This window comes from Agrobacterium sp. SORGH_AS_0440, assembly GCF_031453135.1.
Taxonomy (GTDB): domain Bacteria; phylum Pseudomonadota; class Alphaproteobacteria; order Rhizobiales; family Rhizobiaceae; genus Agrobacterium; species Agrobacterium pusense.
Genome location: NZ_JAVIYR010000002.1, coordinates 345944 through 459165, shown reverse-complemented (window position 1 = coordinate 459165; position 113222 = coordinate 345944). Strand labels below are relative to the sequence as shown.

Annotated in this window: 109 protein-coding genes, 4 tRNA genes, 3 pseudogenes and 1 riboswitch (2 of these 117 running past the window's edge); of the genes and pseudogenes, 52 read left to right on the top strand and 64 right to left on the bottom strand. The window is 58.7% G+C overall.

Annotated features, from left to right (window positions below):
• On the top strand, window positions 1-2515 hold the 3' portion of the coding sequence (locus tag QE453_RS11515) for a hybrid sensor histidine kinase/response regulator (RefSeq protein ID WP_244405500.1). It extends 995 nt beyond the left edge of the window; the window shows 2515 of its 3510 coding nt (coding positions 996-3510); its start codon lies off the left edge, out of view; its stop codon occupies window positions 2513-2515.
• Window positions 2516-2569: 54 nt separating this feature from the next.
• Here the strand turns inward: QE453_RS11515 and QE453_RS11510 are convergent, their stop codons facing one another.
• The 13 genes from QE453_RS11510 to QE453_RS11450 form a co-directional block, all read right to left on the bottom strand.
• On the bottom strand, window positions 2570-4417 hold the full coding sequence (locus QE453_RS11510; RefSeq protein ID WP_004439890.1) for a methyl-accepting chemotaxis protein: 1848 nt from the start codon (window positions 4415-4417) through the stop codon (window positions 2570-2572).
• Window positions 4418-4514: 97 nt separating this feature from the next.
• Complete coding sequence (visR, locus tag QE453_RS11505) at window positions 4515-5216, bottom strand: transcriptional regulator VisR (protein ID WP_034496317.1); 702 nt, start codon at window positions 5214-5216, stop codon at window positions 4515-4517.
• 53 nt (window positions 5217-5269) lie between these two features.
• On the bottom strand, window positions 5270-6001 hold the full coding sequence (gene visN / locus QE453_RS11500; RefSeq protein ID WP_004439885.1) for a transcriptional regulator VisN: 732 nt from the start codon (window positions 5999-6001) through the stop codon (window positions 5270-5272).
• A 372-nt stretch (window positions 6002-6373) separates the two neighbouring features.
• Window positions 6374-8056 carry a flagellar basal-body MS-ring/collar protein FliF gene (gene fliF / locus QE453_RS11495; protein ID WP_004439882.1) on the bottom strand — a complete coding sequence of 561 codons (1683 nt, stop codon included), beginning with the start codon at window positions 8054-8056 and terminating at the stop codon, window positions 6374-6376.
• A gap of 128 nt (window positions 8057-8184) precedes the next feature.
• The gene (locus tag QE453_RS11490) at window positions 8185-8568 is read right to left on the bottom strand and encodes a hypothetical protein (RefSeq protein WP_004439880.1); all 384 of its coding nucleotides are present in this window, start codon (window positions 8566-8568) and stop codon (window positions 8185-8187) included.
• Between the two features lie 13 nt (window positions 8569-8581).
• On the bottom strand, window positions 8582-9127 hold the full coding sequence (gene cheD / locus QE453_RS11485; RefSeq protein ID WP_004439878.1) for a chemoreceptor glutamine deamidase CheD: 546 nt from the start codon (window positions 9125-9127) through the stop codon (window positions 8582-8584).
• Complete coding sequence (cheY2, locus tag QE453_RS11480) at window positions 9124-9513, bottom strand: chemotaxis response regulator CheY2 (RefSeq protein ID WP_003503467.1); 390 nt, start codon at window positions 9511-9513, stop codon at window positions 9124-9126. The genes cheD and cheY2 overlap by 4 nt, the downstream gene beginning before the upstream one ends.
• Window positions 9513-10568, bottom strand: a complete 1056-nt coding sequence (gene cheB, locus QE453_RS11475) for a protein-glutamate O-methylesterase CheB (protein WP_004439876.1) — start codon at window positions 10566-10568, stop codon at window positions 9513-9515. The genes cheY2 and cheB overlap by 1 nt, the downstream gene beginning before the upstream one ends.
• Window positions 10565-11473, bottom strand: coding sequence for a protein-glutamate O-methyltransferase CheR (gene cheR / locus QE453_RS11470; protein WP_045532841.1), 909 nt, complete (start codon window positions 11471-11473; stop codon window positions 10565-10567). Before cheR ends, cheB begins: the two co-directional genes overlap by 4 nt.
• Before the next feature lie 13 nt (window positions 11474-11486).
• A complete protein-coding gene (locus QE453_RS11465; RefSeq protein WP_035206775.1) occupies window positions 11487-13748 on the bottom strand; it encodes a chemotaxis protein CheA in 2262 nt (753 codons plus the stop codon).
• 16 nt (window positions 13749-13764) lie between these two features.
• On the bottom strand, window positions 13765-14130 hold the full coding sequence (gene cheY1, locus QE453_RS11460) for a chemotaxis response regulator CheY1 (protein ID WP_004439870.1): 366 nt from the start codon (window positions 14128-14130) through the stop codon (window positions 13765-13767).
• On the bottom strand, window positions 14127-14426 hold the full coding sequence (locus QE453_RS11455; RefSeq protein ID WP_004439868.1) for an STAS domain-containing protein: 300 nt from the start codon (window positions 14424-14426) through the stop codon (window positions 14127-14129). The genes cheY1 and QE453_RS11455 overlap by 4 nt, the downstream gene beginning before the upstream one ends.
• The gene (locus QE453_RS11450; RefSeq protein WP_223216931.1) at window positions 14426-16021 is read right to left on the bottom strand and encodes a globin-coupled sensor protein; all 1596 of its coding nucleotides are present in this window, start codon (window positions 16019-16021) and stop codon (window positions 14426-14428) included. Before QE453_RS11450 ends, QE453_RS11455 begins: the two co-directional genes overlap by 1 nt.
• A gap of 93 nt (window positions 16022-16114) precedes the next feature.
• Between QE453_RS11450 and QE453_RS11445 the strand changes: the two genes are divergently transcribed.
• From QE453_RS11445 to mnhG, 8 genes are all read left to right on the top strand, one after another.
• Window positions 16115-16456 carry a hypothetical protein gene (locus QE453_RS11445; protein WP_135856022.1) on the top strand — a complete coding sequence of 114 codons (342 nt, stop codon included), beginning with the start codon at window positions 16115-16117 and terminating at the stop codon, window positions 16454-16456.
• A 79-nt stretch (window positions 16457-16535) separates the two neighbouring features.
• The gene (locus tag QE453_RS11440; protein WP_035206773.1) at window positions 16536-16913 is read left to right on the top strand and encodes a hypothetical protein; all 378 of its coding nucleotides are present in this window, start codon (window positions 16536-16538) and stop codon (window positions 16911-16913) included.
• Between the two features lie 105 nt (window positions 16914-17018).
• Complete coding sequence (locus QE453_RS11435) at window positions 17019-19937, top strand: monovalent cation/H+ antiporter subunit A (RefSeq protein ID WP_309777101.1); 2919 nt, start codon at window positions 17019-17021, stop codon at window positions 19935-19937.
• Window positions 19937-20272: a Na+/H+ antiporter subunit C gene (locus QE453_RS11430; RefSeq protein WP_003514993.1), complete on the top strand. Its 336-nt coding sequence runs from the start codon at window positions 19937-19939 to the stop codon at window positions 20270-20272. The genes QE453_RS11435 and QE453_RS11430 overlap by 1 nt, the downstream gene beginning before the upstream one ends.
• Complete coding sequence (locus QE453_RS11425; protein ID WP_004439856.1) at window positions 20269-21915, top strand: monovalent cation/H+ antiporter subunit D; 1647 nt, start codon at window positions 20269-20271, stop codon at window positions 21913-21915. Before QE453_RS11430 ends, QE453_RS11425 begins: the two co-directional genes overlap by 4 nt.
• On the top strand, window positions 21912-22400 hold the full coding sequence (locus QE453_RS11420; RefSeq protein ID WP_004439853.1) for a Na+/H+ antiporter subunit E: 489 nt from the start codon (window positions 21912-21914) through the stop codon (window positions 22398-22400). The genes QE453_RS11425 and QE453_RS11420 overlap by 4 nt, the downstream gene beginning before the upstream one ends.
• Window positions 22397-22678 carry a K+/H+ antiporter subunit F gene (locus QE453_RS11415; protein WP_004439850.1) on the top strand — a complete coding sequence of 94 codons (282 nt, stop codon included), beginning with the start codon at window positions 22397-22399 and terminating at the stop codon, window positions 22676-22678. The genes QE453_RS11420 and QE453_RS11415 overlap by 4 nt, the downstream gene beginning before the upstream one ends.
• The gene (gene mnhG / locus QE453_RS11410; protein WP_004439848.1) at window positions 22675-23019 is read left to right on the top strand and encodes a monovalent cation/H(+) antiporter subunit G; all 345 of its coding nucleotides are present in this window, start codon (window positions 22675-22677) and stop codon (window positions 23017-23019) included. Before QE453_RS11415 ends, mnhG begins: the two co-directional genes overlap by 4 nt.
• 4 nt (window positions 23020-23023) lie before the next feature.
• Here mnhG and QE453_RS11405 read toward each other — a convergent pair whose 3' ends face one another.
• From QE453_RS11405 to QE453_RS11400, 3 genes are all read right to left on the bottom strand, one after another.
• Window positions 23024-23614 (bottom strand): alpha-ketoglutarate-dependent dioxygenase AlkB, encoded by a 591-nt coding sequence (locus tag QE453_RS11405; protein WP_112555890.1) that lies wholly within the window; start codon window positions 23612-23614, stop codon window positions 23024-23026.
• A 58-nt stretch (window positions 23615-23672) separates the two neighbouring features.
• Window positions 23673-23927, bottom strand: coding sequence for a Rossmann-like fold-containing protein (locus tag QE453_RS25250; protein ID WP_404977892.1), 255 nt, complete (start codon window positions 23925-23927; stop codon window positions 23673-23675).
• A 377-nt stretch (window positions 23928-24304) separates the two neighbouring features.
• Window positions 24305-25495, bottom strand: coding sequence for a site-specific integrase (locus tag QE453_RS11400; protein WP_309777099.1), 1191 nt, complete (start codon window positions 25493-25495; stop codon window positions 24305-24307).
• 173 nt (window positions 25496-25668) lie between these two features.
• Here QE453_RS11400 and QE453_RS11395 point away from each other — a divergent pair, with 173 nt between their 5' ends.
• The 9 genes from QE453_RS11395 to QE453_RS11355 all read left to right on the top strand — a co-directional run bounded on the left by QE453_RS11395 (window position 25669) and on the right by QE453_RS11355 (window position 32399).
• Window positions 25669-25875, top strand: a complete 207-nt coding sequence (locus QE453_RS11395) for a helix-turn-helix domain-containing protein (RefSeq protein WP_309777098.1) — start codon at window positions 25669-25671, stop codon at window positions 25873-25875.
• Window positions 25876-25958: 83 nt separating this feature from the next.
• Window positions 25959-26225: a hypothetical protein gene (locus QE453_RS11390; RefSeq protein ID WP_309777097.1), complete on the top strand. Its 267-nt coding sequence runs from the start codon at window positions 25959-25961 to the stop codon at window positions 26223-26225.
• The gene (locus QE453_RS11385) at window positions 26203-27870 is read left to right on the top strand and encodes an AAA family ATPase (protein WP_309777096.1); all 1668 of its coding nucleotides are present in this window, start codon (window positions 26203-26205) and stop codon (window positions 27868-27870) included. The genes QE453_RS11390 and QE453_RS11385 overlap by 23 nt, the downstream gene beginning before the upstream one ends.
• 700 nt (window positions 27871-28570) lie before the next feature.
• Window positions 28571-29614 carry a hypothetical protein gene (locus QE453_RS11380; protein ID WP_309777095.1) on the top strand — a complete coding sequence of 348 codons (1044 nt, stop codon included), beginning with the start codon at window positions 28571-28573 and terminating at the stop codon, window positions 29612-29614.
• 248 nt (window positions 29615-29862) lie between these two features.
• Complete coding sequence (locus tag QE453_RS11375) at window positions 29863-30357, top strand: hypothetical protein (protein WP_309777094.1); 495 nt, start codon at window positions 29863-29865, stop codon at window positions 30355-30357.
• Complete coding sequence (locus QE453_RS11370; protein ID WP_309777093.1) at window positions 30354-30641, top strand: hypothetical protein; 288 nt, start codon at window positions 30354-30356, stop codon at window positions 30639-30641. The genes QE453_RS11375 and QE453_RS11370 overlap by 4 nt, the downstream gene beginning before the upstream one ends.
• Complete coding sequence (locus QE453_RS11365; RefSeq protein ID WP_309777092.1) at window positions 30641-31738, top strand: phage major capsid protein; 1098 nt, start codon at window positions 30641-30643, stop codon at window positions 31736-31738. The genes QE453_RS11370 and QE453_RS11365 overlap by 1 nt, the downstream gene beginning before the upstream one ends.
• Window positions 31739-31841: 103 nt before the next feature.
• Entirely contained in the window at window positions 31842-32075 is a 234-nt protein-coding gene (locus tag QE453_RS11360; RefSeq protein ID WP_078054139.1) for a cold-shock protein, read from the top strand.
• Window positions 32076-32084: 9 nt separating this feature from the next.
• Window positions 32085-32399 carry an HNH endonuclease signature motif containing protein gene (locus tag QE453_RS11355; protein ID WP_309777091.1) on the top strand — a complete coding sequence of 105 codons (315 nt, stop codon included), beginning with the start codon at window positions 32085-32087 and terminating at the stop codon, window positions 32397-32399.
• A gap of 113 nt (window positions 32400-32512) precedes the next feature.
• Here the strand turns inward: QE453_RS11355 and QE453_RS11350 are convergent, their stop codons facing one another.
• Window positions 32513-32668: a hypothetical protein gene (locus tag QE453_RS11350; RefSeq protein ID WP_309777090.1), complete on the bottom strand. Its 156-nt coding sequence runs from the start codon at window positions 32666-32668 to the stop codon at window positions 32513-32515.
• Between the two features lie 67 nt (window positions 32669-32735).
• On the opposite strand from QE453_RS11350, the gene QE453_RS11345 reads away from it, so the two are divergent.
• The 5 genes from QE453_RS11345 to QE453_RS11325 all read left to right on the top strand — a co-directional run bounded on the left by QE453_RS11345 (window position 32736) and on the right by QE453_RS11325 (window position 36672).
• Entirely contained in the window at window positions 32736-33095 is a 360-nt protein-coding gene (locus QE453_RS11345) for a gene transfer agent family protein (protein WP_309777089.1), read from the top strand.
• Entirely contained in the window at window positions 33088-33555 is a 468-nt protein-coding gene (locus tag QE453_RS11340; RefSeq protein ID WP_309777088.1) for an HK97-gp10 family putative phage morphogenesis protein, read from the top strand. The genes QE453_RS11345 and QE453_RS11340 overlap by 8 nt, the downstream gene beginning before the upstream one ends.
• Window positions 33545-35719, top strand: coding sequence for a tape measure protein (locus tag QE453_RS11335; protein ID WP_309777087.1), 2175 nt, complete (start codon window positions 33545-33547; stop codon window positions 35717-35719). The genes QE453_RS11340 and QE453_RS11335 overlap by 11 nt, the downstream gene beginning before the upstream one ends.
• Entirely contained in the window at window positions 35716-36357 is a 642-nt protein-coding gene (locus QE453_RS11330) for a hypothetical protein (protein ID WP_309777086.1), read from the top strand. The genes QE453_RS11335 and QE453_RS11330 overlap by 4 nt, the downstream gene beginning before the upstream one ends.
• A gap of 81 nt (window positions 36358-36438) precedes the next feature.
• Window positions 36439-36672, top strand: a complete 234-nt coding sequence (locus tag QE453_RS11325; protein WP_309777085.1) for a hypothetical protein — start codon at window positions 36439-36441, stop codon at window positions 36670-36672.
• A gap of 88 nt (window positions 36673-36760) precedes the next feature.
• On the opposite strand, the gene QE453_RS11320 is transcribed toward QE453_RS11325, so the two are convergent.
• The gene (locus tag QE453_RS11320) at window positions 36761-37087 is read right to left on the bottom strand and encodes a GrlR family regulatory protein (RefSeq protein ID WP_309777084.1); all 327 of its coding nucleotides are present in this window, start codon (window positions 37085-37087) and stop codon (window positions 36761-36763) included.
• Between the two features lie 247 nt (window positions 37088-37334).
• On the opposite strand from QE453_RS11320, the gene QE453_RS11315 reads away from it, so the two are divergent.
• The 4 genes from QE453_RS11315 to QE453_RS11300 all read left to right on the top strand — a co-directional run bounded on the left by QE453_RS11315 (window position 37335) and on the right by QE453_RS11300 (window position 39711).
• Window positions 37335-38015, top strand: a complete 681-nt coding sequence (locus tag QE453_RS11315) for a hypothetical protein (RefSeq protein ID WP_309777083.1) — start codon at window positions 37335-37337, stop codon at window positions 38013-38015.
• Complete coding sequence (locus QE453_RS11310) at window positions 38015-38437, top strand: hypothetical protein (RefSeq protein WP_309777082.1); 423 nt, start codon at window positions 38015-38017, stop codon at window positions 38435-38437. The genes QE453_RS11315 and QE453_RS11310 overlap by 1 nt, the downstream gene beginning before the upstream one ends.
• A 403-nt stretch (window positions 38438-38840) precedes the next feature.
• The gene (locus QE453_RS11305) at window positions 38841-39071 is read left to right on the top strand and encodes a hypothetical protein (RefSeq protein WP_309777081.1); all 231 of its coding nucleotides are present in this window, start codon (window positions 38841-38843) and stop codon (window positions 39069-39071) included.
• A gap of 43 nt (window positions 39072-39114) precedes the next feature.
• Window positions 39115-39711 (top strand): hypothetical protein, encoded by a 597-nt coding sequence (locus tag QE453_RS11300; protein ID WP_309777080.1) that lies wholly within the window; start codon window positions 39115-39117, stop codon window positions 39709-39711.
• Window positions 39712-39838: 127 nt separating this feature from the next.
• Here QE453_RS11300 and QE453_RS11295 read toward each other — a convergent pair whose 3' ends face one another.
• The 3 genes from QE453_RS11295 to QE453_RS11285 form a co-directional block, all read right to left on the bottom strand.
• Window positions 39839-40342: a hypothetical protein gene (locus QE453_RS11295; protein ID WP_309777079.1), complete on the bottom strand. Its 504-nt coding sequence runs from the start codon at window positions 40340-40342 to the stop codon at window positions 39839-39841.
• Window positions 40335-40628, bottom strand: a complete 294-nt coding sequence (locus QE453_RS11290; RefSeq protein ID WP_309777078.1) for a helix-turn-helix domain-containing protein — start codon at window positions 40626-40628, stop codon at window positions 40335-40337. Before QE453_RS11290 ends, QE453_RS11295 begins: the two co-directional genes overlap by 8 nt.
• 127 nt (window positions 40629-40755) lie before the next feature.
• Entirely contained in the window at window positions 40756-41040 is a 285-nt protein-coding gene (locus tag QE453_RS11285) for a helix-turn-helix domain-containing protein (RefSeq protein WP_175421930.1), read from the bottom strand.
• A 104-nt stretch (window positions 41041-41144) separates the two neighbouring features.
• Here QE453_RS11285 and QE453_RS11280 point away from each other — a divergent pair, with 104 nt between their 5' ends.
• Entirely contained in the window at window positions 41145-41504 is a 360-nt protein-coding gene (locus QE453_RS11280) for a hypothetical protein (RefSeq protein WP_309777077.1), read from the top strand.
• A gap of 8 nt (window positions 41505-41512) precedes the next feature.
• Window positions 41513-41587 (top strand) — tRNA-Arg (locus tag QE453_RS11275).
• A 285-nt stretch (window positions 41588-41872) separates the two neighbouring features.
• Here the strand turns inward: QE453_RS11275 and QE453_RS11270 are convergent.
• From QE453_RS11270 to QE453_RS11245, 6 genes are all read right to left on the bottom strand, one after another.
• Window positions 41873-41948: transfer RNA gene (locus QE453_RS11270), tRNA-Phe, on the bottom strand.
• Window positions 41949-42232: 284 nt separating this feature from the next.
• Complete coding sequence (locus QE453_RS11265) at window positions 42233-42664, bottom strand: hypothetical protein (protein ID WP_244405285.1); 432 nt, start codon at window positions 42662-42664, stop codon at window positions 42233-42235.
• A 155-nt stretch (window positions 42665-42819) separates the two neighbouring features.
• Window positions 42820-45036: a 3-hydroxyacyl-CoA dehydrogenase NAD-binding domain-containing protein gene (locus QE453_RS11260; RefSeq protein WP_309777076.1), complete on the bottom strand. Its 2217-nt coding sequence runs from the start codon at window positions 45034-45036 to the stop codon at window positions 42820-42822.
• Between the two features lie 138 nt (window positions 45037-45174).
• Complete coding sequence (locus QE453_RS11255; protein ID WP_045532857.1) at window positions 45175-46383, bottom strand: acetyl-CoA C-acetyltransferase; 1209 nt, start codon at window positions 46381-46383, stop codon at window positions 45175-45177.
• A 39-nt stretch (window positions 46384-46422) separates the two neighbouring features.
• Entirely contained in the window at window positions 46423-46662 is a 240-nt protein-coding gene (locus QE453_RS11250) for a hypothetical protein (RefSeq protein ID WP_045532859.1), read from the bottom strand.
• A gap of 14 nt (window positions 46663-46676) precedes the next feature.
• A complete protein-coding gene (locus QE453_RS11245) occupies window positions 46677-48473 on the bottom strand; it encodes an acyl-CoA dehydrogenase C-terminal domain-containing protein (protein ID WP_045532861.1) in 1797 nt (598 codons plus the stop codon).
• A gap of 377 nt (window positions 48474-48850) precedes the next feature.
• Between QE453_RS11245 and podJ the strand changes: the two genes are divergently transcribed.
• The 4 genes from podJ to QE453_RS11225 all read left to right on the top strand — a co-directional run bounded on the left by podJ (window position 48851) and on the right by QE453_RS11225 (window position 55202).
• A complete protein-coding gene (gene podJ / locus QE453_RS11240) occupies window positions 48851-52594 on the top strand; it encodes a cell division protein PodJ (protein WP_309777075.1) in 3744 nt (1247 codons plus the stop codon).
• A gap of 262 nt (window positions 52595-52856) precedes the next feature.
• Window positions 52857-53783: a sulfite exporter TauE/SafE family protein gene (locus QE453_RS11235; RefSeq protein WP_004439829.1), complete on the top strand. Its 927-nt coding sequence runs from the start codon at window positions 52857-52859 to the stop codon at window positions 53781-53783.
• The gene (locus QE453_RS11230) at window positions 53780-54607 is read left to right on the top strand and encodes a TIGR02186 family protein (protein WP_004439826.1); all 828 of its coding nucleotides are present in this window, start codon (window positions 53780-53782) and stop codon (window positions 54605-54607) included. The genes QE453_RS11235 and QE453_RS11230 overlap by 4 nt, the downstream gene beginning before the upstream one ends.
• Before the next feature lie 157 nt (window positions 54608-54764).
• Window positions 54765-55202 (top strand): universal stress protein, encoded by a 438-nt coding sequence (locus tag QE453_RS11225; RefSeq protein ID WP_006697645.1) that lies wholly within the window; start codon window positions 54765-54767, stop codon window positions 55200-55202.
• 14 nt (window positions 55203-55216) lie between these two features.
• On the opposite strand, the gene pdeM is transcribed toward QE453_RS11225, so the two are convergent.
• Complete coding sequence (gene pdeM, locus QE453_RS11220; RefSeq protein WP_004439820.1) at window positions 55217-55945, bottom strand: ligase-associated DNA damage response endonuclease PdeM; 729 nt, start codon at window positions 55943-55945, stop codon at window positions 55217-55219.
• A gap of 46 nt (window positions 55946-55991) precedes the next feature.
• Window positions 55992-58583, bottom strand: coding sequence for a ligase-associated DNA damage response DEXH box helicase (locus tag QE453_RS11215; RefSeq protein WP_309777074.1), 2592 nt, complete (start codon window positions 58581-58583; stop codon window positions 55992-55994).
• 49 nt (window positions 58584-58632) lie between these two features.
• On the opposite strand from QE453_RS11215, the gene QE453_RS11210 reads away from it, so the two are divergent.
• Both QE453_RS11210 and QE453_RS11205 read left to right on the top strand, forming a co-directional pair.
• Window positions 58633-59136, top strand: a complete 504-nt coding sequence (locus QE453_RS11210; protein WP_004439813.1) for an Rrf2 family transcriptional regulator — start codon at window positions 58633-58635, stop codon at window positions 59134-59136.
• Window positions 59137-59244: 108 nt separating this feature from the next.
• Window positions 59245-59706, top strand: coding sequence for a carboxymuconolactone decarboxylase family protein (locus tag QE453_RS11205; protein WP_006698962.1), 462 nt, complete (start codon window positions 59245-59247; stop codon window positions 59704-59706).
• 26 nt (window positions 59707-59732) lie between these two features.
• On the opposite strand, the gene QE453_RS11200 is transcribed toward QE453_RS11205, so the two are convergent.
• From QE453_RS11200 to QE453_RS11190, 3 genes are all read right to left on the bottom strand, one after another.
• The gene (locus tag QE453_RS11200; RefSeq protein ID WP_309777073.1) at window positions 59733-60374 is read right to left on the bottom strand and encodes a YitT family protein; all 642 of its coding nucleotides are present in this window, start codon (window positions 60372-60374) and stop codon (window positions 59733-59735) included.
• Window positions 60375-60445: 71 nt separating this feature from the next.
• The gene (locus QE453_RS11195) at window positions 60446-61057 is read right to left on the bottom strand and encodes a YitT family protein (protein WP_006698960.1); all 612 of its coding nucleotides are present in this window, start codon (window positions 61055-61057) and stop codon (window positions 60446-60448) included.
• 130 nt (window positions 61058-61187) lie between these two features.
• On the bottom strand, window positions 61188-62129 hold the full coding sequence (locus QE453_RS11190) for a class I SAM-dependent methyltransferase (RefSeq protein WP_045532867.1): 942 nt from the start codon (window positions 62127-62129) through the stop codon (window positions 61188-61190).
• A 167-nt stretch (window positions 62130-62296) separates the two neighbouring features.
• Between QE453_RS11190 and QE453_RS11185 the strand changes: the two genes are divergently transcribed.
• Window positions 62297-62563, top strand: a complete 267-nt coding sequence (locus QE453_RS11185) for a DUF6460 domain-containing protein (RefSeq protein WP_004439806.1) — start codon at window positions 62297-62299, stop codon at window positions 62561-62563.
• Between the two features lies 1 nt (window position 62564).
• Window positions 62565-63062: a CAP domain-containing protein gene (locus QE453_RS11180; protein ID WP_004439804.1), complete on the top strand. Its 498-nt coding sequence runs from the start codon at window positions 62565-62567 to the stop codon at window positions 63060-63062.
• Between the two features lie 104 nt (window positions 63063-63166).
• Here the strand turns inward: QE453_RS11180 and QE453_RS11175 are convergent, their stop codons facing one another.
• Together QE453_RS11175 and QE453_RS11170 are read right to left on the bottom strand one after the other, a co-directional pair.
• Window positions 63167-64258, bottom strand: coding sequence for a quinone-dependent dihydroorotate dehydrogenase (locus QE453_RS11175; RefSeq protein ID WP_035206757.1), 1092 nt, complete (start codon window positions 64256-64258; stop codon window positions 63167-63169).
• A complete protein-coding gene (locus QE453_RS11170) occupies window positions 64258-64611 on the bottom strand; it encodes a DUF952 domain-containing protein (protein WP_309777072.1) in 354 nt (117 codons plus the stop codon). The genes QE453_RS11175 and QE453_RS11170 overlap by 1 nt, the downstream gene beginning before the upstream one ends.
• Window positions 64612-64852: 241 nt before the next feature.
• Here QE453_RS11170 and QE453_RS11165 point away from each other — a divergent pair, with 241 nt between their 5' ends.
• Together QE453_RS11165 and QE453_RS11160 are read left to right on the top strand one after the other, a co-directional pair.
• Complete coding sequence (locus QE453_RS11165; RefSeq protein ID WP_004439795.1) at window positions 64853-65503, top strand: response regulator transcription factor; 651 nt, start codon at window positions 64853-64855, stop codon at window positions 65501-65503.
• A 112-nt stretch (window positions 65504-65615) separates the two neighbouring features.
• A complete protein-coding gene (locus tag QE453_RS11160) occupies window positions 65616-66263 on the top strand; it encodes a helix-turn-helix transcriptional regulator (RefSeq protein WP_004439793.1) in 648 nt (215 codons plus the stop codon).
• A 68-nt stretch (window positions 66264-66331) separates the two neighbouring features.
• Here QE453_RS11160 and QE453_RS11155 read toward each other — a convergent pair whose 3' ends face one another.
• A complete protein-coding gene (locus QE453_RS11155; RefSeq protein ID WP_309777071.1) occupies window positions 66332-67084 on the bottom strand; it encodes a polysaccharide deacetylase family protein in 753 nt (250 codons plus the stop codon).
• Between the two features lie 26 nt (window positions 67085-67110).
• A complete protein-coding gene (gene uppY / locus QE453_RS11150) occupies window positions 67111-68409 on the bottom strand; it encodes a Wzy-type polysaccharide biosynthesis protein UppY (RefSeq protein ID WP_309777070.1) in 1299 nt (432 codons plus the stop codon).
• A gap of 268 nt (window positions 68410-68677) precedes the next feature.
• On the opposite strand from uppY, the gene uppX reads away from it, so the two are divergent.
• Window positions 68678-69982 (top strand): Wzx-type polysaccharide biosynthesis protein UppX, encoded by a 1305-nt coding sequence (uppX, locus tag QE453_RS11145; protein ID WP_309777069.1) that lies wholly within the window; start codon window positions 68678-68680, stop codon window positions 69980-69982.
• A gap of 42 nt (window positions 69983-70024) precedes the next feature.
• Here the strand turns inward: uppX and QE453_RS11140 are convergent, their stop codons facing one another.
• The gene (locus tag QE453_RS11140; protein ID WP_045533192.1) at window positions 70025-70786 is read right to left on the bottom strand and encodes a transporter substrate-binding domain-containing protein; all 762 of its coding nucleotides are present in this window, start codon (window positions 70784-70786) and stop codon (window positions 70025-70027) included.
• Window positions 70787-70956: 170 nt separating this feature from the next.
• On the opposite strand from QE453_RS11140, the gene QE453_RS11135 reads away from it, so the two are divergent.
• Window positions 70957-72894 carry a glycosyltransferase family 2 protein gene (locus tag QE453_RS11135; RefSeq protein WP_309777068.1) on the top strand — a complete coding sequence of 646 codons (1938 nt, stop codon included), beginning with the start codon at window positions 70957-70959 and terminating at the stop codon, window positions 72892-72894.
• A 182-nt stretch (window positions 72895-73076) separates the two neighbouring features.
• Here the strand turns inward: QE453_RS11135 and QE453_RS11130 are convergent, their stop codons facing one another.
• The 4 genes from QE453_RS11130 to QE453_RS11115 form a co-directional block, all read right to left on the bottom strand.
• The gene (locus QE453_RS11130) at window positions 73077-73370 is read right to left on the bottom strand and encodes a hypothetical protein (RefSeq protein WP_004439782.1); all 294 of its coding nucleotides are present in this window, start codon (window positions 73368-73370) and stop codon (window positions 73077-73079) included.
• Window positions 73371-73422: 52 nt separating this feature from the next.
• Complete coding sequence (gene aqpZ, locus QE453_RS11125) at window positions 73423-74148, bottom strand: aquaporin Z (protein ID WP_006698951.1); 726 nt, start codon at window positions 74146-74148, stop codon at window positions 73423-73425.
• Window positions 74149-74287: 139 nt separating this feature from the next.
• A tRNA-Gly gene (locus QE453_RS11120) sits at window positions 74288-74361 on the bottom strand.
• 58 nt (window positions 74362-74419) lie between these two features.
• Complete coding sequence (locus tag QE453_RS11115) at window positions 74420-75517, bottom strand: 2'-deoxycytidine 5'-triphosphate deaminase (protein WP_045533194.1); 1098 nt, start codon at window positions 75515-75517, stop codon at window positions 74420-74422.
• Window positions 75518-75590: 73 nt separating this feature from the next.
• Window positions 75591-75669, top strand: a riboswitch (SAM riboswitch).
• Window positions 75670-75712: 43 nt separating this feature from the next.
• Here QE453_RS11115 and QE453_RS11110 point away from each other — a divergent pair.
• The gene (locus QE453_RS11110) at window positions 75713-76897 is read left to right on the top strand and encodes an O-succinylhomoserine sulfhydrylase (RefSeq protein WP_006698949.1); all 1185 of its coding nucleotides are present in this window, start codon (window positions 75713-75715) and stop codon (window positions 76895-76897) included.
• Between the two features lie 233 nt (window positions 76898-77130).
• On the top strand, window positions 77131-77523 hold the full coding sequence (gene apaG, locus QE453_RS11105) for a Co2+/Mg2+ efflux protein ApaG (protein ID WP_006698948.1): 393 nt from the start codon (window positions 77131-77133) through the stop codon (window positions 77521-77523).
• 45 nt (window positions 77524-77568) lie between these two features.
• Here the strand turns inward: apaG and QE453_RS11100 are convergent, their stop codons facing one another.
• The 3 genes from QE453_RS11100 to QE453_RS11090 all read right to left on the bottom strand — a co-directional run bounded on the left by QE453_RS11100 (window position 77569) and on the right by QE453_RS11090 (window position 80970).
• Window positions 77569-78558 carry an Hsp33 family molecular chaperone gene (locus QE453_RS11100; RefSeq protein WP_022555566.1) on the bottom strand — a complete coding sequence of 330 codons (990 nt, stop codon included), beginning with the start codon at window positions 78556-78558 and terminating at the stop codon, window positions 77569-77571.
• 237 nt (window positions 78559-78795) lie between these two features.
• Window positions 78796-79713, bottom strand: a complete 918-nt coding sequence (gene argF, locus QE453_RS11095; protein ID WP_004439776.1) for an ornithine carbamoyltransferase — start codon at window positions 79711-79713, stop codon at window positions 78796-78798.
• 57 nt (window positions 79714-79770) lie between these two features.
• Window positions 79771-80970: an aspartate aminotransferase family protein gene (locus QE453_RS11090; protein WP_004439775.1), complete on the bottom strand. Its 1200-nt coding sequence runs from the start codon at window positions 80968-80970 to the stop codon at window positions 79771-79773.
• A gap of 430 nt (window positions 80971-81400) precedes the next feature.
• Between QE453_RS11090 and QE453_RS11085 the strand changes: the two genes are divergently transcribed.
• On the top strand, window positions 81401-81934 hold the full coding sequence (locus QE453_RS11085; RefSeq protein WP_004439774.1) for a GcrA family cell cycle regulator: 534 nt from the start codon (window positions 81401-81403) through the stop codon (window positions 81932-81934).
• A gap of 290 nt (window positions 81935-82224) precedes the next feature.
• On the opposite strand, the gene phoB is transcribed toward QE453_RS11085, so the two are convergent.
• The 7 genes and pseudogenes from phoB to phoR form a co-directional block, all read right to left on the bottom strand.
• The gene (gene phoB / locus QE453_RS11080) at window positions 82225-82908 is read right to left on the bottom strand and encodes a phosphate regulon transcriptional regulator PhoB (RefSeq protein ID WP_003493692.1); all 684 of its coding nucleotides are present in this window, start codon (window positions 82906-82908) and stop codon (window positions 82225-82227) included.
• 30 nt (window positions 82909-82938) lie between these two features.
• On the bottom strand, window positions 82939-83664 hold the full coding sequence (gene phoU, locus QE453_RS11075) for a phosphate signaling complex protein PhoU (RefSeq protein WP_004439770.1): 726 nt from the start codon (window positions 83662-83664) through the stop codon (window positions 82939-82941).
• A 95-nt stretch (window positions 83665-83759) separates the two neighbouring features.
• The gene (gene pstB, locus QE453_RS11070) at window positions 83760-84575 is read right to left on the bottom strand and encodes a phosphate ABC transporter ATP-binding protein PstB (protein ID WP_278067200.1); all 816 of its coding nucleotides are present in this window, start codon (window positions 84573-84575) and stop codon (window positions 83760-83762) included.
• A gap of 14 nt (window positions 84576-84589) precedes the next feature.
• On the bottom strand, window positions 84590-85909 hold the full coding sequence (gene pstA / locus QE453_RS11065; protein ID WP_006698947.1) for a phosphate ABC transporter permease PstA: 1320 nt from the start codon (window positions 85907-85909) through the stop codon (window positions 84590-84592).
• Window positions 85906-87391: pseudogene (gene pstC, locus QE453_RS11060) on the bottom strand (phosphate ABC transporter permease subunit PstC). Before pstC ends, pstA begins: the two are co-directional and overlap by 4 nt.
• Before the next feature lie 272 nt (window positions 87392-87663).
• A complete protein-coding gene (locus QE453_RS11055) occupies window positions 87664-88698 on the bottom strand; it encodes a substrate-binding domain-containing protein (RefSeq protein ID WP_004439763.1) in 1035 nt (344 codons plus the stop codon).
• Window positions 88699-88892: 194 nt separating this feature from the next.
• Window positions 88893-90161 carry a phosphate regulon sensor histidine kinase PhoR gene (gene phoR, locus QE453_RS11050; RefSeq protein WP_244405296.1) on the bottom strand — a complete coding sequence of 423 codons (1269 nt, stop codon included), beginning with the start codon at window positions 90159-90161 and terminating at the stop codon, window positions 88893-88895.
• Between the two features lie 230 nt (window positions 90162-90391).
• Between phoR and ppk2 the strand changes: the two genes are divergently transcribed.
• On the top strand, window positions 90392-91288 hold the full coding sequence (gene ppk2 / locus QE453_RS11045) for a polyphosphate kinase 2 (RefSeq protein WP_006698945.1): 897 nt from the start codon (window positions 90392-90394) through the stop codon (window positions 91286-91288).
• A gap of 33 nt (window positions 91289-91321) precedes the next feature.
• Here ppk2 and QE453_RS11040 read toward each other — a convergent pair whose 3' ends face one another.
• Window positions 91322-92467, bottom strand: coding sequence for a hypothetical protein (locus tag QE453_RS11040; protein ID WP_004439757.1), 1146 nt, complete (start codon window positions 92465-92467; stop codon window positions 91322-91324).
• Between the two features lie 253 nt (window positions 92468-92720).
• Here QE453_RS11040 and QE453_RS11035 point away from each other — a divergent pair, with 253 nt between their 5' ends.
• From QE453_RS11035 to QE453_RS11020, 4 genes are all read left to right on the top strand, one after another.
• Window positions 92721-93683 carry a nitronate monooxygenase family protein gene (locus QE453_RS11035; RefSeq protein WP_022555560.1) on the top strand — a complete coding sequence of 321 codons (963 nt, stop codon included), beginning with the start codon at window positions 92721-92723 and terminating at the stop codon, window positions 93681-93683.
• Between the two features lie 136 nt (window positions 93684-93819).
• Window positions 93820-93895, top strand: a tRNA-Thr gene (locus QE453_RS11030).
• A gap of 108 nt (window positions 93896-94003) precedes the next feature.
• Entirely contained in the window at window positions 94004-94162 is a 159-nt protein-coding gene (locus QE453_RS11025) for a YqaE/Pmp3 family membrane protein (protein WP_004439740.1), read from the top strand.
• Window positions 94163-94479: 317 nt separating this feature from the next.
• A complete protein-coding gene (locus QE453_RS11020; protein WP_006698942.1) occupies window positions 94480-94722 on the top strand; it encodes a DUF982 domain-containing protein in 243 nt (80 codons plus the stop codon).
• Window positions 94723-94821: 99 nt separating this feature from the next.
• Here QE453_RS11020 and QE453_RS11015 read toward each other — a convergent pair whose 3' ends face one another.
• The 6 genes from QE453_RS11015 to QE453_RS10990 form a co-directional block, all read right to left on the bottom strand.
• On the bottom strand, window positions 94822-95214 hold the full coding sequence (locus QE453_RS11015; protein WP_004439734.1) for a PRC-barrel domain-containing protein: 393 nt from the start codon (window positions 95212-95214) through the stop codon (window positions 94822-94824).
• Window positions 95215-95337: 123 nt separating this feature from the next.
• Window positions 95338-96219 (bottom strand): AraC family transcriptional regulator, encoded by an 882-nt coding sequence (locus QE453_RS11010; protein ID WP_022555559.1) that lies wholly within the window; start codon window positions 96217-96219, stop codon window positions 95338-95340.
• A 109-nt stretch (window positions 96220-96328) separates the two neighbouring features.
• On the bottom strand, window positions 96329-98536 hold the full coding sequence (locus QE453_RS11005; protein WP_272913822.1) for a TonB-dependent siderophore receptor: 2208 nt from the start codon (window positions 98534-98536) through the stop codon (window positions 96329-96331).
• A gap of 159 nt (window positions 98537-98695) precedes the next feature.
• Window positions 98696-100372 carry an iron ABC transporter permease gene (locus QE453_RS11000; protein WP_309777067.1) on the bottom strand — a complete coding sequence of 559 codons (1677 nt, stop codon included), beginning with the start codon at window positions 100370-100372 and terminating at the stop codon, window positions 98696-98698.
• Between the two features lie 72 nt (window positions 100373-100444).
• Window positions 100445-101461 carry a Fe(3+) ABC transporter substrate-binding protein gene (locus QE453_RS10995; protein ID WP_004439728.1) on the bottom strand — a complete coding sequence of 339 codons (1017 nt, stop codon included), beginning with the start codon at window positions 101459-101461 and terminating at the stop codon, window positions 100445-100447.
• Between the two features lie 152 nt (window positions 101462-101613).
• Entirely contained in the window at window positions 101614-102660 is a 1047-nt protein-coding gene (locus QE453_RS10990; protein ID WP_112766112.1) for an ABC transporter ATP-binding protein, read from the bottom strand.
• A 354-nt stretch (window positions 102661-103014) separates the two neighbouring features.
• Between QE453_RS10990 and QE453_RS10985 the strand changes: the two genes are divergently transcribed.
• The 3 genes and pseudogenes from QE453_RS10985 (at window position 103015) to QE453_RS10975 (ending at window position 107421) form a co-directional block, all read left to right on the top strand.
• Entirely contained in the window at window positions 103015-104727 is a 1713-nt protein-coding gene (locus QE453_RS10985) for a long-chain fatty acid--CoA ligase (protein ID WP_022555554.1), read from the top strand.
• A 110-nt stretch (window positions 104728-104837) separates the two neighbouring features.
• A complete protein-coding gene (gene pgi / locus QE453_RS10980) occupies window positions 104838-106463 on the top strand; it encodes a glucose-6-phosphate isomerase (protein ID WP_022555553.1) in 1626 nt (541 codons plus the stop codon).
• Window positions 106464-106550: 87 nt separating this feature from the next.
• Window positions 106551-107421 (top strand): annotated as a pseudogene (locus QE453_RS10975) (ornithine carbamoyltransferase).
• A gap of 15 nt (window positions 107422-107436) precedes the next feature.
• Here QE453_RS10975 and QE453_RS10970 read toward each other — a convergent pair.
• The 6 genes and pseudogenes from QE453_RS10970 to QE453_RS10945 all read right to left on the bottom strand — a co-directional run.
• Window positions 107437-108165: pseudogene (locus QE453_RS10970) on the bottom strand (esterase family protein).
• Window positions 108162-109127, bottom strand: coding sequence for an acetylxylan esterase (locus tag QE453_RS10965; RefSeq protein ID WP_309777066.1), 966 nt, complete (start codon window positions 109125-109127; stop codon window positions 108162-108164). The pseudogene QE453_RS10970 and the gene QE453_RS10965 overlap by 4 nt, the downstream one beginning before the upstream one ends.
• Before the next feature lie 125 nt (window positions 109128-109252).
• Window positions 109253-110179: a carbohydrate kinase gene (locus tag QE453_RS10960; RefSeq protein ID WP_309777065.1), complete on the bottom strand. Its 927-nt coding sequence runs from the start codon at window positions 110177-110179 to the stop codon at window positions 109253-109255.
• Between the two features lie 98 nt (window positions 110180-110277).
• On the bottom strand, window positions 110278-110976 hold the full coding sequence (locus tag QE453_RS10955) for an orotate phosphoribosyltransferase (protein WP_309777064.1): 699 nt from the start codon (window positions 110974-110976) through the stop codon (window positions 110278-110280).
• Between the two features lie 147 nt (window positions 110977-111123).
• The gene (pyrC, locus tag QE453_RS10950) at window positions 111124-112161 is read right to left on the bottom strand and encodes a dihydroorotase (protein ID WP_112766107.1); all 1038 of its coding nucleotides are present in this window, start codon (window positions 112159-112161) and stop codon (window positions 111124-111126) included.
• 112 nt (window positions 112162-112273) lie between these two features.
• Window positions 112274-113222, bottom strand: the 3' portion of a protein-coding gene (locus tag QE453_RS10945; protein WP_112766106.1) for a 4-hydroxyproline epimerase. Its footprint extends 89 nt past the window's final position; the window shows 949 of its 1038 coding nt (coding positions 90-1038); the start codon falls outside the window, past its right edge — the gene reads right to left on this strand; its stop codon occupies window positions 112274-112276.

The following is a 113222-nucleotide window of genomic DNA, read 5'->3' as shown; positions in this document are numbered from 1 at the left end:
GTCCCTGATCACCTTCATCGGCGGTTTTTCGGCCGCGACCGCGATGGTGATCGTCGCGTCGGTCGCGCTGTCGATCATGATTTCCAATGACATTGTCATGCCGATCTTCCTGCGACAGAAGCTGTTGAATCGCTCACCGCACCGGGACAACTTCGCCAAGACCCTGCTCAACATCCGCAGAACGGCGATCTTTGCCGTTATGCTGCTGGGTTATGGTTATTATCGCGCCGCCGACAGCGCCACGGGTCTCGCCTCCATCGGCCTGCTGGCCTTCGCTGCAATTGCCCAGATGGCCCCTGCCCTTTTCGGCGGCCTCTTCTGGCGGCGGGCCAATGCGCGCGGCGCAATCGCGGGGTTGAGTTCCGGCTTCTTCGTCTGGGCCTATCTGCTTTTCCTGCCGAGCTTCGGCGGGCCTGACAATTCCGAGGTTGCGGCGAATATTCTCGGTTTCCTGTTTTCCGGCAGCACCGTGTTCAACGGGCCTGAAGCCGATCCATTCGTGAATGCAGTCATTCTCAGTCTTCTCGTCAACAGCATGGCGTTTGTACTCGGCTCGCTTTCGCGCAATCCAAGACCGGTAGAACGCATTCAGTCCGGCATCTTCGTCAAGCGTCATTCAAAATCGCAATTCGCCACCCGCGGCTGGAAAACCCGTGTCAGCGTCGGCGATCTGAAAAGCGCGATCGCCCGCTATCTCGGCGAGGAGCGCATGCTCCGTTCATTGGCCACCTATGAAAAAACGGCCGGCAGAAAGCTGAATGACGACCAGCCGGCGGACATGGCGCTGATTCACTTCTCCGAACAGTTACTCGGCAGCGCCATCGGCTCTTCCTCCGCCCGCCTCGTGCTCTCGATCATTCTGCAGAAGGCGGAAGACACCAGCGCAGACACGGCGTGGCTGCTCGACCAGGCAAGCGAAGCGCTGCAGTATAATCAGGACATGTTGCAGACGGCGCTGGCGCAGATGGACCAGGGTATCGCCGTTTTCGATAGCTCCCAGCAGCTGACGATCTGGAACCGGCGCTTTCGCACTCTTCTGGACCTGCCCGAGCAGTTCGGCCAGGTGGGCGTACCACTAACCGATATCGTCTCCATGCTGCAGGAACGAGGCGACATGCCGGCCGGTGATACGGAACAGTTGATCACCAGCTTTCTGACCATGGACCTGCCATTCCCTCTGGTGCTGGCGGGCGGCGAACGCATCATCGAGGTGCGCTCCAACACGATGCCGGACAAGGGCATTGTCGCAACCTTCACCGACATTACCCAGAGGGTGGCAAGCGATCAGGCGCTGAAACAGGCGAATGAAACGCTGGAACAGCGTGTGGTGGAGCGGACCGCCGAACTGACCCGCGTCAACCGCGCGCTGGCTGAGGCGAGAGCGGCAGCCGACGAGGCGAACATCGGCAAGACGCGGTTTTTCGCCGCCGCCGGCCACGATATTCTCCAGCCACTGAATGCCGCCCGTCTCTATTCATCCTCGCTGGTCGAACGGCTCGGAGAATCGGGAGAAAGCGAACTCGTGCAGAATATCGACTCGGCGCTGGAATCGGTCGAGACCATCCTTGGCGCGGTGCTCGATATTTCCCGTCTGGACACCGGCTCGATGAAGGCGCGCATGACATCCGTTCCGCTGAACGACTTGCTGAAGCGGATCGAGACCGATTTTGCGCCGATGGCGCAGGAGAAGAACCTCAACCTCGTGGTCATGCCGACTTCGCTGACGGTACGGTCTGATCCCAACCTCCTGCGGCGTCTGATACAGAACCTGGTTTCCAACGCCATCAAATACACGTTGAAGGGCAAAGTGGTTGTCGGCGCGCGCCGCCGGGGCGGCGAAGTGGTCATTCAGGTGACGGACTCCGGCATCGGCATACCCGCCTCCAAGTTCCGCACGGTCTTCAAGGAATTCGCCCGGCTGGACGAAGGTGCAAAAACGGCCTCGGGGCTCGGCCTTGGTCTTTCCATCGTCGACCGGTTGTCGCGCATGCTGCACCATCCGGTTCAATTGATTTCCACGCCGGGCAAGGGCACGACCTTCCGTATTCACCTCACGCGTGAGGAAGATCGTGTCGCACCCGCGAAGTCGGGCGGCCCCATCGCCAATCCTGCTGCCAGCGATCGCCTCCAGGGCGTGCGGGTGCTGTGCATCGACAACGAGCCGAAAATCCTTGAGGGCATGACGCTGTTGCTGACGGGATGGGGCTGCGACGTTTTACCAGCGGGATCCGTGGCGGCGCTGGAAGAACCGTTTCTTTCTCTGACCGCAGCACCCGACGTCATCGTCGCTGATTATCATCTTGATGATGGCGATGGCATCAGCGCCATCCGCCTCATCAGGACATTTTATGGCAAAACGATCCCGGCTCTGCTGGTAACGGCGGATCGCAGCCCGGAAGTGCGCAGCGATGCCGAAAAATACGGAATTGCCGTCCAGCACAAACCGGTGAAACCGGCGGCGCTGCGCGCCTATATCAACCAGATATCCAGTACCGTGCGGGCAGCGGCCGAGTAAAAACTCCCGGACCTTGCGATCCGGGAGCGGTATCTATCTTCAAAAACCGGCGTATCAGGCCGCTTGATTGTACCGGTCTCGGCCTGTCGCCGAGCCCTGCTCCATCTGGAACCGCTGCACGAGTTCGAGAAGCGCCTTGACTTCACCGGACAGTATCATGCTGGCCGCGCTTGACTGTTCGGCAAGCGCCGCGTTCTGCTGGGTCATCTGGTCCATCTGGTTGACGGAACTGTTGACGTTGTGAAGTGCGGAAGACTGATCCTGCGTTGCCGTCGCAATGGTTTCGACATGCTGGCTGACGGTAACGATCTGCTGGCTGATGGCGGAAAGAACCGTGCCCGCCTCCTGCACCAGCTTCGACCCGGAACTGACCTCATGCGTCGATTGATTGATGAGCTGCTTGATCTCGCGGGCTGCGTCGGCGGAGCGCTGGGCAAGCTCGCGCACTTCCTGCGCCACGACGGCGAAGCCCTTGCCGGCCTCACCAGCACGTGCGGCCTCGATACCGGCATTGAGCGCCAGAAGATTGGTCTGGAAAGCAATGTCGTCGATGACCTCGATGATCTGTTCGATCTTGCGCGAGGCATCTTCGATGCGGCCCATGGCGTCGACGGCATTGCTGACGACCGAACCGGAGCTGTCGGCGCTCTGCTTGGTAATGCGAACGGCCTCATTGGCCTCGCGCGCCCTTTCAGCCGATGACTTGACGGTAGCGGTGATTTCCTCGACAGCGGCAGCGGTTTCCTCCAGCGAGGCGGCCTGGTTTTCGGTCCGCTTCGACAGATCGACCGAAGATTGCTCGATTTCGATACCGCTGTGCTGAATGACGAGCGTGCGCTCCCGGATCTGACCCAGCGCATCCCGCAGGTTGAGCAGGGAACTGTTGAAGTCCGTGCGCAGCCGGTCGAGGCGACCTGAGAAGGGCGTATCAATCGTACGGCTGAGATCGCCACGCGATAGCCTGCCGAGACCGGACGCAATCTCGTCGACCGCGAATTCGATCTGGCCGTCCAGCTCCCGTTTCTCGGCGTCATTGCGGTAACGTTCGGACTCGGCCGCAGCACGTTCCTCGGCGCTCTTGCCCTCAATCGCCAGTTTCTCAAGTGCATTTTCTCGGAAAATCACCAAAGCGCGGGCAATGTTGCCAAACTCATTGGTGTTGGTGGCATAGGGGATCGGTGTATCGAGATTGCCGTCCGAAAGGGACTTCACTGCATCGGTCAGCTTGCCCAGGGGCTGAAGCGTACGCTTGATGACGAAATAGGCGAGCAAGCCGACGCCAAGCATGGCGAGCCCGCCACAGATCAGCATCATGTCGCGCAGGCTGTATATCTGCGCATCGTAGACATCCATGGGAACACCCACGAACAGAATGCCGACGGTTGCGCCGGTCTTGTTCGTAACGGGCATATAACCCGTCATGTAGCTGGTGCCGAACAGCGTCGCGGTGCCAAAATAGGATTCACCCTTGGAGACTTTTTCGAAAGCGGGATGATCGGTCGCAAGCTTGGTTCCTGCTGCTCTCTCGCCCTTTTCGTTCTTCAGATTGGTGGTCATGCGAATGAATTCGCCGCCTCTGGCTTCAAAAACAGTGGAGATGCCACCGTTTCCGGCTGCGGTGCGGTCGACGAGATCATTATCGCGCATCGTTCCGATGCTGGCGCGGCCCACGCTCTTGAGGTCGCCATCCACCAATTCGAGGGCAACACCGCCAACTTTCAGTTCGTAAAGGATCGCCATGCTGCGCATTGCGCTGTGCGTATCACGCAGCGCGGTGGTGATGATATTGTCCTTCAAGCGAATGTAAGTCGAAAAACCAACCGCCGCCACGCTGAGCGCGATCAGACCGATCGTCAAAGCTACGACCTTGCCAGCAACGGACTTAAAGAGCCGGTTGTGCATGAAACAGTTCCCCAAAGCCAAACTTATAAAAGTTCTAATGGGCAACTGTTAAAAAAACGCGAAGTGCCGGCGAAGGGGGCGGTAGACCCGCCCGCCGTTAATGGATGTAGCCGAGCCGGATGGCTTTCGCGATCGCCTGGATACGGTTGACGGAATCAAGCTTGATCGTCGCCGAACCGAGATAGGCGTTGACGGTGTGGACCGACAGCCCGAGCTTGACCGCGATTTCTTCGCTGATACGGCCATCGCCCGCCAGTTGCAGGCAGGCGATTTCCCTCTCGCTCAACGCTTCCGAGGGCGCCGCCTTGCGCTCGTCCAGCGCCAGCATATCGACCATGATCTCGCAGCACTTGATGTGCTGTTCGATCACCACTTCATTGTCGAGAACGAGATTGGTGCCGCAGAAGACGATATAGCCGTTACCGATGGTGCCGAGGCGCACCGGTAGCGCCAGACCCGCATAGGGCAAAGTATCGTTCTCGATCCGGCGCAGAAGCGCAGGCACGTCGGGGAGATCGGCAAAACCGCCGGCATTCTTGTTGCGCCAGATGACCGGCAGAAGCGACGTCTCGATGTGATCGAGAAGAATATCGCCGACAGCGCGAATGAACTGCGTGCTCTGCTCCGCGGCATTCATGCCCCAGTTTTCCAGCTCGCAGGTCAGCTTCTTCTTGTTAGGGAAACCGGAAGCGGCCGCCTTCGTCACCACGAAATTGCGCGCGCCGACCAGCTTCTGCATGGCGACAAGCTTCGGAAACAGATCCGACCGGCTCGTCACGACAGGGCTGCGGTAAAACATGCCCGTTTGACCAGTACCCTCATTGTCTTTCGTCTGTACCATCCGTCCGACCATTATACGAGGTTGTTGCGCACGGCGTAGGCAATTGCCTCCGAGCGGGTTTTTGTCGCAGTTTTACGCATCACGCTTGTGATGTAATTATTGATCGTATTGCGTGAAATGCCAAGGATCATCGCAATTTCGTCACTCGTCTTGCCTTCCGCGATCCAGAAAAGGCACTCCAGCTCGCGCTCGGTAAGGTCGATATCGCGCACGGCTTTTGCCTCGCTGGCAATGCCGAAACTGACGCAATAGCCCGTCAGAAGCGCGATTTCACGCAGGCGTTCCGGCGACGGAACCGCTTCCTCGGGGAACAGCAGCAGGAGAGAAAGGCGAATGCGCCCCACGCAGAAAGAGAGCGCAGAATACTGCCGGTCTATGCCATAGGGAACCGAAACGTCCTCTGGAAGCAAGAGCAGCCGCGGCTGCAGAAGCGAAAGGCATTTTTCCATTTCGCTCGAACGGTTCTGGCTATTGGCAAGCTCGACGCCCAACCGGCGCACCAGATCGAAAGGCCAATCGGATGTAACGATGAATTTAAGCCCGGTTTCTTCGAGAAGGTCATCCCGCGCCAGCAGGTAATGCGAGGCGCCAGCGTAAGTCACGAGCAAATCAAGCGCGCCTGCAACGTTACCGGCAGCAGCCGTGGCTGCGACGTTCTTGGCAAGCTGATCACGCGGCAGGGGCTTACCCATGCCCTCCATAGGCTTGGCAGACAGCCTGCGGATATCAACATCGACTTTCAATCGCCTACGCCCTCTTGCTCCCAGTGGGAGATTATACCTCGGGATGGAATCATTCCATTCGAGAAGCTTACCAAAATGGGACGGCAAGCCCCCGGAGACCGAATCATTTCATTTTATGGAACGGACTGGGATTTGCCATTACCTGACACCAGCCTTTCCACGTATTTCACCGTTCGTCTATTGCTAAAAAAACATACTGAAAAGCTGTTCAATCCATAAACGGCATTCTCAGCCAATTCCCAGCAAACTGTATCGTTGCTGAATTTTTTGTAAACACTGTCCTAAAACGAGATTGCCACGATGCGTCCGCCAAGGATAGCGAAAAGCCCAAAAACGGAAAAAAGGCCGGGTAAAACTCCGGCCTTTTCGATATTACGCTGCTTTTTCCACTGCCCATTTGCGCAGAATCTTGGCGGCTCTTTCCTCGCTGATTTCCACCATGCGGGAAAGCCTGCGTTCGGGTCCTTCGCGTACCCGGCGGTTGAAGGTGCCTTCGCCATCGCCGCCCGCCAGAAGATCGTCGGTGCTGTCGAAGCCGAAATCCGCCCCGAACCCTTCCATGAGGCCGCCCGCGCCCGCATCCATGCCGGGAGAGAAGTCCGGCAGTTCGAGACCGGCGGCTTCCTGGCTGAGTTGGCCTGCGGCCGCGCCGTTGCCGGTAACCGTGCGGACCAGCGGGCGTACACCGAGCCAGACGACAAGGAAGGCGACCGCGACAAAGGCGAGGGAATTGATGATGCCGGCGGAATTGCGGCTCAGCACTTCCATGACACCCGGTCCGCTGGCGGCCTCGTCAAGCAATTGGGTTTCGAGGAAATCCATTGCAGTCAGGGTGACCATGTCGCCACGGTCGGACGAAATGCCGGCGGCGGAGGTGACGATCTTCTGCATTTCGGCGAGGTAGGCGTCGATCTTGGCCTGATCGGCGGGTTCACCGACCATCTTTGCGATACGCCCCTTGTTGACGACCACCGCGACGGAAATCTTTTCGACCGTATAGCCGTTCTTCACCGTGGCGACCGTCTTGGAGTTGATCTCGTAGTTGGTCTGTTCTTCTTTCTTCGCCGATTCGTCCGACGATTGCGGCGTGCTGCCGCCGCCCTGAGGTGCGGCCTGCGGAACATTCTGCTCCACGGTCGCGGCCGTGTCGGGCTGCGTTTCCTGCGACTTCTGGTCTTCTTTCACGGTCCGCACCGACCGTTCGACACGCGATTCCGGATCGTAGACGGTTTCCTGAATCTGGCGGCTGTCGGTATTGAGCTGCGCCGTCACGCTCGAGCGGAAATTGTCCATGCCGAGGAAGGGCGCCAGCGCCTTGTCGATATTGGTCTCGATTTCCTGCTGAACGTTCTGCGCCAGCGTCAGCGAACGGTTCATGGCGGCATTGGTGACGTCGTCACCGGACGCCAGAAGCTGACCCGTGGAATCGAGCAGGGTCACATCGTCGACTTCAAGGCCGGGAACGGCCGAGGCAACGAGGTGACGAATGGAAGCGGAAGCCTTGCGGCCGGCGGAGGCGCTCGCACGGATCATGACAGATGCGGTGGGCTTCTGTTCGCCGCGGCGGAAATTGCCGACGTCAGGCATGACGATATGCACGCGTGCGGCTGCGATGCCATCGATCTGCTGGATGGAGCGGCCGATCTCACCCTCAAGGGCGCGAACGCGCGTCACTTCCTGCATGAAGGAGGTCAGGCCGAGAGAACCGACATTGTCGAAAAGTTCATAACCGGCATTGGCGCTGTCGGGCAGGCCACGTTCAGCCAGAAGCAGCCGCGCCTTGCTGGTAAGCCCGACCGGGACCTGAAGGCTGGAACCATCGGTCCCCACCTGAAAGTCGAGACCCGACTCGGCGAGCGCAATGCTGATCTTGTTGAGGTCGCTCTTTTCAAGCCCCACATAAAGGGTCTCGTAAGCGGGACGGTTCACATAAAGCGCTGCAGCGAGGATAATGGCCATGGACACAACGCCCACGCCGCCCAACATCAGCAGCCGCGTCTGCCCCAGCGCCGCGACATTCTTCAAGACCTGAGGGATTTGATTTAACAGATTCATTCTGTTCCGCACCGTCATTCATAGAGTCCGAGACCTTTTGGCCCCGTGATGACAATAGGGTGCGAAGCTTGCGCGAGCGTTGCCTTTCTCCGCATTCTGCGAAGAGGCAGGCGCCGCTGGAAACAGCGCTAGAAGAGGTCGAAGTCGCCGGAGGCCTTGTCGAGCGGCTGGGAATGGCCGTGGCGGAAGGCCGCGCCGAGCGCCTTCTGCATTTCAGCAAGCTTGACGAGGCTGAGCGCGGTGGAGACATCCACGATCCAGTCGCCCGGGATGGAGCCGGTGATGGTGTCTATGAACTCGGCCAGGCCACGCGTCTTCTGGACCGCAAGGTCGATGCCCTGCAGCAGCTTGACGCCTTCGCTCGACAATTGGCCGCTGGTCACTTCAAGCAATTGCGGCTCGATGCGCTCGATGAGATAGGCGACATCGTGCAGTTCCGATACCACACGCATCAGAACATCCGGCAGGGCTTCTTCGAACGGAGTGGTGGCGGTGTGCTCTGCAAGCTGCATTGGAAACTCCGTACTAGAAAAATTCGATATCGTTGGCGACGGGTTTGGGCGCCGGCACCGGACGCGTTTCCATGGCCACCGTCTTCTGTGTTTCCGCGCCGCTGAGCGGATGCTGGCGGGCGCGGCCCGAGACCGGCCAGAATTCGATCTTGCGGCCATGTTCCCCGCCCGTGGAGGAGCTTATGACTGGAATGCCTTCATCCTTGAGAAACTTCATGGCGAATATGGCATTCTGCTCACCGACATTGGAGAAGCTGGCGATCGTCTTCGCGCCGCCGAAAATCTTGGCCTCCAGCCGGTCACGACGGGCGCCCTGCTTCAGCAGGCCGTTGATCAGAAGTTCCATGAGATGCACGCCATAACGCGTCGCATCTCCGCCGGTCACGCTACCGGTTCCCGGCAGCAGGAAGTGGTTCATTCCTCCAACGCCGGAAACGGGGTCTCTCAGACAGGCAGCCACGCACGAACCGAGTATCGTCGTCAGCACCACATCGGGATCGCTGACGACCTTATACTCGCCCTGAATGATATGTACGCGCTTGGCTGCAGCTTCAATCATTTCAGCGATCCGAAAACCGCTTCGATGGCAGCACGCATCTTGTCGATGGTGAAGGGCTTGGCCAGCACGTTGTTGGCGCCGAGCTGGGCAGCCTTCTGCACCAGCGCGCGGTCGCCCTGCGCGGTGAGAATGATGAAGGCGGCCTTCTTGGTGGTCGGGTTGGCCCGCACGGCGTGCAGGAAACCGAGGCCATCCATCTTCGGCATGTTGAAATCGGAGATGACGAGATGATGGGGCTGCTGCTCCATGATCTTCATTCCCTGCTCGCCGTCACCTGCGGCGGTGATCTGCTTGAAGCCGAGCTGTGTCAGCGCATCGCTGAGGAGCAGCCGGCTGGTCACCTGATCGTCAACGATCAGAACTTTGATCTTTTCTGCGAGAGACATTAGTCAGCACCTTCTTTGCGGGCAGTGGTTAGTTTGAGGATTTCTTCGCCGATGGAGCCCAGCGGCAATTGCTGTTCAACCGCGCCTAACTCATAGGCCACACGGGGCATGCCATAGACGACACAGGTTTTTTCGTTCTGGCCGACGGTACGCGCACCGGCATGGCGCATTTTCAGAAGTCCGGCGGCACCATCGCGCCCCATGCCGGTCAGGATGACGCCGACGGCGTTGCGTCCGGCAAGTTCGGCTACAGAGTCGAACAACACATCGACGGAGGGCCGATGGCCGTTGACGGGATCGCGCTCTACGAGCCGGCAGCAGGGTGCCGAACGATTGGCGATCTGCAGGTGACGCTCGCCGCCCGGCGCGAGATAGATCTTGCCGGTCTGCAGGCGGGCGCCATCCGTCGCCTCTTCCACCACAGGAGCGCAGATGCGGTTCAGCCGTTCTGCGAAGCTCTTCGTGAAGGTGGGCGGCATATGCTGGGTAATTACGGTCGGCGGGCAATTGGCCGGGAATTTCTGCAGCACCGCGATCAACGCTTCGACCCCCCCCGTGGACGAACCGATGGCCACGACCTTGCGCCCCGCCCGATATTCGCTGACCGGAACCGGCTGCGGCGCGGCTGCGGCTTCCGGCCGCGCCGCACGGTAAGCAGCGTGTTGGGAGCGCGCGGCAGCCTTCACCTTGTCAGCCAGATCACCGAAAGGGCGCGCATCGCCTGGTGCCGGCTTGCCGACACAGTCGAAGGCGCCGATTTCGAGTGCCGCGAGCGAGGCGTCCGCCCCGCGATGTGTCAGCGACGAGACCATGATGACCGGCATGGGCCGCAGGCGCATGATCTTTTCGAGAAACTCCAGCCCGTTCATTTCCGGCATCTCGATGTCGAGTGTCACGACATCGGGATTGAGCTGCTTGATGGCGGCACGCGCTTCCATGGCGTTGCCGGCCTGCCCGACGACTTCGACCTCCGGATCGGCCTTGAGCACAGCCGAAATCAGGCCGCGCATGGTCGGACTATCATCGACGACGAGTACCCGTGCGAGTGCGCTCATGCCTTCCTCCCCGAAGCGTGACCGATGTAGCGATAGGTGGTGATACCCGTATTATCGAACAGGTTCTTGGCGTCACCGGAGACACGTTCGGAATGACCGATATAAAGATGACCACCTTCCGGCAGCAGGCCTGCAAAACGCGACCAGATGCGCATCTGCGTCGGCTCGTCGAAATAGATGACGACGTTGCGGCAGAAGATGACGTCGAAATTGCCCTTGAAGGGCCATTGCGTCATCAGGTTCAATTCATTGAAGGTGATGAGGCGCTTGACCTTGTCGTCGATCTGGAACTTGCGGCGGCCGCCAGCATCCACTTCCGTGAACCATTGCTTGCGCATGGCGGGAGACACGGTTTCGAGCGCATTATCGTCATAGACCCCGGCACGGGCCTGCGCCAATATTTTCGGGTCGATATCCGTGGCCAGGATTTTGAAGTCGTAATCGGCTGCATTCGGAAACATGGCGAGCACGGTGAGCGCTATGGAATAGGGCTCCTGTCCGTCGGAGCAAGCGGCGGACCAGATGCGAACACGCCCGCCGCTCTTAGCCCTTGCAACGAGGCCAGGAAGTACCTCATCACGCAAATGTTCGAAATGATGGTTTTCGCGGAAGAAGCGGGTGAAATTCGTGGTCAGGTGCGACAGCATTTCGCGCCGCGCCTGCGCGCCATCTGGAGATGACACCAGAACGCAATATTCACGAAAGCCCGAAAGGCCGAGATTGCGGATGTGTTTCGACAGGCGGGAGTAAACCAGCGACGCCTTGGTGTCGTTGAGATAGATGCCCGCATCGGCATAGATCATCGCCGCGATTTCCGAGAGGTCACGTCTCGTCAGCGGGTATTCACCGCTGGCAAGAACGTCATCCGGAGACTGGCGCTGGTCGTTGAAATTAAGTGCTGCCATGAATGATCCGCTTTCAACCCGCCGCCGCGAGCGACATTTCCTGCTTCAAGGGCTGTCCGCGCGAGGCGCTGACGATGGCATCGACATCCAGAATGAGAGCGACGCGCCCGTCGCCGAGAATCGTTGCGGCGGCAATGCCCGGAACATGGGTATAGTTGGCCTCCAACGACTTGATGACAACCTGGCGCTGACCCTGGATCGCATCGACCATCAGGGCACGCTGGCCGCCGCCTTCCGATTCCACCAAAAGAGCGACGCCTTCGACCGGATCGGCCTGCGTCGGGCGGAAATTCAGCACGCGGCCGACATCCACCAGCGGGCAGAAGGAGTTGCGGATGGAGATCAGCCGCTGGTTCGCACCGAACGAGTGAATGTTCTTCGCTTCCGGCTGCAGGGTTTCCACGATCGCGGTCAACGGCACCACCAGTGTCTGGCCGGCAACCGTCACCACCATGCCGTCGAGAACGGCAAGCGTCAGCGGCAGGCTCATGGTGAAGGTGGAGCCTTGGCCGGGGCGCGAGGAGATGTTGATGCGACCGCCGAGCGCCTGAATGGAGCGCTTGACCACGTCCATGCCCACACCGCGGCCGGAAATGTCGGAAATCTTGTCGGCGGTCGAGAAGCCGGGGGCGAAGATGAGATTGTCGATCTCTTCATCCGTCAGGTTCGCATCGGCAGCGATGAGATCGTTGTCGATCGCCTTCTGGCGCACGCGCTCGCGATTGATGCCGGCACCGTCGTCCTGAAGCTCGATAAGGATGCGGCCGGAGCGGTGTTTGGCCGAAAGCTTGATAGTGCCTTCCGGGTTCTTTCCAGCGGCTTCGCGCTTTTCGGGCGTTTCGATGCCATGATCAACGGCGTTGCGGATCATATGCGTCAGCGGTTCGGCCAGCTTGTCGATGACCGTCTTGTCGACTTCGGTGTTCTCACCTTCGGTGACAAGACGGATCTGCTTACCGATCATGTCGGCGACTTCGCGAACGATACGCGACATGCGCTGGAACACCGGTTTTACCGGCTGCGCACGGATCGCCATGACGCTGTCCTGGATTTCGCGCGTCAGCTGCTGCAGCTCGTCGAGACCCATATTGACGGCTGACGTACCGCTCGCATCGTTTTCGATGACGCTCTGCGACAGCATCGCCTGATTGATGACGAGCTCGCCGACGAGATTGATCAGGCGATCGACACGGTCGAGATCGACGCGGATGGTCTGGCCGGCACTTGCATTGGCAGCGGCATTGGCGTTTGCCTGCGCTGCGGCAGGTGCTGCCGCAGCTTCACGCTTTTCGATGGCGGCATTGACGCTCTGGGCGATCTGCGTCGTTGCGACGGCCGTTTCGACAGCTGCTGCAACATAAGACGCTTCCGCCGTGGCGACTTCAACAACGGGCTGCTCTTCCGCGCCGCTATCAAGCGCCGAAAGGTCGAACGGCACGGGGATCATCGGGAGTTCTTCCTCGTCGGCAGCGGCCTCCGAAAGAACTGGCGTGATTTCGAGATCGCAATCCCATTCGGCAAATTCGAAGACGCTGCGGATACCTTCTTCACCCTTGTCGGTCGTGATCGAAACCGTCCAGGAGAGATAGGATGCTTCAGGATCGAGTTTGTCGAGCGAAGGCAGCTCGGACATGTCGCAATTGATGCTCATCTCCCCAATGCGGGAAAGATCGCGCAGCAGAAGTGCCGCCTCGTTGCCCTTTGAATAAAGCGATGCATGCGGCTTAAAGGTGATCTGGAAGGATGGCGCTTCCATCAGCGGCGTGGTTTCGTCGGCAAAGTCCGTGAAGGAGAAGGGGATCGGCTCGAAGCCGCTCTCATCCGTCGGTTTGGCCTTCACGGGTTCCGGCGCCTTTACTGCGACGGGAGCGGGCGCGGATGCCGGAACGGCTTCGCCGTTTGCCAGCGCCTCCAGTTCCTTCACAAGGCCACGGGTGCGGCTTTCATCGACGCTGCCGCCGTCTCTTGCGGCATTGGTGAGGTCTGCCAGCACGTCGGCAGAGCGCAGCATGACTTTGAGAACATCCTGCGTCGGTTCCAGCTTATTGGAACGCACGCAGTCGAGGGTCGTTTCAAAGACGTGCGCAAAGGCCACGAGATCATCGAGACCGAAGGCACCTGCTCCGCCCTTGATAGAATGAACGGCACGGAAAACGGCGTTGACGGTTTCCGGATCACGGTCGCCGTCATTCAATTTAAGAAGCCCCGATTCCAGTTCGGCGAGCTGCTCCTCGCATTCCTGGAAAAAGATTTCCTTGATTTCGTTCATATCCATCGTGAAATGTCCCGTATCAGGCGGTTACGCGCTCAATGGCATCGATGAGTTTGGCAGGGTCGAACGGCTTGACGATCCAGCCCGTCGCACCGGCCTGGCGGGCGCGGTTCTTCTTCTCTGCATCGCTTTCGGTCGTCAGAACGAGGATAGGGATCGCCCGGTACTTTTCGTTGCGACGAACACCCTCTATGAAACCGAAACCGTCGAGACGGGGCATGTTGATGTCAGTCACGATGACGTCGGGGTTGCTCTGCTCGAGCACTTCGAGGCCCTCGACGCCGTCTTCGGCCTGAATGGTTTCGAAACCGGCATTGTTGAGCGTGACCAGGAGCATGTTCCTGATCGTCCGGGAATCATCCACGGTAAGAACTTTTTTCTTCACTTTTGCATCTCCTTCAGGAGCAAATGATCGATATCGACGCCTATCAGTTTCATGGTCTTGTCGAATGCATCGGACACGCTGGCAAAGCCGAAGCGTTTGCCGTCCTCTTCCCAGGATTTGGCGCCGGCCATGAGGACCTGCGCACAAAGGGCGCCGATACGTTCCACCTCTGACGCGTCCACCGACAGCGGTGCTCCCCGCAACGTCATCAGCTTGCCGTGCAGGGCCGATGCTTCGTTGAGGTCCAGCACCGGTGACAGTTTCAGCGTCGCCTCAGCTGCTTTTCTGGCTGCCATTACATGACTCCCTGACGTCTGAATTGTTGGTAATCCTGGCGGTAATCCGTGCGGCTATCCTCACGGGCCATAAATGATGATTGCTGCCGATCCGCACCGGTGGCGGCAGCGAAATGTTCCTGGCGGGCAATACGAAATTCGCGCACGGTGCGGCCGAGTTCCAGAATGACGGTTTGAAGCGTGTCGGCCTCGGAGGCGCTCGCGCTGATATCGACGGCATTGCGGTCCGCCTGCCGTTGCTGCCCGCCAATATCGGCGGCAACAGACTGCAGTTCGCCGGCCTGCTCGGCCGTAAGCCGCGAGACTTCAGCGATCATGTCGTTGATGCCCGAGACTTGCCGGACGACGCCGCCGATCGCGTCCTGTGTGCGGTTGACCATGCGGACGCCGCCCTCGACCTGGGTCTTCGTGGTTCCGACAAGGCTCTTGATCTCCCTTGCGGCATCTGCAGACCGCTGGGCGAGCGCCCGGACTTCCTGCGCGACGACAGCGAACCCACGACCGCTTTCACCCGCACGCGCCGCCTCGATGCCGGCATTGAGCGCGAGAAGGTTGGTCTGAAAAGCGATCTCGTCAATCGTGCCAATGATCCTGCCGATCTGTTCGGCGGATTGTTCGATGTCCGACATGGCGTCGATCGCCTCGCCGATCGCACGGCCGCTTTCGACGGCCGCGTCGCGGGCGCTCGAAACCGCCTTTTCCGTCGCCGCAATGCGAGCGCCGTTTTCGGCAACGTTCCCGATCAGGGCCTGAATCGCATGCGAGGTTTCGGCAAGGGCTTCGGCCTGCTGGCGTGAACGCTCGGCAATGGAACGGCCGATATCGGCAAAACGTCCGCTCAAGGCCTCCGCCTCGCCGACGCTGTTATGGGCCGCCGTCAACGACGCGCCTATGGTTTCAAGGGCCGTGTTGAATGTTGTCGCGACATCCCGATAGGCGTCTGGAACGTCACCGTCTATCCGTGCGTGCAAATCGCCTGCCGCAAAAGCTTTCAACGCGACGCCGAAGAGGTTTGCCGCTTCAGCCCGGTCATTGTCGCGTTGTTCCTGAAGTTCGCGGCCATGACGCAGGCGTAGTTCATTAAAGCGCAGCGAGACCGCTATCTCGGTATCGACCATCACGAGGCGAACGACATTCTTTACCGCTTCGGCGAGCTCACGGCTCTTCTTGCGGCTACCCGGCAGGATGGATCGGGGCGCGTGTTCCGCCACCAGTCCACCAACGAGGTGCTCCAGAACGACGGCGTGGCTGGCGATTTGCCAGCGCGGATCGAGACCCATGCGGCTGGCATTGTCGGAAAGCACCTTCACCCGCTCGGCATAGAGCGCATCGAAACGTGCATCCGTCAAAACGCTCCAGTGCGACGATTGCAGATCGTGCAGGCGTTCGAGCTGGTTTTCGCTGTCGAAGGACGGGGAACAGTCCGGCATGGACTGGAAACGGGTCATCACATCGCGCAGGCCGGCCTTGACGTAAGGCTCCAGCATGCCGCGATAGCTGCGCAGGAAGTCGGATTGCGTCTCATCGAGGCCGGCAAAACGCAACCGCCCCGCCAGGCTTCCGCCTGCCGATCTGCGCGCTTGATCTGATGGCAAGTCCTGCCCCAACCGACGTCCCCAACAACATGACGGCCGGTGAAACCCGGCCAATTTGCCAAGGTTCAGAACGCCAGCACCCTGAGGGGATTTTTGAACGAACACACCCATCGCGGACGATGCGGCATCGACGCTTGCCAGACCTTCTTGAACCAAGAAACGAAATACCGGATCGGCACCGGTACGGCAGTGCGGCGTCATGCCTGGAAGGGGAGAGACCCCATTCCGCCGTGGAAATACCACCAATCTTTATGGTTAATTCCTTGCTTGAAAGTTAAGAAACGCGGCGTTGCGGGTCAAACGGTAAAATTTGTAAAGTCTTTTAACGGCCCCTGCCCCGACTTTGCCGCAAATGAGCAAAAACAAAAAGGAATTGAGCGCTTCGGGCGGTTTTTCCGGCCTGTGTGCTGGACAAGCGCGGGTGGCTTCCCCTAAAACAAATCAACGGGATATTCGCGCAGCGGTGATGCTTTAAAGAGACGTTTTCGATCAAGGAGATGCCAACTTGCAATGGATGGAGAAAGGCCGCAGTTCAAGGCGCCATCCGCAAGTGCTGATCGGTCTCGTGGTCGCCAGCCTTCTTCTCATGATCGGCTTCCAGGCGCCTTCGGGTATCAAGCCGCTTTCCAAGACCAGCCGCCTCGAACGCATGCAGACCGTCGATCTTGGCCGCTCCCTTTCGCTTCGCGACAAGGATTGCGACAACGGCGGTGATTTCGGTTGCCGGTCAGGCAATGCGGCCCCGGGTATTGGTCAGGACGCGTTTTCCTTAACCGCCGTCAGTGTTGACCTTGAGGCAAAGGCGCGGCTCGTTGCTGTTGCCGTCGCGCCACAAGCGTCCCGAGACTTTGCCAGCGTGGTACCACGCGCGCCTCCGCATCTTATGTACTAGTCATTCCGGCGGTCATCATCATTGGATTCATTGGAATCCTGAGGGATTGGAGTCGTCGGAAATCCGCCGCAAGCTCCCATTCCAGAGAGAAAACCGCCGCCGCATATGACACTTGCAACCATTCTTCCTTTTATTGTCGCATTGCCCTTCGTCGGCGCACTCCTGACGGCGTTCATGCCGCGCGAGGGTGCTGCTGCAGCTCCCGCTTCCGTTGCGGGGGCAGTTGCCCTTTTCGGGCTGGTCAGCAGTATTTTCCTTTATACCAGCGTCAGCGGGGGCGCCGTTCTTAAATACGATGTGGAATGGCTGCCGCAGCTCGGTTTGAACTTCACACTGCGGCTCGACGGATTTGCCTGGATCTTCTCGATGCTGATTACCGGCATCGGCCTGCTGGTGGTGCTTTACGCCCGCTACTACATGTCGACTGAAGACCCCATACCGCGCTTCTTCGCCTTTCTTCTCGCCTTCATGGGTTCGATGCTCGGCGTCGTTCTATCCGGCAACGTCATTCTGCTGTCCATCTTCTGGGAAATGACGAGCATCTTCTCATTCCTCCTGATCGGCTACTGGCACCAGAATGCCGGCGCCCGCGACGGCGCTCGCATGGCGCTGACAGTGACGGGGATTGGTGGCTTCAGCTTGCTGGCGGGTCTGCTGATCCTCGGTCACATGGCCGGCAGCTACGATCTCGACAGGATCATCGAGGCCGGCGCCGCCATTCGCGCGCATCCGCTTTATGTGCCTGCGCTCATTCTTATTCTCGGCGGCGCTCTGACAAAGAGCGCGCAGTTTCCCTTTCACTTCTGGCTGCCCAATGCCATGGCGGCACCAACACCCGTTTCCGCCTATCTCCACTCGGCTACCATGGTGAAAGCGGGTGTTTTCCTGCTGGCAAGGTTCTGGCCGGTGCTTGCGGGCACGCCGGAATGGTTCTGGGTGGTCGGCGCGGCCGGTGTCATAACTCTGCTGCTCGGTGCCTACTTTGCCATGTTCCAGCAGGATCTGAAGGGATTGCTGGCCTATTCCACCATCAGCCATCTCGGGCTCATCACCACGCTGTTAAGCCTTGGCAGCCCGCTCGCTGCGGTGGCGGCCATCTTTCACATGGTCAACCATGCCACCTTCAAGGCCTCGCTCTTCATGGCGGCCGGCATCATCGACCATGAGACCGGAACACGTGACATGCGGCGGCTGAGCGGGCTCTATACCTATATGCCGGCAACGGCGACACTTGCCATGGCGGCAAGTGCGGCCATGGCCGGGGTTCCTCTGTTCAACGGGTTCCTCTCCAAGGAAATGTTCTTTGCCGAGGCCGTCGAAACCCATGCCGACTCGCTTCTCGACCGGGCGCTGCCATATGTGGCAACATTATCCGGCGCATTTGCCGTCGCCTATTCGCTGCGCTTCATCCACACGGTGTTCTTTGGCCCCAAGCCAGTCGATCTGCCAAACCCCAATCCGCACGAGCCGCCGCGCTGGATGCGGTTTCCGATCGAATTCCTCGTCTTCGCCTGCCTGATCGTCGGCATCGTTCCGAGCCTTTCCATCGGCCCGTTCCTGCATACGGCCGTGCTTTCCGTTCTCGGCGCACAGACACCCGTGTACAGCCTGTCGATCTGGCACGGTTTCAATCTGCCGCTGATCATGAGTATCGCGGCGCTGATCGGCGGGGTAACAATCTACGTCCTGCTCGGCGGTTATTTCTCGCGCTGCGATGACGGTCCGCCGATCTTCCGGCATTTGCGGGGTCAGCGCATCTTCGAGCGCATTCTCGTCACCGTGTCCTGGAAGTGGGCGCGGTGGCTCGAAAGCACGCTCGGCACCCGGCGCCTGCAGCCGCAGCTGAGGCTTCTTATCCTCGTGGCGCTTCTTGCCGGTTTCTCGCCGCTCTTCCTTTCGGAATTCTCCCTGTCGCTGCCGCGGGTAACAACCTTCGATCCGATCTTCGCCATTCTGTGGCTGATCGGTATGATTGCGGCCATGGGTGCTGCCTGGCAGGCGAAATATCATCGCCTCGCAGCCCTTGTCATGCTTGGCGTTTCGGGGCTCGTCACCTGCCTCACCTTCATCTGGCTTTCCGCACCGGATCTGGCGATTACCCAGCTTTTGGTGGAAATCGTCACCACCGTTCTCATCCTGCTCGGCCTCAGGTGGTTGCCGAAACGCTTCGAAAAAGTGGACAGCAGCGATGAGTTGCCGGCGCAGCTTCGCCGTGCCCGCGATTTCCTGCTGGCCGCCGCCAGCGGCATTGGAATGTCCGTCATCGCCTATGCGGTGATGACGCTGCCAGTTCCGAATGCCATTGCGACCTATTTCCTCGAACGCGCTTACAGCGAAGGCGGCGGCACCAATGTGGTCAACGTCATCCTGGTCGATTTCCGTGGCTTCGACACCTTCGGCGAAATCGCGGTTCTGGCCATCGTGGCGCTCACCGTCTTCGCGCTGCTTCGCCGTTTCCGTCCCGCCCATGAAAGCATCGGACTTCCGGAACAGCAGCAGATGCAGAACGCCTTCGATGCGGAGCGCCCGGATCGCAGCAAGGGCGATACCGTTCGCGACTATCTCTACGTGCCATCCATCGTGATGCAGTGGATGTTCCCCGTCATCATCACCTTTTCCATTTTCCTCTTCATGCGCGGCCACGATATGCCGGGCGGCGGTTTTGCGGCCGGTATCACCATGGCGATCGCTTTCCTTCTGCAATATCTCGCCGGCGGGGCGCGCTGGGCCGAGGACCGCATCCGCATCCTGCCGCTGCGCTGGATGGGCTTTGGCCTGTTGATGGCGGCGGCGACGGGTATCGGCTCGTGGTACTTCGGCTACCCGTTCCTGACCTCTTATTTCCAGTATACGGAGATACCCTATATCGGCAAAATGCCGACGGCTTCCGCCCTGCTGTTCGATCTCGGCGTCTTTTCGCTGGTCGTCGGCTCCACCGTTCTTATCCTGATAGCACTGGCACACCAATCGTTGCGCAACTACCGCGTTCGCACGCCTGACGCCGCAAAAGCGGAGGACGTGTAATGGAACTCATTCTTTCAATCGGCATCGGCATCATGACCGGCTCCGGCGTATGGCTCATCCTGCGCCCGCGCACCTATCAGGTCATCGTCGGGCTTTCGCTTTTGTCCTATGCCGTGAACCTGTTCATCTTCGGCGTCGGCGGCATCAAGACCAACGCACCCCCGGTGCTGGTGAACGGCGTCGACAGTTCGACGCTTGCCGACCCGGTGCCGCAGGCGCTGGTGCTGACCGCCATCGTGATCGGCTTTGCCACGACAGCGCTTTTCCTTGTCGTGCTGCTCGCAGCGCGCGGCCTCACCGGCACTGACCATGTGGATGGGAGGGAGTCGAAATGATGTCGTTCCCCTTCCACATCGTCATAGCACCCATCCTGCTGCCGCTCATTACCGCCGCGCTGCTGCTGTTCTTTGACGAGCGCCAGCGTGTGGCCAAAGCCGCGATCAGCTTCACCTCCACGGTGCTGCTGCTGGTGGTTGCGATTCTGCTGTTTCGCGAGGTGAACTCAACCGTTAATACCGAGATCGCTGCTGTGGTTTCGAGCGGCGTCTATCTGCTCGGCAACTGGCCGGCACCCTTCGGCATCGTGCTCGTCGCCGATCGCCTGTCGGGCCTGATGGTCCTGTTGACCGCATTGCTCGCCATTCCCTCGCTCATCTATTCGATGGCGAAATGGCACAAGGCGGGCGCCCATTTCCATTCGCTGTTCCAGATGATGCTGATGGGCGTTAACGGCGCGTTCCTGACCGGCGACCTCTTCAACCTTTTCGTATTCTTCGAAGTGATGCTGGCGGCATCTTACGGGCTGCTGCTGCATGGCTCCGGCCAGCAACGCGTCAAGGCAGGGCTGCATTATATCGCCATCAACCTCGTTGCCGCCTTGTTTTTCCTGATTGGCGTCAGTCTGATCTATGGCGTGACGGGCACGCTGAACATGGGTGATCTCGCCCACCGGATAGAGGGGCTGAACCCCGACCAGCGCATGCTGCTGGAAACCGGCTCGGCCATCCTCGGCATCGCGTTTCTGGTCAAGGCCGGCATGTGGCCGCTGAATTTCTGGCTGCCCTCCGCCTATGGTGCGGCATCTGCACCGGTCGGCGGGCTATTCGCGATCATGAGCAAGGTCGGCATTTATGTCATCGCCCGCCTCTCCTTCCTGCTGTTCGGCCAGACGGCCGGGGAATCGGCCGGTTTCGGCCACGATGCGCTGCTGGTCGGCGGCATCGCCACCATCATCTTCGGTGCCATCGGGGTTCTGGCGTCGCAGGCGCTGGGACGGCTTGCCGGCTTTTCGGTTCTGGTCTCATCGGGAACGCTGCTTGCAGCCATGGGTACCGGCAATCCCACGGTGGCGGCCGGCGCACTTTATTACCTTGTCAGCTCCACCCTCACCATCAGTGCCTTCTTCATGCTCATCGAACTTGTCGAGCGCGGGCAGGATGCGGGCGCAAACGTTCTTGCCGTAACCATGGAGGCTTATGGCGAAGGCGAGGAAGAAGACGAGGAAGAGGAAATCGGCGTGACCATGCCTGCCACCATGGCCGTGCTGGGCGCATGCTTTGCCGCCTGCGGCATCCTGCTCGCCGGCCTGCCGCCGCTTTCCGGCTTCATTGCCAAATTCTCGATGCTATCGGCCATTCTCAATCCGTCCGGTCTCGGCGCCAATGACAGCATCTCCACCCTGTCATGGTGGATCGTCTTCCTGATCGTCTTTTCCGGCTTCGCTTCACTGATCTCGATGACCCGTGCCGGCATCCGTACTTTCTGGGCCTCCATCGAAGGCACCGTGCCGCGCGTGCTCGTCATCGAAATCGCACCCATCATGCTGCTTCTCGGCCTGACACTCGCCATGACCGTTCAGGCGGGGCCGGTGATGCGTTACATGCAGGAAACGGCGCGCATCCTCGATCTGCCCGCGAGCTATATCCAGGGCGTCATTTCCGCGCCACGGGCGGGCGGCAATCCGGAGGCAGAGCCATGATGAACCGTGTCCTGCCCTACCCGCTACTGACTGTTTCCCTGATCTTCTTCTGGATGACGATCAACAGTTTCTCGCCGGGGCATCTGCTGCTCGGAACTGCGGTGGCGCTCATCGCTTCCTGGGCGATGGCGTCGCTGAGGCCGGCAAAACCCCGCATTCGCAACTGGCATCGGCTGGTGCAGCTGATCCTTATCGTGCTTTACGATATCGTCAGGTCCAATCTCTCGGTCGCGAAGATCATTCTGTTCAGGCGCGAAAGGGACCGCAAATCGGGTTTTCTGGCCGTGCCGCTCGATATACGCGATCCCATGGCGCTGGCCGTTCTGGCGACAATCCTCACCTCGACGCCGGGAAGCGCCTGGCTTGAATATAATTCCAGTCAGGGCACGCTCCTGCTCCACGTCCTCGACGACGTGGACGAGGCCGCGTGGATAAGCCTCATCAAGAACCGATATGAAAAACTGCTGATGGAGATATTCGAATGAGTTCGATTATCCTTTTCTGGTCCTTTTCGCTGGCGCAGCTGATGCTGGCCATTGCCATGACGATTTCGGTCTATCGCATCGCCATTGGCCCGCGCGCGCAGGACCGGGTGCTCGGCATGGATACGCTCTATGTCAACGCCATGCTGCTGCTGCTGACCTTCGGCCTGCGCACCGGCAACGACATCTATTTCGAGGCATCGCTGCTGATCGCCATCCTGGGCTTCGTGTCCACCGTCGCCCTTTCCAAATTCCTGATGCGCGGGGAGGTCATAGAATGAGCAACGCCGCAGAATTTCCGCTCTGGGCCGCCATCGCCGTAGCTTTTTTTGTCCTGCTGGGCGCCTCGTTAACGCTGATCGGCACCATAGGCTTTGCCAAGCTCAACAGCTTTTATGAACGCTTGCATGCGCCCACGCTCGGCACCAGCTGGGGGACCGGCGGCATCGTCATGGCCTCCATCATCTATTTCTCCGTCTCCGGCGGCCGCTTCGCTTTCCACGAAATCTTCATCGGCATTTTCATGACGGTGACGACGCCGGTTTCCCTGATGCTGCTGGGGCGGGCCGCGCTTTATCGGGACCGGGCGGAGCAGAATTCGGATAACCGGGAGCATTTGTAATTGCTTAGGTGCGCGTTGAAGCAATGACTTTACGAAAAGTCAGGGAAATCCTCCTGCTTCGAACGGTCTTCACCCCGTTCACAATATCCGATTTGCGAGCCGGAATTTCGTGAGTCCAATGATAACGCCCGGAGTCCATGAGCAGGACACCTGAGCGGGGCTGAAGCACAACGCCACATGTGCCGGATCCGCGCAAATCGCGGAAAACCATCTCGCAAGCGGATAGAAGGCTTATCGACACGATTGTATCGTCGAAACAGGGGACACAATCGACATGCGCGCTGATCCCCTGCCCTGGAAAGTATTCGTTCGCGATAACCTGATCAGGCAAGTTCTCGCAGTGGCCGTTCCTCACTAATCTTCTGGCGAACACGCCCAGCCATGGCGGCAAAGGCCCGAGATAGGCATCCGGCGCAACTGCGCGGGCTTTATAGTCATACCGATAACCGAAATGCTGCACACGACGCTTCAGTTCCGTGCTCCACCCACCGGCATCCAATATGGTTGCGGTGGCAGCTTCCTCTTGCGGCGAAAGGAAGTCACCGAAATATATGACGCCGGGCGGTAAAGAAGATGGAATTACAGTATGATCCATTTGCGGGCTGTTCTCCCTTTAAGATGAAAAACGTGTGTTGCAAACTCGTCATTCTCATCTAGCGCAGAGGTGCCGTCATCTTTCGTTTTATGTGCGCGTATCCCGGATAGTCGGAAAACTGAAACGGGTACTCAACCGGCCTGGCAAAACCACTGCGTTCAGCAGCCCGATCCATATCAAAGGCTCCATCGTAGTGAGAACTGTTTACGACAGTAATTGCAACTTTGCCGGAGCTCAAAAGATGGGCTGCGGCACTCCCAAGAAAAACGGCGACCCATTTTGTTGTCACGAGTATTTCACGCCGAACGGTCACCTGAATGGCAAATCGCCAAGCTGGGCAAAAAATCCATTAAGCAGAGGTTAAGAATCTGCCAAGCATCTGATATTTTTGGGATAATGTTAGCGGACGAAATACACCCACCCAAAAAACATATTTACGAGGATTTTCGCCTACCCGCCCCCGAGGCAAATGTTTATTGCCATTATGGCTATCGTTGAATCCCACAAGATTAGGTCGGATCGGTCCGAACACGCACCTATATAAATTTATCAGTCTGGAGATTTAATGGTGCCCGGAGGCGGATTTGAACCACCGACACGCGGATTTTCAATCCGCATAAAACCCATCATTTCTGGGGTTTTTATGAAAACGTGTTGCAGATGTGTTGCATGTCCATAGGTTCCCACGCATTACGACATGAGCAAACGTTCCGCTTCGGCCAGTTCGTCGAGATCATCGCCGCGGGGAAAAAGATGGCCATAAACATCGGCGGTCATCGTCACCGACGAATGCCCCAGCCGTTCCTGAACCACCTTCAGCGGCAGGCCCAGGCCGCCGTCTTCCTTACGGTTGATGCACCAGCTGGCGAAAAAATGCCTGAGCGCGTGCATGCCGGTGTATTTTGCCTCCAAAATGGGCTGGCCGTCCTTATCCGTCTCGCCGGTGTCGATCGTCACGCCTGCCGCAATCATCGTGGGGATCAGGCCGCGCCTTCGAATATTGGCAAGTTGCTCGACCGTGCCGGCTCCCGTGGGGAACACGAGGCCGAGCTTTCCAACCGGGCATTTGGTTTTCCAGTCCGTCAGCGCCGCGACCACCATGGGCGGGATCGGGACGGTTCGCTCACCCGCTTCGGACTTCGGCGCACCTATATCATTGAAGCGATCAGCGCGCTGGCGAACGTGGATTTCTCGCTTTTCGAGATCCACGTCAGACCATTTCAGGCCGCGCAGTTCGGAGGCGCGCAGACCTGCGAAGATCGCAACCAACAGCAGCGGCTTCCATCGGCCCTCTGCTGCGTTGATGACGGCCTTTATTTCCTGGGTGGTGGGTATGTCGACACCGACCCGCAGCTTGCCCTTGTTGCGCTTCTCCGCCCTCGCGTCGCTTGCCTTGCGACCAGTGCGGCTGCGCTCTCTGACGACGTTCCTTGCCACCCTGCCTCGTTCCTGAGCGTCAGCCAACAGGCTGCCCAGGCTCACCATGATCTTACGCACCATGGCAGCAGATCGCCCCTCCTCGCGCAGCTTATCCTCATATTCGCGTGCAGCTGGAACGCTGAATTTCGACAGGAGCACATCGCCTATCAGCGGCTTGATATGCAGCGTTACGTGCTGCGTGTACTGATTAATGGTGCTTTGTTCTCGGCCGGCAGCCTTCACCGCCTTCAACCAGTCGTCTGCGGCGGCCGAGATCGTTGCCGACTGACTCGCCGCGACATGTATTCCGTCGCGAACTTCGCCTCTCACAGTAAGCAAGAAAGCGTCGGCGTCCCTCTTCAAGTCGAATTGCTTGAATCGCCGTTTGCCAGCGCCGTCGCGATATTCCGCGAGCCAGACTGTGTTGCCGGAGGGAAGCTTGCGTTTTCGTATTGTTGCCATTAGCACCAAGTACACGACACGCGGACTTATTGCAACACATTGCAAAAACAGCTTGACTTATTTGTAAAATAGGTATACGCTTACCGTCGTTTTGATTAAAATACGCCAATTAAAGCATGCACGTCAAATCTAGCATTTTTTACAAACGTGTCAACCCCCATGAGGAGAAAAAAATGAAAGCATCGAACGACAACATTGCCGACGACATTTTGAAGGGCGCTGACGCCATTGCGGAGTTTATCGGCGAAGACCGTCGGGCGGTCTATCACCTGGTGAAAGGCGGGAAAATTCCGACATTCCGCCTCGGCGAAAATATAAGGGCGCGCAAGTCGACGCTGATTGCATGGATCGCGGCGCAGGAGGGGGTGGCCGCCGCCTAACCACCCCCTCGCCCCATCACCCACAACCACCTGCCGGACGTCGTCGGCAGGAACGCGCCTAGGTGCGCAATGAAGGGAGACCAATGCAGATCCTATCAATGAAACCGATCGACGAACCAGCTCTTGGCCATAGGGCCATCGCGAGCTTCGATCTTCAGCTCACCGATGAGTGCCGTCTCTACGGCCTTCGCTTACTGCGCATGCGCGACGGCAACATCCTGACATTCGCGCCGCAGTCCGGCCCGCGCCGGGTTGCCACTTTCGCGGCACCTCTTGCCGAACGCATCACAGAGTTAGCACTTGACCAGTATGGGGCACTGACCGCCAATGACAATCACCGCGCAGCTTAAAGACACACCTTCGCTCGACAGTCGCGAGGCTCTCATTTTTGGAATCTATGATCGCCTGACCGACCACGGCCATTGCCGTGCGGACGTTGTGATCGCACCTGCCAAAGAGAATGGCGAAGCAGACTGGGAAAAAGCTTGCCCCGTAAATTTGTCTGCCCTCCCTGGCGACCAGTGGCCAGATGATGTTGATGAAGCGAACCGCGCTTGCGTCCTCGTCGATGATATCGACGGTTGCGATGCCAAAACCTCCATGCTCCTGTTCCTCCGTGAGGACGGCCAGCCCTCAATGGAGCAAATATCCGGACCTGACGCTGACGGCGATATTGCCATGCGGATTATCGGCCGCGACATTGGCGCGAGGCCACCGGTGCGGGAGCCTTCCCCGCTTCAGGCATCCCTTGCGAAACTCACCGAAGACCTAACCAGGCCGGCACCAGCGAACGACAACAAGCCCGATTTCGACGATCGACTCATTCCTTTCCTGGAGGCCTACGGCGGCAACATCCGAGGCACGACGCTTTTCGGCGCCGTGGTCGACAATAACGCTGGTCAGATTTGGTTCACCGACAATGGCCCGTTGTTTTTCTCGCAACGCGCAGGCGTTCATCACGTCGACCTCCCCGCGAAGGCGAAGGAACGATTTACGTTCGACTGGTTCGGCGACCTCGACGAGGATATGCCCAAGGAAGAAATCGTGAAGGGTGTATTCGGCGTCGATGAGTTCACGATGATCTCAGGCAAACCGGGATCTGGCAAATCGGTCATCACCACCGACCTAGCTTGCCACGTTGCGGCGGGAATGGAGTGGCACGGCAGGCCGGTGAAGCAAGGGCTGGTGATCTACATCGCTGCGGAGCGCAAGGCCCTCACAAAGCGCCGTATGCGGGCTTTTCGCAAGCATCACGGCATTGACGACATTCCGCTCGCCGTCCTTGGCGGTATGCTGGACCTGACATCCGGACTGGCCGATGCAAATGCCATTATCCAGACGGTAAAGGCTGCTGAAGAGCAGATCGGACAAAAGTGCGTGTGGGTCATTGTGGACACGCTAACCCGCGTTTTCGGGCCGGGCGATCAAAACACGTCCAAGGATATGACGAAATTCGTCCAGGCCTGCGACACCATTCGCGAAGGTATATCTGGTACACACCTCACAGTCATCCATCACACCGGATGGGCTGGCGACCGAGGCAAGGGCGCGATTGATCTTGATGGTGCCGTCGATGCATCGTTCCTCGTGAAAAAAGAGGCCGCAGGCTACATTCTCGAGTGCGACGGCACGAACGATGGTGACGAAGGCACCATCACTCGTTTCCGGATGGAAGGCGTCCAGGTCGGAGAGAAGGACGGCGAGCCAACAATGGCACCGGTCGTTGTTCCTGCCGATGCAGTGACGGCCGGAGAGCGGCTGGTGGCGAATATCAAGGGCCATAAGGCAAAGGCGCTCGATGTAATCCGCAAGCTAGCTACCGAAGGCAAGACCGCGCCGCAGGGCCTATGGCGCAGCGCCTTCTATGCTGAATATCCAGGCGTCGATACAAACACTCTAAAGTCGCGCTTCAAAAGAGCCAAGGATTCTCTTGTCGATGATGGACTGGTGATCGAAGCAGATGATGGCTTCAGGGTGACTGGGGCGGATACGTGAGATACGAACGTACCCAAAGGTACCCGCGTATCTATCGTACCTCGCACCCATAAATACGGATACGGTACGGTACACACATCTATGATGTGTACCGACCGTACCCGATATTGTGCCTGAAAATAGAATTGAACCCCACCCCATCTGCACCCAAAAAGTCCAGACTTCCTCTTCGGTCGGGGACCGGCGGGGCAGCCACGCGCAACTAAAATCCCATTTTTTGATTTTTTAATCAAAAGGCGCCGGGAGGTGGGGTACTTGCAAGGCTGACCTGAAAAAAAAGCGCGCGCCCTTACCACAACTCAATCAATATAGCAATAGCCTATTGACAAAAAAGTAGAATGGGTCTAGTGTGGTTTAATTCGGCGCTGACCGCAAAAACAGAGTCGCAAAAGCGACCGCTAAACCAAGCAAATCGGGGATTCTCTATATGATTTTTGACAGGAAGGCGGAGCTCCCGCTCGGCCATCGCTTTTACTCGTCCGCAAGCACGCTAGCATCTTGGGGCTCAGGCGGGCAGCGGGCCTGCACCAACGAAACGTACGATTCGCGCGGATGGGTCATCGCACCCAAACCAGCCGGGATTGAGTGGAGTGAATTCTCACCGAAGCGTATCCGCCCTTTTCGCTCGTCCATGCGTGTCGCATCGTCTGAATGGGTGGCACCGCTGGCAGCTGTGGCCGCTCCTGGCGTTACCGTACGCATGCCCAACGACGGCCCGAGCGCGGACTGGCGCATTGAACGAGATAGCGCAGGAGTAGCCGACAAACACGGCCAGCACGCTACCCGCATCGAACGGTGGCTCGTTGAGAAGCAGTCCCCACTGGTGATTCCTCTCCGCGTGGTGAAAGAGCGCCTTCGACCAGCGGTCACCGCCGCTAACGACAATCGCCCCGAAACAGACAATGCAGATGGTAATGCCGGCGTAGGCGCGGAGCGAGTTCATAACCAGGGCTCGATTCTTCCATCGGTTCCGGAAGTCCTGGCGGCAGTTAGTGCCGCCTATCGACCACACATAGTGACGAAGAAATGCCGGTCCGGCCACGCGCTAGATATCCTGCACCGGCACGCTGGATGCGGTTTCTCATTCGTTGAAGGCAACACACTCCTCGGCTCGACGAACTGGCGCAGCAAGCTTACCGGCCTTGTTTTTCGTGGTGGCGAGCTCGTCGCGTACGGCGACGCCAACGGCAGAAAGAGATTGCCTGCCTACAAAGCCGACCCGCTCGGATTGGTGCGCGATGATGAATCTGAAACGGCCAAACAGGAAGCGCTACAGCCATTAGAAGACGCGTCCTACACGCGCCTAAAGTCGGTAAATACGTATGTTTCAGCGCAATCATCAGACGCTCCACGCGCGCTGGCTCCGTCCGCGAGAACAGCGCGAGCCATCGCGAACGACAACGTACTAGCAGCGGCAAAAGCTAATACGAAGAGCATGCCGACGATAACCCGATTGCCTGACGGAGTCGCCCACGAATACGGCCGGCTTGCAGGTATCTCGGAGTCGAGCGGCAATGGGTCTGCCCCAATGCACGAAGTCCTTGCTGAGATTGAACGGAGCCAGGAACTGGTTGGCGCCGGTCTCGCACACGATGACTTGGAGATTGTCGATGCAATTCTTGATGACGCCAGCTTCAGGACGATTGGTCTGTTGAAAGGGTACGCAGAATCGTCCGCTCACCGCATGGGCAGGAAGGTCGTCGAAGGTTCTTTGCAGAGAATTTCAGAAAAAATGGCCGCATAGTACCACTTCGGTCTTTTTCCAGACCCCTTAGTTATAGGTGTTTCCTCGGACGCCCAACTGCCCTGCTTCGGCGGGGCTTTTTCTTTTTCTCATCATCGCGACCGCGGATGAACCGGCGCGTTGAAATCCTGACGCCGTCCCCGTCGTCAGTGATCCGGCCAACGCACCCCGCTACGGCGGGTGTGCGAGCTTGGCCTGTTTTTTTTAACACCCGAAACATTCATTTCAAAAAATGAAAGGAGGCGACCGTGCGCAAAGCCGCGGCATGTCTTGCCCTATCTAAAACACTTGGCATTGGCCTCGGTCGCGTCACTTCATTGGCCCAGCGCGCATCTGACGCCGGTGTTCTGCCTAAGGCCGTAGGACGTACCTACCCGCCACTTTCCGCTGACCAAATGGCGCGGCTGCTTATTGCCGTCCTTGCTGACAACGGGCTCGGCACCGTAGGCGAAAGCGTCGACAAGTTTGCCCGTATCCATTCCCCAACGCTGAGCATGTCACTTGTCGAGGCCATTGCTGCGGCATTCGACGGCGGCCGGACAAACCCTTTTGCCCCGGTCATCAAGAGCATTGTGCTGCGCAATGATCTGGAAAACCCAGGCGTTGATATCCTTGCTGACGTCTGCGGCCACGGCGTTCACGCCGTTTTCGGTGCAACGCAGGCAACCGGTGCTGTGAAGCAGGCGCTTGTTGCCGGTCCCGCGTTCGAAGCGCTGGCGAAAAAATGGCGGGCCGCGCAATGACATCTGAAGTGACGCGCCTGCTCGCAGAAATTCGAAAGGATGTCGCAACAAGGAAGGCAGAAGTCTTAGCCAACCCCGTTGCAGCTGCAATCGAAGCGACCACCCACAAGCATCGAACAGCCGAGCAGATCGCTACGCATCGCGATCTATACCGGCAAGCAAGGCGGCACGTCGAGGAAATCGACAAATGGAATGCCGCCAACACAGACAAACCCGCACGAACGTATCAGCCGCAGATGCTGGCCTATCTAGGCGCGTTCTCCTATGTCGAAAAGGACACCTGATGACTGACAATATCGCTACCAAAATCGAGCAGCTTGGCTCCGCTTTTGACACTGCTACAACTGGCCTTTCTGAGCGCATCTCCGGTTTGGAAAAGCAATTCGCCCGTATGGACGGCCACGCCAACGACAACTTCGCCACCGGCGAAAGCCTGGCAACAGCGCTGGTCAACACGCCCGCATTCAAAGAGTTGAACGGCGGCGCCAATCGTGGCCGCGCTTATGTCGAGTCTGCCGCCATCACATCCGGCAATACGACCGTCGGCACTGGTCGCTCGCAGGGCACTTCGCTTGTTCCCGCCGATCGACGCCCAGGTATTGTGACGCCCGCACAGCGTGTTCTCACTGTGCGCGATCTCATTGCGCCAGGCAAGACAACTGCGGGCTCTATCGAATTCGTCCAGGAAACCGGCTTCACAAATAACGCGGCACCTGTCGCCGAGACTACTCAGAAGCCCTATTCGGACATTACGTTCGACCTGAAGACCGCATCGGTTCGCACCATCGCGCACCTCTTCAAACTCTCCAAACAGATGTTGGACGATGTGGCCGGCCTTGTCTCCTATCTGGATCTGCGCGGCACAACCGGCTTGAAGCTGGTCGAGGAGCAGCAGCTTCTCTTTGGTTCGGGCACAGGTCAGAACCTGCTAGGCCTTATTCCGCAGGCGACTGAATTCGACGAGAGCCTGCGCCAGGCCGGCGATACTCGCGTTGACACCATTCGCCGAGCCATCCAGCAGGTGCGTCGCGCCGAGTATACCGCGACAGGCATTGTCATGAACCCGGACGACTTGGCCGAGCTTGAGCTCACAAAGGACGCTGGCGGCAACTATATCATAGTTGACCCTGTAGAGGGTGGACAGGGTCGCATATGGCGTCTGCCCATCGTTGATACCACGGCGATGCCAGCAGGCCAGTTCCTCGTTGGCGCACTGGCTACCGCTGCGCAGATCTTCGATCGGCAGCAGGTCACGTTCGAACTCAGCACAGAGAACGACAAAGACTTTGAGCTCAATATGGCGACGGCCCGGATCGAGGAGCGTCTTGCCCTTGCGGTCTATCGTCCCGAGTCTCTGGTCACCGGTGACTTCGAAGCCTAAGCGCCATCTACCCAGGTAGCGTGGGTGTGAGTGGCCACGCTACAAACGGCCTGCTGCTGAGCCCCGGCGGCAGGCCGCCCTTTCCACATATAAGGACTATGCAATGCCATCAGGCAAGATCATCAAGTGGATGACCGATCGCGGTTTCGGTTTCATCCAAGAAGACGGAGCGCGCGGTAGCGCCGGTGACTTCGTACACATCACCGCAATGCCAGATACTGAGGCACCACGTATTGGACAGCGCTTCGACTACGACCGCGTGACCGGCATGGATGGCCGCACCAAAGCGGTGAACGTCCGCGAGGTTACGACGTGGGGCGAGGCAGCGTACCTTTAGGTGGCAGGTATGGGGCGCAGTAAGAACCGCGCTAAGAGTGCCGAGTGGCAACACCTCTATAAGCGCAAGCGCTGGCTCGACCTACGAGAACGGCAGTTGATGCAAGAGCCCCTGTGTCGGTTCTGCCTCGCAACCGAAGAGGTGACCGCCGCCGAGGTCGTCGACCACATCAAGAAGCATGAGGGCAACGAAGATCTATTCTTCGACCCCGATAATCTTCAAAGCCTTTGTCGCCATCATCATGACAGTGCCAAGCAGGCAATGGAACGCGGGCGCAAGGTTTTCGCTTGCGGTGTGGACGGATACCCCATCGAGCTAGGCTAGGGGGTGCATCGAAAGTGGCCGATCGCTCAGCTACGGAGCGGCGGGGGAATGCAATTCAAATGCAAACACAGAAAATTGCCTCGCGCGTGCGCGCAAACGCGCGCGAGAAAACATTAGCTTTTTTCGCTTGATAGGGGGTCTAAAACATCCTCCCCATCCTCGTCAGGGACCGTTTCCAGATCTTTGCAAAGCGCCCTGGCTTGCTCCGCTAGAGCCGCCAACTGAGCCGTGATCGCCGCCAGCGGCACGACCTCAACCTTCTCTTCCATCGCGGCCTCCATCCCGTTCATCGCCAACGAACGCTAAAGGCTGCTCAATTGTTCCAAGGATAATTCCATGACCTCAGCACAGCCCTTTGCCATCGTCGAAGAAGATTTCGCCGATGGCACGTACAAATTCGCATTGACCTGGCCGCTTGCCGCGGAATGGGAGAAAACCACCGAACGGTCGCTGTACGCGACGCTGCTCCACGCAACGCGGACCGGTATCGTCAACCTGAATGATGCGCGGGAGCTTGTGCGGCTCGGCCTTATCGGCGGCGGCCTGCCCCCTACGGATGCGCTTCGGCTAGTTCGAACTTACGTCGAGGAACGACCGGCAGCCGAGAATTTTGGCCTCGTCATCAATCTGGTGTCAGCGTTCTTCCATGGCACCGACGTTCCTGAGGTTACTCAGAAAGAGCCAGTCGATGGCTAAAACGCTCCAAGGCTGGGACCGTCTCAAGCGCAGGCTTGAACGTATTCCCAAGGCGGTTCGTGAGCAGACCCAGCCTGCCATCACATCCGCCGCACAGGATGTGGCGAACGTTATGAAAGCGCTGGCGCCCGTCGACGACGGCGACCTGCGCGATAGCATCGAGGTCACGGCAGGCGGCCAAAAGACGCCGCCACACAGCCAGCCTGGCGGCTCCACCGTTGTCCCCGAGAACGCCGCCATGATCACGGCCGGCAACAGCAAGGTGCGGACGGCCCACCTCGTCGAATTTGGAACGCGAGCACATATTGCCGGCGGCATGTTCGAAGGCGCGCAGATCCCCGCAATTCCCGCTCAACCTTTCTTTTTTCCGGGCTACCGAATGTCGCGCAAAAAAGCCGCGGCGAAGATCAAACGGGCGATGTCAAAATCAATCAGGAGCACCAAAAAGAATGGCGACTGACTATGAAAGACTTGCGGTCTTGCTTGAGGCCCGCGTTGCCGATTTTGAAAAGAAGATCGCCAGCGCGACACGCAACGCCGACCGCAATTTCAAGAAGATTGAGGCATCTGCACAGAAGATGTCGGCTCGCCTCAATCAGATCAGCTCAGGCGCGGCGCGTGGCTTCATTGCACCCTTGTCGGGCATTGCTGCCGCGCTGGGCACCCGCGAGATTATCGGCTACGCCGAGGCGTGGACGAAGGCGAAGAACGCACTTTCCGTTGCTGGTGTGACAGGTGACAAGCAGGTGCAGACCTTGCAGAAGCTCTATGAGCTTTCACAGGCAAACGCATCCCCCCTTGAGGCCACCGTCCAACTCTACGGCCGGGCATCTATGGCCGCGGAGAATCTTGGTGCGAGCCAGGAGGAGCTAATCCAGTTCTCCGACTCTGTTGGTCTTGCTCTCAAGGTTTCCGGACAGTCAGCCACCGAGGCGAGCGGCGCATTGCTGCAGTTGTCACAGGCTCTTCAAGGCAACAAGATTCAAAGCCAGGAGTACAATTCCCTCATCGATGGGATGTACCCGCTTCTCCAAGCCGCGGCTGCTGGATCTGCCAAGTGGGGCGGCTCGGTCTCCAAGCTGACGGCCGACGTGAAGGCCGGCAAGGTATCCGCCCAAGAGTTCTTCCGATCGATCCTCGCAGGGACGGGCGAGCTCAGGACGCGAGCATCGGCCGCTACGCAGACGCTCAGCCAGTCGCTTACGAAGGTCAACAACGCTTTCACAAAATACATCGGCGGCACGGACGAAAGCCTTGGCGCGACGCAGCGTCTTGTTGCCGGTCTCAACGCTCTGGCCGATAATTTCGACGAGACTGCTGACGTTGCTGTGCAGCTCGCTACTGTTTTAGGTTCGGCTCTAGTTGGCCGCGCGATCGGGGGCATGCTGGCCTCCATTCCAGCGGCCACGGCTTCGGTGGTGTCACTCGTCGCCGCAATGCGTGCAGGCACCCTCACCGCAGGCGGGTTTGCCGCCGCCCTTGGTCCTTTAGGCCTGATGGCTGGGCTGGCTGCTGGTGCTGCGATAGCATTCAGCAAGTGGGGCAACAACGTTGATTCCGCAACTCAGGCTCTCGCCGCGCAGGCCAGAGAGGGCGGCGCTGTCGAAAGCATGATTGCTGACGCAGCTAAAGCGCAGGAGGCATATAAAAAGGCGGTAGCGGCGACTGCCGGCGCGCAGACCGCCGCATCGAACTCTATCGTTGCCGATACGAAGAAGGAGTTTGAGGCCAAGAAATCGCTCTTGGAGCTCGAGCTGAAACGCCAGCGCGCGTTGCTGGCAGTTCAGCAAGCGAATCTTGAAGAGCGCGGAACGGCACTCAAGTCCGAAATTGGTAGCAAGGTCTTTACCCGAAACAGCGGTGTCGAGCGCGGCTTTTCTGATCCGCGCATTGGCAACTTTGTTCGTCAGCCTGACGATATTACCGGCCTTGAGAAAACGCAGTCTGTCATCGACAAAAGCCCTATCACTGCCGAGATCAAGAAGATCCGTGCCGAGATGTCGCTCACTGAGCTCGGCGCGCAGAAGCTTGAAGAGGCGCTGAATTCGACGTTCGGCACATCCGAGGGCGGCAAGGGTGGCGCTGGTGGTGGGGACACTGGCAGCGGCAGCGGCAGGAAGCTCGATGATTATGAGCAGATGAAGAAGCGTATCGCTGAGGCGACCGCTGCGACAATTGCTGAAACCGAAGCACAGAAACTCCTCAACCCAACCATCGAGGATTATGGTTATGCTCTGGAGAAGGCCCGAGCGGCGCATGAACTTCTGACGGCTGCACAAAACGCCGGCAAGAAGATCACTCCGGAACTACGCGCCGAAGTTGATCGCCTGGCAGAAGCGTATGCGCAGGCATCCGTCGCATCTGCACAACTGTCAGAAAAACAAGACGAAGTGCGTCTGGCTGCAGAAAATGCCATGTCCACCGCAAAGGACGTTACGCGCGGCCTCGTTGACGGTTTCTTGGAGGGCGAGAAGGCGGCGGACGTCTTCGCTAATGCTCTGAAGCGCATAGGCAGCGCGCTGTTGGATGACGTTTTCAACAACATGTTCAAAATTCAGAACCTTGGCGGCGGTGGTGGCACGAACTTCTTTGGCTCGCTTTTCAAAATCGGAGTAGCTGCATGACGGCGTTTATCGCACTGAAATACCCGGACCGCGTTGAATTGATGGCTGACGGCGCGGTTTACGCCGAAGACGGCACCCTGATGGACATCCGCTCCAAAATATCTGCGGGACGGTCTCTTGCGGTGGTGACGCGCGGCAACGCCACGGCCGGCAAACTTGTCGCAGACGCCATCGCTATGCGCTCGATGGCCTCTGGCTTTGACGCAACAATGGAGTGGCTTCAAGAAACGCTTTCTGCGCGATCGGGCCAAGTGCCAGAATTTGGTTTTGAACTGGTCGTTGCCGGCATATCTGAGGCGGAAGGCCCTATCATTCTCTACGCTACCACGAATTCATATATGGATGGCATTCCCGCCTGGACGCTGCTCAATGCGGGTTCAAACGTCTGCGGCGGACATGATGTCCCGCTCGTTGAGGCTGATTTTGAGCACGGTCTGTTTCCGGCCGGCGTCGCCGCGATCGACCTGATGAGGCAATCCCCCGGCGTTAATCCAGTCAAGCCGGACCTGCCTCCCGTTTATGGCATCGGTGGTCACGTTGATCATACGGTGGTGCGGACGGACGGCGTGACGGTCACAAAGGTCCATGAGTGGCCGGAGGATGTCGTCGGGCAGAAGATTGCGCCGAGGGCGGCATGAGACAAAAGTACGTTCAGTAAGCATGTCCTCAAGCAACCGCAGACCGGTTCCTCGGCGAAATTAACTGCACTGCTTGGAGGCATGCATCTTGAAAAGAATAGCACCACAAGTATTCTGACGGTATTGCTCAACCCAGCTGGCATAAGAAAGATGAACAAGAGTCATTTGACAACATTGTATCTAGGTATTGCCATCCTGGTCAGCGGCTGCGTTACGTTTGTAGGTGGCTTGGTCTATCTCTTGTGGATGGCTATCAGTGAACCCGCCATCATCAAAAAAGACATCAGCACACATATCGTCACGGGCCATCACTAGCGGACTGAACCAAAGCAAAAGGTCCGCTCAGTCATCTAGTTAAAAGCGTCTCGCTGAAAGGCAGGAGCAAAGACTCTCGAAAACCCGATCAGTCCGAAAGCCATTGAAAATGGCAATCAAAAACAATGCCGGGCGCTTGAGGGGAGGTTGCAATAGCGTGGGCAGTGTCGCCTGAATTCGTCCCCTCAAGATGTACATCCCCGCCACTCGGGCCCAGGACGTATGTCATGCCCGGTGCCATAGTGTGCGTCTTGACTTTAACATCCGCGACAAGCTTGCCGTCGTCAGTGTGGTAAGTGCCGATGTAATAGGAGCCCTGCTCTCCTCCGAGGAGTCTTCCGTCTCTCAAGACTACGACTCCGCCTCCCTCGCCGCCAGCGACAGTGAATTTCACGCTGTACAGTCCGTTTTTCATTTTGTCGCTCCTTCGTTAGCAACGAAAAGTTGAACACGGATGCACGCAAGAGTCTAGCAACTCTCTGGAGGATTTGCTGTAATGGCCGATTGATACCGCGGGGAATGTGTCTTGACGCTCGTGGCGCTGATGCTGAAGCCGTGGCTAGGCTTGAAAAGGTTGTCGCAAAACAGGCCGCAGAACTGCAAGGCCGAATTGAGGCCGGCGTTCGGTCGGCTCAAAAACGAAACGTGAAGTTGGGGTAACAATGTCGCTAATATTTATCCAAAAATTCGAAAACTGCATCAAGGTCATTTCTGACGGCTGCGCCTGGGATGAAGATGGCAACGTTGCCTGGCTGGGATCCAAGATCCGCACGGCGCACGGCGGAAAACCGCTAGTCATGGCGGGCGTCGGTGATTACAACGCGGTTATGTTTTTCACGTCAGCATTTGACCGTTTGACCGAGGACTACCCGCCGGCCCAAGCGCTGGAAATCTTGGAAAAGGAACTGACATTCACTCCGGAGACCGTGAAGCGGGTTTTCGGCCGCTGCGGTTTCATGCGTATCTTTCTAGCTGGCTGGACCGCTGAGCGCGGCTTTTTTCTGGCTATTGGTGAGTTCGACCCGTCTAAGCCAGATCAGGACAGCAAGTGGCGGTTCGATGAGACGGGCCAACTGATGAACATTGCGAGCCGTGACCCTAGCGTCTTCAAGCTGCGCGACAACCCGATGAACGTCACCGAAGAGACATTTGATGGGTTCGTTATGCCCTTTGTTGACTGGAATCGAAACCAGTTGCCAACGCCGGTTGGGGGGGGCGTTCCCCATCACGCTTGCGGCGGGAAGATCGAAGTTGCTACCATTACCGCGGACGGTGTCTCGGTCGACGTTGTTCATGACTTTGGCGATGTCCTAGGCCGGCCCATTACGCTGGAGGCGGCGTGATGTCGGCGCTGTCTGGCGTGCTCGGCAACGTCGATATTTCGAGTGCATACATCGGCACACTGACTGTTGGCACGTCGAATATTGCACAGGGGGCGATTACGGAAGTCGAGACGGGATCCACAAGCGTTACCATAAATCACGGTCTTGGATCGCCAAAACTTCGTGTCGACTTTAGTTTTCTGGTGTCGTTTCATCCGACAGTCGCTAACCCAAGGGTTACAGTGACTCTAATTGATAACGACGGGGTCGTGATCCCGTCTTTTTTCGTCAGCGGCAATAACAGCACGTCAGTGCCGGTATCGCTGTCCAGAGTCGTCATTCCTCCGAGCGGCAGAACTCAGACGACCTTCACCCTGAATATTTCAGAAAACTCAAACACTGTGACGCAGCAAAATATCATCGCTTCGGCGTTCAAGCGCTAAAGCTCGCCCCGCTCCACCGGTAAAGCGTCTCGTTGAAAGGCAGGCGCATTAGAATGTAGCTGTTATCAGCTACGCGTGCGGCAGCCGCGCCCCTGCAAAGGAGGTTCGGCTGCTAAATGCAGATCGAATTGCAAACGTTTGCAATTCAATTGCAGCACCTAACTGCGATTTTATGAACACATAAATGCGATATCATCAAAAATTCATACGCCAGCGCTTGAAACATTATTGACAATAGGGCATTTATTAAATCAACAAACGGTTGACACATAGATATTCAAACATCGTATTCATCTTTCGGTAAAGAAAGATGAATACGATGTATGGATATCGTATGTAGCCGTACGTGCATTCGGCATGATAATGCTGGACGCTTTTTAACGCAACCAAAGGAGATAGCGATATGAAAGAGATGGAACGTCTCACCAAGCTGCTGTTTCCCGAAGGAACCGAAGGATCGAGAGTACTTGATCTGAAATTCTTTCCCGGGGAGCAGACTGTTACCGTGGAAGAGTTTTGCAAGGATGTTCACGCAGCCTTTGTACAGGTCGATTCTGGACAGGCAGAAACTTCCGAGTGGTTTGAAGAAACTACTCAACGTGTAAGTGTGGATAGATTCTTGCTTCCGGCTTAATTACGGTTGCAAAATCAATACTCTTTAGATATCGACGAGAGCTATGACATACAAAGCTCTCGTCGATTCTTTTTGTGAAGAAGAAGAACTGCCGGTTCATGTGAACCAGGTGTTATCTTGGGTGCGTGAAAACACCGATCACAAGATCATTAAATTGCACGGCGTTAACCGGAACAGCCAAAGTTTCCGAGGCGGCTTTCGTCGAAGAGCTATCAATGTCGGGGTTCCATATTCACAAAACCCAGATGACATTGAGATTCACACTGACATTCTTTACGGAAACGACCTTCAGGACGACTGGAAGAGGCTGGTCATCGTAAAAGAGGTCATGCACGTTTTCGATGGACCGCAATCTTGTGTGGATACGCCGGAAAAACTAGCGCAGTTGATACCCAACATCATCACAACGCAACTCACCGGGGCGCCATTTATTCCCGCGTTGAATGATCATTTTGGGGCTTTCCGTGCTATGGCGGTGCTTCTTCCTAAGCCAATGAGAGACAGTATAAAGAATGCGATCGACAGCGGTGACAGGACCGTTGATGAAGTTGCTCAATTCTGTCAGTTGCCTCAGGCTTACGTGGATATATGGATCAGTCATGCCGAGAGGCTGGAACAACTGATTTTCGGCGACCTGTGAGGTGAGCTTGCAGTCGCCCGCGCCGCGCAGTAGCCGAACCGTTCTTTGACGGGTCAAGCGCAGATCATCACATTGGCCGCGATCATCGTTAACGCTCTCTTCGACAGCCATAAAGATTGAATGACGTTCACTTGGAAGACCAGTTAGTCCAAGTGTCTATTCGGCGTATCTCATTCCTGCCCTCTTCGGTGATTGACCACTTCGGCCTCCCTCGATGATCTCTCCCAGCGGTACGGACCAAGCCAATTTCGCTCAACTGCGCCATGGTAGTCTCACCGGCCCTCGGAATCTGATCGACGCTGTCGACATGCGGGTAGTCGAAAAGGAAGCGGAGAATGTCCTTTTTCCGAGCGTCTAAGCCATAAAGCGGCCTGTGTTTGTCTCGTTGCTTTTGTTGCTCCCGCCATTCCTCTAGTTCGTCGAGCTCGCCGAAAACATTTGTGTCGTGAAGGGTCGTCAAACCGCTGATTTCGTCCAGCTTGGTATCGATCGCGCGCTTGTCCCATTTTCTCGTCCCTGGGATAGTCGGAGGCATCTTGTGTGTGGCAACCCACATTGAAAACGTGGACTCTGCGATCCCGAGATACGCGGCCGCTTCTTTGCGACCAATGAGGCGTGGCGGTTCAGACATTGGATCTACTCTTTTTACGCTTCTTTCCGGATAGCTTCATCAGGCTCTCCTCCAGTTGGCGACCTGACAGCGCCACATCGCGCAGCTTTGTCTTCGACTCGTTCATCGGCTCCCGCAGCACCTCCCATATCGCCAAAACATCAGCCTTTGAGAAAAGGTAGGAGCGACCATAGCGCGAGCAACAACCGTGCGCCTTGGCAAGCTTGATCACCGCCCTATTTGTAAGTCGCAGCAAATCCGCAACTTCATCCGCTGTGTAAATTTTGTCTTCGAGATCTAGGATCATACCACCGACCTGATGCGCACAAGGCGCGTTGAACAATTTCCCGTTCGGTGGTGGCAGGTGGGGAGCCTGCGGGTGGTGGCCGCAGAGGTAAGTTAGGACGGCTCCTGGTCGTGGGTCAAGCCTGACGTCATATTGGCTTATGGACAACCGCCCCACGCTCGGCGTCCGGATCGCCGCCAAGCCGTATGCGAACGCCGTCAGGCTCAACGAATTCGGCGAAACGCCATTTACCCGGTTCGATCTCTTCGCCGATTTCTAAAGCCGTCTGAAGAAGGTGTATTGTTGAGGTCTTCGCGTCAGATCCGTTCTCGATCCGCGTAACCGTGTTGGCGGTAATCCCAGCCTTTTCAGCAAGGTCGCGAACCCCCCAACCGAGTCCGACTCGGGCCATTTTGAGCTGAGTGGCGTTCATTTTTGGTACCCTGTACAAATATATGTTGACACGGTTAATTTCGTGTGGCTTCATATGTACACAGTACAAACGCAGCGACACAAAAGCAACACGGAACCGAGATCATGGTAAACAACGTCATAACGGCGAGCGCCGAAGGCATGCCAGAATCATTCATCACCCGCATGTCCGCCCTCTTCGCGGAACTCCACACTGCTGGCGCCCGTCACGGCGAGATGCCGGATGATGCTTGCGATAAGCTCAGCGAGGCCGCTTGGATTATCTCTGACGCCATAATCAACGCGCCAGTGACATGTGAGGCGGACGTGGCCGGCAAGCTTCGGCATGCGTCGCTTCTCGTGGAATGCCCGCACGGTGAATACACAGATGAGCAACCCGCCATTGCGGCCGCTCTGAACGATCTGCAGCGTCTTCGCAAGGACGAGTGGGCCGAAGCCGTGAAGGCTGCGAAACAGCGCTCCTGACGTACCAAGGCCCTGTAATTCAACAGGATAGATCGCGATCTTCTAAATCGCGGGTGGATGTTCGAGTCATCCCAGGGCCACCAGTTTTCATGCCAGCCTTGTTCATGCGGCTGGCCGACTTGCCGGCGTGCGCTTCTTAGCGACCCGGTCTTTTATAAAAGGCCAGCGGGGCATATCCGCCGCACCACCCGGATCACGGAGCCTAGACTTGCTTCCGCCCGCTGGCCGTTAATTCTGCAAAACGTGTTCCAAACGTGTTGCATGTATTCATTTGCAACACGTTGCATCCATTGAAATCATTGAGATTTCTTTGCAACGTGTTGCAACTGCGTTTTTGGGATAAATAGGAGCTAAGTCCTTGAAATTAATGGTGCCCGGAGGCGGATTTGAACCACCGACACGCGGATTTTCAATCCGCTGCTCTACCAACTGAGCTATCCGGGCACTTCAGGTCCTTGAAGAACCTCCGCTTTTCGCGGTCGGGGTCGTTTGCGCCCCGAAAGTGAGCGGGGTTATAACATCTTGTTCGAACATGGCAAGCGCCCTTCCGAAGTTTTTTGACAGTTTTTTCACGGCGCCTGTGGATGGCTGGAAAGAGCGCAGGGCGAAGGCCGGTTCACGCAGCAAAACTCACTGTATGGCCTACTGATGCCAGAGCGCATTTGCCCGCCGTCATGTTTGCGAGGGACCGATCCCGGCCGGTGGCGGGCGCAGCATGGCAGGTGGGGCTATGCCCCTTCGCCGCGCCGTGCTGCGAAACCAAGCGCGAAAGGCACCACGGCTACCAGCGCCGCCATGACGGGCGAAGACGCAAAGATGCGGCTTGCAAGCGAGGTGACGGCTACGGAGCGCACGACCGTCATCAGGCGAGAATTCTCGCGGTCGCGCTCATGGTGGGGCTGTGCGGGCCTGTGGCGGGACATCTCGGCCGCCTCAAGCCGCTTGACATCACGCCGGATCTTTTCGACCTGTTGGCGAAGTTCGTCCAGTTCGGCACGCAGCGCCGGGTCGACGGTATTGGCGGCAGGTGTCCTCCTGGCTGCGATTTTTTCCACCGTCTCTTCGGCGGCCACGGCTTCCGCCTCTTCGTCCAGTTCGGCCAACTCGTCGTCCAGGTCTGATGGCTTATCGAAACCGTGGGATCGCAGTGGTGCTTTCATCGCTGTCTCCTGAGGCGTGCTGAATTGCGGCGGCGGGCGCTTTTGCCCGGTCAGACTTTTCAACGCCTCAGCCCAGCAAAGGATGCATGGAAAGCGGGTAGACAGGCATAATAAAACAGGCCCCGAAGGGCCTGTTCAATCATCTCGCTGGAGCCTCAGGCCGCCTTCGCGGCGCTGGCATAGGGATCGAAGCGACCGTAGAAGGTCTCGCCCTTGGCGGCCATATCCTTCAGCAGCGGCGTTGGCTGGAAGCGCGGTCCGTATGTCTCGCTGAGCTTTTCGGCGAGCGCCACGAAGCTCTTCACGCCCATGCCGTCAATGTAGGACAGCGCGCCTCCGGTATAGGGCGCGAAGCCGAAACCGAGGATGGAACCGACATCCGCCTCACGCGGATCGGTGACGATGCCTTCTTCCACCGTGCGGGCGGCTTCCAGCGCCACGGTGACGAGGAAGCGCTGCTTCAGCACCTCCATATCCACGTCTTCAGGCTTCTGCTGCGGATAGAGGTCCTTCAGGCCAGGCCAGAGGGACTTCTTGGCGGGCTTTGGCGGGTAGTCGTAAAAGCCCTTGGCGTTCTTACGGCCAAAGCGGCCCTCGCCTTCCACCAGCTTCTTCACCAGCTCCATATGGCGCGGATCGACCGCCTTTTCGCCGAGATCGGCCACGGTGGCTTTCAGGATCTTGTAGGAAAGATCGATGGCCACTTCGTCGTTCAACGCCAAGGGGCCCACCGGCATGCCGGCGAATTTCGCGGCATTTTCGATCATTGCGGGCGGCACGCCTTCGATCAGCATGTCGTAGCTTTCGGCCATGTAACGCAGCACGCAGCGATTGACGAAGAAGCCGCGGGTGTCGTTGACGACGATCGGGGTCTTCTTGATCTTGGCCACATAATCAAGTGCGACGGCGAGCGCCTTGTCGCCGGTTTCCTTGCCGAGGATCACTTCCGTCAGCATCATCTTCTCGACCGGCGAGAAGAAGTGGATGCCGATGAAATCGGTCGGACGCCTGGAGTTCTTTGCCAGCCCCGTGATTGGCAAGGTGGACGTGTTGGAGGCAAAGATTGCGCCTTCGGGCAAAACGGCTTCCACGGCTTCGATGACGGCTTTCTTCACGTCGCGGTCTTCAAAGACGGCTTCGATGACGAGATCCGCATCAGACAATGCAGTGTAATCCGTTGTTGGGGTGACGAGATCGAGCAGGGCCTTGCCTTCATCCTGCGTCAGCCTGCCCTTGCCGATGGCGGCCTTGACGCTTTCCTCGCAATGGCCCTTGCCCTTGTCTGCGGCTTCCTGATCGCGATCCACCAGCGTGACGGGAATACCCGCTGCGGCGGTGACGTAAGCGACGGCCGCCCCCATGAAGCCCGCGCCAACGACGCCGACCTTCTTGAACTCCGTCTTCGGCTGGCCGGCCGGGCGGCGTGCGCCCTTGCCCAGCTCCTGCATGGAAATGAACAGCGAGCGGATCATGCCGAAGGCTTCCTTCGAGCGAAGGATTTCGGTGAAATAACGCTGCTCTACCTTCAGCGCCGTATCGAAGGGCAATTGCAGCCCTTCATAAACGCATTTGAGGATGGCGAGTGCGGCCGGATAATTGCCGGCACTTTCGCGGCGGAGGATCGCCGGAGCGGCGGGCCACAGCTGGGCAGCCGCAGGCGTCCAGATGCCGCCGCCGGGGGCCTTGAAGCCCTTTTCATCCCACGGCGCGACCGGCTTCAGGCCGTCCTTGATCATCTGTTTTGCAGTTGCGACCAGCTGATCCGGCTCGACTACCTGGTGCACCAGCCCCATGGCCTTGGCGCGCGCACCGGTCAGCGACTGGCCTGTCGTCATCATCTGCAAGGCAGATTGTGCATCGGTCAGGCGCGAGACGCGCTGGGTGCCGCCAGCACCTGGAAAGATGCCGACCTTGACTTCCGGCAGTGCAATCTTGAGGCTCTTGGCGCTGGAGGCCACGCGGCCGTGGCAGGCGAGTGACAGTTCGAAAGCGCCCCCCATGCAGGTGCCGTTGATGGCGGAGACCCAGGGCTTGCCGTTGGTCTCGATCTTGCGGAACAGGCCGGTCATGCGGCCCACCAGCTCGAACAGCTTTGCTGCCGCCTGATCCGGGTTCTTCGTCTTCTCGTCATTGTAGAAGGAGAACATCGACTTGATCATCGACAGATCGGCGCCGCCGGAAAAGGTGCTTTTGCCCGACGTGAAGACGACGCCCTTGACGGCGCTATCGGCGACGGTGGCGTCGAGAATGGCGTTCAACTCGTCCATCACCTCTGACGTGAAGACGTTCATGGACTTTTCCGGCATGTCCCAGGTGACGAGGGCAATGCCGTCTGCGTCCGTCTCGATGGTGAAATTGGTGTAAGTGCTCATTTGGGATTCCTCTTCCCTGAATCGTAATGGCCGCTTCTCTTTCCTCGTCATCCTCGGGCTTGACCCGACGATCCAAGCACCGGGGATAGATCCTCGGGTCAAGCCCGAGGATGACGGAAGCGGGCCGTAGCCGCTGCCTTAAACCCGCTCGATGACGGTTGCTGTACCCATGCCTGCACCGATGCAAAGCGTGACGAGCGCGGTGTTCAGATCGCGCCGTTCCAGCTCATCCAGCACCGTACCGAGGATCATCGCGCCGGTTGCACCCAGCGGATGACCCATGGCGATTGCGCCGCCATTGACGTTCATCCGGTCGTGGTCGATGTCGAAAGCCTGCATGTAGCGCAGGACCACGGCGGCGAAGGCTTCGTTGAGTTCGAAGAGATCGATATCGGCAAGCGACATGCCGGTCTTCTTCAGAAGCTTTTCGGTAACATCCACCGGGCCGGTAAGCATCAGCGCCGGGTCGGAGCCGATATTGGCGAAGGCCTTGATACGGGCACGCGGTTTCATCCCCATTGCCTCGCCGCCCGCTTTCGAACCAACCAGCACGGCGGCAGCACCATCAACGATGCCGGATGAGTTGCCGGCGTGGTGGACGTAGTTGATCCGCTCCACTTCCGGGTGGGCCATGATGCCGACAGCTTCGAAGCCGCCCATTTCGCCGGGCATCTGGAAGGACGGGTTGAGCGAAGCCAGCGCCTGCATATCGGTGCCGGGACGCATGTGCTCGTCGCGGTCAAGGATCGTCAGGCCGTTCTGGTCCTTCACCGGAATGACCGACCTGTTGAAATAGCCCTTTTCCCAGGCGTGCGCGGCGCGCTTCTGGCTTTCGACGGCATAGGCGTCGACGTCGTCACGGGAGAAACCGTATTTCGTGGCGATCAGATCGGCCGACACGCCCTGCGGCATGAAGAAGGCCGGAAAGTTGACCGAGGGGTCCATGTACCAGGCGCCGCCCGACATGCCCATACCGACGCGCGACATGCTTTCGACACCGCCGGCGATGACGATATCGTCCGAACCGGCTTTGACCTTGCCGGCTGCGAAGTTGATGGCATCGAGACCGGAGGCGCAGAAGCGCGAGATCTGCATACCCGGCGCCTTGTTGGAGTAACCGGCCTCGAAGGCGGCGGCCTTGGGGATGACGGCGCCGGCATCCATGACAGGATCGACGCAGCCCATGATGATGTCATCGACAGCGGAAGTGTCGAGCCCGTTGCGGTCGCGGATGGCTTCCAGCGTCTTGGCGGCAAGGCGAACGGATGGCACCTCATGCAGGCTGCCATCCTTCTTGCCGCGTCCGCGCGGGGTGCGGACATGGTCGTAGATAAATACGTCGGTCATAAACTCTCTCCCTTGCACCGTATTCTCAGTGCATCAAACTCATCTCAGCGTCCATTTTCCTCGGCGATCATCATCAGCGGCAACAAGGCGTCCCTTTTTTCTCAACTCCGTCGCCGCCCAACGCATGTCGTATTGCCACGAATAAAAAAGATCGTGCCCGCGCAGGTCCTTTTCATGGTGGTCCCAAATGTACTTGGCTACATACAAAATTGATCCTTCGCCTTTATTCGCCTTAAGCGCCTCGACTACCCAATCTGTTAGATCTGCCTTCGTGACCATTGGAACCCTCGTTCTCAGAATGCTTCCGCGGCCAGTTCCATCATGGTGTCCGCCCCGGTTTCGATGCGGGCCTTGCGCAGCGCCGTTTCCGGCATGATGCGCTCCATGTAAAACTTCGCCGTGACAAGCTTGGTCTTGAGGTAATCCTCATCCGAAGCGCTGCCTGCCGCAAGCGCTTCGCTGGCGGCTTTCGCCATGCGCGCCTGCATGTAACCCAGCACCACGATGCCGAAGAGATGCATGTAGTCGGTCGAACCGGCACCGGCATTGTCGGGCTTGGCCATGGCGTTCTGCATGAACCACATGGTTGCGGCCTGAAGGTCGTTCAAGCCCTTCTTCAAACCCTTGGTGTAGAGGCTGAGCTTTTCATCGCCGCGGTTTTCCTCGCAGAAATCGCCGATTTCCTTGAACAGCGCCATCACGGCGCGGCCGCCATTCATGCCGAGCTTGCGGCCCACCAAATCAAGCGCCTGAATGCCGTTAGCGCCCTCATAGATCATGGTGATGCGCGCATCGCGGACATATTGGCTCATGCCATGTTCTTCGATGTAGCCGTGACCGCCAAAGACCTGCTGCGCCATCACGGCGTGGTCGAAGCCCTTGTCCGTCAAAACGCCCTTGAGGATCGGCGTGACGAGACCGAGCAGGTCGTCTGCCGCCTGCCGCTCCTTCTCATCGGTCGAGCGGTGGGCGATGTCGGATTGCAGCGCCGTCCACAAAAGGAAAGCGCGGCCAGCCTCGTTATAGGCCTTGACGGTCATCAGCGTGCGGCGGATATCCGGGTGCACGATGATCGGATCGGCCTTCTTGTCCGGGAATTTCGCGCCGGAAAGCGAACGGCCCTGAATACGCTCACGGGCATATTCCACCGCATTCTGATAGGCGATTTCGCCCACGGAAAGCCCCTGCAGGCCGACGCCGAGGCGCGCTTCGTTCATCATCACGAACATGGCCGAAAGGCCCTTGTTTTCCGCACCGAGCAGATAACCCGTCGCATCATCGTAATTCATGACGCAGGTGGCGTTGCCGTGAATACCCATCTTGTGCTCGATCGCACCACAGGTGACGCCGTTGCGCTCACCGGGCGTGCCGTCTTCCTTGACCAGGAATTTCGGCACGATGAAAAGCGAAATACCCTTCGTGCCTTCAGGTGCGCCCTCGATGCGGGCGAGCACCAGATGGACGATATTATCGGTCATGGAATGTTCACCAGCCGAGATGAAGATCTTCTGGCCGGAAATCTTGTAAGTGCCGTCTCCCTGCGGCACCGCCTTGGTGCGCAGGAGACCGAGGTCGGTGCCGCAATGGGGTTCGGTGAGGTTCATGGTGCCGGACCAGATACCTTCGACCATTTTCGGCAGATAGGTCTGCTTCTGCTCCGGAGTACCGTGAACGAGAACGGCGGCAATAGCGCCCTGTGTCAGGCCGGGATACATCATCAAGGACAGGTTGGCGGAAGACATATATTCGCCGATCGCCGCATGCAGCGTATAGGGCAGGCCCTGCCCGCCAAATTCCTGGGGAACGGCAAGGCCGATCCAGCCGCCTTCGCAATAGGCGTCATAGGCTTCCTTGAAACCATCGGGCACGGAGACAGAACCGTCATCGGCGCGCTTGCAACCCTGCTGGTCGCCGGAAAGATTGAGTGGGAAAAGCCGTTCCTCGGCAAGCTTTGCCGCTTCGCCGGTGATTGCCTCGATCATGTCGGGCGTCGCATCCTCGAAGCCGGGCAGGTTGTTATACCGCTCCAAGCCGAGAACGTCATTCAGGATAAAAAGCGTGTCCTTAACTGGGGCCTTGTAAACAGGCATTACCGATGTTCCTCCGCATCGTGGGCGCCGGAGATAATCCGGCCGATATGACGTGACAATATTTGACGTGCGCGTAAACGTCAAATAAATTCCATGGGGTTATAGCTCTCCCTTTTTGCGTAATTGTCCTCCGCACCGCCCCGGGGCTCGGCCTGCATCGCAAAAGTTAAAAAATTCCGACCTTGGTTAACCACTTCTTTACCACGTTTCGTGAATTCTCCCGATGGAGGTAACTGCTTCGTTCATCGGCGCATTTTCCTCCACGGGGGCAAATACCGGCTCTAGAATTGCTGCATGTTGCGGCGACGGCGTGTCCAAACAGGCAACGTCGCGACAGATAACCGGGCACGGCGGGCGGAAGCGAAGCGAGCGAAAAGATGAACGGATTGCGATCGAAAACCCAACAGCCAAGCGACAGGTCGTCGCTTGATGCTCTCAATCGCACCATTGAAGGCCTTGAAGCCCGCATCGAAGGGTTGATGAGCCAGAAGTTTCCGCGCGACCAGCGGGCCGCTGGCGCCCCGCCGGAAACAAAGAGCGAAACCTATGCCGCACCACGCGAGCCACGCACAAGCGTGACGCCACCGCAACTTGATCCCGTCAACGAAATACGCCAGCGCCAGCGTCTGCTGGAGACCAGCTTCCAGCGACCGCAGGAACCTGCCGCCCGCGCGGAACGCACGATCACACGGCCGCTCGCGCCGGAATATCGGCAGAGGGAGCCCCAGCCGGCTCCTCAGGCCGCACCGCGCGCACGCGCCATCCCGCCCTATCAGGAGCCACGCAATGACGCGGCCCTGCAGGAAATCGCGCAGGCACTCGTCAACCTTCGCCACGAATTGAAGCACGATATTGCCGAGGGCGTTGCGCGGGAGGCGCAGGGACTGCGCGCGGAAATCCGCAATATCCGCGCCGCGGCGGAAGACCAGCAATTCATCGGCGATCTGCGCGATGACATCGCACGGCTTGCCGGAAGCATCGACCAGCTCGGCAATCTGGCATCTCCGGATGTCTATGCGCTGCGCAACGAATTCGAGGACCTGCGCCTCACCATTGACCAGCTGGCGCGCGAAGACAGCGTCCATCGGATCGAAAGCCGCTGGAACAATGTGGAAGACACGCTGCGCGGTTTCGATGCCGGCGCCCTTCAGGATGAAATCGTCTCGCTCGCTTATCGTCTCGATGACATCAAGACGCAACTCGGCGGCATGAGCAACAATCCGGCCGTTCGCGTGCTCGAGGAGAAGCTGATCGCGATCGCCAGCGCGGTCGAGCAACTCGGCAAGCACATGCAGCCGAATGAAGCGGTCTTCAGCGAACAGTTTTCCGGTCTCGATCAGCGGCTGGACGAAATCAGCCGCGCCATTGCGGCGACCGGCACACGCGCCAATGCGCAGGCAACCGACAATGCGCTCGCCCAGCGACTGGAAAACCGCCTGAACGGCCTCGCCGAACAGCTCGGTGATATCAACCGCCTCGCCGCTGCAAAACCGGAACCCTCCGTTGATCTTACTACGCGCCTTGAAGCGCTGGCCGGCAAGATCGATGAGCTGAGCACCGCGCGCGATGCAGCGCAACTGCATGAGCGACTGGACCAGCTTTCACTGCTTCTGGAACGGTCGCAGCGCCCTTCGCAACAGGCGGAGCTGACGTCTTTCCTCAGCGACATTTCCCGCAAGATCGATGCGCTCGACCACGGCACCGTCAATGAGGGTCTGGCCGAACGGCTCGACACGCTCTCTCGGCAGATCGAGGAGCTCGATTATCGCTATAGCCAGCCGCAGCTGGCATCGGACCTCAGTGAAAGCGCCTTTTCGCGCCTGGAAGAGCGGCTTGGCACTATCGCCGCGCGACTGGATGAGACCGCCCATGCCGCCCCCGCTGACAGCCATGCGCTGGCGAGCCTTGAAAACCAGATCGCCCATCTCTCGACGCTGATCAGCCAGCCGGTGCAGATGCAGGCCGCAGGCATGTCGCCTGAACTCGATGCGCGCATGGCGGCGATCGAAGACTATATGGCTTCGAACGACGAATATATCATCGAAGCGGCCCGGCAGGCAGCCGAGGCCGTTCTCGACGCCTATACCCGCAACAACCTCTCGGCTGGCGCGAACATCGACGACATGTCGATGCTGACCGATCTCGCGGCCGATTTGCGCAACCTTGAAGCGCTGAGCCGCAACACCGAAGAGCGCACGCACCGCACCTTCGAAGCACTGCACGAAACGCTGGTGCAGATTGCCGGCCGCCTGGATAATCTCGACAACGGACCGTCCTACCGCGAAGAGCCCACCCGTCACGTTGCACAGCAGGCTGTTGCCGCAGGCCGCGAAGATGTCGCGATGCCGGCCGCCATATTCCCGGAAGAAGGCTATATAGCCGAAGAGCAGGCCATTCTTGAGGATGTCAGCGACAACGACGCGACCGCCATCGTGCCGCCCGCTGCCGTCAAGCCCGCAAAAGCAGAGAAAACGAGCCTGCTCGCCGGGCTGACGAAGCGCTTCAAAACAAGCACGGCGAAGCCCGCAAAGACCAAGGAAGAACCCGTATCGGCCTCTTCCGCCCGCACCCAGGTTGAGCCTGCCCCGTCGCTTGATCCGATCGACGTTCTGCCAGCCGGTCAGGAGAACGAACTCCTGGAGCCCGGTTCGGGCGCGCCTGATATCAAGAAAATCCTGGAACGCGTGCGCGCCAGCCAGGTGGCCGCCACCGGCAAGGCCGTGGACGCGGAAGGACGGACGGACTTTATCGCCGCCGCCCGCCGTGCCGCGCAGGCCGCCGCGATGGAAACAGCGCCGGAAAAGCTTGAAACCGGCAAAAAGAAAAGAAAGACCGAAACTTCGGCTCTTTCGCGTTATCGCAGGCCGCTGCTGCTCGGTATCGGCGCGATCCTTCTGGCGATGATGGCCATGCCTCTCGTCAAGACAATGATCAGCGGCACGGAAGCCCCGGCGCCGGTGATTGAACAGAAGATGGACAATGCACCGGTTTCCGCCCTTCCCGAAACCGGCGACAAGGCCGTCACCATACCGTCTGACCTCGCGATCGGATCCGAGCAGGCAGCCCCGGCCGATAGCATCGAGAACTCCGCTCCGGCACAGAATACCATTGACCACCGGACCATTGGCGGTGCGCCGCTACCCGAGGAGCCGCCGGTCGCCGATGTTCCCGCCGTGGATCCCGCAAAGTCCGGCACCGTCGCGCAGGCGGAACCGCCGAAACCGGCTGAGGCCGTCTTCACGGCCGCTCCCGCCGACGGCGCCATCGTCGTTCCCGCCGGGATAGAGCCCGCATCGCTTGCTGAAGCCGCCGCCAAGGGCGACACGCAGGCGCTTTTCGAAATCGCAGCCCGCTACACCGACGGTCGCGGCGTTGCCGCCGACCGTGCCGAAGCCGCGAAGTGGTACAAGCTGGCTGCCGATCGCGGTCTTGCGCCCGCGCAATATCGTCTCGCCAATCTCTACGAGAAGGCGAACGGCGTCGAACGCAACCTTCCGGAAGCGAAGCGCTATTACACGCTGGCCGCCGAACAGGGCAATGCGGGCGCCATGCACAATCTTGCCGTCCTGCTCGCTTCCGACGCGGCTGGCCAGCCGGATTTTGCTGCCGCCGCGCAGTGGTTCATCAAGGCCTCCGAACTCGGCGTCCGCGACAGCCAGTTCAACCTCGCCATTCTTTATGCCCGCGGCAGCGGGGTTAAGCAGGACATCGAGGAATCTTACAAGTGGTTCGCCATTGCCGCCAAGGATGGCGATGCCGATGCCGCCCAGAAGCGCGACGAAGTGGCGGGGGCCTTGAACCCGCAGCAGCTCCAGAGCGCCAAGGCCAAGGTGGAGGCGTGGAAGGTCAAGCCGCTTTCGGAAGATGCCAACAGCGTCAACCCGCCGGAAGAGTGGGCTGGCAAGGAAGGCGTGAAAACCGCCTCCGTGGACATGGAAAAGGCGATCCGCAACATTCAGGCGATCCTCAACAAGAACGGCTTCGATGCCGGGCAGCCGGACGGCAAGCTCGGCAAGAACACCGTGACGGCCATCAAGGACTTTCAGAAATCCGTGGGCCAGACCCCGGACGGGCGCATTACCAACGAACTGGTGACAGCGCTTCTCGCCCGCAATAAATAATGGTTCTGAAACCCAAAAAGCGGCCCCCCGGCCGCTTTTTTGCAACGCCTTACAGGAATGTGGGCGGCTGCCTTCGCCAGACCTCTATCTTTCCAAATTATCAACGTATTTACCGTTGAATGTTGACAGGTTAGGCCCTCGCGGGCATGACGGATGAAGGCTGGGCATGCCCGGTCTTTTCAGACAGAAAGTGTAAATCGCGGCAAGGCCCCCTCACCGGACAAGCCATGCCGCCCGGAACCATTTGCCCGAGGTCCGAGCCGTGACTGTCTATCTGCCGATCGCAGAACTGTCGGTGAATATTTTCATCATTCTCGGCATGGGCGCGGCCGTCGGTTTTTTGTCCGGCATGTTCGGTGTGGGCGGTGGCTTTTTGATCACCCCGCTGCTGATTTTCTACAATATTCCGCCAGTCGTGGCCGTGGCGACGGGCGCCAACCAGGTGGTGGCCTCCTCCGTTTCAGGCTCGATCACCCATTTCCGGCGTGGAACCCTCGACGTCAAGCTCGGCAGCGTTCTGCTCGTCGGCGGCCTCCTGGGGGCGACGGTCGGCGTGTGGATATTCTCCTTCCTGCGCAGCATCGGCCAGCTCGATCTCATCGTTTCGCTGCTCTACGTCATCCTGCTCGGCACCGTAGGCGGGTTGATGCTGAAGGAAAGCATTTCGGCACTTCGCCGCGCCGCCCGCAACGAGACGGTGACGCTGCGCCGGCCGGGACACCACAACTGGGTACACCGCCTGCCGCTGAAAATGCGGTTCAAGAAATCGAAGATCTATCTCAGCATCATTCCAGTCGTCACGCTCGGTTTCGGCATCGGCATACTCACCTCTATCATGGGTGTGGGCGGCGGTTTCATCATGGTGCCGGCGATGATCTATCTGTTACGCATTCCCACCAGTGTGGTTGTCGGCACCTCACTGTTCCAGATCATTTTCGTCACCGCATACACGACCGTCGTACAGGCAGCGACCAACTACTCCGTCGATGTGGTGCTGGCCTTCATCCTGATGGTGGCTGGCGTCATCGGCGCGCAATATGGTGTACGCGTCGGCCAGAAACTGCGCGGCGAACAGCTGCGTGCGCTGCTGGCGCTTCTTGTCCTCGCCGTCGCCCTTCGCCTTGCGGTATCGCTGGTGGTGCGGCCGGAAGATCTGTTTTCGGTCGCCGTCGGGGGGTTAGGTTATTGACCCGCCATTTGTTGCTTGCCGCCCTTGCCCTGCTCTCCTGTCTTGCCTTCGGGCAAACTGCTTCCGCCCAGACGCCGCCGCTTGCGCTGCCGCCGGGTCCGCAGCAGCGCCCCCTGCAGGAAAACATCGAAATCGGCGCTTCGACGACGGAAATTCCGATAGCCTCGGATTTTCGCGGGGCGGATTTCACCCTCTTCGGCGCACTCAACAATACCGACCAGCTGCTACTGGCCATCGGGCAATATGATATCGTGGTGACGCTGGAAGGGCCGAGCGACTACATGACCGTGCGCAAGAAGGAGCGTGTGGCAGGCATCTGGATCAATACCAGCGCCATCACCTTCACGCCGCTGCCGGAATCCTACTCCATGGCCAGCACCCGCAATATCAGCGATGTCGCCTCCCCCGGAACGCTGCGCGCCATGGGGCTCGGCGTCGACCATCTGTCGCTCAAAAGCGCTGTCTTTTCGGGCGTGCCCGACAATGTCTTCGATTTTCAGGAGGCCTATCGTCGGCTCAAGCTTTCGAGCGGCATCTACCGCAATGACACGACAGGGGTGCGGCTGGAACGCACGGGCCTGTTTTGGGCGACCTTGCGCCTGCCCGCCAACGTGCCGAACGGGGTGCACACGGCGCGCGCCTATCTCTTCAAGAGCGGCAAATTCATCGCCCAGCGCGAATTAAAACTGCGCGTCGTCAAGACCGGCATGGAACAGGCGATCACCGATGCCGCGCATCAGACGCCGCTTGCTTACGGCGCGCTTTGCGTTCTGCTCGCCGTCGTCACCGGCTGGGGCGCCAGCATCATCTTCCGCAAGGACTGAGCGTTTTCAATCGCGCAAAAGAGAGCGTCTGCCACCCGCACTGGCAAAGATAGCATTCGCTTCCTTCCGGGGTTTGCTGTAAAATTCAAGGCGTTACAAACGCACGCAGCTGATGGCGGCAAGTGCGGTTGTAACGGGGATGAAAAGGAGAAATGTCATGTTCAAGCACATTCTCATTCCCACCGATGGTTCGCCGCTGGCGCAGATCGCAATCGACCAAGGGTTCGCTCTCGCCAAGGAGGCAGGCGCAAAGGTGACCGTGGTGACGGTATCGGAACCCTTTCATGTGATTGCCAGCGATGTCGAGGACATTGCCGCCATTGCCGAAGAGGAATTCCACCGTTGCGAAGAGGCGGAGCATCTGCTTCGCGATACGCAGGCGCATGCCACCGCCATGGGGCTGGATTGCGAGGCCCTGCTGGCGCGGGCGGGGCGGCCGGACGAGGCGATCATCGAAATAGCCGACAAGACCGGCTGCGATCTCATCGCCATGGCCTCGCACCGGCGCAGGAGTTTCGTCGAGATGCTGCTCGGCAGTGTGACCGCCAAGGTGCTGAAGAATTCGAAGATACCGGTATTGGTCTACCGCCAATAGGCTGCGCTAAAATCTCAGCCGAGCAGACTGGAAAACCGCACCGAGTAGATGCGATCTCTCCCCATCAGATGCGCGACGAGAGCGGCATGATCGAACAGGCCGCGCATTGCCTTGTGGCGTAAATCCAGCCCGCCGCTCAACACCCCGAATGCCGGCATCAACAGACGCGAACCATCGGTGGCGAAACAGGGCCGCCGCACCGTCTTCTCGCGGCGTCGCACAGTGGCGGAGGGGTGCAGGTGACCGGCGATTTCACCGGCCGCATCGCCCGGCTTAGGTTCGTGGCGGAAAACGAGATTGCCGTAAAACATCTCATCCACCGAAGAACCCGGCAGATCGACCGTGCCATCGGGGTCGTGGTTGCCGTTGATCCATATCCATTCGCGACCGCGGGCCATCTCGCGGATAAGTTCGCGCAACGGCAGCGGCAGGTGCTGGGAGCCGACGCGATCATGAAAATTGTCGCCGAGGCTGACGACGATCTTCGGATCGTAGCGGCTGACGAGGGAAGACAGTATCTTGAGGGTGGCGATGGTGTCATAGGGCGGCAGCATGCGTCCACGCCTTGCAAAAGCCGCACCCTTTTCCAGATGCAGGTCGGAAACGACGAGCAGCGACAGGTCGGGCAGGTAGAGCCCACCCAAAGGGTCGCACCAGGCGGAAACGCCGTTGATGGCGGTCTCGCTGCCCAGGCATTCGAAGCCGTTGGAAAACCTGTCGCTCAATGTCAGCCGGCTCAGCACTTTTATCGTTGTTCCTTCAATGCATACTTCAGCACATGGGCATATTTCAGGACATGGCCTCGGCGATCAGCTCATCGGCAGCTTCCGCCAGCACATCGTCCATCGCTTCGCCCGCCACCGTCTCCCGGCCGATTTCCAGCATGACCGGAACGGCGAGGGGCGAAACGTGCTCCAGCGCGCGATGCGTGGTGTGTCCCTTGATTCGCTTCAGCATATCGCCAAGGCGGCCAATATCCAAAAGTCCTGCTGCGGCATCGCGTCGCGTCGCTTCCAGCAGGATATGATCCGGCTCATGGCTGCGAAGAACGTCATAAATAAGATCGGCGGACACCGTGACCTGCCGTCCGGTCTTTTCCTTGCCGGGATGGCGGCGTTCGATCAGCCCGGAAATGACTGCGCAATTGCGGAAGGTGCGTTTCAGCATGAAGGATTCGTCAAGCCATGCTTCCAGATCGTCGCCAAGCATGTCCTCATCGAGAAGGTCGGCCAGCGACAGGCGGCGAGACTTCAGCCGCATGCCGATATCCTCCATGGCCCAGATGGCCAGCGAATAATCGGTGGCGACGAAACCCATCGGTTTTGCCCCGGCCCGCTCCAGCCGCCGCGTCAGAAGCATGCCGAGTGTCTGATGCGCCAGCCGTCCCTCGAAGGGATACATGACCATGAAGAAGCGCTTGCGGAAAGGGAAGGTCTCCACCAATAGCTCGTCGCGCTTGGGAATGATCGACTTCTCCTTCTGGATTGCCAGCCAGTCGCGAACCTGATCCGGCAGGGCATGCCACCGTGTCGGGTCTGCCAGCATGGAGCGCACTTGATCTGCCAGGTAGGTGGAAAGCGGAAATTTGCCACCGGCATAGGAGGGTATCTTCGGATCCATGGAAAAGGCCTGTGAGACCAAGCATTCATTCTCCCTGATGCCCTCGAACCGCAGCACCTTGCCGGCAAAGAGAAAAGTATCGCCCTGCACCAGCTGCTCTAGGAAATATTCCTCGACCTTGCCGAGCGACATGCCACCGCGACCGACCGTGCCCTTGGCATTGCGCTTGACCATGCGGACATTGAGTTCCGCCGCCTCGACGATGGTGCCGAGGTTGAGGCGATATTGCTGCGCTACCGCCGGATTGGACACGCGCCAGCGACCGTCCTTCATCTGGCGGATGCGGGCATAACGTTCATAGGTGCGCAGCGCGTAGCCGCCGGTGGCAGTAAAATCCACCACCCGATCGAAGGTGGCACGCGGCAGGTCGGCATAGGGCGAGGCGCTGGTGATTTCGCGATAAAGTTCATCCGCATCGAAAGGCTCGGCACAGGCCATGCCGAGTACGTGCTGGGCGAGAACATCAAGCGCGCCTTCGGCGATCGGCGGCGTATCCTGCGCGCCGATATAGTTGGCATCCAGCGCTGCCCTGCATTCCATCACCTCGAAGCGGTTGGCGGGAACGAGAATCGCCTTTGACGGCTCATCCATGCGGTGGTTGGCACGGCCGATACGCTGAGCGAGGCGGCTAGCGCCCTTCGGCGCGCCGACATGCACGACAAGGTCAACGTCACCCCAGTCTATGCCGAGATCGAGGGTGGAGGTGGCAACAACGGCACGTAACCTGTTTTCCGCCATGGCCGCTTCCACCCTGCGGCGCTGCCCGGCATCCAGCGAGCCGTGATGCAGTGCGATCGGCAAATTGTCGTCATTGATCGTCCAGAGCTCCTGAAAGACCCTTTCCGCCTGCGAGCGTGTGTTGACAAACACCAGCGTCGTCCGATGCTGCTTCAACGCTTCGTATAAGTCCTTTCCGGCATAACGTGCTGAATGGCCGGACCATGGGATGCGTTCTTCCGTGTGCAAGATGGAAATATCCGGCTTTGCACCGCCTTCGACGGTTATCAAGCCGGCGGGCGGCTTCCCCTGCCCCTGCGGTGCAAGATAACGGCGCAAATCCATCGGCTCCGCCACCGTGGCCGAAAGGCCGATGAAACGGACATCGGGCGCATGCCGGCGCACGCGGGCGAGCGCCAGCGACAGCAGATGGCCGCGTTTGGAGGTGACGAGCGAATGCAGCTCATCCAGCACCACATATTTCAAGTCACGGAAAAAGCGCTCGGCCTCCTTATTGGCGAGCAGCAGCGAGACCTGTTCCGGTGTGGTCAGCAGGATATCCGGCGGGCGCACCTTCTGGCGCTGGCGTTTCGCCTGGGGCGTATCGCCGGTGCGGGTTTCGATGACAATCGGCAGACCCATTTCGGAAACGGGCTTGGTGAGATTACGCTCGATATCGACTGCAAGCGCCTTCAGCGGTGAGATGTAGAGGGTGTGCACGCCGACAAAGCCGGAGCCAGGCGGTATCTTGCCCCGCTCTGTCAGATCGGTGAGCGAGGCCATGAAGCCGCCCAACGTCTTGCCAGCACCGGTGGGCGCGATCAGCAACATGTTCTCGCCGCCCCGTGCCCGCGCCATAAGCTCTAGCTGATGGGCGCGCGGAGACCACCCTTTTTCGACAAACCATTTCTGGAATGAAAGGGGCAAGGTGCCGACATCTATGCCGGAAATGGGGGGCTCGGTGTGTTTCACGCCTTTAACGTAGTGAAAAACCTGAGAAAAAGAAGGGCGGAACAGGGCCGCTTGACAGGAAAACAGAATCATGGATAAATAATATCCATGATAGCGCAGCAACAGGACATGGAAAAGACCGATGAAACTCGGGGACGGCGTTGAACAGGCCATTCACAGCGTGGGAATGCTGGCGGGACTTTCCGAAGGCGGCGTGTTGTCCGCGGCCGCGCTCGCGGAATTCCACGGCGTTTCCACCAGCTATCTTCTGAAGCACCTGCAATCATTGTCCAGCGCGGGAATAGTTGCCACGGTGCCGGGGCCGAAGGGCGGCTATCGTCTGGCGCGACCGACTGACAAGATCACCCTGCTGGACATCGTTCTGGCCGTTGAAGGGCCGCAGCCGGCTTTCCGTTGCGCGGAAATCCGGCAACGCGGTCCAAACCCATTGCCGGGCCGGTACTTCACCAAGCCCTGTGGTATCAATGCAGCGATGTTGAAGGCGGAGAAGGTCTATAGGGCGGAACTCGCCAAAACCACCATTGCCGATATTCTGGGCGATCTTGCCGCCACTGACGATGGTGGGATTGCTGCGCGTGGCTGTGCCTTCCTGGAGTTGAACGAGCGCAAGACAGCAGCGCGCTGAGACTGGAAAACAGGCTCCGAAGAAAAAACCGATCTACGCCGGAGAGCTTCGCCGCTTTCCGGACCGATGACGCATGACTTCAAACTGACCCAACCAACGGAGAGACCCATGAAAACCCGTATCAACTATGCCAAAGCATCCCCCGAAGCCTTCAAGGCCGTCATGGCGCTTGAAAATTACGTTCAGGGCAGCGGACTTGAACGCCGTTTCGTTCACCTCATCAAGCTGCGTGCCTCGATCATCAATGGCTGTGCCTTCTGCGTGGATATGCATGTAAAGGAAAGCCGCCATGACGGGCTTTCCGAACAATGGATCAACCTGATGAGCGTGTGGCGGGAATCTCCCGTTTATACACAGCAGGAACGCGCATTGCTCGGCTGGGTGGATGCGGTGACGAAGATTGCTGAGACCGGGGCTCCGGACGATGCCTTCGAAACGCTGAAAGCGCATTTCTCCGATGAGGAAATCGTGAAGATTACGGTGGCCATCGGCGCCATCAACACCTGGAACCGTATTGCCGTCGGTTTCCGCTCGCAGCATCCGGTTGATGCGGCTGCGAAGGCGGCCTGACCTCGCAAACCCGCGACCGGCGGCCGCTACATGGCAATGTAGCGGTCGTTCCTGTGATTGATAGCAAGCGTGAGGTTCATAACCAGTGCTCCGAGAACGGAGCAGATAATGACAAAGGGTGTGGCAACGAAGAATGAGCAGGCCAGCACCATGCCGTCAAAGGCGAGCTGCACGAGGCCGGCGCGCCAGCCGAAACGATCCTGCAGATAAAGCGCCAGAATGCCGAAACCGCCGAGGCTGGTGCGATGACGAAACAGCGCCAGCATGCCCGCCGCAACCGTCAATCCGCCGAAAAGTGCTGCGGCAACCGGATTGATGCTCTGAAAGGCGAAAAAGCCGGGCATATATTCCGACAGCAGCGCTGTCAGAGCGATGGCGCAGAAGGTCTTGACCGTGAAGGCGAGGCCGAGGCGGCGGAAGGCGAGATAATAAAACGGCAGATTGACGAGGAAGAAGACCGTACCGAAGCTGAGGTCGGTGCCGTAATGCACGAGGAACGCCAGACCAACCGTGCCACCCGCCAAAAGACCGGCTGCGGAAAACAGCGTGACGCCGAGCGATACCAGCATGCTGCCCGCAAGAACGCCCTGCGCGTCTTCCAGCAGCGAATGACGATCCGGCGCGGAGGCCCAAAGATTAAGACGCCTGCGCGCGCTCGTATCGTCCATGCCTTGTCCCCTGAATACCAAGCCCTGCCGAGCTATTGCGCTGAAGTGCGGGAGATTTCAACCACCCTCGCTCAGCGCACGACGATATATCTGTCCGAACGGTGATTGATGGCCAGAAACATGTTGAGGACAAAGGCGCCGACGATCGAATAGACAACCGTGACCGGATCGATGACGAGGAAAGCACAGAGCATGACGAAGGCATCGAAGGCGAGCTGGATCAGGCCGGCGCGGATGCCAAAGCGATCCTGAATATAGATGGCCAGAATGCCGATGCCGCCAAGGCTGGCGCGGTGGCGATAAAGCGCCAGCAATCCGTAACCCAGCAGCAGACCACCGAGCAGCGCCGCCCACAGCGGATTGATGCTGTCGATCACCATCCAGCGCGCTTCCACTTCCGTCAGCACCGAAACAAGGCCGATGGCGATGAATGTCTTGAAGGAAAAGGCAAGGCCGAGCCGACGGAAGGACAGGTAATAGAATGGCAGATTGACGAGGAAGAACAGCAGCCCGAAGCTGATGCCGAAGGCATAATGCAGGAGAAAGGCGACACCGGCGGTCCCGCCCGTCAAAAGGCCGACCTTGTTCAGCAGATAAAAGCCGAGCGCCGAGACAATGGCGCCGGTGACGATGCCCTGCACGTCTTCCACCGGCGCGTGTCTGGCCGGATCGGAACTCCACATGCCGTAAACGCTTCTCGTTCTCAAGCTTTGCCCTCGGTTTCTTTCATATTTTGCACTGCAAAACGAACCCGATCAAGATGGATACGTAAGGAAGGCTGACCTATCGAGAAAATGGAAAGAAATGAGATGTTCAGACCTTGGCGCGGGCAAGAAAAAGAATGCCGGAAAGGGGTTTTCCGGCATCCTTGCGAATGGTGGTCTTGCGAATTTCCATGAGATCAAAACCCGCCCGTTCCAGAAGACCGCTGACATAGGTTTTCGAATGGGCGTAACGAAGGGATTCCCGCAGAACGAAACCATCCTCCCCTGCCGCATCCTCAACTGAAAAGGCAAAGAAGCCGGAGGGCGCCAACAGGGCGGAAACGAGGGGCATGACGGTTTCGAGACTGCCGAGATACATCATTACATCGGCGGCGGCGACGAGATTGGCGCGCTTCGGCGCCAGGGTCGTGGTGAAGAGCCCCGAAGTTTCCGCTTCGAGGGAAAGATCGGCCTGGCCGAGGTGATCGTAGAGATCTTTTTCCTCCGCCTTGGCAAGCATGTTCTGTGAAATATCGAAACCTTCCAGCCGCTTTGCGAAGGCTCTGATTTCAACGCCGAGGAGTCCCGTGCCGCAGCCGATGTCGACGACAGTGTCGAATACCCGGCCATCCGCCGCCTTCTCGATCAGTTCCGCCAGTTTCTGCGGCACGCTGTAATCGAGCTTTTCGACCAGCGAAGTTTCGAAACGGTCGGCATAATCGTCGAACAGCCCTTCCACATAACGGCTCGGCGGCTGTTCCGGTGTTTCTGCGGCGCCGAGAACCGCAAGCTTCAGTTCGGCTGCAAACAGCCCTTCCTCATCCATCTCGGCGACCTTTTCGTAAGCCGCCACGGCCTTGTTCGTTTCCCCCGCCTTTTCGTGATATTCCCCGAAGCGAAACCAGCCCGCCGTCCACCGTGGCGCTAGTTCCAGCGCCTGTTCCATGAGTTCGGCGGCGGCGGGATAATCACCGCCCTCCGCCAACATGCGGGCATAGTCCGCCCGGCGGTCGGCAATGACGTCACCGGAAGAAAACTGGTTTGGGGCCATTCAAGATTCCTGAGAAGATGCGCGCTGTCATTTCTCAAGCCATAAAAAAACTCAAGTCCTATTTCATGGCGCACTCGTGGAATTGGCTGATATGCGCGATATAGTGCGCAAAAACTTGCATCGATGTGGTCCGTTTCATATGTCAGGACAAAACAGGAGACTTGCTGATGGCCGGTGAGGTCAACAAATTGCTGGGCGACACAGTGGCCCGAACGGTGGTGAAGCTGCTCGTGGTCTCACTGCTCGTCGGCTTTCTGATGGCGATCTTCGGCTTGACGCCGTGGAACATCATTTACGGCGCGCGCGACTTCGTCGTCGACCTGTGGCGCAGCGGTTTCCATGCGCTGGGGGCGATCGGCGACTATCTGATCCTGGGCGCCACGATCGTCATTCCCGTCTTCATCATCCTGCGCCTTCTGAGCTATCGCCGCTGACATGACCGACACTTCTCTCCAGACGCTTACACGGCGCGGTTTCGTGCTGCTTTCCGCCGGTTCGGTTCTTTCAGCCTGCGTTTCCGTTCCAACCAACAAGGGCGTACCTTCAGGCACCCGCGATGAGACCGCAGCGGCGCTTCCAATGGTCAACGACCTGCGACGCTCGAAAGGACTTTCGCCGCTTTCCATCAATGGTGCAGCCAGCAGCGCCGCCGCCTATCAGGCCGGACGCATGGTCAAGGCGCAGAAGATGGCGCATCTGATCGGACTGACCGACAGTTTCCTGATCCGAATGAAGGAGGGGAATGTGCCGCTTCCTGCGGCGGAGAATGTGGCCGCCGGTCAGGATAGCGTGGAGCGGGTGGTGAAGGCCTGGATCGGCTCCAAACACCACCTCGAAAACATGCTTGGGCCTTATAACGGCCTCGGCGTGGCGGTCGCCTACGATGCCACCAGCCGCAACCGGCCCTATTGGGCTATGGTGCTCTGCGCCTGAGGTAAAGGGCGGGAAACCAGCCTCTTCCCTCACTCCTGTGACAAGCACAGGGATGAGGAAGGAGAGCCCTGAGGAAGCGCTGCCTCGACCTTCCAGGCCCGCTGTCAGCCGAGCTTACGATCCGCCCAGCGGTCAACCGCGCTGTCACGCAGATCACGGATCGATTCCACGCCCTCACGGGCAACCAGCTTCGACAGGCCCTTGACGATGGCAGATGGCAGACCGGGGCCTTCATAGACCATGCAGGAGTACAGCTGTACCAGATCCGCACCTGCCCTTACCTTTTCCAAAGCCGTTTCCGGGGACGAAACGCCGCCGACACCGATGATCGGCAAATTGACGCCGACGCGACGGCGCACCTTGGCCAGAACCGTGGTGGAGAGTTCGAAGAGAGGCTTGCCGGAAAGGCCACCCGCCTCACCCTTGTGCGGGCTGGCTCGCAGGCCGTCGCGTGAGAGGGTGGTATTGGAAACGATCAGGCCGTCCAGATCATGGGCAAGCGCTTCTTCAGCAACGTCGTCCAGTCCCTCTTCGGTCAGATCGGGAGCGATCTTGAGGAAGACGGGGATGCGTCTGCCGAAACGTTCAGCTTCCGCCTTGCGGCGTTCCAGCACGGCCGAGAGAAGGGCGGCAAGGCTTTCGCGCGCCTGCAGGTCGCGGAGACCAGGTGTGTTGGGGGACGAAATATTGACGGTGAAATAGGATGCGACCGAATAAAACGCCTCGATGCCCTGCACATAATCGGCGATACGGTCTTCACTGTCCTTGTTGGCGCCGATATTGACGCCGACAATGCCACGCAGATGCGCCTGCTTCAGACGCTCCAGCGCAGCGGCATGGCCTTCATTGTTGAAACCGAGGCGATTGATGACGCCCTCATCTTCCACAAGGCGAAAGATACGCGGCTTCGGATTGCCGGCCTGCGCCCGCGGCGTGACGGTGCCGATTTCAGTGAAGCCGAAACCGAGCTTCAGAAGCGGTCCCGGTACTTCCGCATTCTTGTCGTAACCCGCCGCCATGCCGAGCGGATTGGGGAAGACAAGGCCCGCCACGGTCTGCTGCAGTCGCGGATCGTGCGGCACCATGCAGGTGGGCAGGAAGCCGCTTTTCAGGGCCGCAATGGACAGCCCATGGGCCTTTTCCGGATCGACCAGGAACAGGCCCTTGCGGCCGATCGAGGAAAATAATCCGCTCATCACAAAATCTCCGGAAACTGGTGCTGGCCGTCGTGATCGAGTGCAAGCGGCGTCTCCCAGAGCACGGCGCTCAAGGGAAGAGGCCCATAAAGGTGAGGGAAAAGATCGCCGCCTCTTGAGGGTTCATAGACCAGCTTGTCGCCGAGGGCCGCGCCGTCGACTGCAATCAGCAGCAGATTGGCCTGGCCGGAAAAATGCCGCGCGGCTGTTTCCGCCACCTGCCTGGCCGTGGAAAAATGGATGAAGCCATCGGTCAGGTCGATGGCGGCGCCGTCGAAGACACCCTTTGCCCTGGCCTCGTTCCACAGCGTCTCCGGCACGATTTTATAGATGATCGCGGGCGTTTCCTGCATGCGCTCTCCATGGCTTTCCAACCATCGCGGTTTGCCGTAAAGCTAGGGGATTGTCCACAGTTTCCACGGTATTTTTATTGCTGAAAGCCTGAAAGACCGCCTGTCCACAAGCTTTTCCTTGTAAAGAGGAACCGATTGGCGCAACCTTTGGCGGAGGAGCCGGGCGTGTTTCGACCACCGGCAAAGGGAGTGAGTCAATAACTGGAAAAGAACCGCATAATGCCCTTGGGAGGGGGCCAGAATGTCGGAACTTGTCATTATCATTGCAGATGATCATCCACTTTTTCGCGGTGCCCTGAAACAGGCCGTATCCGGCCTCGACGGACACCAGACCATCATTGAAGCCGGTGATTTCGAGGCTGCCAGACGCGCAGCCGCAGCCCGTAACGATGCGGATCTGATGCTGCTTGACCTTGCCATGCCAGGGGTCAGCGGGTTTTCGGGCCTCATGGCGCTGCGCGCAGAGTTTTCCAGCCTGCCGATCGTCATCGTATCGGCGACGGATGACGCGACGACCGTCCGCCGCTCAATCGAACTCGGCGCTTCCGGTTTCATTTCAAAATCCTCCGGCATCGATGACATCCGTGATGGCATCCGCGCGGTTCTGGAAGGCGACCTGTGGGTACCGGCCGGCCATCACGGCGAAAAGGAGCACGATCCGGATGTCGCCGATCTCATCGGCAGGCTGCGAACGCTGACGCCGCAGCAGAGCCGTGTTCTCGGCATGCTGGCAGAAGGCCTGCTGAACAAGCAGATCGCCTATGAGCTCAATGTTTCGGAGGCGACGATCAAGGCACATGTCTCCGCGATCCTGTTGAAGCTCAAGGTGGACAGCCGCACGCAGGCGGTCATCCAGCTCGCCAAGATCAACACATCGGCTCTTGTGGCGTAAGCAAGGATTTTATTCCTTTCCTTCCTTTACTCCGGACCGGATATGGTCTAGATTTCGAGGTGTTAACGACAGGAGCTTTTCCGCTATCGGCTCCGTTTGCGGGCTTTCTACCATGCTTTCACATGAGACGATCTGGAGCGCCATCGATACGCTTGCCGAACGCCATCAGCTGACGCCTTCGGCATTGGCGAAGCGTGCCGGTCTCGACCCTACTTCATTCAATAAGTCGAAGCGTTTCGGTCCGGACGGCCGCAAACGCTGGCCCTCGACGGAGTCCGTTTCCAAGGTGCTCGAAGCGACGGGAGCGAGCGTGGATCAGTTTTTCGGTTATGCTTTCGGAAAGGCGCAGACGCGACCTGCCGGTGCGGAAAGTGCCATCCCCCTGCTCGGTTTCGCTCAGGCCGGTTCCGGCGGTTTTTTTGACGACGGCGGCTTTCCGGCAGGTCAGGGCTGGGACGTGGTTGAGTTTCCCTCGTCTCCCGAACGCAAACAGGGAGTCTACGCGCTGGAAGTGCAGGGAGAGAGCATGATGCCGCTTTACCGCGACGGCGACATCCTCATCGTGGAGCCTGGCGCGCAAGTACGGCGCGGCGACCGCGTTGTGTTGAAGAGCCGTGACGGTGAAGTGATGGCCAAGGTGCTGGCGCGGCAAAGCCCCAAGAGCATCGAACTTCTTTCGCTCAATCCTGAGCATCCCAATCGGAGCTTCGAGATGGCCGATGTGGAATGGATCGCCCGCATCATATGGGCCAGCCAGTAGGCCGATATCCTGCACGTCATTATCGCTTTCACCGCGATGGCTAAAAGCGCGCAGCACTGTGCCGTGCCTTAGAGGCCGAGTGCCGTCACGGCCGCGTCAACCGTCATGACTTTTGCGCCACCGGATGCCGCCTTACGCACGAAACCCTGAAACCTGTCTTCCGGGCAACCGTAAAAGCTTGGCGCAGACGACACGTCATGGGTAAAAATGACGAGCCAGCCGCCGTTTTGCAGGACGTCGTCAAGCCAGCGATCAGCGGCATCGAGATAGTTCGGATCGGGCCGCAATTCGACGGCAGCAAGATTATGCGGATCGATGCTGCCGCGGTTGATGCCGGGCATGATCCCGCGGGCGGTCCTGAACCTGCGCCGCAGCATAGGCTGCATGAGTGGCGAAGCCATGCCGAAGGGGGTGGAGAAATTCCGCCTGTGCCCGTTTTCATCGAACGAGGCCAGCACCTTTTCATTACGATCGAGATCCTCTTCCAGCCCTCGCCGTGAAAAGCTTGAGAGTTTGCGATGGGAATAGGTATGGCAGGCGAGCTCATGACCGGCCGTAGCCAGTTCCGAACAGCCCCTAGCGGAAATCATGTCCTGCGGTTCGTCATGCCTGTCGATGAAGACCCCGGAAATATAAAAGGTCCCGCGAACATTCTCGTTCTCCAGAATGCGGGCACCGCTGGTCCAGGCGCTCGCCGGAACATCGTCGAATGTGAAGGAGACAATCGGTTCGGATGTCTCGATCCGCGCCGTCGGTCCAGAGAAATACCGCACGAGCCGGTTATTGACCCGGTCTGCGATCGTTCCGATTTTCTGCGTCATACTAGCCCCCCGGCCCGCCGTGCAAATTACTGTCCCTGTTCCAGTATGTCGTAAGCCTGATGTCTCAAACAATAGATCGCAATAAGAAGAGAAGACCAGATAGGCCCGGTTCCGGTAAAGAAATTACTCTCAAGACAGGAAGAAAGCAGCGCATATACCCAAATTCGCCCAAAAAGCCGCGTCAGGCCGGGATCCGTGCCTCTGTCCACCGCTGTTCGGAAATCATTTGCGGGGATGATCACGAGCCATATGAGAGTGAGGACGAAGGCGAGCAGTCCGCCATTCAAAAGGCTCTCGACATAGCCATTGTGCGCGTGAAAGGCCGTGACCGCCCAAGTCTCGGCAATATCGGCCTGTGACAGAAGCCGGTCGCTTGTCCAGAAGGCCTGAAATCCCTGCCCGAAGATCGGCGATTGCGCAAAGGTGTCGAAAGACAGGCGCCATATATCCGTCCGTCCGGTGAACGTGGAATCGATGCCCAGGCTTTCGACGAGGCTCTGTATGCTCGGGAAATAGGTGGAGCCGATTGCAACGATATTGAGAAACGCCAGAAGGCCACCGATCATCAGCAATGTCCGCCCGGCATGCCGCTCCATGACCCAGACCAGGGCGATGGTGACGGGCAAAAGCATCGCTGCAGTTTTCCCGTTGGTCTTCCAGAGAAAAAAGCCGGCCAGCAGCGTGATCGCTATTCCGCCCAGCGTGGACCAGGCATTGCGCAGATAGAGGCCCACCATGAAAAGAATGATCATTGCCGGCGCGGCGGCGTTCTTATGATTGAATATTCCGCGCCAATCGCCTGCAAGCGCCTTCTCATCGAGATCGTAAGGCTGATGGATTGCGCGCGAACTCAGGAAGATAACCCCGAGATAACAAAGCGCCAGCAGGAGAATGGCGAAAACGGCCATCATCCGGTCGAATTGCCGCCTGTCGCGCGGCATGACAACCAGCACGCTGGTGATAAAACACAGGAGCGCCGTGAAAATCAGGCGCTGCAACGACGTGCCGGGCTCTGCACCAAGGACCGAACAAAGCGCGAGCCAGGAAAACAGCAGCAGGATTGGCAAGCGGGGCCTCAGCAAAAGCCCCGTCAGACGATGGCGCAGTGCGAAGACACCGAGGATGAGCGCGATCACCAGACCGGTCAGCTGATTGGCGGCGGCGCGCGGCACGGGTGGCACCGCAAGATTTTCAAAGGGCGCGACAGAAATCCAGATGTAAAGCATCGTGGCGACAAAAAAAATCGCGTCGCGACGGCCGCCCGACAGGGACATGGCACTGCTGTTTTCTGCAGAAATGGACCGCGTATCAGCAAAACGCGGCATGGTGGCCTGCTTCGGGAACGGAAAATCGGATCATGGACCTGCCCTGCAACGAACAACCAAACCCTTCTGAACCGGGCGATGTCCTAATAACCATAAACAGTCATTATCATCATTATTGTGTAATTGCTTTAACCCTCTCTTACCTCAACAGAGCTAAGACAGGAGAAACTGTCATTCATTCAGGTCGTCGGTGTCGAATACCGCCCGGTTGCCGCCCCTTCAGTTCGTAAGACTTTAAAAGGGACAGTCCTTTTGAATTCGCCCGGCAATGCCGGAAAAAACGGAGAATGAGGTGTCGTTGAACACGCCGCGGCTCGGCCATCTTGTCAGACTTGGATTGGCCTATATTGCATCCGGAGGCGCGCTGCTGATGTCCAGCGCCGCCCAGCTCTTGACCTTCGCGCTGCTAGCCCGCCATCTGGGTGTCGAACAATTCGCGCTTTACGCCTCGATCACGGCCGTGACCAATCTGGGCGTTCAGATTTGCGGTATCGGCTCACAGGAATCGCTCATTCGTCGCGTGGCGCAGGATCGCGGCATGTTCCCCGTCATGCTTGGCCACAGTTATCTCCTCAGCGCGGCGACGGGTGTGGTCCTGACGCTCATCGGCATGGTGACGATCCCGGTGTTTTTCCCGACGTCGGAAACGTTGCTGCACACGCTGATCACCACTTTCCTGATCCTGTTCACCAACCTCGTTCTCCTGAAGGTTATTTCGCTTTCCACGCAAAGCTTCATCGCCCATTCCGACTTTGCCTCGGCCAACAAGCTGGAGGTGATGTTTGCCGTCGCCCGCACCATTGCCGCCGTGGTTGCCTGCCTCGTCTTCAAGGTGGAAACGGTCGAGGCCTGGGCACTCTGGAACCTCGCCGCCCACACGATTGCAGCCATGATTTCCGTCAAGGCAATAGGCAGGCTCGGCCGACCGGTCTTTCGGATCGTCCGGGAGGAAATTCGCATCGGCATCCTGTTTTCCACCCAGTTCCTGTTCAAGGCGGTACGCGGCAATGCCGATATTCTCGTCCTTGGAGCCATCGCCAGTGCGGAGGTCCTGGGCAGCTATTCCATCGCCCGGCGGATTCTCGACAGCTCCTATCTTTCCGTCGAGGCTCTGAACCGGCTCATCTATCCCGGATCCGCCTCTGCAGCGCTGCAGGGTATCAGCAAAACCATCGAACGCGCCTATAATGTGCTGAAAGCGGCGCTGTTCATCGCGACCGGCAGTGCGCTGGCAATCTTCATCATCGCGCCCTTCCTGCCGCTTTTATTTGGCGACGAATATGTTTCGCTTCCCACCATCACCCGCGTGCTTTGCTGGGCCGTACTGCCGATGGCCGTGGCGGCTACCGCGCTGGAGGCGCTGGGCGCCTCCGGGCGCCAGGATATCCGCGCCAAGATATGGAACAGCGGCAATCTCATAGGCTCCGTCGTCGTTGCCTTCTTCACCTGGTCTTTCAGCATTTCGGGAACGATCGGCAGCTATTTCATCGTCGAAACCGCCATAGCGGCAGCTGTGTGGGTGGCGCTTCTACGGCTGCGGCGGAGCGAAGAGGCTTTCGCTGCGGTTAAATAGAGCGCGCCTCATTCAGTTGAATCGAGTCGGTCCGGGTCTCTCCTAATAGAGCCCGTAGGGAAAATAACGACGATAGATCTCTTCGAGCCGGCCGTTGCGGGAAAGAGCGGCAAGCGCCTGATCGAAGGCCGGCACCAGCACATTATCCGGATCGACCGTCATGATGGAAAGGCCCTCGCCGAGGAACCTGTCCGACATATAAGGCCCCCCAAAAAGAGCGCAGCAGCCTTCGGATGCGCTTCCTGAAACCCAGAACGGCAAGCGCAGGGCATCGGCAAAGATGGCGTCGACCTTACCGGCCTTCAGAGCACCGTACATGGGTTCGTAGCCGTCAAAACCCTCAACCGCCGCCTTGGGAAAAAATGCCTTGAGCATCTGTTCGTGCCGGGAACCGGTCACCACACCCACTTTCTTGCCGGACAGTGCGTCGGCGCCGGAGCCGGCAAATTTCGTCGCCTTGTTGACAGCCAGCCGGGCCGGCAACAGAAGATAGGGGCGCGAAAAGGTGAAGCTCTTGCGCAGCTCGGCCGTGACGGCGAGACCGGAAATCACCGCTTCGCCCTCTCCCATCTCCAGAGCCGCCTCCAGCTCGTCAAAGGGTAAGGCCTGTACCTGACATTTGCTCTCCACCTTGAGCTGCGCGCACACCTCGCGAACGAGATCGACATGGAAACCCGCAAGCCGGCCTTCCTGATCGGTAAAATTGAAGGGCGGAAAATCCACCGACATCAAAAACCTGATGCGGGGGACGGAGGAAAGGTCGCCACCGGGAAACCGCTCCTGAGCGTCGAAAAGCACTGGCATGCGGTTCCCGTCCGACAGGCCCTCCGCATGAAGCTTTTCGAAAATACCGACAACTTGCAAAGCGAACACTAAAGTAAAAACAAGAATTATATTTCGCGTTACAATCGTCATTCTCATCTATACTATCCGCAGCAGGAAGTGGGGCGTTACCATGACGGTGGCGGCAGTGCATGGATTATTTGCGACACTATACACGAGAATCGTTTCGCACGACGCCTGCCGGGCGAAAAATTGTATTTTCCCGCATACGCGACAATCCACCCCAGACGGTTCCTGATCGGGGTGAAGCCGGACACATGCGCTTCCTTCGGGCGCTGGGATTTGGCAAGCCCTACATCAGCGCGTGCGAACGGCAGGCGCAGGAAAACGGCTCGACGCTGGAAGCGGAACTGCTGGCCGGCGGCCTTGTCGCGACAGATGCCTATTTTGGCGCTTTCGCCAGATTTTTGCGGTTACCCTTTGTCGCGGAGATCGATCCGGACCGGATCGCAGATGTCCATAGTCTCGATACGCAGCTAGCCGAGCCGCGCTTGCTACGGCTGACGCCTGCGAACGGTAAACCAGCACTTCTGATCGTGCCCGAGCTGGCGCGGATGGAATTACTGAAAAGCCTGCTGGATCGACATCCGCATCTTCTGGACGAGCTCGTGGTGACGACGCCGCATGCCATGCGCGATGCGATCTGGAAGGCGGGTGAAACACGCCGCTGTCGTGAGGCTCGCCAGCAACTCTTCAACACCGCGCCGCAGTACTCTGCCAGGATCACGCTTCAAGGTCATCAGGGCTTTTATAGCGGTATCGTCGTCACCCTGCTTACGCTCTCGCTGCTGTTTCACACACAGACGGCCATGGCCGTCATCCACGTCGCCCTGACGATGCTTTATTTCTTCACACTGCTGTTCAGGCTGTTTGTGCTGATGCAGACTTCAGGAGAGAAAGACACGATGACTGCAGCTGCGCTCGAACCCGACGGAAATCTGCCGGTCTATACCATTCTGGTGGCGCTCTATCGTGAGGACGCCATCGTCAGCCAGCTCATCGGCGCGCTGGAGCGGCTCGACTGGCCCAAATCCCGACTGGATATCAAGCTCGTCTGCGAGGCAGATGACGGGGCCACAATCGACGCCATCCTTAGATTAAATCCCGGACAGCATATTGAGATCGTGAGAGTGCCGCCTTCCCTGCCGAGGACCAAGCCCAAGGCGCTTACCTATGCGCTCTCCGGCGCGCGCGGGGCGTTCGTTGCCATCTATGACGCGGAAGATCGGCCACATCCGCTGCAATTGCGTGAAGCCTATGCGACCTTCCGCCATCAGCCGGAGAACGTGGCCTGCCTGCAGGCGCCGCTTATCATCAGCAATGCGCGCTCTTCCTGGATCAGTGCCTGTTTCGCCCTGGAATATGCCGGTCTGTTCCGTTCAATGTTGCCCGTGCTTGCGGCGCACCGGCTACCGCTGCCGCTTGGCGGCACGTCCAACCATTTCCGCACCGCCGTATTGCGTCGCGTCGGCGCCTGGGATCCTTACAATGTGACTGAGGATGCCGATATTGGCCTCAGGCTGCACCAACTCGGCTATCGATGCGGCGTCATATACCGCCAGACGCTGGAGGACGCGCCCACCACGCTTCCCGTGTGGCTCAACCAGCGGGCGCGCTGGTACAAGGGTTGGCTGCAGAGCTGGCTGGTGATGACCCGCGCGCCCGTTGCGACGGCGCGCCGCATGGGATGGCTCTCCTATATCGTCTTCCAACTGTTGATCGGCGGCATGCTGGTGTCGTCGATGGCTCATCCCCTGCTCTTCATTTCCGTAGCGTGGATGGCCACGGCTATCGGGGACAGCGGTGCAGACATGCTGTTTTCGTGGCAGGGTGTTCTGTTTCTTACCGATACGCTGAACATCGCCGGCAGTTACGCCATATTCGTGCTGATGGGCAGGAACAGGATGATCGATTACGAGAGGAGGCAGGTGGGAAAACGCTGGCTGGCAATTCCGCTTTATTGGCTGATATTGTCTCTGGCGGCCTGGCGTGCCGTGCTTGAGTTAAAAACCAAGCCTTTCGTCTGGAACAAGACGCCTCACGTACCAAGCGTTAGCAACACTACCTGAAACGCTTGCCGCTTCGATCCTCTACCTGGTCGCAGAAGGCGGCTTCTATTTTCTGCCGATATCGTCGCGATTTGCAAAACCGAAGCCGGCCTTACGCAACTCGCCCACCGATGCGCATATAATCGACGTCTGCCGGAGCGCTTCGTCCGGCAGACGTCCCGTTTCATTTCAAGCGCGGTCGATTATCGTGCAACAAGCTTGTTCTTGATCAGGCCGACGATGACCTGGACGATCAAACCGCCGACACCGCCGCCAACGAGCTGGCCGGCAAGGACGCCAATATCCACACCGCCAGCCGCCGCGTCTCCCGCCGCCCCAAGCAGCGATCCGAGCACGGTTCCACCGCCAATACCGCCAATGGCGCCGGCAATCAGGTTGCCGAGCGCGCCAAGGTCAGAGTCCTTCAGTATCTTTCCACCGGCTGTCCCACCAGCCGCACCGCCGATGATCTGGGCCAATATCGAAGCAAGATCCATGTCATCCTCCTCACTTGTTTTCCCGACCATTCGGAAAAACAAAGCCTCCTAATCACGTCTGTGCGGGCTGGATGGAGCCGGCATGGCCGACCTTCTCTTCCTCACCGAAAATTTTCCAGATTACAGCGCCAATCGCCCCACCGACGATCGGGGCAAGCCAGAACAGCCACAGCTGCTGCAGAGCCCATCCACCGACAAACAGGGCCTGCCCCGTGGAGCGGGCCGGGTTGACCGACGTGTTGGTGACCGGAATGGAGATCAGATGAATGAGAGTAAGTGCAAGACCGATGGCGATCGGCGCGAAACCGACTGGCACCCTGCCATGCGTCGACCCCAGAATGATGATCAGGAAAAACGCCGTCAGAATAACCTCGATCAGCAACGCCGACAGGAGCGAATATCCCCCCGGCGAATGCTCCCCATAGCCATTGGCAGCAAAACCGCCAATGTCAGCCCCCGCCTTGCCGGTGACGATCACGTAAAGAGCCGCCGCGGCAACGACCGCCCCCAAGACCTGCGCAACGATATAGGGCAGTAGGTTTGCTGCCGGAAATTTACCGGCAACGGACAGGCCGACCGAAACAGCTGGATTGAAATGCCCGCCGGAAATACCGCCAACCGCGTAGGCCATGGTCAGCACCGTCAGGCCGAAGGCGAACGCGACACCCAGGAAGCCAATGCCGAGTTCAGGAAAAGCAGCAGCAAAAACCGCGCTGCCACAGCCACCAAAGACCAGCCAGAAGGTTCCCAAAAATTCAGAGAGAAGTTTGCGACTCATAACATTTCCCCATCATGTTACGACTGGATCAACTATTACGTGCAATTTAATCGTAGTCAAGCAAAATCACATAGTCCCGCTGCCACCGACGTGGCAGCAGACAGGGGCCAATATTTTTGGCGAGGGGATCAAGGGAGACTGGAGCGGGTGAAGGGAATCGAACCCTCGTATTCAGCTTGGGAAGCTGCTGCTCTACCATTGAGCTACACCCGCACCCACAAACAAGACATCGGATAGTTCGCGGCGGGTGTCAAGCGCCCGCCGGGGCTCATTATGCGGCGCGAAAGTGCTTGGAGAGCTTCAGCCCCTGCGCCTGATAGTTGGAGCCGAGACCGGTGCCATAAAGGCCTTCCGGTTTCTGCAGCATATGCTCATAAACCAACCGGCCGACGATCTGGCCATGCTCGAGAATAAAGGGCACCTCATGGCTGCGCACTTCCAGCACGGCGCGGCTGCCGGTGCCCCCCGCCTGCGCGTGGCCGAAGCCGGGGTCAAAGAAACCGGCATAGTGCACACGGAATTCGCCCACCAGCGGATCGAAGGGCGTCATTTCGGCCGCATAAAGCGGCGGCACGTGGACGGCTTCGCGCGAAACGAGAATATAGAATTCGTCCGGGTCGAGGATCAGTTCGGCGCGGCCGCGCGCATAGAGCGGTTCCCAGAAATCGAGAACATCGTGCTGGGCCTTCTTGTCGACATCCACCACCGCCGTATGGTGTTTGCCGCGATAACCGATCAGCCCGTTTTCGCCAAATCCCTTGAGGTCGATCGAGAGTGCGATACCACCGCCCGTCACGTTCGGGCTTTCGCTGGCGACCAGCGTTTCCGTCTCGTGCAGTTTCAGAAGCTCGCTTTCATTCAGCAGCGAATGGCCAATGCGGAAACGGATCTGCGACAGGCGCGAGCCACGGCGAACCACCACGGGGAAGGTGCGCGGGCTGATTTCCAGATAGAGCGGACCTGTGTATCCCGCCGGTATCTTGTCGAATTCCTGCGCATTGTCGGTCATGACGCGGGTGAAGATATCGAGGCGACCGGTCGAACTCTTAGGATTGGCCGAGGCGGACATGTCCGCCGGCAGCGCAAGGCTTTCCATCAGCGGAACGATATAGACACAGCCGGTTTCCAGCACCGCGCCCTGGCTGAGATCCACCTCGTGCAGGCTGAGACGATTGAGCTTGTCGATGACCTTGGTTCCGGGGCCGGGCATGAAACTTGCACGAACACGATAGGCCCTGGAGCCAAGCCTGAGGTCGAGGCTGGCGGGCTGCACCTGATCGACATCGAGATCGGCCTCGCTTTTCAGCTTGCCGCCTGCAAACAGCGCGCGGATTGCGCCATCCGCCAAAATGCCCGTGGTTCTCATCATGGTCGTCATTCCTTTTTACGGCGACAAAACCAAAAGGAAAGCATTGACGCAAGCCGGTAACGGCAGTATGGCAAGCTTATCCCGTGGTGATTTGGCCGGTCGGCTTGCAGCCACGTTAAACAAGTGGCTAAAAAGACCGGGTGCTAGGAACCGGTCTGCTTTTGCGGCCGGTTTTTTTGTTTTGAAGGTGATCACATGAGCAATAAATGGCGCCCGGCAACCCAGCTCGTTCACGGCGGTACGCTACGCTCCCCTTACGGTGAAACGTCGGAAGCGATTTATCTGACCCAGGGTTTCGTCTACGAAAACTCTGAAGCAGCCGAAGCGCGCTTCAAGGGTGAAACCGACGGCTTTATTTACGCCCGCTACGCCAGTCCGACCAATGACATGTTCGAAAAGCGCATGTGCCTGCTGGAAGGCGCTGAAGACGCCCGCGCACTTGCTTCGGGCATGGCCGCCGTCACCGCCGCCATCATGTGTCAGCTGCGCGCCGGCGACCATATCGTTGCCGCCCGTGCCCTCTTCGGCTCCTGCCGCTGGGTGGTTGAAACGCTCGCGCCGAAATATGGCATCGAATGCACGCTGATCGACGGACGTGATCTTGGCAACTGGGAAAAGGCAATCCAGCCAAACACCAAGCTGTTTTTCCTCGAAAGCCCAACCAATCCGACACTCGAAGTGGTGGATATCGCCGGCGTAGCGAAGCTTGCCAACCAGATCGGTGCGAAAGTGGTCGTTGACAATGTCTTCGCCACACCGCTTTTCCAGAAACCGCTCGAACTCGGCGCCCATATCGTCGTTTATTCGGCCACCAAACATATTGACGGCCAGGGTCGCTGCCTCGGCGGCGTGATCCTTTCCGACAAGAAATGGATTGAGGAAGAGCTGCAGGATTATTTCCGCCACACCGGCCCGGCCATGTCGCCGTTCAATGCCTGGACGCTTCTGAAGGGCATCGAGACGCTGCCGCTGCGCGTGAAGCAGCAGACGGCCAATGCCTCGAAGATCGCGGACTTCCTTGCCGATAGCGGCAAGGTCGCCAAGGTCATCTATCCCGGGCGCGCCGATCACCCGCAGGCCGACATCATTGCACGGCAGATGTCCGGTGGTTCGACGCTGGTGGCTTTCGAATTGAAGGGCGGCAAGGAAGCGGCCTTCAAGCTGCAGAACGCGCTTGAGATCGTGAAGATTTCCAACAATCTGGGCGACGCCAAGAGCCTCATCACCCATCCCGGCACCACGACGCACAAGAACCTCACAGACGAGGCACGGGCGGAACTCGGTATCTCCGGCGGCACTTTGCGCCTTTCCTGCGGCATCGAGGATACGGACGATCTGCTGGAAGATCTGGCAAAGGGTCTGGCAGCCGTTTCGGCCTGACATTCATATTCAATAATCGACATGGCCCGGCCGGAACGCCGGGCCATGTCGCGTTTGATGGCCTCGAAAGCCAGTATCAGGCAACCATTATTTACCTTTTCCGTTATCCCTAACGGTAAAAAACAGCGCAACGGGAGACAGCTCCTGCCCCTCAAGTCATTCATTTTCTTGACGATAGCCAGAGCCTATAGTGTAGGATAAGCGGGCAGGGAAAATATCGAGGTGTGGCGCGTATGTATCGTGCTCTGACAAGGGATATCGAGGTGACGGTTGATCCGTATTATCTCGAAGAACAATCCGACCCGGATGACGACCGCTACGTCTGGGGCTACAAGGTCGTGATCGCGAATAACTCGGATGTTCCCGTTACTCTCGTCAATCGCTATTGGCATATCACTGACCAGAACGGTCAGGTCGACGAAGTCTACGGACCGGGTGTCGTGGGAGAACAACCGCATCTCAAGCCCGGCGACACCTACGAATATTCCTCCGGCTGCCCGTTGGACACGCCGTCCGGCCTTATGTTCGGACATTACGAGATGGAAACGGAAAGCGGAGAAGTGTTCAACGTCACCATACCCGCTTTTTCGCTGGATTCTCCGGGGCTGATGCGGGTCTTGAACTGACCCGCCGGCCATGAAAAACCGCGCCTTTACAGGCGCGGCCCTTATTCAGGCGTTTTCAAATTCGCTGACATCGTAGCGATAAGTGGTCGAGCAGAACTCACAGGTCACGGCAATCGCGCCGTCTTCCTCGCTTGCCTTGATCTCTTCGGCGGTAAAACCCGAGAGCACGCCCTTGATCTTATCCCGCGAGCAGCTGCAGCGATCGAAAATGGACTGCGGATCATAGATGCGCACGCCGCTTTCATGGAACAGCCTGAACAGGAGACGTTCCACCGGCACCTGCGGATCCGTCAGTTCGTCCGTATCCACGGTGTTCAAAAGCGTCACGGCTTCCGTCCAGGCATCATCCTCCTGCACATCGTGACCGCCTTCATCGCCATCGCCGCCGTGCAGGTCACGCATACGCAGCCGCTCGGGCGCCTGCGGCAGGAACTGGGCGATAACGCCGCCCGCACGCCAGCCATGACGCGGTTTGCCTTCCCCGTCGCGATCGAAGAATTCGGCCACACCGAGGCGCACACGGGTTGGAAGCTGCTCCGACTGACGGAAATAAACCCCGGCAATGTCTTCCAGCGACGAGCCATCGAGTGGCACGATGCCCTGATAGGGTTGCATGCCCACGCCCTGATCGATCGTGAAGGCCAGAATACCGTTGCCCAACAATTGTTCCGGCGAAGTCGCCCCTGCCGCAAGCGCCTCCGCCAGCCGCTCCTCATCAAAACGGGCATAAGCGCGCATGCTTTCCGGCGCGGTGAAATCCGCCACCAGCAGGTCCACCGGACCGTCGCCCTTGGTCTGTACCGTCAGCTTGCCGGAAAACTTGAGCGATGTGCCGATCAACGCCGTCAGAACGGTCGCTTCCGCCAGCAGGCGCGCGACCGCAGCCGGGTAATCGTGGCGCTCGAGAATGGCATTCAGCAGCGGCCCCACCTGCACGGCGCGGCCGCGCACATCCAGACCTTCGACCTGAAAGGGCACGACCTTGTCGTCGCCAGCAAAATCAAGATCGTCCAGTTCAACCGTTACATCTGCCATGTCATACTCCCTGGCGCAGCCGTGGCGCCGCTACCGTCCAAAAGTCCGGCTTTCGAAATGTGCTTTTTCCGCTTGTCGCACAGAGACCCGGGAAGAGAAACCGCTTCCGGGGAAAAACGTGCAAATCGTGACGATGGCCCGCCAGAAAACCGACGAGCCTCTTCGAAGTCCAACAGATGGTAATCGCTGCCGAGAAGTTCAAGCACCCGCCCGACGTTGATCAAACGGGTGATATTTTCAGATGACGCCCATGCACCAGGCGATGATGGATTTCTGCGCGTGGAGGCGGTTTTCCGCCTCGTCGAAGACCACCGATTGCGGGCCGTCGATCACCGCATCCGTCACCTCTTCGCCGCGGTGAGCCGGCAGGCAATGCATGAACAGCGCGTCTTTTTCCGCCTTGGCCATCAGGGCTTCATTGACCTGATAGGGCTGGAAGATGTTGTGGCCGCGCGCCTTGTGTTCCTGATTCATGGAGACCCAGGTATCGGTGACGACGCAATCAGCGCCCGCCACCGCCTTGTCGGCATCGTGGCACAACATTATCTCGCCGCCATTGTTGCGGGCCCAGTTCAGGAACTTGTCATGCGGTTCGGAGCCCATCGGCACTGCCATCGTCATGCGGTAACCGAAACGGGCCGAACCCTCCACGAAAGAATGCAGGACATTATTGCCGTCCCCTGTCCACGCAATCGTCTTGCCTTTGACCGGACCGCGATGTTCTTCGAAAGTCATGATGTCAGCCATGATCTGGCATGGATGCGTGTCATCCGTCAGGGCGTTGATGACAGGCACTGTCGCATGTTCGGCAAGCTCGAGCAGGCGCGAATGATCTGTCGTGCGGATCATGATGGCGTCAACGTAACGCGACAGCACCTTTGCCGTATCACCGATCGTTTCCGCGCGGCCGAGCTGCATTTCCGTACCAGAGAGGAAAAGCGTCTCGCCGCCAAGCTGGCGCATCCCCACATCGAAGGAGACGCGGGTCCGCGTGGATGGCTTTTCGAAGATCATGGCCAGCATCTTGCCGGCAAGCGGTTTTTCCGCCGTTCCGGCCTTGGTGGCCGCCTTGCGTTCGCGGGCATCGTCGAGAATTACCCGCAGGTCCTGCGAGCTGACGGCCGACAGGTCGAGAAAATGTTTAGGTGAAGCCATTTCAAACTGTCCCATGCTTGCGAGCCCCAGGAAAGAGGCCCGCCCTTCAGTGTTTCCTCAGGCGATTTTTGCCTGTTTCGCTGTGAGGGAAGCGGCGGCCGCTTCCACGCGTGCCAGCCCCTCACGGGCTTCCTCCGCCGTGGTGACGAGCGGCGGCAGGAGACGAATGACATTATCGCCCGCTGGTACGCCCAGCAGATGCTCGGCGCGCATGGCCTGCAAGAGCTCGCCCGACGGCACCTTGGCCTTGATGCCGAGAAGCAGGCCTTCGCCACGGATTTCCTCGATAACGTCAGGATAACGGTCCTTCAGCGAAGCAAGGCCCTGGCGGAAAACCAGCGCGACATCACGAACCTTTTCCAGAAAGCCGTCAGAGAGGACGACATCAAGCACGGCATTACCGACTGCCATGGCCAGCGGATTACCGCCATAGGTGGTGCCATGCACGCCCGCCGTCATGCCGGAAGCGGCATCAGCCGTTGCAAGGCATGCGCCCAGCGGAAAACCACCGCCGATGCCCTTGGCAACCGCCATGATATCGGGGGCGACACCAGTGTGTTCATAGGCAAAGAGCTTACCCGTGCGGCCAACGCCCGTCTGCACCTCATCGAAAATCAGCAGCAGACCGTGTTCGTCGCAAAGCGACCGCAGTAGCTGCAGGAATTCCTTGCTGGGTGCGCGAATACCGCCCTCACCCTGAATGGGCTCGATCAGAAGCGCTGCCGTCTCGGCCGTGATGGCGGCTTTCAGCGCATCGACATCACCGAAAGGTACCTGGTCAAAGCCTTCGACCTTGGGACCGAAACCTTCGAGATATTTCTGCTGGCCGCCGGCTGCGATCGTTGCAAGCGTACGACCATGGAAGGCGCCTTCGAAGGTGATAATCCGGAACTTTTCCGGGTGGCCCTTGGAATAATGATAACGACGCGCGGTCTTGATTGCACATTCCAGTGCTTCCGCGCCGGAGTTGGTGAAGAAGACCTTGTCTGCGAACGTTTCCTCCGTCAGGCGCTTGGCAAGCTTTTCCTGGCCCGGAACTTCATAAAGGTTCGAGACATGCCAGACCTTTTCGGCCTGCGTCTTGATCGCGTCGACAAGATGTGGGTGGGCATGGCCCAGCGAATTGACGGCAACGCCGGCCGCAAAATCGAGATATCGTTCGCCGCTTTCCGTGTACAGCCAGACGCCCTCGCCTCGCTCGAAGCGCAGGGGGGCTCTTGCAAATGTATCGAACAATGGCGCGGCGGCTTCGGCCATGGCTGTATCACTCCTTGCGCGGATGCGCTGTCAGACGGTTGTCAATAGGCTTCAAGGGTTATCCCTCGCCTGAAAATCAAAAATGCCGCCTCGCGGCGGCAGGGGCACTATTGTCACTTCGCTTGCCGATGTCAACAAAAGTCCGTATTTCCTAGGCTTCTCAAGCCCTAGTAGGTGGCAGGTCGCAAGGCCCAAGGTGTTGCCTTTCTGACTCAACTCGCCAGCAAGTTGGGGAAAACCGGAAAATCGATTCGAGATGATTCCCGCGACTCTTGCCACGGAGTCTGCGTGGCACTAGGTTAATCGCTAATTACTAGACTGCATTGCGGCGGAACTAGTCACCAAAAATCAGGCAGAAACCACGCTCGCGGCATGCCCGCGAGACGGAGAAGGATTCTGTCGAAATACGCGCGAAAAGCGGAGAAGCGGCATGAACTGGACAGACGAGCGGGTCGAGAAACTCAAGAAATTGTGGGCCGAAGGACTGAGCGCCAGCCAGATAGCAGCTCAGCTGGGCGGCGTCAGCCGCAATGCCGTGATCGGCAAGGTCCATCGTCTTAATCTGCCCGGACGCGTCAAGGCTGGCGGCCCGGTGACGTCGGCGCGTTCTGCGCCCAAGCGGACTGCTGCACCTGCCCCGCGCACGGCGAATTTCGCTGGCCGCGTCAACGCTGCACCTGCTCGGATCCTGACCCGCTCCAACGCGGCGACCGCTCTTCAGGAAGAGGTCGGCATCGAAACTGCGGAAATTCTCGATTACGTTCCGTCCAGAAACGTCGTTACTCCGATCTCCCGCCGGCTGACGCTGACGGAACTGACGGAGCGCACCTGCAAGTGGCCGGTCGGCGACCCCCTGAAAGATGATTTCCATTTCTGCGGCTGTGAAGCGCTGGAATCTTCGCCTTATTGCAAATTCCATGCGAAACTCGCCTACCAACCGGTCAGCGAGCGCCGCAAGGCTTGAGTGTTGCGGCACACATTTGACACTCAAAAACTACGGGCCTTCGGGCCCGTTTTTTTGTGACAAAATACCGCGATTCCCGGGCAGCGACAGCAGAACACCAAGGCTTATTCATCGTCGTCGGGTTTCGCCCCTCAATCCGAATTTCGGTGGACTCTCAACCGTTCGTCAAAGAAATGAAAATATCGTGCTTACGGAAGGTTCAAAATGAAAAGGCCCGACACCATTCCGGTTTCGGGCCTTTCGATTTCGGCGGAACGTCATGCTGAGGGGAACCCTCAGTTCGGTTCCGATCAGGCTTCCATCGAATATCCGGCACCGCGCACGGTGCGGATGACATCCTGCATATGGGAAAAGTTGAGCGCCTTGCGGAGACGTCCGACATGCACGTCAACCGTCCGCTCATCCACATAGATATCGTGACCCCAGACGCCGTCCAGCAATTGCGAACGGGAGAACACGCGGCCCGGAGAGGTCATCAGGAATTCCAGCAGGCGGAACTCCGTCGGACCGAGACGCACCTCGCGGCTTTTGCGGTGAACGCGATGCGTCTCGCGATCCAGCTCGATATCGCCGCACTTCAGCACCGAAGACAGAACCTCCGGACGGGCCCGGCGCAGCATGGCCTTGACGCGGGCCATCAGTTCCGGCGTGGAAAACGGCTTGACCACATAATCGTCCGCGCCGGTGGCGAGGCCGCGAACCCGTTCGCTTTCCTCGCCGCGCGCCGTCAGCATGATGATGGGAAGGCGCTCGGTTTCCGGCCGCATCCTGAGCCTACGGCACAGCTCGATACCGGAAACGCCGGGAAGCATCCAATCCAGGATGAGCAGATCCGGAATACGTTCCTGCAGCCTGATCTCTGCCTCGTCTCCACGGGGTATGGTGTCGACGTCATATCCCTCAGCCTCGAGATTGTAACGAAGCAGGACGCTCAGCGCTTCCTCATCTTCCACAACTGCAATCTTGGGCACCATATGCTAACTCCGCAAGCCGCTGCTTGTCTGTTACTCGGTCACCGAACCGAGCGTGTTGGAACTGTCGTCCTTCGGACGCTCGCCCTCCGGCTGGCTGCCGGTGGTCATGTAATAGATCGTCTCGGCGATGTTGGTGGCATGGTCACCGATGCGCTCGATATTCTTGGCGCAGAACAGAAGATGCGTGCAGGTGGTGATGTTGCGCGGATCTTCCATCATGTAGGTCAGAAGCTCGCGGAAGAGCGAGGTATACATGGCGTCGATTTCCTCGTCGCGCTCGCGAATGGCATTGGCCTTTTCGGCGGAACGTGTCGAATAGACGTCAAGGACTTCTTTGAGCTGTACCAACGCCAGCTCCGACAGGTGCTCTATGCCGCGGGCGAGTTTGCGCGGCACGCCCGTTCCGGCCACCGCGATGACACGCTTGGCAGTATTCTTGCCGAGGTCGCCAACGCGCTCGAGGTCCGCTGCAATACGCAGCGTGCCGATGATCTCGCGAAGGTCTGCCGCCATCGGCTGGCGCTTCGCAATGGTGACGATGGCCTTGTCGCCGATCTCTCGCTCGGAATGATCGAGGATAGCGTCATCGGAAATGACCTTCTGGGCAAGCGCGGCGTCGGAATTGACGAGCGCACGCACGGCGTCGGCACACATCTGCTCGGCGAGACCACCCATCTCGGCGATGCGTCGCGTCAGGAACTTCAGTTCGTCATCATAAGCAGACAGAATATGCGAATGGGTCGTTGTCTGGTTCACGGTCTATTCCTCCGGCTTGGCCTTGCATGCGACCGCCCGAAGCGGGGCCGCAGCGGCACCAGTCTTGTTGGGTTGCGATAAAGCGCCGGCCGCGATCAGCCGAAGCGGCCCATGATGTAATCCTGCGTGCGCTGGTCATCCGGATTGGTGAACATCTTGTCGGTTTCATTTTCCTCGACAAGGTGACCGAGATGGAACATGGCCGTACGCTGGGAAACACGTGCCGCCTGCTGCATGGAGTGCGTGACGATAACAATCGTGTAATTGGTGCGCAGTTCGTGGATCAGTTCCTCGACCTTGGCAGTGGCGATCGGATCCAGCGCCGAGCAGGGTTCGTCCATCAGGATCACTTCCGGGCTGACGGCAACGGCGCGTGCAATGCACAGGCGCTGCTGCTGACCGCCGGAAAGACCGGTGCCGGATTCGTGCAGGCGATCCTTAACCTCGTTCCAGAGACCCGCCTTCTGAAGGCTCTGCTCAACGATCTGGTCCATATCCGCCTTGTTGCGGGCGAGACCGTGAATGCGTGGACCGTAGGAAATGTTTTCGTAGATCGACTTCGGAAAAGGGTTTGGCTTCTGGAACACCATGCCGACGCGGGCGCGCAACTCCACGACGTCAATCGCCTGATCATAGATATCGTCGGCGTCGAGCGTGATCTTGCCCGTGACCCGGCAACCGTCGATCGTGTCGTTCATACGGTTCAGGGTACGCAGGAAGGTGGATTTGCCGCAGCCGGACGGGCCGATAAGCGCGGTTACCGTATTTTCGCGAACGTTGAGGTTCACGTCGTAAAGCGCGCGCTTTTCGCCGTAATAAACCGAAACGTCCTTGCCGATCATCTTGTATGAGACTTCATTCATTTTCTTGTCCAGCGCCTTTTCAACTGCTGCTTCCGACAACATGTTCATTGCTCAATCTCCCTTTACCAGCGCCGTTCGAAGCGGCGACGCAACAGGATTGCGCCAACATTCATGACGATGAGGAACAAAAGCAGGATGATGATAGCGCCTGAAGTCCTTTCGACAAAGGCGCGCTCCGCTTCATTCGCCCACATGTAAATCTGCACCGGCAGGGCCGTGGACGGGTCCATCGGCGTTGTCGGGTAATTTGCTACGAATGCCACCATGCCGATCAGCAGCAGCGGCGCAGTTTCGCCCAGCGCGTGTGCGAGGCCGATGATGGTGCCGGTGAGGATGCCGGGCATGGCGAGCGGCAGCACGTGGTGGAAGATCGTCTGCATCTTGGAAGCGCCGAGACCCAGGGCGGCGGCGCGGATTGACGGCGGCACGGCTTTCAGGGCAGCGCGGGTCGCAATGATGATCGTCGGCAGGGTCATCAGCGTCAGGACGAGGCCGCCGACCAGCGAGGCCGAGCGCGGAAAGCCCATGAAGTTGATGAAGACGGAGAGGCCGAGCAGACCATAAACGATCGAGGGAACAGCCGCGAGATTGTTGATGTTCACCTCGATGAGATCAGTCAGACGGTTCTTCGGAGCAAACTCCTCAAGGTAGATCGAAGCCGCAACACCGATCGGCAGCGACAGCACCAGCACGATCAGCATCATGTAGAAGGAGCCAATCAGCGCCACGCCGACACCCGCCGCTTCCGGACGGCTCGAGGCGCCGTTGATGAAGATGCCGGTATTGAAATGCTTGCCAAGCTGCCCGCTTTCGGCGAGCTGGTTCATCCAGCCGAGCTGCTGGTTCGAGATACGGCGATTGGCTTCATCCGCCGTCAGATCGACCTGGCCCTTGAAGGCGCTGTCGACGTCGCCCGAGGCCAGCAGCGTCACCGTGCGGGTGGTGCCGATAACGGCGGGGTCGGCAACGACGATATCGCGAAGCTGCGTACGTACGCTATCGGAGATCAGAAGGTTGACGGCGCGAAGACCGGTGCGGTCCGTTGGCGCGACGCCCAGAACCTTGGCAACCGCATCACGGGCAAGAACGGGATAATTGGCCGTCATAAGCTTGGCCGGATTGGTGGCACGCTCGTTCTTGGGATCGATGATCTGTTCGGAGAACTCAACCGGAACGGTGATCATCGTCTGCTGGAACGCGGTGTAACCCTTGGAGACAACCGAGAAAAGCAGAAGGAAGAGAAAGATGAGGCCGAAGGAAATCGCTGCCATGCCATAAGCACGGAAACGGCGTTCGGCGGCATAACGGCGCTTGATGCCGATATCACGACGCGTCGCCTTGACGGCGTTCGCACCAGCTGCGGGAGAGGCGATGTCGGTCATTCATATTGCTCCCGGTATTTGCGCACGATGTAAAGCGCGTAGATATTCAGGCAAAGCGTGATGGCGAAAAGCGTGATGCCAAGCGCAAAGGCAACCAGCGTCTGCGGTGAGGTGAATTCAAGGTCGCCCGTCAACTGGCTGACGATCTTGACCGTCACCGTGGTCATGGGCTCGAAGGGATTAAGCTGCAGTCGGGCAGCGACACCTGCCGCCAGAACCACGATCATGGTTTCGCCGATGGCGCGCGACGCCGTCATCAGCACGGCGCCGACGATGCCGGGAAGAGCAGCCGGAAGAATGACCCTCTTGATGGTTTCGGAGCGCGTGGCGCCAAGTCCGAGCGAACCATCGCGCAGCGAACGCGGCACGGCGGTGATGATGTCATCCGACAGCGACGACACATAGGGGATCAACATGATACCCATGACGAAGCCGGCGGTGATGACACTCTGCGCCTGGATGAAGTTGGCGTAGTTACCCGTCGCCAGCCCGTTGATCTGCGCAGAAATGTCTCTGAGGAAAGGACCGACCGTCGTCAGCGCGAAAAAGCCGTAGACGATGGTGGGGATGCCGGCGAGCACCTCGAGCAGCGGTTTTGCCACCGAGCGCAGGCGGGGTGAAGCATATTCCGACATATAGATCGCCGAAAACAGTCCGACGGGAACGGCAACCAGCATGGCGACGAAGCCGATATAAAGTGTGCCGGCAAGCAGCGGGATCAGGCCGAACTGTCCCGATGAATCGGTCGCACCCGGCAGCCGCAAAACGCGGATCCCACACCGTGCCGAAGAAGAACTGGTGAGCCGGAACCATGTTGAAGAACTGGATCGCTTCCGTCAGCATCGACAGAACGATGCCGATCGTTGTCAGGATAGCGATGGAAGATGCGACAAGAAGAGCGCCGAGAATGACCTTTTCGACCTTGTTGCGTGCCCGGAAGCGCGGTGCAATCGCCCGCAGCGCATAGGTGGCGCCGCCAAGCGCGGCCAGCAGCACGACAGCGATCATCGCAAGACGGCTCGTGGCGGTCATGGTGTTCAGCGTTTGGGCGGCGTCAACCATGAACCGTTCCGGATCACCGGCAATCGCCACGCCCTTGGATGCAAGCAGAGGCCTCACCGCGCTTGTGTCCGCATCGACCTGCGCCGTTTCTTCCGGTGTCAGCCGCTGAAGGCCGCGGGCGATGGAGGTTACCATGCCGTAGGTCAGGCTCTGCTGCGCCTCGGATTGCGCCCGGATGTCTTCCGGGAAATCGCCGCGGACCGCTGATGTCACGATGAGCGGGCTGATAATCAGCCAGACGCTGAGAATGAACGCCGCGGGCAGTACCGCCCAGACGACCGCGTATGAACCGTGATAACCGGCTCGGGAATGCATGCTGGAAGGACGCCCACCAGACAGGGCAACGGCACGGCGGCTGCCGAGCAGATAACTGCCGATGCCGATCAGCGCCAGTATCAGCAAAAGGATCGATGTGTTCATTAGAGTTCCCTCGGCGTGCCGCAGGAGCACGGTGCGATATAGGGCAAATCAAAAAGTCATCAAAACGAGACCGCTGGACCATCCCGGAATGCCTGCCAAGTGACTGTATCAAAGTCCGGCAAGCGTCAAGGTTGATACATCCTATCCATCTGTAATCCATAGACAATCATGTGGACGACGATGAATAGGAACTGTCAACCGGAGACATTCGCCCAAGCGGAGAGGCACCGGATGGTATGAGGGGCGCGGCAGGCCGCACCCCTCCTTCTTCATTACATCGTGGAACCGGCCGAGAACTTGGCACGGATTTCTTCGCGCTCTGCGTCCGGAGCGGCAACCAGGCCGTAATTTGCGAGCGGGGAATCCGGGCCGATCATTTCGTCGGAAACGAAGAACTCGACATATTCCTTAAGGCCCGGGATAACGCCCAGGTGAGCCTTCTTCACGTAGAAGAACAGCGGGCGGGAAACCGGGTACTTGCCGCTGGCAACGGTTTCAGTGGACGGAACAACGCCCGAAACGGTAGCGACCTTCAGGCGGTCGGCGTTGTTTTCATAGAAAGCGAGGCCGAAGACGCCGAGGCCTGTCTTGTTGGCGTCGATGCGAGCGAGCGTCTCGGTGTAGTCGCCGTCGATGTCGACTGCAGCGCCGTCCTTACGGACTGCTACGCACTTGGCAGCAGCCTGCTTGGCGTCGGTGATCAGCGTCTTGATGACGTCGGTCGCCTTGGCTTCCTTGCAACCGTCAGCCATGATCTTCTCTTCGAAGACTTCGCGGGTGCCGTGCTTGGAACCCGGGATGTAAGCGGCGATCGCTACATCCGGCAGTTCCTTGTTGATTTCCGACCACTTCTTATAGGGGTTGGCAACGAGCTTGCCGTCCTTGACGATTTCAGCGGCGAGAGCGAGGTAAAGGTCCTTCGGCTCAAGCTTGATGTCCTTGTTGGAAGAATCCATTGCGAAGACGATACCGTCGTAACCGATCTTCACTTCCTGAACGTCGGTAACGCCAGCAGCCTTACAGGCGGCCAGTTCGTCGCTCTTGATCTTGCGCGATGCGTTGGCGACGTCGATGGTGCCTTCGCCCACGCCCGAGCAGAACGCCTTCAGACCACCACCCGTGCCGCCCGACTCGACGACCGGAGCCTTGAAGTTCGGGAAGGTTTCGGCAAAAGTCTCGGCAACGATCTTGGCATAAGGCAGAACCGTGGAGGAACCGGCAACCTGGATCTGGTCGCGAGCAGCGGCGGCGCCAGCGAAGGCGACAGAAGCCACCAGAGCTGCTGCGGAAAATTTAACGAAGTTCATTTGTCTCTCCCGTCGTGGGCTTGTTTGTGGACGCAGCCGATAGCGGCACTCGCTCTTAGCATGCGCTCGGCGACCTCTTCTTAACCACCGTAGCCCCATCCTTTTATGTCACTTCGATGAAAGATTTGTGACAAGCTAACTAATTGATTTAAAATGCAGATTTACGTGATATTTTGTATGTACGGGTATTTATGTCAGAATCTGACGGTAAAATCCGTGCCGCTGCCCAGTTCAGATTTAATGATGAGCCGAGCGCGGTGGCGGGTGAGAATGTGCTTGACGATGGCAAGACCAAGCCCCGTTCCCTTTTTGGAGCGGCTGTCGGCGACGCTGACGCGATAAAACCGTTCCGTCAGCCGCGGCACATGTTCGGCCGGTATGCCCGGCCCCCGGTCGACGACGCTCACCTCTACCGGTTTGCTGGGCTCAGCCCGCAGCCAGACATCAACAATCTTGCCTTCCTGGCCGTACTTACATGCATTTTCCACGAGGTTCTGGAATACCTGCACCAGTTCGTCGCGATCTCCCTGCACCTCCGCAGGACCATCGGGCAGATGCAGGGTGATATCGACATCGAGTTCGTTGGCAAGCGGCAGAAGCGTATCGCGCACATGGCCTATGACGGGAACGAGATCGACCTTCTGATCCGGCGCGATATTGGCGCGCAGCTCCAGCCTCGAAAGGGACATGAGGTCATCCACGAGCCTGCTCATGCGGGTTGCCTGATCGAGCATGATGGCGAGGAAACGCTCCTGCGCCTTGGGATCGTTGCGTGCCGGCCCCTGCATGGTTTCGATGAAACCGCGCAGGGAAGCCAGCGGAGTGCGCAGTTCATGGCTGGCATTGGCGACGAAATCGCTGCGCATGCGGTCGATGCGGCGAAGTTCCGAGACATCGCGGAATGACAGGATGTAGAAAAGCGGGCCCGCCCCCTCGCCCATATCCGCACGGGCGATACGGACGATGAAGACCCGTTCTGAGGGGAAACGCTCGGAATGTTCGACCTGATTGGGCTCACCGGTGGTTATGGTTTCGCGAATGACATCCAGCAGGCCCGGCGAGCGCAGCCTTGCGGAAATATGCGCCCCGGCGGGAAGCTGACCAAACGCCCGTTCGGCCGCGCCGTTCTGAAACAGCACGCTGGCATTCTTGTCGAGAATGAAAACGGGCGTATCCAGCACGGCAAGGCCCGCCCTGACGCCGGAAATGACACTTTCAGCCGGAACATCAGGCTCATCCACCTGTCCGGCCGCATTTTTGGCCTTTTCGGAAAAGGCCGGTTTTTCGCGAACGGCCAGAATGGCGATGACCGCGCAGAGCCAGAGGACGGCCGGCATATAGGGCGTGTGCAACTCGGAAACTGCCACGATGGCGAGCATGCTGACGACGAGCACGGGCAGCCAGTTCCGGCCAAGCTTCTTTGCCAAAAGCCTTAATCCACCATCGCCTTCCATGACTGTCATTTCAGCCTGCTTTCCACTCTCGCTCGACAGCGCATCGAAATCTCATAGGCCAGCTTCATGACAGAGATTCATCACCGCATATTTTCCACAGCGTATATGTGCAAATTCCACGCTGCAATCGTCACACCGCCACAGCTTTCTCAAGCAATCCTCTTTCGCTTGAATTCTGCCGGGCGATGTGAACTCATTGGCGGCGAGTTGCCTTTACACAACAACAGCCGGAGGAAACCATGGCCGATGAAACGAAGAAGCGGACAGTCGAGATTACCGTTGGCGGAAAGCTGCGCAGCTTTGACATCGACGATCCGGTTCTTCCCGACTGGGTGGAAGAAAACAAGCTCTCGGCCGGCAATTTTCCCTATGACAAGAAAATGAAGCGCGAGGAATACGATGCCGCGCTGGAGGCGCTGCAGATCGAGCTCGTGAAGGTCCAGTTTTGGCTCCAGGCCACAGGCAAGCGGGTCATGGCAGTTTTCGAGGGCCGCGATGCGGCCGGCAAGGGCGGCGCCATCTTCGCGATCCGGTCTTATCTCAACCCACGCTATGCCCGCGTCGTGGCGCTGACCAAGCCAACGGAAACCGAGCGTGGGCAATGGTATTTCCAGCGCTATATCTCGCATTTTCCCACGGCAGGCGAACTGGTTCTGTTCGATCGCTCCTGGTACAATCGGGCCGGAGTGGAACCGGTGATGGGTTTCTGCACCCCCGAGGAACATAAGCGCTTCCTCAAGGAAACGCCGCGCCTGGAAAAGATGCTCGCCCATGAGGACATCCACTTTTTCAAGTTCTGGCTCGATATCGGACGGGAAACGCAGATCGACCGTTTCCACGATCGCCGCCATAGCCCGCTGAAGTGCTGGAAACTTTCGGACATGGACATAGCCGCGCTGACGAAGTGGGACGACTACACGCAAAAGCGCGACGAGATGCTGGAAAAGACCCATACCGATGTCGCGCCCTGGACGGTGGTACGCGCCAATGACAAGCGCCGGGCCCGGGTCAATCTCATCCGCCACATTCTCAATTCGCTGGACTATGAAGGCAAGGACAAGAAGGCGATCGGCGAGATCGACAATAAGATATTGGGGGCGGGCCCGAATTTTCTCGGAAAAGCCGAAGAGAAATGAGGAGAGCCGCCTTTGGCGGCTGCTCGTACCCTTTTATTGACCCGGCAGGATGCGCACGGAATAAAGGTTGACCGGGCGGCCGCTGCCATCGATATCGCTGTTGATGAAAATCCTGCCCGGCGCGTTGGGGGCCAGCGAACGCTCGAATGTCGCGTTCAGCAGCATGTCGGCGCGCTCGGCCGTGGCCGTAAACCGGTGGCGCGAACAATCGCCCAAGGTAGCGAAATCGCATGCGACGGACACCTGTGTCTGCCGGTCACTGGAGGATTGCAGGGTAATGGATATGGTCGAGGATTTCCCGGCCATGTCCCGCATCACTTCGACTGGAACCTCGATGCTGACGGCGCCATCCTGCGCCACGCTTCTCGACGTCACCCGAATTGCCTTGCCGGCGGGCGTTGCGATATTTTCGACATTGGCGCGTGGACCTGCCGAAACTCCGGAATTACCGCGCTCGGCATTAAAAACCTCGACCCAGTCGTCGGAAAAACCACGCCCGGCCGATAGGCTCGGGGCGGGCTCGGCGCCATTAAAGTCCTCTGCCTGCACCTGCGCCGGCGGATTGGGCACGCTGGTATCCCGCTGTTCCGGAGAGAGCAGGACACCCGAGGAATAGGCCCACCAGGCGCCGAAACCGACAAAGGCCAGAAGCGTGACATAGATGAAAAGCCGGGCAAAAAGCCCGCGGCGCTTGCGGCGACCAACAGCACCTTCGGGGCGGAAGGCAAGCGATGCGTCAGCCGCGCTGGAACCTCTCCTCGATGGTTTTCCGCCGCGCCGGCCTGGTCGGGGGGATTCCGGGGCCGTGGCGGCACCGGGTCGCGCATCGCGCGTTTCACCGCGCAGTTCCGGCTCGACAGCCACTTCATCCCGATGGGGCGGCTGCGAAACGGGATAGACGGAATCATCATCCTGCGCCGCGCTTTCCTGCACGGGCGGCCGCAATTGCTGCTCCACCCTGTCCAGAAGCCGGTTGCGTTCCTCGTTCTCGATGAGGTGGATCAGGCTTTCAAGCCGCTGGCGCTGCTGGGCAACAATCTGCGGGTCGTCGATGCCCTGCTTGCGCAGGCCCGCTTCCAGCGCCTGACGGGACGATTGATAAATACGTGCACGAACTTCGGCGTTCGATCTGTCCGATTTTTCCAGAGCATTTCTGATTGCCGTTTCCAGTCCGCTCACGACCGATCCTTGTTCTAATGCGCTTTGCAAAATATGCGGCGCTGCGCCATGGGTTCACGATTCGGTAACGGCTATGCCGCCCCTCCGCAAGCATCGTTTGTGATAAAGACCGGATTGTCTTGGGGAAAATCGATCTATTGTGGCGCTACGAACGCAGGTTCGGCGACGCCTCGCGGTACTGTTTTCGCTTCCAATCCGACACCGAACACGATAATGACTTACGTGCGCGTAAACGTAATCTGGGGGAGGAGCCATGCTACCGTCCGTGCTGAAAGACAATCTGCGTCTTCCGGTCATAGCGTCACCATTATTCATCATTTCGCACCCGCAACTGACGCTGGCGCAATGCAAGGCGGGCGTCATCGGCGCTTTCCCGGCGCTGAATGCGCGGCCGGAAAGCCAGCTCGATGAGTGGCTGGCGATGATCACCGAAGAGCTTGACGCGCACAACCGGGCCAACCCGGATCGTCCGGCCGCGCCTTTCGCGGTCAATCAGATCGTGCATATGTCCAACCGGCGACTGGAACATGATCTCGGCCTTTGCGTGAAATATAAGGTCCCGGTGGTTATTTCCTCGCTCGGTGCCGTGCCGGAAGTCAATGCGGCCGTGCATTCCTATGGCGGCATCGTCCTGCACGATGTCATCAACGATCGCCATGCAAGGTCGGCCATCCGCAAGGGCGCGGATGGGCTGATCGCCGTCGCGACGGGCGCCGGCGGCCATGCGGGCACACTTTCTCCCTTCGCCCTCGTGCAGGAAATCCGCGAGTGGTTCGATGGCCCGCTGCTGCTTGCCGGCGCCATTGCCAATGGCGGCTCCATCCTCGCGGCACAGGCGATGGGCGCGGACATGGCCTATATCGGCTCCCCTTTCATCGCCACGCAGGAGGCCCGCGCATCCGAAGCCTACAAGCAGGCAATCGTCGATGCGCAGGCCAAAGACATCGTCTATTCGAACTATTTCACCGGTGTTCACGGCAATTATCTGAAAAGTTCGATCGTCGCCTCCGGCCTCGACCCCGACAAGCTGCCGGAAGCGGATCCCTCAAAGATGGATTTCGAATCGGCTTCCGGCGGCGCAAAAGCCTGGAAGGACATATGGGGCGCGGGCCAGGGTATTGGCGCGGTCAAGGCGGTGGAGCCGGTAGCGGCTCTGGTTGATCGGCTGGTCCAGGAATACGAGGTTGCGAGGGGCCGCATCTGCGCCTTAGCCTGATACGCCCCTTAAACATTGGACAGGCAAAGCTTTTTGCGGAAATTTCAAAAGCCACGCATTCAAGGCTTGAAATCCGTCGGCATTGCCTGTATCAGCCCGCCATGAAGCTGATCCGTGACAGACGGATCACAACCGGGCCGCTTTAGCTCAGTCGGTAGAGCACATCATTCGTAATGATGGGGTCACGTGTTCGAGTCACGTAAGCGGCACCATTTTCAAACAACAATCCATCTCAAAAAGCACGTCCGTGTTTAAGTGAAACCAAACCGCCCCACACACGTTCTCCGGCTGGTCAACAGTCAACCGGAAAGCCTGTCATCGTGGACGTTATTCGTATTCTCATCGCCATCATCCTGCCGCCGGTTGGTGTATTTCTCCAGGTCGGACTGGGGCTGCACTTCTGGCTCAACATTCTTCTGACGCTGTGCGGTTATGTGCCCGGCATCATCCACGCGATCTGGGTGATCGTGCGGAGGTGACGTTCCGCATCGCGTGACGATGGAATGTCCGCAATTTTTTAGCACGTGATTAAATTATCATGTGCTTCTGGAACCGCATCTTCTCCTTCACGTTATGGCGATGACATAGACAAGGAGAAAATCATGAACCAGATCATCTACATCGTCGGCCTCGTCGTTATCGTCCTGGCGATCCTTTCGTTTTTCGGCTTCCGCTGATCACCGTTGTCAATTCCATTGCTTGCGCTTATCCTAGGCGGCAGTGACACAGGACAGCGTTCATGGGTTGCTCCGCTGTCGGGTTTGTTTCGGGATCGCGTTGCTCTGGGAGGTGCACGATGAAGAACGAGAGATGGACAGAGCCTGTTGAGGTCAATCTGGATGCGAACGGCAAGAGCGTCGTCGCCGGCCCATTCGAAGCACTGACATTGTTGACCGAAGGCTGGCCAAATCGGCGCGGATTGAGTTTCGTGAGAGCCAGAAGTGCCTGCCGCGCTGCTCTTGACGGGAGAAAATCGCCGGAGGAAGCGCGTAAGTGCTTCACAGATGCGGTTTCCGACATGCAGAAGAACCCACATTAATGCAGAAAAAACGGCTCCTTCAGGAGCCGTTTTTGTAAGGCGTTTCCGGCTGAAGACCAGCTGAAAACGCCACAATGCCCGTTGGCAAGATTATTTGCCTTACATCCAGTAAGGGGCGACGCCGTAATAGTCGTAGACCTTACGATCCCTTGCGTTCAACAATTCGTCATCATCGAGATTGGCGAAATGCGGAGCATTTTCGATCTGTTCCTTTGTCAGGTCGATGCGGTAGCCGTCGAGCTCTTCGTCGTAATGCAGCTTTTCCCACGGCAACGGATAATAATCGTCGCCAATGCCGAGAAAGCCGCCGAAGCTCAACACCGCATAGGCCACGCGGCCGCCGCGCTTCTCAAGAATGATGCGCTGGATCGAGCCGATATGCTTGCCGTCGGCGCCGTAAACGCGGGTGCCTTCCACCTTGTCACTGGCGATGAGGCTGGGCGTGTCCTTCACATAGGGGTCCTGGCCGGCGCGGGGTTCCTGATGCAACATGATAGTTTCCTCCTTGATTTCCTCAATGGGTCACGTCTGTAAACCCGTCGCCGGAGAAATCGTTCCGGTGCGTTTCAGATGCCGTCAGGGATTTTTTTGGAGAAAGAACGGAACAAAAGGCAGTTACTGGCGGCTCCTCTGCCAGACCGAGGGGGACACCCCCACCATCTTTCGAAAGACGCGGGAGAAGTGCGCCTGATCGGAAAATCCGGCTGCGATGGCAATGTCGGTAAGCGCCATCTCGGTTCGCATCATCAGATCCTTGACCCGATCAATACGCGCCTGCATCTGCCACTGGTGCGGCGGGACGCCGGTGGAGGCCTTGAAGGCATGGCTGAAATGGGATTGCGACAGGTTTGTAAGTTCCGCAAGTTCCTCAAGCCGGATCGACCGAAGGCAATGTTCGCGAATGTAATCCGTCGCCGCCCTTAATTGCCAGGCGGCGAGCTTGCTGCGCTTTTTGACCGGCTCCCGCCTCACTTTCAGAAAATCCGTCAGCAGCGCCAGCACGAGGCTCTCGCCATAGAGATCGTGCAGCGGATCGGGATTGTCGCATTCGGCTGCGATCAACCGCGCCAGCGCCAGCAGGCGCTCATCCTCGAACATCAGATGCGGGTCGAGCAAACCGTGCGGATCGAAACCCTGCACCAACCGAGCCCCCAGCAGTCCAGCGTCGAAGTGCAGATCGAGGTGGCGGAGGAAGGAAACGTTGCTCAACTCCGCATGCACATCCAGATCGGCAGGCACGAAGGAAATACGGTTCACCTCGGAGGCGGTATACTTGTCGCGGCGGTAGCCGTTCATGACGAACCTGCCATCATCCTTTCCATCCATCTCCAGCAGAAAAACAAAACGCGGGTCCTTGCCGACATAACGTCCACCTGCTTTCGGTGCACAACGCACGTCCCAGAGATCGGCAACGATGCCGTTCCAGACCCTTGAGCGCGGGCCGCCTATAACGGCAAAACCGTCGATTTCATTTTCCATCCGCACGCGGAAAGCCATGGCTTCTCGATCCCGCAGGGCGCGCCATGGCGCCACTATAACATGATAAGTTTATTCATGTTTATAGTGGCAAACCAATTTCCCCGCAACTGCGGCCTTTGACCAGGCCTTACCACTTCTTGGAAAGCTTGAAGGTGATGGTGCGGCTGTCGCCCCAGCCGCAGACGGAGACACCGGCGCAGCCCTTAACGTATTCCTTGTCGAAGACATTGGCGACGTTGATGGATGCGGTCCAGTCGTCCTTCTGGTAACGGACCGCGGCATCGAAAACAGCGGCGTCAGGAACGCGCAATGTATTCGCCGCATCCGCCCAGGACTTGCCCTGATACCGCACACCACCGCCGATGCTCAGTCCGTCAAGTGTATCCGTGGTGAAAGCATAGTCCAGCCACAGCGAAGCGGTATGGGCGGGCACGATCCATGGCGATTTGCCAATGAGATTTGGATTGGCATCGCGGGTAATGTCGATATCGGTGTAGGAATAGGAGGCAAGTGCCTTCCAGTTTTCATTGAGATTGGCTTTGGCCTCCAGCTCGAAGCCGGTGGATTCGACCTGTCCGAACTGGCCGCTGGTGGTCACCCCACCCGCCGTATAGGACACGATAGCATTATCCTTGACCAGCTTGAAGACCGAGGCGGTGATGCTGCCATCGAAGAACGTCGGCTCGTATTTGATGCCGGCTTCGAACTGGTGGCCTTCTTCCGGCACGGCGGGTGTGCCGTCTGCAAGCGTATCGATAAGCGGATTAAAGAAGGTGGCGGCGGAGACGTAGGGCGTCAGGCCATTGTCGAATTCGTAGGCAAGGCCGGCGCGGCCGCTCAGCGCGTCGTCATTGGAGCGGCGGGACAGGCCCGTCGGCAATCTGTTGTTCAGCTCCGTATCGACATAGTCGTAACGGCCATTCAGCGTCACAAGCCAGCCATCTCCGAACCGCAGCTGGTCCTGCGCATAAATGCCGATCTGCTGTTGGGTCACGATGTTATCGGCATAAACGAAATTCGTTCCCTGCGCCGAACCGTAAACCGGATTGAGCGCGCCGATCGCATTCGACCCGCAGCAGGCCTGCACCTGATCCAGCCGGTAATATTTATAGTCCAGACCAAAGAGCAGTGAATGGCTGACAGCACCGGTATCGAACTGGCCTTCCACTCGGTTATCCACACCGAAGCTATCGACCTTCGACACGCCGTCGTAACCGAAGCGGGTCAGCATATAGTCCTTGGTGATCGGATCGAGGATCGGCTGGCCGCTGGCATCGGCATTTGCCCAGCCGCCGGGATAGGGCCCGGTCTCGTGCTTGTACAGATGCCCATAGCGGGCGTTCTGACTGATCTTCCAGCCATTGTCGAATTCATGGCTGACCTCGTAGCCCACCATCGATTGATAGACGCGGCCGTTATCAAGGTCCGGCTCACCATAAAAGGCTTCATGGTTGAGCTTGCCGAAGGGCGCGTCGGCCACGGTGCCGACATAAGGAAGGAAACCGTTGCCCACATGCACCTGGTCAAGCGCCGAAAAATACCCATAGAGCGTGGCGCTTGTCTGCGCATCCGGCTCGAAAGTGACTTGCGGCATGATGAAGCCGCGCAAATCCTCGGAGTAATTCGTATAGTTGTCGCCGCCCGAGACCTTGCCGGTGACGCGGTATTTCCATACGCCCTCATCATCCACCTTGTCGCCGAGATCGAAACCGAAGAAAGCGTTGCCGAAATTATTGATGCCGATTTCCGTTTCGCGAACGGGTTCCTCCTGGGTGCGCTTGCGGATCATCTCAACGATGCCACCGGGATTGGCGCCGCCGTAGAGCACCGACGCAGGCCCCTTCAGGACTTCAACCCGCTCCAGACCATAGGCATCCATCTGGAAACCGCCGAAACCGTAACTGAACAGGTTCAGCCCATCCAAAAACACCCCAGTCTGGGTGGCCTGAAAACCGCGAATGTAAAACCAGTCCGTATCCGGATCCGTGCCAAAGGGCTCCGCCGTCACGCCTGGAGTATACCGCAGCACCTCGTCGATCTTCGTCACCGCGCCGCGGTCGTTCATTTCCTGACGGCCGACGACCGATACGGATTGCGGAATATCTCTGGTTTCCGTCTCGGTTTTTGAACCCGTCGCGCTTTTCTTCGCGACGTAGCCCCGGACGGGACCAGTTGCGTTTTCCGTGCCCTGCCCGTCAACGGTAATCTGCTGAAGGACGGTTGTGTCCTGCGCGTGCACCATCGCAGACGCCAGCAAAACTACGGCAGCCGTTCCCAAAGCCAGATTGCGCAAAAACATCCCATGCAAATTTTTCAAGATATGCCCCGGAAACATCGCGACCGTATTGATATCCCAAGGGTCGCAGCACCTCAATTAAGCTGAGTATTTACATCAGGATTAAGGCGCGATGCTTGTCGTTTTCTGGGTGGATTTGAAGCTTATTGGCCTCTCGCTCAATTTTGCGCCCGCAATTTATCCGGCGGAGCTTCGATGTCAGCTCTTGCGCCGGCCGATCCTTGCAAGTTGCATGACCGGAAGCATGCCGATGACGACGATTGCCAAGGCTGCGATGGCCGCCTCCTCGTAGGTGCCACGCGCCGCTTCGCCATAAAGATGGGTGGCAAAGGTTTCGAAATTGAGCGGCCTCAACAGGAGCGTAGCGGGAAGCTCCTTGACGCAATCCACGAAGATCAGCAGTGCCGCAGCCGCAAGTGAGGCCTTGGAAAGCGGAAGATGGACGTGTCGGAATGTCTGCGTTGCGGACCGCCCGAGCGTTCGCGAGGCGTGATCGAAGGACTGCGGGATGCGGCTGAGGCCAGCATCCACCCCACCGGCGGCAATGGTAAGGAAACGTGCGGAATAGGCGTAGATCAGCGCGGCGCCACTGCCGATGAAGATGAGGCCTGTCGATATGCCGAACCAGTCGCGCATGGTCTCGTCGACAAAGCGGTCAAAGCCGCCGAGCGCGATCAGGACGCCGATGGCGATGACCGTTCCGGGGGCGGCATATCCCACCGTCGAAAGACGATAGGACCAGAGCGACAGACGGCCCGGCGCAAGGCGCATGGCGTAAGCGACGACAAGGCCGAGGATGAGGGTGATCACCGTCGCCACCCCGGCAAAGACGATGGTGTTCAGGGCCTCATCGGCAAAACGGGGGGACAATCCGTTGAAACGAAGCCGTTTCCATGCCTCGGTGACGAGATAGCTGGCTGGCGCCATAAAACCGATCAGGACCGGCAAGCTGCCCAACAAGAAAGCGGCCCAACCCTTCAGGCCATTGAGCCGCAGCGGCTCCAGTTGCCTGCTTTTCTGCGCAGAGACCGCGTAGCCCTGCTTGCGTCGCGCCCAGCGCTCAAGCGCCACGAGGGCGACAACGATGAACAGCATGGAAAGTGCAATCTGCGCCGCACCCGGCAGGTCGGATTTCGTGACCCAGGTGGTGTAGACGGAGACGGTGAGTGTGCGGACGCCAAGAAATTCGGACGCGCCGATATCGTTCAGCGCTTCCATCAAGGCAAGGCTGACGCCGACCGCAATCGCCGGGCGCGCCAGCGGCACCGCTACCTTGAAGAAAGCCGCGCGTCTGGAGACCCCGAGCGTGCGCGCCGCTTCCAGCAGGTTGCCTGCCTGCGTGAGGAACATGGCGCGCACGGGAATATAGACATAGGGAAACAGCACGAAGCCCAGAAGGACAATGCATCCGGTCATGGACCTTATGTCCGGAAGACGGAATTCACGCGGGCTGGAATAGCCGAGCAGCCAGCGGATCGCGCCCTGCACAGGCCCGATGGGATGCAGAATATCCAGATAGGCGTAAGCGACGATATAGGTGGGCATGGCCAGCGGCAGCAGCAGCGCCCATTCCAATATTTTGCGGCCGGGAAAATCATAGGCGGTGACCAGCCAGGCGGCACAGGTTCCGACGATACCTGCCAGCAGCCCGACACCGGCAAGAAGGATCGCCGTATCCGGAAGCGCCGTCCAGAGCACGGTTGAGCCCAGATGCGACCAAAGGCCATCAGAACCCTGCAACGCCTGCGAGACAAGCGCCAGAACCGGAACCATGGCGCCGCAAACCGCCAGCACTGAAAGGCACAGCCACCAGAAGGAGGATGAAAATCTGGCTCGGGCACGAGGTGACAATGGCTGGGTGGCGTCTGGGTTCATGTGCTTCTGGAAAATACGCGGAAAGGCGCCCGCAATTGCGAACGCCTTTCACATGTTATCGCTGATTGGCCTTTACTTGTCGAAACCGACCTTGTCGACCAGCTCGCTCGCCTGCTTGCGATGCGATACGATTTCCGTCAGCGGCTTGTTATCGATCTTCAGCGTGCCGAACGAAGCGACGATCTCGTTGAGAGCCGCGCCCTGCTTGACCGGATATTCGTAGTTGGCCTCGGCATAGATCTTCTGGGCTTCGTCGGAAACGAGATATTCCAGAAGCTTGACGGCTTCCGCCTTGTTCGGCGCATTCTTCGCCACGGCTGCGCCGCTGATATTGACCTGCGTGCCGCCATTCTTGAAGGTCGGCAGAACCACCTTGATGGCGTCGCCCCACTTCACCTGCTCCTCGCCGCCCTTGCCCGAGCGCATCAGGCCGACATAATAGGAGTTGGCGATACCGATATCGCAAATGCCGCCGAGGATGTCCTTGGCGACATCGCGGTCACCGCCGCCTGCCTTGCGGGCGAGGTTTTCCTTGACGCCGGCAAGCCACTTCTCGGTGTCTTCAGCGCCATAATGGGCGATGTAGTCGGCAAACAGCGCCGTATTATAGGGATGCTGGCCGGCGCGAATGCAGACCTTGCCCTTCCACTTCGCATCAGCGAGATCTTCATAATTGAAGGAAGCGAGATCAAGGTCCTTGGCTGCATACAGAACGCGGGCTCGCATGGAAAGCGCGAACCAGTGACCCTTGGCATCGCGCAGTTCAGCGGGGATGGCCTTGCTCAGGGTCTCGGATTCGACCGCCTGCGTTACGCCCTTTTCAGCGAGATCGACAAGATTGCCGGCGTCCACCGTCATCAGAACGTCAGCCGGCGAACTCGCGCCTTCGCTCAGCACACGCTCCGCAAGGCCGTCCTTCAAAAACACGGTATTGACCTTCACGCCGCTCGAAGCGGTGAAGGAGTCCAGGAGGGGCTGAATGAGGCCCGGCTCGCGGGTGGTATAGATATTGAGTTCAGCGGCATTGGCTGCGCCGGCTGCAAAGGCAACCGTGCTGGCAAGCAGGGCGAACCCGGTAAATTTCTTCATGTTTTGTCTCCCTCTCCGATAACGGCAATAGGGGAGCAGACATCATACATGATGATACAAATCAAGTTTTATTTCGCCATTTTCCGCCGCCTTTTGATCACCAAGAGTTGAAAACGGGCAGAAAACGAACATGCAAATGCGCTCATTCAACTTCAGGTAAATATCAGCACACCCTTCGGATCAATTCCGAAGCGTATCGCCCGCGTCTTGGCGGCTGTACGCTGCATTGTTCTGACGCGAAGATCAGCTGGTAATCCGGGCACGGCGATGCCGAGCTGTTCGATCTCCCCCAGGAAGACCCGGCTCGATATTTCGCCAGCAATACCTTCTTTCGCGGCGTCTTCGATAATCGAAATCGCATTGGGCCGAACATAGGCAACCGCCGGGAGGCCATCGGGCAGATCGGAGGCATCCCCCAGCAGGCCAAGCGGCGTTTCCACGCGACCCTGCCTTACCCGTCCTTCAATCTTGTTGAAGGCGCAGAAAAAATCAGCGGCATAGCGGGTCTTGGGATTGTCGTGGATTTCATAACCCGTGCCGCTTTGCACGATCCGTCCGCGCTGCATCAGAACCACGCGATCGCCCGCCGAAAGCGCTTCTTCGGGATCGTGGGTAACCATGATTGCCGTCGTGCCCAGCTGGCGTAGAAGACCGAGCGTCTCTTCGCGCACATCGTCACGCAATCCCCTGTCCAGATTGGAAAAGGGCTCGTCCATCAGCAGAAGGCCAGGCTGCGGGGCGAGTGCACGGGCAAGCGCGACGCGCTGCTGCTCACCGCCCGACAGCGTATGCGGATAACGTTTCGCAAGTTCCTTGAGATGCACGTGTTCGATCATCTCGGCAGTGCGCGCCCGGGCCTGCGCTTTCGGCAGCGAGCGGAGGCCGAACATGACGTTCTGCTCGACGGTAAGATGCGGGAAGAGCGCATAATCCTGAAATACGAAACCGATATTGCGCTTTTCGGGCTCGATGAAAACTCCAGACCCGGCCACGACAGCGCCGTTCAGGGAAACGCTGCCTTTATCGGGTGTCTCCACGCCTGCGATGATACGCAGCAAGGTTGATTTTCCGCAGCCGGAGCGCCCTACAAGACAAATGATCTCACCGCTTTCGACGGACAGATCGATGTCGGACAATACATCCGTGTCACCGAATTTCTTGCCCACCGATTTCAGTTCTAGCGCTGCGCTGCCTGCCATTTCCAATCCTGCCCTGCTTTGCGAATTATGTTGATCGCTCAAATCAGGATTAAAGTCAAAAAAGACGGGGAAAATGCGTTTTCCATCACGAGTTGGCGAGATGTGCGGCAGCAATATTGACGTTTACGTTAGAGTTAAATAGGTTTCGCCGACAAGATGGACGTCAAGGGATTACGCGTCTATCATTCGTCACCGGGGAGCGGGAGGAGCAGTCGATCCGGTGACGTCACAAGTGGTTCCCTCACGCCGGCAGATGCCGGCAGGTGCGGGAGCCTCGTGAACATCAGGCAGCTGAAAGCGCTGTTCACGCGTTCCACAGAATGCGCGGCGCGAAGAGACTCTGGGAGGAGCAGCATGAGTGAATTGTCCCTGGGACACCCGCAGAACGCCGTCATTGGGAAGCGCTGGCTGTCTTCCTATCCGCCGGGCGTTCCTTCCGAAATTCCCGTATCGACCAATGCCTCCCTCGTCGATCTTCTCCAAAAGAGCTGTGTGCAGTTTGCCGACCGGAAGGCCTTTTCCAGCATGGGAAAGTCGCTGACCTACCGGGAACTGGACGCTGAAACCCGAGCCGTCGCCGCCTGGCTGCAGTCCAGAGGACTGGAAAAGGGCGACCGGGTTGCCGTGATGATGCCGAACATCCTCCAAAATCCGGTTGCGGTTTATGGAATCCTGCGGGCAGGCATGGTGGTGGTCAATGTCAATCCGCTCTACACACCGCGCGAGCTGGAACATCAGCTGAAGGATTCCGGCGCAAAGGCGCTTTTTGTGCTGGAGAACTTTGCACATGTGGCGCAGCAGGCGGTGCCGAAAACCGCGGTGCGGCACGTGGTCGTCGCGGCGATGGGCGATCTTCTCGGCCTCAAGGGACATATCGTCAATCTGGTGGTCCGCAAGGTCAAGAAACTGGTGCCCGCCTATACCATCCCCGGCTCCATCAGCTTCACGGCGATGCTGAAGGAAGGTCAGGGATTTTCGCTGAAGCCGGTCAGCCTCACGGCGCAGGACGTTGCTTTCCTGCAATATACCGGGGGCACGACGGGTGTATCCAAGGGTGCGGTTCTCACGCATGCCAACCTTCTGGCCAACAAGCTTCAGATCAGCCTGTGGCTGGACGCCGCCTTCAACGGCCAGAAGGATCGCCCGGAAGTTCTCAACTTCATCTGCGCGCTGCCGCTCTGCCACATCTTCGCCTTGACGGTGAATTCGCTGATGGGCATTGCGCTTGGCGGCCACAATCTGCTGATTGCCAATCCGCGCGATATTCCCGGTTTTGTGAAAGAATTGTCGCATTATCAGCCGCATATTTTCCCCGGCATCAATACGCTTTTCAACGCGCTGATGAACAACGAGGATTTCCGCAAGCTCGATCTGTCGTCGCTCATTCTGGTTCTCGGCGGCGGCATGGCGGTGCAAAGGCCTGTCGCGGAACGCTGGCTTTCCATCGTCGGCTGCCCCATTGCGGAGGGTTACGGCCTCTCCGAGACATCGCCGGTTGCCACCGTCAACCGCCTCGATTCCACGGAGTTCAGCGGAACCATCGGCCTGCCGATCTCTTCCACCGAAATCGATATTCGCGACGAGGACGGCAACAGCCTGCCCACCGGAGAGGTCGGAGAAATCTGCATTCGTGGGCCGCAGGTGATGGCGGGTTATTGGCAGCGGCCGGACGAGACGGCAAAGGCGATGACATCAGACGGCTTCTTCCGTTCCGGCGACATGGGCTTCATGGATGAACGCGGTTATACCAAGATCGTCGACCGCAAGAAGGACATGATCCTCGTCTCCGGCTTCAACGTCTATCCGAACGAGGTGGAGGAAGTGGCCGCCAGCCATCCAGGCGTCCTGGAATGCGCCGCCATCGGCGTTCCGGACGAGCACTCCGGCGAAACCGTCAAGCTTTTTGTGGTCAAGAAGGACCAGTCGCTCACGGAAGCGGAACTCAAGGCGTTTTGCGCCAAGAACCTGACAAACTACAAGCGGCCGAAGATCATCGAGTTCCGTACCGAGCTGCCGAAATCGAATGTCGGCAAGATCCTGCGGCGCGAATTGCGCAATCTGAACTGAACGAAATCGAGCCGGGTGACCGGCTCTTTTCTTTTATCGAAGCCGCCTTGATTTGGCCGCCTGAAAAAGAATAGTTTCCTCATCCTTCCACGGAAGCCGAGGAGCACAAGATGCAGGCCACCATCGAAAAACTGAAAGCAACGGCGAGCAGCACAGCCGCAACCGATCTTCGCGCCGCCTTTGCGGCCGATGACAAGAGATTCAGCCGTTTCAGCGCCAAGTTCGATGACCTGCTGATGGATTATTCCAAGTGCGCCGTGAATGAAGAGATCGTCACGCTTCTCGAACAGCTTGCACAAGAAGGCGGCGTCGAGGCCAAGCGCGAGGAGATGTTCTCCGGCAAGGCGATCAATTTCACCGAAGACCGTGCCGTCCTGCATACCGCGTTGCGCAATCGCGCCAACACGCCGGTTCTCGTTGACGGCAAGGACGTGATGCCCGATGTGAACGCGGTTCTGTCTGCCATGGGCAAGTTTGCCGATGCCATCCGTTCCGGTTCGCTGAAGGGCGCGACCGGTAAAAAGATTACCGATGTCATCAATATCGGCATTGGCGGTTCCGACCTCGGCCCGGTCATGGCAACGCTGGCGCTGGCACCTTTCCATGACGGCCCGCGGGCGCATTTCGTCTCGAACATTGATGGCGCGCATATCGCCGATACGCTGAAGCTCATCGACCCCGAGACGTCGCTCTTCATCGTGGCGTCGAAGACCTTCACCACCATCGAGACGATGACGAACGCCGCCACGGCGCGCCGCTTCATCGCCGAAAAGCTGGGTGAAGACGCCGTCAAGCATCACTTTGCCGCGGTTTCCACAGCGCTGGACAAGGTTACCGCCTTCGGCATCGAAAGCGACCGCATCTTCGGTTTCTGGGACTGGGTTGGCGGCCGTTACTCGATCTGGTCTGCCATCGGGCTGCCGCTGATGATCGCCATCGGTCCGGATAATTTCGGCAAGTTCCTGGATGGCGCCCACGCCATGGATCGCCACTTCCGCGAGGCGCCGGTCCGTGAAAATCTGCCGATGTTGCTCGGCCTGATCGGTTTTTATCACCGCAACGTACTGAATTACCCGACGCGGGCGATCCTGCCCTATGACCAGCGGCTCTCGCGTTTCCCGGCTTATCTGCAGCAGCTGGACATGGAATCAAACGGCAAGGGTGTGACCATCGACGGCACGCCGGTCGAAGGCCAGTCCGGCCCGGTTGTCTGGGGCGAGCCCGGCACGAATGGTCAGCACGCCTTCTATCAGCTGATCCACCAGGGCACGAGCGTCATCCCGGCGGAATTCATGATCGCAGCCAACGGTTTCGAGCCCGAACTGCGCCACCAGCACCAGCTTCTCATCGCCAATTGCCTGGCGCAGTCGGAAGCGCTGATGAAGGGACGGACGCTGGCTGAGGCAAAAGCCCAGCTCACCTCCAAGGGCGTGGATGACAGACATGCGGATTTCATTGCGCCGCACCGTGTCTTCACCGGCAATCGTCCGTCCATCACCTTCGTCTACGACAAGCTGACGCCATTCGCGCTTGGCCGCCTGATCGCGCTTTACGAACATCGCGTCTTCGTCGAAGGCGTGCTGTTCCGCATCAACTCCTTCGACCAATGGGGCGTGGAGCTTGGCAAGGAACTGGCGACCGGCCTGCTTCCGGTCGTCGAAGGAAAGGAAAGCGCCGCTGGCCATGACAGCTCTACGCAGGGCCTGGTGAAGGCGCTGGCGGGTCTGGCGGGGTAAATCCAGGCACTGCAATTTACGAAAGCCGGAGGGCGACTTCCGGCTTTTTTCAATGCAGCGTTGATCGAATGTCATTTGGAGGTGCATATGTCGTTCCGGCCGGGCAGGGACTTTCTGGAGTTTCACAACCTGAGTGCGGACGCGATCTTCTCGATCATCGACCGCGCGTGCGCTCTGGCCCAGGACTGGTTACAGGGCGACGATGCCACAGACGCTCAAGGGAAAACGTGTCGGGCTGATCGTTGACGACACCGGCTGGCGCAATACCGCCGCCTTTGATCTCGGTATCCAGGCAATGGGCGGCACCTGCGTTACCGTTCCGATCAACTTTAACGGCCGAGAAGAGATTGCCGATCTGGCTGGTTATCTCGACAATTGGTTCGATCTTTTGATTATCCGCACGAAGGAACTCTCGACACTCCGGGCACTTGCAGCCGACATGCGCGCGCCTGTCATCAACGCGCGGACAAAATTCAATCATCCATGTGAAACGCTTGGTGATTTAGCCTATGTGAAAAGCCTGAGGGGCCAGAAAGCCGGCCTCAAAATCGTCGGTGTAGCACCGGACGCCAATATTTTACGCTCTTGGGTCGAAGCCTCGATTTCCCTGCCCATTCAGGTCACGCAGGTTTACCCGGATCAATGGCACGTCAGGGATGCCGCGCTCATCAATCCGAACTTCCGGGCAAGCACGGACATGGACGAGCTACTGGATGCGGATGTGGTCATTACCGATTCCTGGCCGTCCGACGCCAATCATCATCTGGCCGATTATCGCATATCCGCGTCCCATCTCGACAGGATGCGGCCTGATGTGATTTTTTTGCCCTGTCCGCCAGTCTCGCGTGGCCAAGAGGTGACCGCGGACGCAATGGCCCACCCGGCCTGTCAGAGCCGGTCGGCAAAAGCTTCTCTTCTACATGCCCAGAATGCCCTGATGGAATTTCTTCTCGCCTGAGGCGGGGCTCCAGCCTCAAATATAAAGGGCCGCCATCTTGCGCCACGCACCCGCCCGATGCGCGCGGCCTTCCCATACATGCATCTAGTGCCCCACCTGCTTGCCTGAAAGCACGCGGCTTAAGTGGTGATTGTTGTCCAGAAAGGGGTCTGCATCGCCAATGGTGAAGACCATGTCGATGCGGCGCAGGTGATCGAGCCGCCATGGGCAGTTTAACCCGGGAAGAAAGTGGCTCGGCATGTGGAAATAGACGTCATCGTCATAATAGCCGTCGAACAGATCACCGAAAGACTCCACCTCCATCGTCAGGTCATAGCGGCCGGAAAAAGCGACGAGCTTGGTGAAGAGATGCGGGTGACGGAAGACGAGGCTGGCGGCCTGAAAGGCACCGAGGCTGCAGCCCTGCACGATGGTGCTATCATGCGGATTTTTCTCCGCCATCAGCGGCAGCACTTCGCCCAGAATATAGGCCTCGAGTGCGGCGTGACGTCGGAGACGGTCGGCGGGATGGTTGTGGCCCGCGTAGAAACTTTCCCGTGCCAGACCCTCGATACAATAAAGCTGGAGGTGGCCGGCCTCCAACTTGTGGGAAAGACTTTCGACGACGCCCAACTCCTCATATTCGAAGAAGCGCCCGTCGCGTGTCGGGAACATCAGCACTTTCGCGCCGGCATGACCGAATATCAGGAGTTCCATATCGCGATGGAGCCTGTGACTATACCAGCGGAGATATTCGCGTTTCATGGCACCTTGAAAAACCGTCTGACCTTGTCCTTATGGACCGCATCTTGCGATGCGCTGTCAGGGTAATCGAAATGCCCGGCGTCGAGGATGAAGATTTCATTAAATTTTGACGGCGGCAAAGCGTTGGCCACCGCGAACTGGCAGGGCGGCGCCACGGCTGGATCAAAAAGCGCAGGCGCAATCAGCATGGGCACGCTTATGCGGGCGGCCGCGCAGGCCGCATCGAAGAGGCGCAACGTTTCAAGCACATGGGCGTGCGTCTTCGCATAGGTCTGGACGGCGTCCGCGCTGCCGAGTGTTGGCAGCGTCAGCCAGAACGGTCGGTGGCCGAAGGTCGGCACGACGAGATGGCCGCGGTCGATACGCTTATCATAAGGGATCGCAAGAGCGCCGATACCACCCCCGAAGCTGATGCCGCTATAACCCACCTGCCCCTCCAGCCAGGGATAAAGGCTGAGAAGCGTCGAGACCGCGATCCAGAGGTCATCGACACAGCCGCCGATAATATAATCGTCTTTCCGCTCGATATTATAGAGAACGTGAAGGGCCGGATCGGATGAAATCGGCGGACAGGCACTCAGCGACAGTCCACGAAAGCAGGGAAACAGCACGGCTGTCTCTTCCACCGGCACATCGAAATCAGGCTCGCCGCGCCCGCCATAACCGTGGCCGACGACCAGGCCGCGGCGGACCTGTCCTTCGCGCGGCAACAGCAGCCATCCACCGATACGGAAACCGTCGGTGGAGGTGTAGGTCAGATCGAGGACCTGCCAACGGGGATCGCTCAGCTTGCTCCGGCGCAGCACCGGGCGCGGATCAGTGGCAAGCGCGCGGCGATAGCGCTTCTCCCAGAAGTCATCGAAACCGGGTGGCGCTTCCGGGGGCGTGATGGCAAGCAACTGCTCGCGTTGCATGCCGTAGGTCGGGTCGAAATCAAAGGGATGGGCTGTTGAAACACTCATGCGACGCTTGTTTCTCGAAAAAACAGCAGACACAAGCTTGATAATACCGAAATAACGGTTTTTCACGATTTTGGCGGCGTGATGCGTGTTGAACCATCTTTTCAAAATGGTTCAACCCTAACCCATCACAAGCCGATTTCGTGCGCAAAAGGCGGATTGGCGCCAGCGCGCGAAACGGTGACTGCCGCCGCCTTTGCACCGAGCGCAAGCGCCTTTCTGATCTGCTCTTCCGTCAGTGACGCCACCTGCGCCTTGGTCAGCAGGCCCTGCATTTTCAGCGACGCAAGAATGCCGGCATCAAAGGTGTCACCCGCACCGACGGTGTCCACCACCTCCACGCGTTCAGAAGCAACTTCGACCTTCAGGCCGGTCGTATAGCCAACGGCGCCTTTCGCACCGCGGGTGACGACGACCAGCTTTGCGCCGTGGTGCAGCCAGTGGCGGGCGAGTGTATCCTCATCGCCTTCAAGACCGAACCAGGCAAGGTCCTCATCCGAGAACTTGACGATATCGGACATGGCGGCCATGCGGCGGATGCGGGCCATATGCGACTGCTTGTCCTTGATGAAGCCAGGGCGGATATTGGGATCGAGCGAGATGACACGGCTTTCATGCTCGCGCGTCATCAGCGCTTCATAGGTGCTGCCGCAGGGCTCGGGGATGAGGCTGATGGCTCCGAAATGCAGCGCTTCGCAATGGGCGCCCAGCGCCGGAAGCTCGGCTTCGGTAATCATCCGGCCGGCGGTGTTCTCGTCATAGAAGGCATAGGTCGCGTGGCCGTCGACCAGCTTTACGAAGGCGATGGTGGTGGGGCGCGAGAGGGTGGCGCAATAGCTGAAATCGACATGGCTCGCCCTCAGGGTTTCCCGCAGGATATCGCCCATCATGTCATCGGAAAGACCGGTGAAAAAGGCGGAGGGAACGCCGAGACGTCCCAGCGCAATGGCCGTGTTGAAGACCGCACCGCCTGCATAAGGGGCAAAACCCGCCTCTCCCAGCGTTGTCTGCCGGGGCAGCATGTCGATCAGGGCTTCACCACAACACAGGATCATTACGGTCCTCCTCAAAACAGCAAATCAAATGGACTTAAATCGATTTAGACGAAGATGGATCGGAAGGCCAGCCACAAGCTGGCCACCCGCATCCGAAATCAAGATTGCGGCAATTCGCTGACACCGCCGCGCTTTGCCGACCAGGGCAGCGGGTTATCGAGGAAGGCTTCAACCCCGGAGAGGGTCTTTTCATCGAACAGTTTTTCAGCCCGGGCAACGGCCAGAACATCGCGCCAGGTCGTCAGGTAATGCAGCTTAACATTGCCGTTGGCAAAGCGTGCTTCCGCCTCCTGGAAGATGCCGTAATAAAAGAGTGCGATGCCGTGATCGACGATGCCGCCCGCCGCACGGATGGCGTCGATAAAGGTAAACATCGAGCCACCTGCGGTCGTCAGATCCTCGATGACGAGAACGCGGGCACCCTCGGGCATATGTCCTTCGATCTGGGCATTGCGGCCATGGCCTTTCGGCTTCTTTCGGCAATAGATCATCGGCAGGCCGAGGCGCTCGGCAAGGAAAGCGGCGAAGGGAATGCCCGCAGTTTCGCCGCCGGCCACACAGTCAAACTTCTCGAAACCGGCCTCGCGCAGGACAGCCGCCGCCGCAAAATCCATGGCTGCGGAGCGAATGCGCGGGAAGGAGATGAGCTTGCGCATGTCGATATAGACAGGGCTCTTCATGCCTGACGCGAAGGTGTATGGGCTTTCGGAATTAAAATGGACCGCCTTGATTTCCCACAACATTTTCGCAACCAGTTCGGCAACGACGGCGCGATCGGTGAATGTGAAGTGGTTCATAGGCGTTCTCCTTTTAGGTCTTGGTTTCTCGCTCCGAAAACCCGGATCGGTGTTCGGAAAGCACGCGTCTTTGTTCGGTATTTCGTGCGCCAGCCGAGGTGCCGGCGGACCATAACAAAACCGCCGGCAGTGCCGGCGGTCATAAAATCAGTTTACATCCCAATGAAGCGGGAACATCGGATCGAATACGGTCACCGGCCCGGCGCCCGTTTCGATCTTGGCGGGGAATGACACTGGCTCGTCGCGCTTGACCAGCGTGATCGTCTCCTCATTCGGCGCCAGACCATACCAGGCCGGGCCGCTGAGCGAAGCGAAAGCTTCCAGCTTGTCGAGAGTGTTTTCGTCCTCGAAGACATGGGCAAGGCAGCTCATCGTATTGATGGACGTGTAAATGCCCGCGCAACCGCAGGCGCATTCCTTCAGCGGGTCCACGTGCGGAGCGGAATCCGTGCCAAGGAAAAAGCGCGCATCGCCAGAGGTCGCGGCAGCCCGCAGCGCAAGCCTGTGCTCCTCACGCTTGGCGACGGGCAGACAGTAATAATGTGGCTTGATGCCGCCAACCAGAATGGCGTTGCGGTTGATGATGAGATGATGCGTGGTGATCGAGCCGGCCAGATTGGCCTTGGAAGACTTGATATAGTCAACGCCATCGCGGGTGGTAATGTGCTCCATCGTCACCTTCAACTCCGGCAGGCGCTGGCGCAGCGGTTCCAGAACCGTCTCGATGAAGACCTTCTCGCGGTCAAAAATATCAACTTCCGGCGTTGTTACTTCTCCATGCACGCAGAGGGGCAGGCCGATCTTCGCCATGCGCTCCAGAACAGGCATGGCCTTGTTAAAATCGCGCACACCGCCGTGGGAATTGGTTGTGGCACCGGCGGGATAAAGCTTTACAGCGGTAATCAGGCCGCTTTTCTTGCCCTCTTCCACGTCGTCGGCCTGCGTGTCCTCGGTCAGATAGAGCGTCATCAAGGGCTCAAAGCTGTCGCCCGCGGGAATGGCCTTGACGATGCGGTCGCGATAGGCGCGGGCATCTGCGGTGGTGACAACCGGCGGCACCAGGTTCGGCATGATGATGGCGCGGGCGAAATGACGGCTCGTATCCCCGATCACCCCTTCCAGCATGGCGCCATCACGAAGATGCAGGTGCCAGTCATCAGGGCGGCGCAGGGTGAGCGACTTCATCGGGATACCTCGGAGCATGATGGAATTGCGCCCGCTTAGCATCTTTTGTCGCGGGAAAACAGCCGCCCGACATGATCAGGCAGCCGTAAATGTCATTTTTTTGAAGCGCGCTTTAGATGTTGCCCGCTTCCGGACCCCAAACGTCGGTCATGGCAAAACCATCGGCCAATGGGTCGAATGGGTCGAGGCCGACCTGATGCAGACCAAAGGTAAAGCCGCGCCCGGCAATCGTGGGAATGACAGCCGGACGGCCCGCAACTTCGGTGACGGCGGAAAGGCCGACATCGAATTCCGAACCGATGATCGAGCGGGATTTATACTCGTCGCCCACCTTCACCTTGCCGCGCGCATAAAGCGTGGCGAGATTGGCGGAATTACCGGTGCCGCAGGGCGAACGATCCGCCCGGCCCGGCCACATGGTGGTGCAGGTGCGGATGGAGCCATCGGCGTCCACATCGCGGAACATCACATAGGCCACGCCCGATATGGCGGGGATTTCGGGATGCACAACGGTCATTTCGCGGTTGACCAGGTCCTTCAGGATCATACCCGCAGAGACCAGCTTCGCGGCATTGGCTTTTTCGATCGTTAGACCAATCTGACGCACATCCACCAGCGCATAAAAAATGCCGCCATAGGAGATGTCCATCGTCACCTTGCCCCATTGGGGTGTGTCGATGCTGACATCAAGCGCATGCACGAAAGACGGCACCATGGTCAACTTGACCTTTTCGCAGCGCCCGTCGCGGCAGGTGGCCGTTGCCTTCACCAGACCGGCCGCCGTTTCCAGAATGATAACGGTTTCCGGTTCGTGCATCTCCACCATGCCGCTTTCCAGAAGCGCAGTCGTCGCGCATATGGAATTCGATCCGGAGCTGGCGTGCGCCTGGTCCGGCTGAAGGATGACGAAGGCGGCGTGCGCATCCGGATGCTTCGGCGGCAGAAGCAGATTGACCGAGCCCATGGGCGTGCCGCGCGGCTCCAGCGTCAGGAAGCGACGAAGCGCCTCTCCCTTTGGGTCGGTATTCATCCAGTGAAGCTGTTCAGCCACCGTATTGCCG

Excerpts from the sequence above, each read along its gene's own strand:
- QE453_RS11090 (WP_004439775.1), bottom strand. The coding sequence starts at position 80,970 with ATGGCCGAAGCCGCCGCGCCATTGTTCGATACATTTGCAAGAGCCCCC.
- cheB (WP_004439876.1), bottom strand. The coding sequence starts at position 10,568 with ATGAGCGCACTCGCACGGGTACTCGTCGTCGATGATAGTCCGACCATG.
- fliF (WP_004439882.1), bottom strand. The coding sequence starts at position 8,056 with ATGAATCTGTTAAATCAAATCCCTCAGGTCTTGAAGAATGTCGCGGCG.
- argF (WP_004439776.1), bottom strand. The coding sequence starts at position 79,713 with ATGGCTTCACCTAAACATTTTCTCGACCTGTCGGCCGTCAGCTCGCAG.
- QE453_RS11325 (WP_309777085.1), top strand. The coding sequence starts at position 36,439 with ATGCATCTTGAAAAGAATAGCACCACAAGTATTCTGACGGTATTGCTC.
- QE453_RS11385 (WP_309777096.1), top strand. The coding sequence starts at position 26,203 with ATGACAATCACCGCGCAGCTTAAAGACACACCTTCGCTCGACAGTCGC.
- QE453_RS11405 (WP_112555890.1), bottom strand. The coding sequence starts at position 23,614 with ATGGATCATACTGTAATTCCATCTTCTTTACCGCCCGGCGTCATATAT.
- QE453_RS11305 (WP_309777081.1), top strand. The coding sequence starts at position 38,841 with ATGAAAGAGATGGAACGTCTCACCAAGCTGCTGTTTCCCGAAGGAACC.
- QE453_RS11435 (WP_309777101.1), top strand. The coding sequence starts at position 17,019 with ATGACACTTGCAACCATTCTTCCTTTTATTGTCGCATTGCCCTTCGTC.
- pstA (WP_006698947.1), bottom strand. The coding sequence starts at position 85,909 with ATGACCGACATCGCCTCTCCCGCAGCTGGTGCGAACGCCGTCAAGGCG.
- QE453_RS11250 (WP_045532859.1), bottom strand. The coding sequence starts at position 46,662 with ATGGTCACGAAGGCAGATCTAACAGATTGGGTAGTCGAGGCGCTTAAG.
- QE453_RS11100 (WP_022555566.1), bottom strand. The coding sequence starts at position 78,558 with ATGGCAGATGTAACGGTTGAACTGGACGATCTTGATTTTGCTGGCGAC.
- pyrC (WP_112766107.1), bottom strand. The coding sequence starts at position 112,161 with ATGAAGTCGCTCACCCTGCGCCGCCCTGATGACTGGCACCTGCATCTT.
- QE453_RS11295 (WP_309777079.1), bottom strand. The coding sequence starts at position 40,342 with ATGTCTGAACCGCCACGCCTCATTGGTCGCAAAGAAGCGGCCGCGTAT.
- QE453_RS11340 (WP_309777088.1), top strand. The coding sequence starts at position 33,088 with ATGGCTAAAACGCTCCAAGGCTGGGACCGTCTCAAGCGCAGGCTTGAA.
- QE453_RS11290 (WP_309777078.1), bottom strand. The coding sequence starts at position 40,628 with ATGATCCTAGATCTCGAAGACAAAATTTACACAGCGGATGAAGTTGCG.
- QE453_RS10965 (WP_309777066.1), bottom strand. The coding sequence starts at position 109,127 with ATGAGTGTTTCAACAGCCCATCCCTTTGATTTCGACCCGACCTACGGC.
- QE453_RS11320 (WP_309777084.1), bottom strand. The coding sequence starts at position 37,087 with ATGAAAAACGGACTGTACAGCGTGAAATTCACTGTCGCTGGCGGCGAG.
- QE453_RS11390 (WP_309777097.1), top strand. The coding sequence starts at position 25,959 with ATGCAGATCCTATCAATGAAACCGATCGACGAACCAGCTCTTGGCCAT.
- QE453_RS10985 (WP_022555554.1), top strand. The coding sequence starts at position 103,015 with ATGAGTGAATTGTCCCTGGGACACCCGCAGAACGCCGTCATTGGGAAG.
- QE453_RS11160 (WP_004439793.1), top strand. The coding sequence starts at position 65,616 with ATGCTTTCACATGAGACGATCTGGAGCGCCATCGATACGCTTGCCGAA.
- QE453_RS11490 (WP_004439880.1), bottom strand. The coding sequence starts at position 8,568 with ATGCAGCTTGCAGAGCACACCGCCACCACTCCGTTCGAAGAAGCCCTG.
- phoR (WP_244405296.1), bottom strand. The coding sequence starts at position 90,161 with ATGACAGTCATGGAAGGCGATGGTGGATTAAGGCTTTTGGCAAAGAAG.
- QE453_RS11355 (WP_309777091.1), top strand. The coding sequence starts at position 32,085 with ATGGGGCGCAGTAAGAACCGCGCTAAGAGTGCCGAGTGGCAACACCTC.
- QE453_RS11170 (WP_309777072.1), bottom strand. The coding sequence starts at position 64,611 with ATGCAGGAAACGCCCGCGATCATCTATAAAATCGTGCCGGAGACGCTG.
- QE453_RS11455 (WP_004439868.1), bottom strand. The coding sequence starts at position 14,426 with ATGGCAGCCAGAAAAGCAGCTGAGGCGACGCTGAAACTGTCACCGGTG.
- QE453_RS11225 (WP_006697645.1), top strand. The coding sequence starts at position 54,765 with ATGTTCAAGCACATTCTCATTCCCACCGATGGTTCGCCGCTGGCGCAG.
- QE453_RS10990 (WP_112766112.1), bottom strand. The coding sequence starts at position 102,660 with ATGGCAGGCAGCGCAGCGCTAGAACTGAAATCGGTGGGCAAGAAATTC.
- uppY (WP_309777070.1), bottom strand. The coding sequence starts at position 68,409 with ATGCCGCGTTTTGCTGATACGCGGTCCATTTCTGCAGAAAACAGCAGT.
- QE453_RS11430 (WP_003514993.1), top strand. The coding sequence starts at position 19,937 with ATGGAACTCATTCTTTCAATCGGCATCGGCATCATGACCGGCTCCGGC.
- QE453_RS11365 (WP_309777092.1), top strand. The coding sequence starts at position 30,641 with ATGACTGACAATATCGCTACCAAAATCGAGCAGCTTGGCTCCGCTTTT.
- uppX (WP_309777069.1), top strand. The coding sequence starts at position 68,678 with ATGCCGGAAAAAACGGAGAATGAGGTGTCGTTGAACACGCCGCGGCTC.
- QE453_RS11400 (WP_309777099.1), bottom strand. The coding sequence starts at position 25,495 with ATGGCAACAATACGAAAACGCAAGCTTCCCTCCGGCAACACAGTCTGG.
- QE453_RS11140 (WP_045533192.1), bottom strand. The coding sequence starts at position 70,786 with ATGCCAGTGCTTTTCGACGCTCAGGAGCGGTTTCCCGGTGGCGACCTT.
- QE453_RS11000 (WP_309777067.1), bottom strand. The coding sequence starts at position 100,372 with ATGAACCCAGACGCCACCCAGCCATTGTCACCTCGTGCCCGAGCCAGA.
- QE453_RS11465 (WP_035206775.1), bottom strand. The coding sequence starts at position 13,748 with ATGGATATGAACGAAATCAAGGAAATCTTTTTCCAGGAATGCGAGGAG.
- QE453_RS11315 (WP_309777083.1), top strand. The coding sequence starts at position 37,335 with ATGTCGCTAATATTTATCCAAAAATTCGAAAACTGCATCAAGGTCATT.
- QE453_RS11215 (WP_309777074.1), bottom strand. The coding sequence starts at position 58,583 with ATGATTCTGTTTTCCTGTCAAGCGGCCCTGTTCCGCCCTTCTTTTTCT.
- cheR (WP_045532841.1), bottom strand. The coding sequence starts at position 11,473 with ATGGCAGCACTTAATTTCAACGACCAGCGCCAGTCTCCGGATGACGTT.
- QE453_RS10960 (WP_309777065.1), bottom strand. The coding sequence starts at position 110,179 with ATGATCCTGTGTTGTGGTGAAGCCCTGATCGACATGCTGCCCCGGCAG.
- QE453_RS11300 (WP_309777080.1), top strand. The coding sequence starts at position 39,115 with ATGACATACAAAGCTCTCGTCGATTCTTTTTGTGAAGAAGAAGAACTG.
- QE453_RS11280 (WP_309777077.1), top strand. The coding sequence starts at position 41,145 with ATGGTAAACAACGTCATAACGGCGAGCGCCGAAGGCATGCCAGAATCA.
- QE453_RS11135 (WP_309777068.1), top strand. The coding sequence starts at position 70,957 with ATGGATTATTTGCGACACTATACACGAGAATCGTTTCGCACGACGCCT.
- QE453_RS11205 (WP_006698962.1), top strand. The coding sequence starts at position 59,245 with ATGAAAACCCGTATCAACTATGCCAAAGCATCCCCCGAAGCCTTCAAG.
- apaG (WP_006698948.1), top strand. The coding sequence starts at position 77,131 with ATGTATCGTGCTCTGACAAGGGATATCGAGGTGACGGTTGATCCGTAT.
- QE453_RS11130 (WP_004439782.1), bottom strand. The coding sequence starts at position 73,370 with ATGGATCTTGCTTCGATATTGGCCCAGATCATCGGCGGTGCGGCTGGT.
- podJ (WP_309777075.1), top strand. The coding sequence starts at position 48,851 with ATGAACGGATTGCGATCGAAAACCCAACAGCCAAGCGACAGGTCGTCG.
- aqpZ (WP_006698951.1), bottom strand. The coding sequence starts at position 74,148 with ATGAGTCGCAAACTTCTCTCTGAATTTTTGGGAACCTTCTGGCTGGTC.
- QE453_RS11035 (WP_022555560.1), top strand. The coding sequence starts at position 92,721 with ATGCTACCGTCCGTGCTGAAAGACAATCTGCGTCTTCCGGTCATAGCG.
- QE453_RS11010 (WP_022555559.1), bottom strand. The coding sequence starts at position 96,219 with ATGGCTTTCCGCGTGCGGATGGAAAATGAAATCGACGGTTTTGCCGTT.
- QE453_RS11330 (WP_309777086.1), top strand. The coding sequence starts at position 35,716 with ATGACGGCGTTTATCGCACTGAAATACCCGGACCGCGTTGAATTGATG.
- QE453_RS10995 (WP_004439728.1), bottom strand. The coding sequence starts at position 101,461 with ATGAAGAAATTTACCGGGTTCGCCCTGCTTGCCAGCACGGTTGCCTTT.
- QE453_RS11510 (WP_004439890.1), bottom strand. The coding sequence starts at position 4,417 with ATGCACAACCGGCTCTTTAAGTCCGTTGCTGGCAAGGTCGTAGCTTTG.
- QE453_RS11425 (WP_004439856.1), top strand. The coding sequence starts at position 20,269 with ATGATGTCGTTCCCCTTCCACATCGTCATAGCACCCATCCTGCTGCCG.
- QE453_RS11245 (WP_045532861.1), bottom strand. The coding sequence starts at position 48,473 with ATGCCTGTTTACAAGGCCCCAGTTAAGGACACGCTTTTTATCCTGAAT.
- QE453_RS11415 (WP_004439850.1), top strand. The coding sequence starts at position 22,397 with ATGAGTTCGATTATCCTTTTCTGGTCCTTTTCGCTGGCGCAGCTGATG.
- QE453_RS11085 (WP_004439774.1), top strand. The coding sequence starts at position 81,401 with ATGAACTGGACAGACGAGCGGGTCGAGAAACTCAAGAAATTGTGGGCC.
- pstB (WP_278067200.1), bottom strand. The coding sequence starts at position 84,575 with ATGAACATGTTGTCGGAAGCAGCAGTTGAAAAGGCGCTGGACAAGAAA.
- QE453_RS11260 (WP_309777076.1), bottom strand. The coding sequence starts at position 45,036 with ATGAGCACTTACACCAATTTCACCATCGAGACGGACGCAGACGGCATT.
- phoB (WP_003493692.1), bottom strand. The coding sequence starts at position 82,908 with ATGGTGCCCAAGATTGCAGTTGTGGAAGATGAGGAAGCGCTGAGCGTC.
- QE453_RS11335 (WP_309777087.1), top strand. The coding sequence starts at position 33,545 with ATGGCGACTGACTATGAAAGACTTGCGGTCTTGCTTGAGGCCCGCGTT.
- QE453_RS11055 (WP_004439763.1), bottom strand. The coding sequence starts at position 88,698 with ATGAACTTCGTTAAATTTTCCGCAGCAGCTCTGGTGGCTTCTGTCGCC.
- ppk2 (WP_006698945.1), top strand. The coding sequence starts at position 90,392 with ATGGCCGATGAAACGAAGAAGCGGACAGTCGAGATTACCGTTGGCGGA.
- QE453_RS11005 (WP_272913822.1), bottom strand. The coding sequence starts at position 98,536 with ATGTTTCCGGGGCATATCTTGAAAAATTTGCATGGGATGTTTTTGCGC.
- QE453_RS10955 (WP_309777064.1), bottom strand. The coding sequence starts at position 110,976 with ATGAACCACTTCACATTCACCGATCGCGCCGTCGTTGCCGAACTGGTT.
- QE453_RS11380 (WP_309777095.1), top strand. The coding sequence starts at position 28,571 with ATGCCCAACGACGGCCCGAGCGCGGACTGGCGCATTGAACGAGATAGC.
- QE453_RS11255 (WP_045532857.1), bottom strand. The coding sequence starts at position 46,383 with ATGACCGACGTATTTATCTACGACCATGTCCGCACCCCGCGCGGACGC.
- cheY2 (WP_003503467.1), bottom strand. The coding sequence starts at position 9,513 with ATGTCTCTCGCAGAAAAGATCAAAGTTCTGATCGTTGACGATCAGGTG.
- QE453_RS11345 (WP_309777089.1), top strand. The coding sequence starts at position 32,736 with ATGACCTCAGCACAGCCCTTTGCCATCGTCGAAGAAGATTTCGCCGAT.
- QE453_RS11360 (WP_078054139.1), top strand. The coding sequence starts at position 31,842 with ATGCCATCAGGCAAGATCATCAAGTGGATGACCGATCGCGGTTTCGGT.
- QE453_RS11210 (WP_004439813.1), top strand. The coding sequence starts at position 58,633 with ATGAAACTCGGGGACGGCGTTGAACAGGCCATTCACAGCGTGGGAATG.
- pgi (WP_022555553.1), top strand. The coding sequence starts at position 104,838 with ATGCAGGCCACCATCGAAAAACTGAAAGCAACGGCGAGCAGCACAGCC.
- QE453_RS11110 (WP_006698949.1), top strand. The coding sequence starts at position 75,713 with ATGAGCAATAAATGGCGCCCGGCAACCCAGCTCGTTCACGGCGGTACG.
- QE453_RS11310 (WP_309777082.1), top strand. The coding sequence starts at position 38,015 with ATGTCGGCGCTGTCTGGCGTGCTCGGCAACGTCGATATTTCGAGTGCA.
- QE453_RS11370 (WP_309777093.1), top strand. The coding sequence starts at position 30,354 with ATGACATCTGAAGTGACGCGCCTGCTCGCAGAAATTCGAAAGGATGTC.
- cheD (WP_004439878.1), bottom strand. The coding sequence starts at position 9,127 with ATGATTGAAGCTGCAGCCAAGCGCGTACATATCATTCAGGGCGAGTAT.
- visR (WP_034496317.1), bottom strand. The coding sequence starts at position 5,216 with ATGTTTTACCGCAGCCCTGTCGTGACGAGCCGGTCGGATCTGTTTCCG.
- QE453_RS11165 (WP_004439795.1), top strand. The coding sequence starts at position 64,853 with ATGTCGGAACTTGTCATTATCATTGCAGATGATCATCCACTTTTTCGC.
- QE453_RS11020 (WP_006698942.1), top strand. The coding sequence starts at position 94,480 with ATGAAGAACGAGAGATGGACAGAGCCTGTTGAGGTCAATCTGGATGCG.
- QE453_RS11350 (WP_309777090.1), bottom strand. The coding sequence starts at position 32,668 with ATGGAAGAGAAGGTTGAGGTCGTGCCGCTGGCGGCGATCACGGCTCAG.
- QE453_RS11175 (WP_035206757.1), bottom strand. The coding sequence starts at position 64,258 with ATGAGCGGATTATTTTCCTCGATCGGCCGCAAGGGCCTGTTCCTGGTC.
- QE453_RS11440 (WP_035206773.1), top strand. The coding sequence starts at position 16,536 with ATGGAGAAAGGCCGCAGTTCAAGGCGCCATCCGCAAGTGCTGATCGGT.
- QE453_RS11190 (WP_045532867.1), bottom strand. The coding sequence starts at position 62,129 with ATGGCCCCAAACCAGTTTTCTTCCGGTGACGTCATTGCCGACCGCCGG.
- QE453_RS11265 (WP_244405285.1), bottom strand. The coding sequence starts at position 42,664 with ATGAAAGCACCACTGCGATCCCACGGTTTCGATAAGCCATCAGACCTG.
- QE453_RS11115 (WP_045533194.1), bottom strand. The coding sequence starts at position 75,517 with ATGATGAGAACCACGGGCATTTTGGCGGATGGCGCAATCCGCGCGCTG.
- QE453_RS11195 (WP_006698960.1), bottom strand. The coding sequence starts at position 61,057 with ATGTGGAGTTCCGATCCGGCCAGACACGCGCCGGTGGAAGACGTGCAG.
- QE453_RS11285 (WP_175421930.1), bottom strand. The coding sequence starts at position 41,040 with ATGAACGCCACTCAGCTCAAAATGGCCCGAGTCGGACTCGGTTGGGGG.
- QE453_RS11180 (WP_004439804.1), top strand. The coding sequence starts at position 62,565 with ATGACCGACACTTCTCTCCAGACGCTTACACGGCGCGGTTTCGTGCTG.
- QE453_RS11185 (WP_004439806.1), top strand. The coding sequence starts at position 62,297 with ATGGCCGGTGAGGTCAACAAATTGCTGGGCGACACAGTGGCCCGAACG.
- QE453_RS11015 (WP_004439734.1), bottom strand. The coding sequence starts at position 95,214 with ATGTTGCATCAGGAACCCCGCGCCGGCCAGGACCCCTATGTGAAGGAC.
- QE453_RS11155 (WP_309777071.1), bottom strand. The coding sequence starts at position 67,084 with ATGACGCAGAAAATCGGAACGATCGCAGACCGGGTCAATAACCGGCTC.
- mnhG (WP_004439848.1), top strand. The coding sequence starts at position 22,675 with ATGAGCAACGCCGCAGAATTTCCGCTCTGGGCCGCCATCGCCGTAGCT.
- QE453_RS11200 (WP_309777073.1), bottom strand. The coding sequence starts at position 60,374 with ATGGACGATACGAGCGCGCGCAGGCGTCTTAATCTTTGGGCCTCCGCG.
- QE453_RS11395 (WP_309777098.1), top strand. The coding sequence starts at position 25,669 with ATGAAAGCATCGAACGACAACATTGCCGACGACATTTTGAAGGGCGCT.
- QE453_RS11420 (WP_004439853.1), top strand. The coding sequence starts at position 21,912 with ATGATGAACCGTGTCCTGCCCTACCCGCTACTGACTGTTTCCCTGATC.